Raw genomic sequence first — 111887 nt, forward strand, 5'->3', positions numbered from 1 at the left:
CGCTGGGGCTTCCGCAGCCCATCGCACTTCAGCCGCACCTTCCGGGACGCCTACGGTATGTCCCCGAGCGAATGGCAGGCACTGGCGGCGTCGGGCGTCGGCTCGCTGATCACCAACGCGCCGGTTGCCGGCTGAACTTCGACTCGCTGGCGGGGCCAACGACGGAACACCCTTCAGGCTGCCTCGGGCCTTTCGCCCCGCCGACCGGGGACCGTCGACGAGGGCACGAGCTTCCCGTTCTGCTGCCCCCGGCCGGCCTGATGCGTCCGCTCGCCCAGCTGCCATGCGCGAGGCGACATTCCGTACGCAGCGCGGAAGACGCGGCTGAAGTGGCTCGGGCTCACGAAGCCCCAGCGCCGGGCGACCGCCGCCACCGTGGAGGTCCTACCCGCGGCCTGCGACAGATCTCGCCTGCATCTGTCCAGCCGCTGCTGAAGGATCCAGCGGCACACCGTGGTCTCTTCGTGCTCGAAGAGCTTGTGGAGATACCGGACCGAGACGCGCAGCGCGGCCGCGACCACTTCCGGTGACAGTCCGGGATCGGACAGATTCCGAACGATGTATTCCTTGATCAGCGCCAGCATGGCGTGAGCCGATTCCGGCGCCTGGGGGTTCAGCTTTCCGGACCGCTCCTGGACGAGCAGAGCCAGGAGGTCCGTTGCCACGATGCCGAGACTGCGTCGGACGGACACATCGAAGGGCCCCACGCCCTGGGCCAGGCGTGTCAGGTACGTCGCCACGAGTCCGCTGCTGCCTTCGCTGTTCGAGAAGACGGTGGCGGTCAGTGTCCGCAGGTCCTGCTCAGGCACCCGTAGATCGTTGCGGGGCAGGTGAAACGCCGTGAAACTGAACCCGTTCGGCAGTTCCTTCCGGAAGGGCCGGCCGGAGTCGGACATGGCGAACTCGACCGGCCGCAGGAGGACTTGTCTGCCGTCCTGTTCGAGCGTGGCGGTCCCGCTGTGCTAAAGCGCGACAGTTCTCCTGCAGGGATATGAGGGGCTCGACCCGGCCGTCAGCCCAGCTCCGTGTCCAGCCACTGGAGGACCTCAGCCGTCACCGGATCCGTGATGTCGTTCAACTCCTCATGCCGCTTGAGGTACTTGGCCACATAGGGGCACACCGGCACGATGCGCTTGCCCGACCTGCGCACTTCGGCGAGTGCCTCCTGGACCAGCTGCGCGGCCAGCCCCTGGCCGGCGAAGGCGTCGTCGACTTCCGTGTGGTAGAAGACCCGCTGCTCACCACGGTCGCGGTAAGCGGTCAGGCCGACACGCTTCCCGTCGACGAGGATTTCGTAGCGGTGCCGGTTGTCCACCCGCTCGACGGTCGGAGTGGCGGAAGGCTGAGGCATGGGGATCGGAATCCTTTCGTTTGGTGCGGGTCAGCGGCGCGGTGGATTTGCGCGCGGTGAGATCACGATGTTCGGCAGGGCAGGCGCGGGGAGGCGTCGCCGGCGTAGCCGTCGACCGTGCCGAAGCGTTGGGAGGCGCTCTGCCAGTCCTCCCGAGCCCCCAGCAGGAAGGTGAGGACCAGCAGCAGCACTGGCGTGAGCGCGTCAGCGAACGCCAGCGCGGTCAGCGCGCCGGAGACCGCGAGCATGGCCAACTGCGCGGCCAGGAGCACCCCGCGATGGTCGTAGCGGTCGGCGACCACCCCCGAGGGCAGAGCCAGGAGCACGACCGGCAGGCTGGAGGCCGTCTGGACGAGCGTCACCAGTGCCCCGCCGTGCCCGATCAGGAGCCATTGCGCGCCCACCATCTGCATCCAGCTGCCGATGCTGGAGACCAACTGGGCGATCCACAGGGCACGGAAGACACGCGCCGCGAGCGGCGCCCATGTCGAGTCCGGCTGCGGGGGCTGTGTCGGTGTGGAGGGCGGAGCGGTGCTCATGCTGGTCCATGCGGGGTGAGTGCGGAGGTGGTTGGCTCCGGCAGGTGTCGCGTACGTGTATGTCAGGCGGCCGTTGTTGTGGTGAAACCAAGCGTGTCGAAAGTAAGGCCGGCCCACCGGTCGTTGTTGACCGTCAGCGCACAGGGTGCGTTCCCTCGGTGCAGTGTCACCAGCCGGCCGGTGGGTCGCTCAGGGCTGCGGCCGGATCCAGGGGGCATCGGCGGTCGAGAGGCGATGGGTGGTCACGGAAGTGACCGCGAGCAGCACCAGCGCCAGGCCCAGGGTGAGGACGAGATGGCCGTGGAGGACGAGCTGGGCTCCGATGAGGGCGCCGAGGAACATGGCGAGCACCGCCAGGATCCGGCGGCCGGGGCGAGGCGCCTTGCCGCCGGCCGGAGTGGAGTCCGCTGCCAGGCCCGTCAGGGTCAGGGTCAGAACGGTCGTGGTGAGGTCCGGAACGCCGAGGCGCCGGGCAACCGCGTTCTGCAGGCCCATGGCGAGCCCCAGGAACACGATCAGGGTGTACCGGACACCGGTGGTGACCTGCCCGTCCGATATGGCGGCGACCACCACGGTGACCGCGACCAGGACCGTCTGCACGGCCGTGGCCGAACTCAACAGGCGCCCACGGTGCGTGGCGAACCGCGTGCCCAGCCGGCCCCCTGCGAGCGCACCGAGCAGGAACGCGGCCAGCGACACGACGGACGCGAGTGCGGACAGGCTCTCGGCGCCCGCCAAGGCGAACCCGAGGAAGACCACGTTGCCGGTCATGTTGGCGACGAAGACGTGCCCCAGCGCCAGATAGCTCACTGCGTCGACCAGCCCGGTGGCCACCGTCAGGGTCAGCATCAGGGGAGGCAGCGGCCCGTGCCGTTCCTCTCCGCGCGGCACCAGAGTGCGGGCCGCGTCACTCAGCAGCCTGCGCATACCGCGTCCCTTCCGTTGCGGTGGTCGACCGGTGCAGCATCACGCGGGTGAGCAGTGCGCTCGCCGGCCCGATCACGATCGCGGCGACGGCGAGCCACGCCGGCCAGGGGGTGACGCCCAGCGCGCGGTCCACGGACCACCGTCCGGGCCCGGTCAGGGCCAGTGCGGCGGAGACGACGACGAGGACGAGGGGGTATTCGTAGCCGTCGTTCTGGACCCACAGTCCCTTGTGCCGCTTGACGGTGCCCGCGACCGTCATCACGCCCATCGCCGCCATTGCGGCCAGGGGCGTGAGCAGGCCGGCTGCCAGGAACAGGCCGGAACCGATCTGACTGGTTCCCGCAGCGAGCGCGGTCAGCCGACCGCCGCGGAATCCGTCACGGCGGAACTCCTCGGTTCCGCCCGCCAATCCGTTGCCTCCGAGCCGGAAGCTCACCTTCTGCACTCCGTGCCCGGCGATGAGCAACCCCACCACCAGCCGGAGGACCAACAGTCCAGCGTCCATCGTGTTCCTGCCTGTTCCTGACGTTCCTGTTCCGGCGCGGGGATCAGCCGGCGGCGTGGGCGCCGATGACGGCCTGCGCGTAGACCATCCCGAGGCCGTAGGCGCCGCCGTGCTCCTTGACCACGTCGCCCACGGCGGCGTACGTCTCGGTGCGCGCCCAGTCGCGCTGGAGCTCCAGGAGCACCTGCACCCAGGTCACCGGGACTGCGCCGCCCTGCACCATGCGCTGGATCGCGTGCTCGTGGGCCTGCGGGCTGACACCGCCGGACGCGTCGGTGACCACGTAGACCTCGTAGCCCTGGGCGATGGCGGACAGCGCGGGCAGGACGACGCAGACCTCGGTCCACAGGCCGGCGATGACGAGCCTCTTGCGCTCCGTGGCCTTGACCGCCTCGACGAATGCGAGGTCCTCCCAGGCGTTCATCGTGGTGCGGTCGATGATCTTCTGGTCGGGGAAGACGGCTGCCAGTTGCGGCATGATCGGGCCGGAGAACGACTCGGCGGCCACGGTGCTCAGGACGACGGGGACGTCGAACGCCTTGGCGGTCTTGGCCAGGCCCACGGTGGAGTTGATGATCGCGGTGCGGTCGCCGCTGCCGGTGCCGAAGAACATCTGCGGCTGGTGGTCCACGAACAGCACCGCGCAGTTGTCGGGGGTCAGCAGGTCGGGGCTGGGGGCCGCGGTGACCTCGGAGATGTTGACCATGAGTGTGAACCTTTCTCGGTAAACGGTGGCGCGGACCGCTGTCCGTGCCGTGGGAAGTACCGTCCGGTGGGACGGAGCGGGCTGGTGTCCCGGAGGGGGCGGCTCAAGGACCAGGCCCCTTACGGGAGTTCAGAGGACGAAGCAGGGATCGAAAGGCGTGCTCGCGGCATCCGGGGCGAGACCCCGCGCGATGCGCCACTGGCGGTGCTGCCCCGACTCGGCAATGGCCTGGCCGAGCAACTCCGCTTGGTGGGCGCCAGGAAGGGCCGCCCGACGGGACACCTGGTAGCCGCCGAAGTGCGCCACAGGGCTCCAGGCCGGGCTGACGGGAGGAAGCTCCTCGTCGAGCCCCTCGTACTCGCCGGTGGCGTAGACGATCCGCCCGCCTGTCACCGTCAGCAGCGACTCGATGTGTGCGATGTCCCGCTCGGGCACGGCGAAGTAGTCCTCGGACAGGACCGCCAGGTCCCCGTAACATCCCGGCCGGAGCACGCCCTTGACCTCGTCCTCGCCGGTCAGCGCGGCGCCTGCCCGCGTGAACATCGCCAGCGCCGTCTGCCGGTCGACGCGGTTCGTCGGCGGCCGGAGCGCCAGATCGCCGACAGTACGGCCGCTGACGAGCCAGTGCAGGGCGACCCAGGGGTTGTAGGTGGAGACCCTGGTGGCATCGGTGCCGGCGCCCACGGTCAGGCCGCGGTCCAGCATGGCCCGGATGGGCGGGGCGTCCGCGGCGGCGCCGGGGCCGTAACGGCGTACGAACGCATCGCCCTGGAAGGACAGGCGGTTCTGCACGGACATCGCGCCGCCGAGGGCGGCGACGCGGTCGAGACTGTCAGGGGAGACGGTCTCCGCGTGATCGAACAGCCATCGGTTCCCTGCCGGAAAGAGCCCTTCCGCGGCCAGCTTCTCGAACACCGAGAGATCGCGGCGGATGGTCTCGTCATACGTGGCGTGCAGCCGGAAACCCCACCCGTTCTCCATGAGCAGGCGCACAGCCTTCTCGAACTCCACCTCGTAATCAGACGTGTGTTCCGGACGCGGCTGGGCGAAATTCTCGAAATCGGCCGCCGCCCAGGTGAGGTTCTCACCCGCACCGTTGAGGCGCAGCCATTCGTCCCCGTCCTCGGGGCGGGCTATTTCGATCCAGCGGGCGAGGTCGTCGATCTCCTGACCCGCTGTCTGCGGGAAGAGGTGATAGGCGATACGCAGCGACAACTGTCCGGCCTTGGCCAGCTCGATGACGGTGCTGTAGTTGTCGGGGAAATTTTGGAAGCCGCCGGCGGCGTCGATCGCGGAGGTCAGTCCGAATCTGTTCAACTCACGCAGGAAATGACGGGTCGAGGTCTTCTTGTCCTCGCCCTCCAACACCGGCGCCTTGGCCAGAGTCGAGTAGAGGATGAGGGCGCTGGGAGCGGCCAACAGCATGCCGGTCGGTTCCCCGTCCCGGCCCCGGACGATCTGGCCGCCCTTGGGGTCGGGTGTGTTCCGGGTGTATCCGGCGGCCTTGAGGGCCGCGCGGTTCAGCACCGCCGACTGGTACAGGTGCAGGACGAACACCGGGGTGTCCGGGGCGGCGGCGTTCAGTTCGGCGACGGTCGGCAGCCGGCGTTCGGCGAACTGCTCGGCCGACCACCCACCCACCACCCGCACCCACTGGCCCTTGGGAGTACGAGCGGCCTGCTCACGCAGCATCGCCAGCCCCTGACGCAGGCTGCGCACGCCGTCCCAGCGCAGCTCCAGCACGTAGTTGAGACCCCCGCGAATCACGTGCAGGTGGGCGTCGTTGAGGCCGGGAATCACCCGTCGCCCGAGCGCGTCGACCACCTTCGTGCCCGCGCCGATGTGGGGAGCCACGTCCTTGTCGTCACCGACAACCGTGATGACGCCGTCGTGGATGGCGAGCGCCTCCGCATGGGGGCGACCCGGGTCGCCGGTGTGGATCTTCGCGTTGCGGACGACGAGGTCCGCGGCATCGTCGATGGCATGCGGAACCAGTCCGCCGACGGGCATGGTTGACATCTCTTGAGACCCCCTCCGGGAGAACGACTTCGATTCGAGTCATGGCCGGTAGCGGCGGACTTCGGCGATTCCGTCATGCACGAATGCCCGTTTGCTCGAATCGAACCGAGTGAATTCCACCGACACTCGTCGTGCCCTGAGAACGAGGGCAGGCCCTGTGGATGAGGGGCCGCGGTTGCATGGTCATCACCATAGACACGACCGACGTGCCCATCATGTCCTGTCAGTGCACAGGACTTGGCCTAACAGCGCACCGGCTCATCCATGTTCTCAATGTCATTCGAAAGGCCCGAAGGCAACCGTGCACTGTGAGGACAGTGGCGGTGCACCCGCGGGCAATTGCCGCGCGGCCCCGCGGTTTAACGTGGCGAACAGCGGCTCCGGGACGTCCTTCGCGGGATCCTGGCCGTATTGCCGGAAGGGCCGGCGTCCCCACGACCAATTCAGGAGATTCACATCTCCGACACCGTCAAGCCGGTTCAGCCGGTGCTGGAGCCCGCGGCAGCCGCTTTCGCGGAGGCCACCGCCAATCCGCCGTACCTGTTCGACCTCGCCCCGGCGGAGGGTCGCAAGGCCGTCGACGAGGTGCAGTCCGGCGAGATCGAGCTGCCGGACATCGACGAGGAGTGGATCACCGTCTCGGGCGGTCCGACGGGCAGTGTCCGGGCCCGGATCGTCAAGCCCGCCGGCGTCACCGGCATCCTCCCGGTGATCCTCTACATCCACGGCGCGGGCTGGGTGTTCGGCAACGCCCACACCCACGACCGCCTGGTCCGCGAGCTCGCCGTCGGCGCCGACGCGGCCGTGGTCTTTCCCGAGTACGACCTCTCGCCCGAGGCCCGCTACCCGGTCGCCATCGAGCAGAACTACACCGTCGCGCAGTGGGTCGTACGGGAGGGTGCGTCCAAGGGGCTGGACGGCACCCGCCTTGCGGTGGCCGGTGACTCGGTCGGCGGCAACATGACCGCCGCGCTCACCCTGATGGCCAAGGAGCGCGGCGATGTCCCGCTGCTCCAGCAGGTGCTGTTCTACCCGGTCACCGACGCGAACTTCGACACCGGCTCCTACCACCAGTTCGCAGAAGGCTACTTCCTGCGCCGCGACGGCATGCAGTGGTTCTGGGACCAGTACACGACCGACGAGGCCGACCGCGCCCAGATCACCGCCTCCCCGCTGCGCGCCACCACCGAACAGCTCACCGGCCTGCCCCCGGCCCTGGTCATCACCGGCGAGGCCGACGTCCTGCGCGACGAGGGCGAGGCCTACGCGGGCAAGCTCCGCGAGGCCGGCGTCCCGGTCACGGCGGTGCGCTTCCAGGGCATCATCCACGACTTCGTGATGCTCAACGCCCTGCGCCCCACCCACGCCGCCCAGGCCGCCATCACACTCGCCACCCGCACGCTGCACACCGCGCTGCACGCCGGCTGAACCCAAAGAGGGAACCCCGACATGACTACGCCCATTCCCACCGTCGTTCTCGTCCACGGCGCGTTCGCCGACGCGGCCAGCTGGTCCGGGGTCATCGACGAACTGCAGCGTCACGGCATCCCGGTGATCGCGCCGCCCAACCCGCTGCGGGGCCTCGCCGCTGACGCCGCCTATGTCGCCTCCGTGGCCGCCCAGATCGACGGCCCCGTCAACCTGGTCGGACACTCCTACGGCGGCGCGCTCATCACCGTGGCCGGTACCTCCGAGAACGTCGTCGGGCTCGTCTACATCGCCGCCTACGTCCTCGAGGAGGGCGAGAGCCTCGGCGAGTTGCAGGGCCGCTTCCCCGACTCACCGCTGGTGAGCAACCTCAAGCAGTGGACGTACCCCGTCGAGGGCGGTGACCCTGCGGTCGAGGTCACCATCTCCGCCGACGCCTTCCCGTCGGTCTTCGCCGCCGACGTGCCCGCCGACGTCACCAAGGTCCTGGCCGGGGCCTAACGGCCCCTGGCCGTCGGGGCGTTCGAGGAGACCGCCGCCGTGGCCGCGTGGAAGACCAAGCCGTCCTGGGCCCTGGTCGCCGGCGCGGACGAGGCGATCAACCCCGAGGTCGAGCGGTTCGGCGCCAAGCGCGCCGGGGCGACCGTCGTCGAGATCGCGGGGGCGTCGCACGCGGTCGCCGTCTCCCAGCCGAAGGAGGTCGCCGACCTGATCCGCGACGCGGTGCGGGCGACGAGCTGAGCAGTGGGAACCAGCTGCGCGGACGAACTCGTTTCGTCCGCGCAGCTGTGTTTCCACATCAATGCCGCACTCGACCGGGCCGGTCGACCACCGTGACCACCACGACCAGGGCCGCCGCCAGCAGACCGGCGACCAGGGCCGGTGCCGGGGAAAGAGCGGCCACCAGGACAGCGACCGCCACGGCGGGAAACGCAAGCTGTTCGACAACGCTCTGCTGGTGCGGCCGGACACGGATGGCCCACATGGTGATCAGGAAGATCGCCACCGGCATGGTGACCGCGGCTCCGGCTGCCGGCGACGGGACATCGGTGCGCCGCGTGATCACCTGGGCGTACGCCGCCAGGCCGGCTCCTTCGGCGGCTGCCGAGGCGAAGATCAGATAGTGGCCGTACGCCCAGGTGAACCTCTTGCGATGGGCCTGGTGCGTCGTGGCGAGCAGCCTGTGCGCCGGCCTGGCGAAGTACAGCCACCACATGGCGAAGACCAGGAGCAGGCCGCCCGCAGCCAGCATGTACAGCGCACCGGCGTTGTGGTGCCGGTCAAAGGTGCTGTGGACCGCCGCCACGGCGGCAGCGACGGACTCACCGAGCACGATGAGGGTGAACAGTTCGTACCGCTCGGCTATGTGGTGCGGATGCCACGGGGTCATCCCGGCGGACTGCGCCCACATCGGGACGGAAACCTCGGCAACGATCAACACGATGATGGCCGGCAGCTGCGCTGGGGCCGGAAGGAAGAGCATCCCGACCCACCCGATCTGGCAGCCCGTCACTCCGGTGGCGAAGCGGAGGGCCGTCCGCCGCCGACCGGGGTCCGATCGCGCGGCACGCAACCACAGGGCCGCCAGGGCCGTACGCAGCACCGCGTATCCCAGCGTGATGACGCGCAGGTCGCCTTCCTCGAATGCCCGTGGGACGCCGGCGGCGAGAACGAGGGACCCCGTGATCTGGACCAGCACCATCAATCGGTAGAGGACGTCGTCCGGGTCGTAGGCGGAAGCGAACCACGTGAAGTTCATCCACGCCCACCAGATGGTGAAGAACACCAGCGCGAAACGCAGGGAGCCGGTGATGTAGTGACCGCCGGTCACCGCTGTGCTCAGGCTCCCGGACGCCTGCGCCACCGCGATGACGAAGCACAGGTCGAAGAGGAGTTCCAGCGACGTGGCGCTCCTGTGCGGTTCACCGGGGTCCCGGCCCAGCATGCTGCTGTCGGATCCCCCGTGCCATCGTCCGACTCGCGGCGTACGCCTTGGGGAGAAGCGGCTCAGCGAAGGGCTCCCAGAGCGGCTTCCACAGTTCGGTGGAAGGTGGGATAGGTGTAGATCATGTGCTTCAGGCGCTCGACGGGCACTTCCGCGTGGACGGCGACGTTGAGCCCGTACAGCACCTCCCCTCCCGCCGGTCCCGCCGAGGTCGCCCCGATCAGCACGCCCCGCTCGGAATCCTCGACCAGCTTGATGAAGCCCTCGTTTCCCGGCCCGTGTATCCAGCCGCGCGTGGAGGAGGCGATCGGCAGCAGGCTGGTGCGCACCCGCAGCTGCTGGTCGCGTGCTTGACGCTCCGTCAGTCCCACGGCCGCGATCTCGGGGTCGGTAAAGGTGACCCGGGGCAGCGCCCGGTAGTCGGCATCGGGGCCAGGACTCCCGAGGATGTCCCGTACGGCGATCTCCGCCTGGTACATCGACACATGCGTGAAACTGCCGTGGCCGGTGATGTCGCCGATCGCCCAGAGCCCTTCCCCGGCTCGCATCTGCCCGTCCGTCGGCACGGTCTGTGCCGAAGGGTCGAGACCCGCCGCGTCGACGCCGACCGCAGCGAGGTCGGCACGGCGTCCGGTGGCGACGAGAAGCCGTTCGGCGCGCAAGGGCTCCGACTCATCCTCGAGATGGACGATGAAGCCGGTGCCGTCATGGCTGACCTGTCGGGCCCGGGCCGAGGTGAGAACGGTGACGCCGTCCCCCCGCAGGACCTTGTCGGCCAGATGCCCGGCTTCCGGTTCTTCCTGCGACAACAGCCGGTCCTGCCCTTCCACCACGGTGACCGCGCATCTGAAGCGGGCGAAGACCTGGGCGAGTTCCACGCCGATGGCGCCCCCTCCGAGCACGATCATCGAGGCCGGCAGCTCCCTGGCCGCCATGGCGTCCCGGTTGGTCCAGTACGGCGTCTCCGTGAGGCCCGGGACCGGAGGAATCCGGGGCCGGGTCCCTGTGGCCAGGACCACACCCTGCCGGGCTTGGATCGTGCGCCCGCCGATCGTCACCTGGCGTGGCCCGGTGAGCCGTCCCGCTCCGCGGACGAGCCGGCCGCCCTTCGCCGCGAGGCGGTCGGCGGCCACCTCGTCGTTCCAGTCGTCGGTGGCCTCGCCCCGGATGCGTCCGGCAACCCGGCTCCAGTCGGGAGTCACCTTCACTTCACCGGCGAGGGAGGGCGCGCGACCTGCCTCGGCGAGCAGGTTCCCGGCCCGGATCATCATCTTGCTGGGCACGCACCCCCAGTACGGGCACTCGCCCCCGACGAGCTCCGCCTCGATCCCCACCACATCCAGCCCGGCCTCTGCCAGCGTTCCCGCGACGTACTCGCCTCCGGGCCCCAGACCCAGGACGACCACATCGGCCTGCTCGCTCACTCTCATGTCTTTCCTTGCCGCTCGTTGACGCACTCAGTCCGCGAGAGGCTAGAGGCGGCGAAGCACCGGGCCGTGCCCGCCAGCGCACGGGGGCTTGCCCGAGAACGAACGGCGGGACCGCTCCCTGGCTCGGTGCGCTGCCGAGCAACGCCGCATGCACTCTTGGGCAACGAGGCCGCCGCGCGGGTACTTAGTGTCACTGCTGCAACAGAGCCCGGATCGCAGGAGGCGGATCATGACCACCAGTTCCCAGCACGTGAGCAGCCAGCCGCGGCTGCATCAGAAGGGCGAGATCATCCAGGAGTTCGGGACCGTCAAGCAGTTCCCCCTCGGTCTGTCCTACGAAGCCCGCATGTACTCCTGCCAGCGACTCAACAAAGTCCTGGCCGACACGCAGATCCTCTACGGCCTCTACAAGAAGCACCACTGGCTGATGCGCGGGGCGACCTTCTACCAACTGCACCTGGTGCTGGACAAGCACGCGGGAGAACAACTCGAGCTCGTCGATGCCCTCGCCGAACGGGTCCAGACCCTGGGCGGTGTCGCGGTGGGGGACCCCCGGCACGTCGCCGAGATCACCTCGATCCCGCGCCCGCCGGACGGTGTGGAGCAGGTGCCGGCCATGCTGTCGCGGTTGCTGGAAGCACACGAGACCATCCTGACCGAGGCCCATGACGCGGCTGCACGCACAGGGGAGTTGGGCGACGACGGCACCAACGACCTGCTGGTCTCACAGGTGATCCGGACCGGCGAACTCCAGGCGTGGTTCCTGGCCGAGCACCTGGTGGACACCCCTCTGGTCCGTGCCTGAACGGGCATGAAGCGCCGGTGCCGGCAGCTGCGGCTCGGCGTGAACAACGCCGTGTCGTGCCGTTACACGGCGTGGATCCGCGGTTGGTGGAGGCCGTCGTCCCGGTGACAGAGCCCCTCGGCTCATGCCGACGGCCCAGCGGCTGCACGCGGCACTCCGCCGTGCCGGCACGGCGCGGGCTCTTGAAGGGGAACCGGGCGCCGGCCCCGTGGCCGCGCTCCGGGCGGGGACAGTCGTGGTGAAGGCGGCCGGGCGGTGACCGGCCCGTGCACTGCCAGGCCCCGGACCGTGCGCTGACGGCCAATCTTTCTCCCGGACTCATCCTTAGCGTGACCGCAGCGGCCTCGTATCCGGACCGCCGCGCGGAACCAAGTCAGGAGCAGCATGCTCAGCCAACCGAGACCCCCTGGACGCCGCCGAGCCACCCTGGCTCTGGCAGCGGCTGGGGCCCTGGCCGTCGCACTGACCGCATGCACGAGCTCCGACAAGGGTGTCAGTGCCACCGGCAGCGGCCCGGTCGCCGGTACCACCCCGAACGCGAGTACGTCGGCAACGTCAGCGGCCCCGACGCGGTCCTCCGCGTCCCCCGCGACGTCCGTCCGCTGCCGCACTTCAGACCTGCGTGCCTCCATCGGCCCGAACGATCCCGGAGCCGGTCAGGAGAACTTCGCCGTCGTCCTGACCAACGGCTCCGGCCGCACCTGCACGGTCTACGGCTTTCCCGGCATCGCCTTCGTAGACGGCGCGGGCGAGGCGGTCACACCGGACCCCGAGCGGCCCACCGGCCAGGAGGAGCCGACGGTGACGCTGAAGCCCGGCGCCAGTGCGTGGTCGGCGCTGACGTTCACCAACCCGGAGGTCACCGGCGTGACCACCGTGACCCCGACGGCGGTCCTCGTCACCCCGCCCGACGAGACCGAGTCCTTCAAGGTGGCGTGGAAGGGCGGCAAGGTCTCCAACACGGGCAAGGCGTCGGTCCCGCAGGTGAGCCCCTTCAGGCCGGGCGACGGCGGCTGACCTCCCAGGAGCCGACGTCGGCCGAGCGACGTGAACCGGTCCGGCCGCACCGACCGCCGCCTGCGCGGCAAGTCGCGCCCGCTCGATGCCCAGAACGCGGCCAGGGCGATGCTGAGCGGTCGGGCACGCGCCCAGGCCAAGTCAGGCGACGGACCGGTGGAGATCGCCCGGATGTACAAACTCGCCAAGGGGTCGGGGTTCAAGGCCCGCACCCAGGCGATCAATCAGCTCAAGGCTGTCCTCGTCAGTGCCGACCCGAACCTGCGGGAAGAACTGGCCGTACTGCACGACGCAGAACTCTTCCGCACCTGCGCAGCGCTCGCCGACGACGGCGAGAACCACGAGGACGGTTCAGAGACGGTGCTGCAGGCCACCCGCATTGCCCTGTGTCTGCCGGCCCGGCGAATAGGGCAGCTCACCGAGCAGATCCAGGACCTGGAAGGCCGCCTGGCCCGGCTCGCGGCACGCCACGCCCCGCACCTGCTCACCGTGGTGGGTATCGGTCCCGACACGGCAGTCACTCTGCTCATCACGGCCGGGGACAACCCGGAACGGCTGGACAGCGAGGCGTCCTTCGCCGCGCTGTGCGGTGTCAGCCCTGTCGAGCGTTCCTCGGGGCGCCGGCAGTTCCGCCGTCTCAACCGCGGCGGCGACCGGCAGGCCAACGCCGCGCTCCACCGCATCGTGTTCACTCGTCTGTGGGTCGACCCGCGCACCCAGGGCTACTACGAGCGCCGGATCAAGGAGAGAAAGACCCGGCGTGAAATCGTCCGTTGCCTCAAACGCTATGCGGCCCGGGAGGTCCTCCACCTGGTCAAACAGCTGCAGCCAGACCCCCGCTCATAGGGGCTGTGTGATCAGTGGTCATAAGCGATCAAGGATCGTATGACGGGCTGGCCGGTCTTGTGGTTGTGCCAGACCGCGGCGGCCATCGCGAGGATGCGCTGGGCGACGCGGACGGCGACACCTTTGAAGGTCCGGCCACCGTGCTGTTCCAGGTCGAGCTGACCTCTGAGGGTGTCGTTGACCGACTCGGTCAGCTGCCGCACCGACTTCAGAAGGCTCTCGCCCTTGCGCTTCTTCTCGCGCTTGAAGGAAGGACGCAGCAACTGCGCGCCCCGGAAGGCCAGATCGGCCTCGAACTCCTTGGAGGCGAAACCCTTGTCCGCGATCACCAGCAGGCTCGGCCGGTCTGTGGCCAGGTGCGGTTCGCGGTCCAGCATCGCCGACAGCACCTCCCGCTCGTCCGGCTTCGGGTTCGCCAGTGCCCACAGGATGGGCATCCCGGTCGGGGTGCACACCAGGAACAGGCGCAGGCCCCAGAAGAACCGGGAGTGCGAGGCGCAGTACCCGTATCCGGCCCAGCCGGCCATGTCCGACCGCTTCACCGTCGGCCGCGAGCGACCACACTCCACCGGCGTGGAGTCGACGATCCAGTGGCTGTCGAACCAGAAGTCCGTATCGACAGCAAGCAGCCGTATTGCCTTCTTGACCAGCGGCAACGCTGCCCGCAGCCGCTTGTTCCAGCCTGGCTGCCTGGGCACGTACGGGAACATCGCTCCCAGCCGGGAGTCCACGAACCGCAGCCAGCGCGACTCCGAGGTGAAGCCCAGCAGAGCCTGCGCCACGGCAAGGGTGACCAGCTCGGAATCCGTCAGCTTCGGCGGTCGGCCAAGCCGTCGGATACCTCCGATCTCGTCGTCGATCTTCACGTACAGTGCGGTCAGCAGGGCGTCCAGGTTGTTCGTCACACAACGATCTTGGACGCCCCGTCTGCGTTCCCGGACACACCCTCAGCATTCGGAATGACTCGTCTAGGTCTCCAAGAGATCTTGGACCGCGAATCAGCCGTGGCCGACTCGCGTACCGCAGCGGGCGGTGTCCCGCCATTCGCGGGGAGACACACCGTATGCTGCTCGGAAAACCCGGCTGAAGTGGGCGGCACTTGTGAAGCCCCAGCGACCGGCTACCGCCGCGATGGTCCGGTTCCCCCGGGCCCAAAGCATCAGGTCGCGTCTGCATTCCTCCAGCCGGCGGCGCCGGATCCACTGGCCGACCGTCCTGCCTTCGTTCTTGAAGAGCTTATGCAGGTACCGCACGGAAATGTGGTGGGCTTTGGCAATCACCTCGGGAGACAGATCTGCGTCGGCCAGATGCAGATCGATGAACTCCAGGATCCTTGGCACCAACGCCGACTGTACGTCGGGCGTTCCCGTCGCGTCCCTGCCCAATTGCTCCGTAGCGAGGGTGGCCAGCAGGTTCACGGCATTCCAGGCGAGCGTCGCACCGACCGGAGGCTGGGCCGCCGACGCGGCGTCGGCCAGGTCAGACAGGAGCGGCGACAGCAATGTGCCCAGACAGGAGGTACGCGTGACAGGAGCCTTCGCGAGCTGGTGCACCTCGGACTCCTCGAGCCTGAGCAGCTCACGCGAGACGAGGAACACCTTCATGCGGAAATGCTCGGGGAAGTCCAGCGTCGGCGGATGGTGCACGTCGTAGAAGCAGACATCTCCCGGGCCGAGGAAGATATCCGCGGCCTCTTGCACGGAGGGTGCGCCACGGCCTCCTCGGACACCCACGAAGAGATAGTCGCCGCTGTCACGGGCGATGAGCCGCTGGGGGCGTCGGGGACGGCCTGGACCATCGCCCAGCGCGCCCCACTCCGGGTGCGGCCGCCTCTCCTGAAGCAACAGTGCAGGCGCCCCGTCTGTGAGGACGATGTCGAGGCCCATGGGCATCCGGCACACTTTGTCGTGCCGCAAAGGCGGCTGTGGCGAACCCGTCTCGCCGCCCAGGGCCTCGAGGGTGCTGGTACTAAACATCATCTGCTGTCGCCTCCGAACAGTCGTTATGTGAAGCGGCGACAGGGTCGAGCGCGGGGAATCCCCTGCTTCGCGGATTCCCCGGTCGGCCCGAACAGACGGTCATCCACTTCGCCGGGAGCGTAGGTCGGCAGGTGTGCAAAAGAAGTGAAAAAGGAGTGACGGACCTCCGCTGCCTCTGACCCCGAGGCTGGTTGACGGCGTCGGCAGCAGCGGCGGCCAAAAAGCCGTCGCATGCGCGGCAGCGATGGCCAAGGGCAGGCGGCCGCGCCGGTGATGATCTCGTGGGCTGCTTCGGCTCGGCGGCCAGACGCTCAAAGCCGATACGCAGGGCGAGCGAAGCGTGGGCGTCCAGGGTGCGGCAGTTCCCGCGGCAGCGGATCGGCTCCTGCAGCGATCAGGCTGGGCAGTCGGTTGCGGCTGGTGCCCAGCGCCGGGCTGCCCGGCGAGAGGGCAGCAGGGGTGGACCTGCTCGGTGTCGGCGGAGTCGTCGCGGAGTACGCGAACCCGTCGCCCGTCAGCAGACTGCGGTGCAGGCGGCCAGCGAGCGCGTTTACAGCGCCATTGTCTGCGCCTGCTTGAGGACCACTCGGTCCTCAAGCAGCCCGCAAGCGAACTGGAAGCCACACAGCGGTGATTCGGCGCGTGGGCGCGATTACCGCGAGGCACATCCAACCGGCCCAGTTCGTCCGGCTCGCCGCGGCGCGGCCTGGCCGTGCCGCGGCGAGAACTCGCCATCGCCTACCATGCGGCACTGCACCTCGCCGCCATCCTCATCTTGGCCCGAAGCTGACGAAAGGGGCAGAGCCGGCATCCTGCGCCGGCTCGTGCCTCCAGCCCGGAGCTAGTCGCAGTGACTGAGAAGCTGGTTCAGGTGGTGTGAAGGGCGGTGCGCAGGGTGCCGGTGGCGAGTGTGATGGCGGCCTGGGCGGCGTGGGTGGGGCGCAGGGCGTTGAGCATCACGAAGTCGTGGATGATGCCCTGGAAGCGCACGGCGGTGACCGGGACGCCGGCTTCGCGGAGCTTGCCCGCGTAGGCCTCGCCCTCGTCGCGCAGGACGTCGGCCTCGCCGGTGATGACCAGGGCCGGGGGCAGGCCGGTGAGCTGCTCGGTGGTGGCGCGCAGCGGGGAGGCGGTGATCTGGGCGCGGTCGGCCTCGTCGGTCGTGTACTGGTCCCAGAACCACTGCATGCCGTCGCGGCGCAGGAAGTAGCCGGTGGCGAACTGGTGGTAGGAGCCGGTGTCGAAGTTCGCGTCGGTGACCGGGTAGAACAGCACCTGCTGGACCAAGGGGACATCGCCGCGCTCCTTGGCCATCAGGGTCAGCGCGGCGGTCATGTTGCCGCCGACCGAGTCACCGGCCACCGCAAGGCGCGTGGCGTCCAGGCCCCTTGCCGCGCCCTGCCCGACGATCCACTCGGCGACCGCGTAGTTCTGCTCGATGGCGACCGGGTAGCGGGCCTCGGGCGAGAGGTCGTACTCGGGAAAGACCACGGCGGCGTTCGCGCCGACGGCGAGCTCGCGGACCAGGCGGTCGTGGGTGTGGGCGCTGCCGAACACCCAGCCGGTGCCGTGAAGGTAGAGGACGACCGGCAGGGTGCCCTCGGCGCCGGCGGGACGAACGATCCGCGCCCGGACGCCGCCCGTGGGGCCGCCAGTAACAGTGACCCACTCCTCGTCCACCGCCAACTTGCGGACGTCATCAAACGACTGAGCCTCCTCGATCGCCAAGCGCCCTTCAGAGGGCGACAGCTCGAAAAGGAACGGCGAGTTTGCCGTCGCCCTGGCGAATAAGGCTGCCACGGCCTCGAGAACCGGAGCGACGAGACAGCCGGCGACGTCAGACATCTGATGTGCTCCTTGGTTGCGTGGGGGCAGCAACTCCGGCGGTCAGCCAGACCTGGTGGGGTGCGGGAGTGCCGCGCACACGCTAGGGCCGCAAGGAGGTGGAGACATAGTCCGGGAGTGCACACATGTGGTTTCCTGGCGCACTGGGATTCCCCGCTGCGGATACGCAGGGACCGAACGGAATTCCCCTCTGTCCTCGCGAGATCGGCGAGATCGGCACGCGTAGCGGCTTCGTCCGGGAGCGAGGATCAGTTGTTGGAGCGGCCCTCTGGCCGCAATGCTAGGATATTTTTTCCGAATCGACCTACGCCTACTGGCGCCGCTTACGCCGAGCCGTTCTGTCCACTCGTCGCGCATCCGTCCAGCTTGGCTTCGAGGCGATCCAGCTCCTCCGGCTGTTCGAGCTGTTCATACAAGGTTGCCGATTTCTGCCACGCAGAGCGGGCAGCGGGATGATCGCCGGCGCCTTCGCATGCATCGCCCAGGTTCTCCCAGACAATTGCTTGGCGGAAGAGTTCGCCGTATGGAAGCACCTTCAGAGCCCGATGGCAGCAGCTTATCGCTTGATGAAAATCGCCTAGCCTCAGGTGTGCCAATGCCATGGTGTCCCAAGCGCCGGCTTCCACCATGGGCTGACCGATCCTTTGTGCCAACTCGATAGCGACAAGGGACCACTTGATTGCCTCTGCATGGTTCCCGAGAAGTGCATGGGTCCAGGCCATGTTGCTGAGCCCAAGTGCTTCCGAAGAACGGAGGCCGGTCTGTCGAAACAGATGTATCGACGCCTCGGCATGGCTAAGTGAGTCGTGGTATTTTCCCTGTGCCTCCAGAAGTTCACTCATCGCTGCATGAGTGAACCCCTGCTCGTTCGGATCATCCAGCTCTCGGGCGGCTGCAAAGGCCAGATCAAGATACTCACGGGCCTCGTCGAACTGTTTCAGATGTGCCAGCGCGCTGACCAGTTTACGAAGAGTGGTGATCTCCCCGAAGAGGCTGCCGTCCAGGCGTGCGGCTTCGACGGCGGTGCGCTGGGTTGCTGCCCATAGCCCCCATTGCCCTTGGCCGTACAGAAATTCGTGAAAACAGCAGGGAAGTTGCCAGGCCTGAGTGAAGAAACCAGCATCCAGGGCGTGCGGGATCACCGCAGCCAGCGTGTCGCACTCGGCCGTGAACCAGGCCAGGGCAGTGGGGCGGTCGGTGAAATGCCCCGGAACGGAGTCGGGCTGCGCCGGAGACAAGTCCAGACGGTTCTTCTTCGAGCCAAATACGTAGTCTGCGGAATAGGCGGTATGGAGATAGTGGTCGAGCATCCGCAACTGCGCGGCCTGGCGTTCGGCCGGAGTGTCGTGTATGGCGGCGAGTTCGATGGAAAATGTACGCAGGAGATGGTGCAGCCCGTAGCGGCCTGGCATCACTTCATTGAGGAGATGTGCGTCGGCGAGCTCGCCGAGCATCAGGCGGGCCCTGCCGACAGGGAGGGCTGTCAGAGCGGCGGCAGCCCCTGCCTCGATGCTGGGCCCGGGGTGCAGGGACAAAAGCCGGAACAACCGGGCCCCGTCGGGAGGCAAAAGCTGATACGAGCAGGTGAAGGCTGCACGGGCATCAGTCGTGGGATCGCTGCTGGAAAGCGCGTCCAGGCTGCGGTGAGTGTCCCGCAGTTCGGCAGCGATGGCCGCCAGCGGGAAATGTTGATGCCTTTGCGTCCGGGCGGCCACGATGGCCAGGGCCAGCGGCAGGCGTCCGCACTGCGCGATGATCTCGTCGGCGGCCTGCGGGTCGGCGGCCAGGCGCTCCGCGCCGGCCCGCAGAACCAACGACGCGTGAGCATCTGCGACAGAGGGCAGATCCAACGGCAGTGGAAGGACGCCTGCGGTCGTCAGCCCGGGTAGCGCCTTGCGGCTGGTGATGAGCGTGAGACAACCCACCTGAGAGGCCAGAAGGGGGCGTACCTGCTCGGTCTCCCAAGCGTTGTCGAGGAGGACAAGGACCCGCCGGCCGTTCAGCATGCTGCGGAACAATCCCGCCCGTGCGTCGATGCCACTGGGTATGCGCTCCGGCGGGACGCCCAGCCCTTCCAGCATGTGGCGCAGCGCTTCCAAGGGCGGCATCGGCTTTCTGGCAGGATCGAAGCCCCGCAGGTCCACGTAGAACTGGCCGTCCGGGAACTGATCCGCCACCTGAGCGGCCCATTTCACAGCGAGTGTGGTCTTCCCGACGCCGGCCATGCCGCTGATCAGAACCGCGACGGGTGTCCCCGGTCCGGCTGACACCTTGTGGGTGACCTCTCCCAGGCGGCTGAGCTCCGCCTTCCTCCCCGCGAAGGCTCCCAGTTCGGCAGGCAGTTGCGCCGGACGCACGATGACTTCCGCCAGTTGCTTCGGAGCCTCTGGTGCCTGCGATTCGTGCTCCCCACCGGAGGGTGGCGGCTGCTGACGAAGTACCTGTATGTGGGCGCTGCTCAGCTCGGGCCCTGGGGAGACGCCCAGTTGCACGAGCAGCCGGTGCCTGATCTCTTCGAAGGCCACCAGCGCCTCTGCCTGGAGCCCGGCGGCTGCCAGCGTCATGACGAGTCTGGCGTGCAACGGCTCGTTCAACGGATCCAGGGCGACGGCCCGGCGCAGCCACGGCAGGACATCGTCCGCCCGGTCGCACAGCAATGCCGCGTCGGCAGCCAACTGCGCCGTGCGCACGAGTTCGCGCTCGATGGAGCTGAAGAGGGCATGGGCCCGCACGGAAGGAGGAATCCCCATGGACACCTCTCCCTGCCACAGGCGCAGCGCCTTGATGAAGTGACTCACCGCCTCCTCGGTCCTGCCCGTGGCTACCGCTCGTGTGCCACCTTCGGTGAGACCTCGGAACTCCAGGAGGTCGCATTCCTCCTGCTCCACCTGCAGCACGTAGCCGCCCGCACGACGGATCAGTCGCCGTCCGGGCGCCCGGGGCGCAAGCTCGGGCTCCAGCAGGCGCCGTAGCCCACCGACGTAGCGACGCACCATGTTCACCGCGCTGTCCGGCGGGTCTTCTCCCCATAGCGCGTCAACGATCGTGCTCGTGCCTACGGGCCGTCCCGCTTGAGCAAGCAGCATGCTCAGCAGGGCACGCTGCTGGGGAAATCCCAGATCCAGTTCCTTGTCCTCATCCCAGGCGCGCAAGGGGCCCAGCACCTCGAACCGCATCACTACATCCAGCTCCGTATTGCTTCGTGCTGCCACAGACTCGGGAACCGCCTCAAGCGCCGACGGATGCAGCACAGCTCCCTTCGGATCAGTCTTCGCTCAGGCGGACCGAGATCCGGGTGCAGCCGCAAAGACCGGCCAGGTCAGCCGCTGGCGTGGCCTTGACAGTGGTCGACCAGGGGATCAGTAGAACGTCTCCACCTGCATAACGTCCAGTTCGTACCGCACCTTGGTCATGTCCGGTTCGTTCCCCAGTTCGTCGAGCATGTCCAGCACGAGCTGCCGGCCGGTGATGCTCGCTCTCGGGAACCCGGCAGCGGGCCCGCCGCCCCGCAGTTGCTCGACGTGGTGGGGATCGGTCCGGACACGGCGGTCGCTCTGCTGATCACGGTGGGGGACAACCCGGAGCGGCTGGACAGTGAGGCGTCCTTCACCGCGCTGTGCGGTGTCAGCCCCGTCGAGCGTTCCTCGGGTCGTCGGCAGTTCCGCCGTCTCAACCGCGGCGGCGACCGTCAGGCCAACGCCGCGCTCCACCGCATCGTGTTCACCCGCCTGCGGGTCGACCCGCGCACTCAGGGCTACTACGAGCGGCGGATCAAGGAGGGTAAGACCCGGCGTGAAATCTTCCGTTGCCTCAAACGCTACGCGGCCCGCGAGGTCTTCCACCTGGCCAAACAGCTACCGTCAGCACCCCCTCATAGGGGCTGTGTGACACGTGATGGTCACTGAGGCCCCCCACCGGGTAGGTGCTGGCAGGGGGCCTCGGCGTTCCTCAGAGGCGAGGTCCGCTCCTCGATCTTGCTGCGGCATCTGCGAACGCCTCGAGTGCCCGCAGCAGGCGGCGCCGCCGCCGCTGGGCCACCCGTTGCGGGTCGGCCCGAACGGGCGGCATGGTTGGTGCCCTGCCTCGTGGCGCCGATAGCCGTCGAGAGGGGCTTCATCGGTGTGATTTGAGGAGCCCCGTTTGATGGTGCCGACGGGGGCCTCCGTGTTCGGCGGACGGGCAAGGGAAGACCCGGCGCGAGATCATCCGCTGCCTGCAGGGGAATGTGGCTCGGGAGGTCTTCCACCTGGTCGGACAGCTACAGCCCCGGGCGGGCGCGGCCGTTCTGCAACAGGGGGAAGACATCCAGCGGCATCGGCTGAGTGGTCACGCCGACGCTGACCATGGTGCCGTGCAGACGCAGCATCCCCAGGTAGCCCTTCAGCGAGATCGGTGCGCTGACGGTGTTGAGGATGATGTCGAAGGTGTTGGCCAGGTCCGTGAACGCGGATCCGTCGCCGGTGACGGCGTAGTGGTCGGCGCCGAGGCCCGTGGCGGCTTCGCGCTTGCGGTCGGACTGCGAGAGCATGGTGACCTCGGCGCCCATGGCCTTGACCATCTTCACGCCGAGGTGTACCAGGCCGCCGAGGCCGACGACTGCGACCTTGGTGCCCGGTCCGGCGCCGTAGCGTTTGAGCGGCGCGTAGACGGTGATGCCCGCGCACAGAAGCGGTGCCGCGGCGACCGCATCGAGGCTGTCGGACACGCGGACGACGAAGTCCTCAGGTGCGACGATCGCCTCCGAGCAGCCGCCCTGGGTGTGGGCGCCGGGCTCGGCCGGGTCGGGGTTGCCGAAGACGAGGGTGTGCCCGCCCAGGCAGTACTGCTCCTGCCCGGCCCGGCAGTTCTCGCACGTACGGCAGGAGTTGACCATGCAGCCGATGCCGACGAGGTCTCCGACCTGGTGGCGGGTGACCTCGAATCTGGTCTCGGTGACCCGTCCGACGATCTCGTGGCCGGGGACGAGCGGGCTGGTCGGCAGCGGACCGAACGCGCCGCTGACGTAGTTCATGTCGGAGTGGCAGATGCCGCAGTACAGGATGCTGAGCTTGACGGGTGTGCTGCCCGAGGCAGCATGCCGGGGCACGCAGTACGACCGGTGGGGGCAGGGGCGGCTCGGGGGCCTGCCGCACCCCGTCCGGCCGCCGGACTTCACATGTCCAAAGCCCCGCACAGGTGTCACAGCACGGTCGGAGGGTGACGCTCATGTCGGCGTCGGCTGAACTCCGGTTTTGGATCACTTTCCGGAAAGTGATTCAGAACCACGATTCACTCGTCGCCGACAGACGGCTGGTTCGGACAGACCGTCTTGCTGCAATCCGTGTCCTGGGACCAGTTCCGCAAGACCACGGCCACCGAACACGCCGCGAAGAGCTGCGGCCACCTCTACCCCAGCCACTGCCTCACTATCGACAAGGCCAAGAGTCTTCTCGGCTACGCCCCCTACGAACCGGAGGCAGCGGTGCTCGAATCCGTCCGCTGGCTGATCGACCACGACGAAATGAAGGTGGACCGCACCCTCGTCGCCTGATGCGAGTCGGCGATCCACTCACCCACGCTTCGGCGTTCGCGGAATATGGGCGGATCGCCGAGACCGAGCACGCCGGGCCCACTGGCCGTCCGGCTCCTTGCGGCGCAGGGGACTTGTCGCCAGCCCCGCTGGCCAAGAGAGAGTTCGAGGTCGTCCGTGCCATGGTCGACGAAGGACTGCCGGTAAGGCGGGCCACACGCCAGCCCGCCAAGACCGGTCACGAGTGGGCGAAGAGTCAACTCATTGTCAGCCCGTCCAGGCCGCGTTGAGCGCCGGTTCGGGCGAAGCCGTCCTGGACTGATCGGGCGGTGCCGTTGTGCCGGGAGCAGTGGGACGGTTGCGCGACACCGTTCCGGACGGGGGTCTGACTCATGACACCTTTGACCGAAGTGTCTTGTGCTGGACTTGTCGACTGCCGTTGCGGGATGGTGCCTGCTGTCACCGAGCCGCAGGGCGTGTCCCCATAGGGGCCTTGCCGTCAATCAGGCGCCATCACGGTTCAGACCGCCCGACCGGGCCGGTGCCGGCCACCCAGCACGTCACCATGCGGGAGGCGGACCATCATGACACCCAGACAGCGCGGCACCCACTCCACCAGCACAGGCCCGCCCGCTTGGGGCGAGGTCGTCCTGGGGGTGGACACGCACGGCGAGGTCCATGTCGCCGCAGTGGTCTGTCCACTGGGTCAGATCCTGGGTACGAAATCCTTTCCGGCCACGGCGGTCGGATACGGGCGGCTGCTCGCCTGGGCCCGCAGGCTGGGGACGGTGCGCCGGGCGGGTGTGGAGGGCACCGGCACCTTCGGTGCGGGTCTGTCCCGCTACCTGCTGGCGCAGCACGTTCAGGTGTTCGAGGTGAACCGGCCCGACCGCTCGGCCCGTCGTCTGCTCGGGAAGTCGGACCCGCTCGATGCGCAGGCTGCTGCGCGGGCCGTGCTGAGTCGTCGCGCCCGGGCGCGGGCCAAGACCGGCGACGGTCCGGTGCAGAGCGCCCGGATGTTCAAACTCGCCAAGGACTCCGCGGTCAAGGCTCGTACCCAGGCGATCAACCAGCTCAAGGCCGTCCTGGTCGTAGCCGACCCGGCTCTGCGGGAGCGGCTGTCCGACCGGGGTAACCGTGAGCTGTTCCGCACCTGCGCGTGCCTCAGCCCGCGCGACGGCGAGGGCGACGAGGATGCCGTCGCCCAGGCCACCCGCGTCACCCTGAGGCTGCTGGCCGAGCGCATCGAGCAGCTCACGGGGCAGGTCGATGAGCTGAATCAGCGACTGACCGGGCTCGTCGAGCGCCATGCCCAGGCGAACGCCGCCCAAGGAGGGCAAGACCCGACGTGAGATCATCCGATGCCTGAAGCGATATGCCGCCCGAGAGGTTTTTCACCTGATCCGGCCCGGATCCTCACAACCCCCCTCATAGGGGCAGTGTGAGAGATGAGAGGGTCTGACGGGTGAGCGAGACACGACCGAACACCCTGCAATACCGCTTTGACGGTCCAGAAGAGGCTCCAGTCCTGATCTTGGGTCCTTCACTGGGCACCACCTGGCACATGTGGGACCGGCAGATACCGGAGCTGTCCAAGAACTGGCGGATCTTCCGGTTCGACCTGCCGGGCCACGGCGGCGCCCCCGCCTACCCGGCGGGTTCCGTGACCGAACTCGCGGGGCGGCTGCTCGCCACCCTCGACGGGCTCGGCGTGCAGCGCTTCGGATACGCGGGCTGCGCGTTCAGCGGGGCCATCGGTATCGAGCTGGCCCTGCGTCACCCGCAGCGGATCGCCTCGCTCGCCGTGATCGCCGCCTCACCCCGCTTCGGATCGGCCGACGAGTTCCGGCAGCGCGGGGTGATCGTGCGCAGCAACGGTCTCGACCCGATCGCGCGATCCTCGCCCGAGCGCTGGTTCACGACCGGTTTCGCCGCCGCGCAGCCCGCGATCACCGAGTGGGCCGTGCAGATGGTGCGCACCACCGACCCCGGCTGCTACATCGCCGCCTGCGAGGCGCTCGCCGCGTTCGACGTACGCGCCGAACTGAGCCGCATCGGCGTCCCCACCCTCGTCCTCGTCGGCTCCGACGACCAGGTCACCGGACCCGCCGAGGCCCGCACGCTGGTCGCCGGGATACCCGACGCCCGCCTCGCCGTCGTGCCCGGCGCCTCGCACCTGGTCCCCGTGGAGCAGCCGGCCGCGGTCACCGACCTGCTGATACGGCACTTCTCCACCGCCTGGCAGCCCGCCTACGACTCGACCACGGGCCAGATGGCCATCCCGGCGGCCCCGGTCAAGCCGGTGCTCGCGGCACCCCCGCATGTCGGCCCCGTCGCCGAGATCGCCCCGCCCGTCGTCCAGCCCGCGGTCCTGGGCAGGCCCGACCCCTACGACGCCGGGATCAAGGTGCGCCGCGAGGTGCTGGGCGACGCGCATGTGGACCGGGCGCTGGCCTCGGCGGACGAGTTCTCCGGGGACTTCCAGGATTTCATCACGCGCTACGCGTGGGGCGAGATCTGGGACCGACCGGGCCTCGACCGACGTTCGCGCAGTTGTGTCACGCTCACCGCGCTGGTGGCGGGCGGTCACCTCGACGAGCTGGCCTTCCACACGCGCGCGGCCCTCCGCAACGGCCTCACCCCGGACGAGATCAAGGAGGTGCTGCTCCAGGCGGCCGTCTACTGCGGTGTCCCGGCCGCCAACAGCGCCTTCAAGGTGGCGCAGCAGGTCATCCGGGAGGAGACCACCCCCCAGGAGTGATCTTGAGCCTGGTAGTGGGAGCACCTGTCTCGGCAGCCCTCCGTGGCACCGGGAGGGGGAGGATGGACCCATGAAGCTCACGAAGAAGTCGCATGCCTGCGTCCGTCTCGAGAAGGACGGGCGTGTGCTCGTCATCGACCCGGGGACGTTCACCGAGGAGGACGCGGCCGTCGGCGCGGAAGCGATCCTGGTCACGCACGAGCACCTCGACCACTTCAACGAGGACCGGCTGCGGGCCGGTCTGGAGTCCAACCCCGCGGCCGAGATCTGGACCCTGAAGTCGGTCGCGGAGAAGATCTCCGCGGCCTTCCCGGGCCGTGTACACACCGTCGGTCACGGCGACACGTTCACCGCCGCGGGCTTCGACGTCCAGGTGCACGGCGAACTGCACGCCGTGATCCACCCGGACATCCCGCGCATCACGAACGTCGGCTATCTCATCGACGGCGGCCGCGTCTTCCACCCGGGCGACGCCCTCACCGTTCCCGAGCAGCCGGTCGAGACGCTGATGCTCCCCGTCATGGCCCCGTGGAACAAGATCGCCGAGGTCATCGACTACGTCCGCGAGGTGAAGCCGCAGCGCGCGTACGACATCCACGACGCGCTCCTGACGGACCTCGCGCGCCCGATCTACGACCACCAGATCGGTTCCCTGGGCGGCTCCGAGCACCTGCGGCTCGCGCCGGGGGCGTCGGCGGAGATCTGAGCACCACCCGAGAGCAGAGGCGCCCGGCGGGCGCGGCGACCCGTTGTCGTACCCGCCCGGTAGGTTGTGAGGCATGCGCATCGCGACCTGGAACGTGAACTCGATCACCGCTCGCCTCCCGAGGCTGCTGGCCTGGCTGGAGAGCAGCGGCACGGACGTGCTGTGCCTCCAGGAGGCCAAGGTCGCCGCCGAGCAGTTCCCCGTCGACGAGCTGCGCGAGCTGGGCTATGAGGCGGCGGTCCACGCGACCGGGCGGTGGAACGGCGTGGCGGTGCTCTCCCGCGTCGGTCTGGAGGACGTGGTCAAGGGGCTGCCCGGCGACCCCGGTTACGAGGGCGTGGAGGAGCCCCGGGCCGTCTCCGCGACCTGCGGCCCGGTCCGCGTCTGGTCGGTGTACGTGCCGAACGGACGCGAGGTGGACCACCCCCACTACGCCTACAAGATCCAGTGGTTCGAGGCCCTCAAGGCCGCGGTCGCGGGCGACGCGGCGGGCAGCCGTCCCTTCGCCGTGCTGGGCGACTACAACGTGGCGCCGACGGACGACGACGTCTGGGACATCTCCCTCTTCGAGGGGGCCACCCACGTCACCCCGGCCGAGCGGGCGGCCCTCACCGCGCTGCGCGAGTCGGGCCTGTCGGACGTGGTCCCGCGGCCCCTGAAGTACGACCACCCGTTCACGTACTGGGACTACCGTCAGCTCGGCTTCCCCAAGAACCGCGGCATGCGCATCGACCTGGTCTACGGCAACGAGCCGTTCGCCAAGGCGGTCACCGACTCCTATGTGGACCGCGAGGAGCGCAAGGGCAAGGGCGCGTCGGACCACGCGCCGGTCGTGGTGGACCTCGACGTGTGAGTGCCCCCGGGGCGCGCCTGTGGTGCGACCCGGAGTGCGAATGTCACGCTGGGCGTATGAACATCCCTTTCCTGGGCACCTGGCGCAAGAAGCACAGTCCCGCCTTCGGCGTCGCGGTGTTCTCCGACGGTGATCACGACGCCGACGGCGTCGCCGAACTCCTCTCCGAGTGCGAGCTGCTGCGCTCGCAGGCCCATCAGGCGGGCGTCGAACTCGACGACTCCGTCGCCTCGTTGGAAGCGCTGGACCAGCTGCTGCCGCGCTGGCGCGACGACGAGGAGAGCCTGCCATGGCTCGGCAACGACGCGGGGCTCTATCTCGGCTCGGTCATCGTGCGCACGGTGCCCGGCGCCCGCTGGGAGGTCTGGCCCAACGGCCACCCGGCGGTGCGGCTGGCCTCCGGCCGGGAGATCGATGTCGTCGCCTCCGGCCACACCTGGGCGTCCAGCGGCGCCCCCGAACTCTCCCAGTTGTACGCCGAGGTGGCGGAGGGGTAGCCCGTCCCGCCGTGACGGCGTAAACCAGAAACTTCATAAATACGGCTAATGCCCGAAAAGTGCGTGTCGCGTATGGGGGGTCACCCTGCCCGGATAGTTTGCGGCTTCTGCGACACAGCTGAGAGTGGGTAGGGCCGGGCATGGCTGTCGATCCTCTGATCGAACTGCAGGACGTGAACAAGCACTTCGGCGAGTTGCATGTCCTCCAGGACATCAACCTCACCGTCGGCAAGGGGGAGGTGGTCGTGGTCATCGGCCCCTCGGGGTCGGGCAAGTCGACCCTGTGCAGGGCGATCAATCGGCTGGAGACCATCGAGTCCGGCGCCATCAGGCTCGAGGGCCGGCCGCTGCCGGACGAAGGCAAGGCGCTCGCCAGGCTCCGCGCCGAGGTCGGGATGGTCTTCCAATCCTTCAACCTCTTCGCCCACAAGACGATCCTGCAGAACGTCTCACTGGCCCAGATCAAGGTCCGTGGCCGCAAGAAGGAGGAGGCCGACCGGCGCTCCATGGAGCTCCTGGACCGCGTGGGCCTCGCCTCCCAGGCCCCGAAGTACCCGGCGCAGCTCTCCGGCGGCCAGCAGCAGCGCGTGGCCATCGCCCGCGCCCTCGCCATGGACCCCAAGGCCCTGCTGTTCGACGAGCCGACCTCGGCACTCGACCCCGAGATGATCAACGAGGTCCTCGAAGTCATGCGGCAGCTCGCGCGCGACGGCATGACCATGGTCGTCGTCACCCACGAGATGGGCTTCGCACGCTCCGCGGCCAACCGCGTCGTGTTCATGGCCGACGGCCGCGTCGTCGAGGACCGCACCCCCGAGGAGTTCTTCACCAACCCGCGCAGCGACCGCGCCAAGGACTTCCTCTCCAAGATCCTCAAGCACTAGGCGGGGGAGTACGACCATGATCCGTACGACGCGTACGCGCCTCGTCGTGGCCGCCCTCGTGTGCATCGCGCTGCTGACGGCCGCCTGCGGCAAGGAGGGCAGTCCGCCCACCAAGGGACCGGCCGCCGCCAAACTGCCCCACTACCAGGTGGCGGAGGACTTCGAGCTCCCCTCCTCGCCCACCTGGGAGAGGGCCAGAAAACGCGGCTACCTCAACATCGGCGTCAAGGAGGACCAGCCGTACCTGGGCGAGAAGGACCCGGCGAGCGGCACCTACTCCGGCTTCGACATCGAGATCGCCAGGATGATGTCGGCCTCGCTCGGCTTCGACCCGAGCACCATCCGTTTCAAGACGATCGCCTCGGCCAACCGCGAAACCGCCCTGCAGAACGGTCAGATCGACTTCTACGTCGGCACCTACACCATCAACGACAACCGCAAGAAGCTCGTGGGCTTCGCGGGCCCCTACTACATGGCCGGTCAGTCGCTGCTCGTACGCAAGGACGAGAAGGACATCCACGGCCCCCAGGACCTCGCCGGCAAACGCGTCTGCTCGGCGGCCGGTTCGACGCCGTACCAGCGCATCCAGACCGACTACCCGAGGGCGACGCTCGTCGCCTACGACACCTACTCGGTCTGCGTCGACAACCTGCTCACCTACCAGGTCGACGCCGTCACCACCGACGACGCGATCCTGATCGGCTACGCGGCGAAGGTGCCCGACGAACTCAAGGTCGTCGGCAAGCCGTTCTCGAAGGAGCCGTACGGCATCGGCGTGCCGCGCGACGACAACGCGCTGCGGTTCGCGCTCGACGACGCTTTGGAGGCCCGTGAGAAGAACGGCGACTGGAAGAGGGCGTACGAGGCGACGCTCGGGCTCTCCGGGGTGCCGGCGCCCACCCCGCCCGCCATCGACCGCTACCCGGCGAGCTGAGCGAGGCCGATGTGAACGTACTGATCGACAACTTCCACACCTTCGCCCAGGGATTCCTCGGCACGGTCGAACTCACTGTCTACGCGAGCGTGCTCGCCCTCGTGCTCGGCTTCCTGATGGCGTCGTTCCGGGTCGCGCCGGTCGGCTCCCTGCGAGCCTTCGGCACGGTGTGGGTGACCGTGCTGCGCAACACCCCGCTCACCCTGCTGTTCTTCGCCGTGCTGCTCGGGCTGCCCCGGTTCGGACTCGTGCTGCCCTTCAAGGTGTTCGCGATCCTGGCGCTCGGCTGCTACACCTCCGCGTTCATCTGCGAGGCGCTGCGCTCGGGCATCAACACCGTGCCCAAGGGACAGGGCGAGGCGGCCCGCAGCCTCGGCATGACCTTCAGCCAGACGCTGTCCGTGGTCGTCTTGCCGCAGGCGTTCCGGTCCGTGATCCCGCCCATCGGTTCCACGCTCATCGCCCTCGCCAAGAACTCGGCGATCGCCGGGGCGTTCAGCGTCAACGAACTGCTCGGGACCTACAAGACGCTGAGCGAGCTCGGCTACAACATCGTCTGGACCTTCGTCTGGATCGCCGTCGGCTATCTGATCATCACCCTCACCATCAGCGCGATCTTCAACTACCTCGAACAGCGCTGGGGAGTCGCCCGATGACCACCGCCCCCGAATCCACCGCCCTGTACGACGTTCCCGGACCCAGGACCCGTCAACGGCACCGGCTCTACGCGACCGTGTCCACCGCCCTGATCCTCGCCCTGGTCGGCTGGATCCTCTATCTCCTCTTCGCCACCGACCAGTTCACCTACACGAAGTGGATGCCGTTCGAGTACAAGGGCATCCAGGAGCTGCTGCTGCGGGGGCTGGGCAACACGCTGAAGGCCTTCGCGATGGCCGCGGTGCTCTCGCTGGCGCTGGGCACCGTGCTCGCGACGGGGCGCCTGTCCGACCATCGTGCGGTGCGCTGGGTCTCCGCGCTGGTCGTCGAGTTCTTCCGCGCCATGCCCGTACTGGTGATGATCTTCTTCATCTTCGTGGCGCTGAAGGTGCAGCCGCTGCCCGCGCTGGTCGCGGGGCTGACCCTCTACAACGGCTCGGTGCTCGCAGAGGTCTTCCGCTCCGGCGTCAACGCCGTCGAACGCGGCCAGCGGGAGGCCGCGTTCGCGCTCGGCATGCGCAAGACCCAGGTCATGACGTACGTCCTCGTCCCGCAGGCCGTGCGGGCCATGCTGCCCGCCATCATCAGCCAACTCGTGGTGGCCCTGAAGGACACCTCGCTCGGCTTTCTCATCACCTACGAGGAGTTTCTTCACGCCGGGAAACTGATCGCCTCGAACCTCGACTACGATTTGCCGTTCATCCCCGTGGTGATGGTGATCTCGCCGATCTACATCGGGATGTGCATGCTGCTCTCCTGGTTCGCCCAGTGGGTGTCCCGGCGGGAGCAGCGCAGTCCCAAGACCGAGGCCGTGCATGTGGCACCGGCCGAACCAGGGACGCTGCTGCCGGGTGGGGGTCCCCCCACAGCCCCGCGACTGTAGGGGGAGCAGCAGCTCACAGGGCCAGACCCGGCCGGCGCCAGCAGCCGGAGATCACTGCTCGCGCAGGGGAACGGACACGTAGGACGGGTCGTTCGCCGGTGAGGAGAAGGTCAGCTGCGCGCCGGACGGGTTGTGCTCGATGTAGAGCGGGTCGACCGTGTCGACGACCAGGGCGAGCCGATGCCCTGCCGGGACGTCGTAGGCCGTGGAGTACAGCTCCAGGTCGACGCCGATCGGCTCTCCGGGCGTCTGCCCGTGGAAGGTGTACGGCGCGTTGCTGACCAGCTTGCCGAGGCCGAGCGGGCCCACGTCGTAGAGGTAGGCGACGAGGGTGCCGCTCTCCTTGGTCGGAGTGAGCGTGGTGTGCAGCGTGGTGGTTCCGCGCACTCGCTGGACGCTCGCGTACCTCTCCGACTGCCAGACGGCCGCCCAGCGGCGCGGCAGCAGCGGGATCGACGCCATCGGGGGCACCTGGGCGATCTGGTCGAGGATGCTCGAGAGGAAGATGATCCCGCCGTCCGCGCCCGAGTCGACGTTGGTGTGGATCGTGGTGGTGCCCGCGAGGGCGATCTTCTTCCTGGTCGCGCCGACCGACTTCCAGTCGGGGTAGCCCTCGTAGGCGCCGGTGGTGCGGGGCTTGAGCTGGACGGGCTGCTCGCGGTCGATGCCGTTGTCGACGCCCCTGAGGTAGTGGTCGAACCAGCGGCCGGTGTCCGTCCACACGTCGTTGGGGAGCCCGAACAGACCGGTCACCTCGGCGGTGGCGTGGTCGCCGGGGCGGAACTCCAGGCGCTTGGGGCCGGTCAACTCCTCGTAGAACTTGGCGTACTGGTTGGGCGAGAAGATCGTGTCGCCCCAGCCGTTGGCCATGAAGACGGCCGCGCCGTTCTTGTTGAGCTGGTCGACATAGGTCTCGGGGGAACGTTTCTTCCCCCAGGCGATCATCTCCTGCTCCTTCGACAGGTTCGAGGCGAAGAAGTCCCGAAGCGTCTGCTGGAGTTCGGCGCTCGGGTGCCCGGTGATGGTCCCGGCGACGCCGAGCAGGGCGGTGGCCTGGGAGTGCTGGGTGCGGCCCGAGTAGATCGAGTCGATGAGGTCGGCCCAGCCGCTCATGGCGGAGACAGCCTTGATCCTCTTGTCGTGCGCGGCGGCGAGCAGACTGATCCCGGCGCCGTAGGAGACGCCCGCCATGCCCACCTTCTGGGCGTCGGCCGGGGTGTTCGCCAGCGCCCAGTCGATCACCTTGGAGGCGTCGGCCACGTCGGGCGGTCCCGCCACTTCTATCTCGCCGCCGGACTGCCAGAAGCCGCGCACGTTGTACGTGAGCACCACATAGCCGGAGTCGGCGAGCTTCTGGGCCTGCGCGAGGTACTCGACCTGGGGCAGGCCCCAGCTCGTCGGCATGACGAGGAGCGGGTACCTGCGGCTGCCGTCGGCGCCCGCGGGGGTGACGACATTGGCCTTGAGGACCGTGCCGCCGTCTCCGGCGATGTCGACGAAGCGGACGGGGGCCGAGGCCGCCTGGGCGGTGGGGGCGAGCCCGAGGGCGGTACCGGCGATCAGGGCTGCGGATACGGCACCGACGGCGGACGTGCGCAGGGCATGACGATGGTGTCCCACGGGCCACTCCTCACTCGTGTCAGTAGAATGTGACCCGACGGTAACCTCGCTGCCTTACCGGAAGTAACCCGTCGGTAAGTTACGCACGGGTAAAGATTGTTCGAGGGCCGTGAAATCTACGAGGCGAGGTGAAATCTACGAGGCGCGATGGGAGTTGCGGGCCGGCGCAGGTGTGGGCAGCGGGGTCTGGGCGGCCCGGGTCACATCCGCGACGAGCTCGACGACATCGGGCCCGTACGCGTGCGAGTTCACCACCTTCAGCAGCAGTACGAAGGAGTTGCCGCCGTGCTTGCGTGCCAGCCGTTCGTGGTTGCGGGCGAGATAGCGGGTCGCCGCCTGGTTGGTGATCGCGCGCTGCCCGCAGAAGAGGAAGACGGGCCGCGTCCCGCGCTCCTGTCCCGCGATCAGCCGGGCGAGGATCACGTACTCGCCCTTCCCCGACTCCACGCGGTAGCGCTCGCTGCCGATCTGGAAGGCGCCGCGGTCCGGGCCCGGTTCGGCGTCGGTGTTCACCTGGATGCCCGGGAGCAGGCTGTGAAGATGCGCGGCCATGCGCCGATTCGACGACGGCCCGCCCACGCAGAACTCGGTCCGCTCCCCGAACCCCTGCTGCGCGGCGTCGTGCGCGACGACCTGGGCGTGCGCGCCGCAGTCCTTGATCAGCGCGGCGAGTTCGAGCAGCGCGAACACGTCGTAACGCATCACCGTGAGCTCCGGGCCGCCCGCCTCGCGGTTCACCACCAGGAGCGACTCGGAGTTGTCGGGCAGCCCGAAGAACGCCTGCTTGCGCCGGAGTCTGCGCTTCCAGAGGTAGGTGCGGGCGAGCCAGCCGAGCGCGGCGCTGATGGCGGCGGCGACCACGCCGAGGACGATGTTGCGCACGTCGTCATTCATGGGCGCGCATGGTATCGGGAGTGCGGACCGGTGTTCGAGGGGGTCCTGACGGGAGGGGCACGGTGAAGTTACGCTGCGCGGACGGCTGTTGACTGGAGGTACGGATGCGTCGCCCTGTTGCGCGGAATCTGGCGGTCTTGGCGGTTTCGGCCGCGGTGGTGTCGGTCGGCGCGGCGGCGCCACCTGCCGCCGGGACGGCTTCCTCCCGTGCCACCCCGGCGAAGGTGCCGGTCGCCGTCGGCTACGGCGGTGCCGTGGCCAGCGTCGACGCCGACGCCTCCGCCGCCGGGATCGAGGTACTGAAGAAGGGCGGCAACGCGGTGGACGCGGCGGTCGCCACCGCGGCGGCCCTGGGCGTCACCGAGCCGTACTCCTCCGGCGTCGGCGGGGGCGGCTACTTCGTCTACTACGACGCCAAGTCCCGTACGGTGCATACGATCGACGGCCGTGAGACCGCGCCGCTGACCGCCGACTCGGGGCTCTTCCTGGAGAACGGCCGACCGCTGGCCTTCGCGGACGCCGTCACCAGCGGGCTGAGCGTGGGCACGCCGGGCACGCCCGCGACCTGGCAGACGGCGCTGGACAGCTGGGGCAGCAAGCGGCTCGGGAGCGTCCTGAAGCCCGCGGAGCGGATCGCACGCGACGGGTTCACGGTCGACGCGACCTTCCGCTCGCAGACCGAGTCCAACCAGGCGCGCTTCAAGAACTTCCCCGACACCGCGAAGCTGTTCCTGCCCGGCGGCTCGCTCCCCGTGGTCGGATCGATCTTCACCAACCCCGATCTCGCCAAAACCTACGAGGAGTTGGGCAAGAAGGGCGTCGGCGCGATCTACCACGGCGACCTCGGCAAGGACATCATCGCCACGGTGAACAAGCCCCCGGTGGAACCGGCTTCGGGCTACAACGCCCGCCCGGGGAAACTGTCGTCGAAGGACCTGGCGGCCTACCGGGCGAAGCGGCAGGCGCCGACGGAGACGTCGTACCGCGGCCGGAAGGTCTACTCGATCGCCCCGTCCTCCTCCGGTGGCACCACGGTCGGCGAGGCCCTCAACATCCTGGAGAAGACGGACCTTTCGAAGGCGAGCGAGGTCCAGTACCTGCACCACTACATCGAGGCCAGCCGGATCGCGTTCGCGGACCGGGGGCGCTGGGTGGGCGACCCCGCCTTCGAGGACGTCCCCACGAAGGAACTCCTCTCCCAGAAGTACGCCGATTCGCGCGCCTGCCTGATCAAGGACGACGCGGTCCTGACGAGCCCGCTCGCACCGGGCGACCCGCGCAGTCCGGCGGCCTGCGCCACCGGGGGAACGGCCGCCCCGACGACGTACGAGGGCGAGAACACCACCCATCTCACGGTGGCCGACAAGTGGGGCAACGTCGTCTCCTACACCCTCACCATCGAGCAGACCGGCGGCAGCGGGATCACCGTCCCGGGGCGCGGATTCCTCCTCAACAACGAGCTGACGGACTTCTCCTTCACCCCGGCCAACCCGGCCGTCCACGACCCGAACCTGCCCGGCCCCGGCAAGCGCCCGCGCTCGTCGATCTCCCCGACGATCGTCCTGGACCGGCACAACCAGCCCGTGGTGGCGCTCGGTTCGCCCGGCGGCGCGACCATCATCACCACCGTCCTGCAGACCCTGACGGAGTTCCTGGACCGGAGGCTGCCGCTGGTGGACGCCATCGCCGCCCCGCGCGCCAGCCAGCGCAACGCGGCCCAGACCGAACTCGAACCCGGCCTGTACGACAGCGCCCTGCGGACCCAGCTCGAAGCCCTCGGGCACTCCTTCAAGCTCAACCCCGAGATCGGCGCCGCGACAGGCGTCCAACGCCTCCCGGGCGGCCAGTGGCTGGCGGCCGCCGAGAAGGTGCGGCGCGGTGGCGGCTCGGCGATGGTGGTGCGACCGGCGTCGTAGCGAGCGGCGCCCTCGCGCTCGTCGACGTCGGCGCGCCGGTGGCGATCAGCGTGCCGTGAGGATGCGTGGACCCGTCCGGGTGATGGCCACCGTGTGTTCCGCGTGGGCCGCGCGGGAGCCGTCGTCGGTGCGCAGCGTCCAGCCGTCGGGGGCCGCGTGGAAGCCGTCGGTGCCGCCGCCGATGAGCATGGGCTCGATCGCGAGCACCATGCCGTGGCGCAGGGGGAGACCGCGGCCCGGGCGGCCCTCGTTCGGGACGGACGGGTCCTCGTGCATGCGGCGGCCCACGCCGTGGCCCCCGAAGCCGTCCGGGATGCCGTACCCCGCCGCGCGGCACACCGTGCCGACGGCGTGCGCGATGTCCCCGATGCGGTTGCCGACGACCGCCGCCTCGATGCCCGCCGCGAGGGCCCGCTCGGCGGTCTCCACGAGCCGCACGTCGGCCACGCGCGGCTCGCCCACGATGAAGCTGATCGCCGAGTCGCCGACCCAGCCGCCCAGTTCGGCCCCGAAGTCGATGGAGACCAGGTCGCCGTCCCGCAACCGGTAACCGGTCGGGATGCCGTGCACGATCGCGTCGTTCACCGAGGCGCAGATGACCGCGGGGAAGGGGGTGGGCGCGAACGAGGGCCGGTAGCCGAGGAAGGGGGAGCCGGCGCCCGCGTCGCGCAGCACCTGGTGGGCGACCTCGTCCAGCTCCAGCAACGAGACCCCCACGTCCGCGACCTTGCGCACCGCCGTGAGCGCCCGGCCCACGACCTGGCCCGCTTCGTACATCTCGTCGATCGACGTGTCCGTCTTGAGTTCCACCATGCCAATTACTATACCGGTATTAGAATGGGGGCATGGTGCGTAACCCCCTGACCCCCGAAGAGCGCGAACGCGGCGAGCGGCTCGGGCAGTTGCTGCGCGAGGCCCGCGGTGGCCGCAGCATGGTGGAGGTCGCGGCGACCGCCGGGATCTCGGCCGAGACCCTGCGCAAGATCGAGACCGGACGGGCCCCCACTCCCGCCTTCTTCACCGTGGCGGCGCTGGCGCGGGCGCTCGGACTGTCCATGGATGACATCGATCACAGGACTCTGCGGCCAGTCCGAAAACTCCCTGTAGCCGTTCCGTAACACGAAGGGTGTTTTCTACCGGACCGGAGTACTCCAGTCGGGCGGGGAGTCGTGTGATGGCTGTGGAACAACTCCCGGGTCAAGTGAGGGAGTTCGCGAGTTACCTGAGCGGGCTGATGAAACGGCTCGATCAGGACGGCGGCTGGTGCGCAGTGTTCTGGCAACGCGACCCCGACGGCATGCGGGCCTGCCTGGACGGCTGGGAAGTGCCTCCGTGGGACGTCGTCGAGGCGCTCCTCCAGGACCTCGCCGCGGAGCAGGGCCCCCAGGCCGCGGCTCAGGAGGCTCAGCACGCCCGTTCCCTGCACAGCGCCTCGCTCACCGCCTACGACGGCCGGCCCGGCGGCCGGGACGCCCTCGGTGACCGTCTCGACGTCATGCTCCGCGAACAGCGCTACGCCGCGGAACGTCAGGCCGAACTGAGCCGGCAGCTGCACGCGGCCACCACCCAGGAGGAGGCCGACACCGTCCGGATCGACCTCGCCTGGGCCCACGACGACCATGAACGGGCCACTGCCCGATGTGTCGAACTCCGCCGTCGGATGGAGAACCTGGACCGCCGCGCCCTGCGTACCCACGTATCGGGCGCGTTCGACTTTTCGGCGGGCGCGGGCGCGGGCGGGGGCGTCGTCCGGGTCGCGGAGCCGGGCGACCAGCGCGCGCTCGAGACGCGGCCCGGCGTGCCGGGGACGGCGGTGACCGACCACTTCGGGCCCGGCTCCCTCCCCGCCCCCGCTCCCACGGCGCCGCGCGACCCGGCGACCCCCGGTTCCGGGCCGTACGACCCGGCGGCCGCCCGTGCCGCCCGAAGCGACTCGGCGGCCGCCCGCATCGGCCCGTACGACCAGGCCGGGACCAGTGCCAGTACAGGTACCAGTGGCATCACCCCCAGCCCGAGTACCGCCCCCACTCCGAGCGCCGCCCCCGCCCCCAAGCAGCGCTCCAAGCGGCGCCCCCGCGGCAGCGCCCGCTTCGCCGGGATGATGGAGGCCGAGGCGGCCCCCGTGGCCGTCCCGGAGACGGCGGGGCCGCCCGTGTCCGCCCCGGCCGCGCCGGGCGGCCCCAGCCCCCGTGGGGCCCGTTTCGCGGGTGCCGCCGCCGCGCCCGCGCAGCCGCGCACCGAGGCGGTGGACGAGGACGCGCGGCGGGTCACCGCCGAGACCGTCCAGACCCTGACCCGGCTGCGCCGCGAGGGCCGCAGCGGCGAGGCGCACGCCGTGCTCGTGGAGGCCGCCCACTGGCCCGCCGCCCGCTTCCCGCTGCTCGCCGCCGAACTGCACCGGGCGGGCCTCGACGCGGACTGGGCCACCCTGCTGTGGGAGGCCGCCTCGCTCCCCGCGGACCGGCTGGTCGGCGCCGCGGACGCGCTCGTCGCGGCGGGCCGCAGCGCCGACGGGCAGCAGATGCTGCGCCAGGGCGTCGCCCGCCCCGCTCCCGAGATCGGGACCGCCGTGCTGAGCCTGGCCGACGAGGGGCGCCAGCGCGAGATCCGGGCGCTGCTCGACGCCTACGTCCGCGTCCGCACCCCGGAGGAGGCGGCCCGCAGCGCGGAGGCGGACCCGGGACGTCTCGTGCCGCTGCTGCTGGCGGCCGCCAAGGGCGTCTCGGAAGAGCGCCACTGGGACCTGGTGCACGCGCTGAGGGTGGCCGGTTTCACCGCCTGAGCCATCAGGGAAGGCATTCCTGAGCCCGTCGAAGGTCCGTCGAGCCGTCGCCCACCGGATCGACCGCTCACCCACAGGGGTGCGAAACGTGATCGACTCAGCGGGTTAACGGCGATGGTCTTGGCAAGGCTGTCCGCTGGGCTTACTTTCGAGCCTCTACCGCCTTTATCTACGGGCGTAGAGGCTCTCTGACGTCTCGTCGAAGGAGCAGCTCATGGCCAACGTCGTACGCGCCGCTCTGGTCCAGGCCACCTGGACCGGCGACACCGCATCCATGGTCGCCAAGCACGAGGAGCACGCCCGCGAGGCGGCCCGGCAGGGCGCCAAGGTGATCGGATTCCAGGAAGTCTTCAACGCCCCCTACTTCTGCCAGGTCCAGGAACCCGAGCACTACCGCTGGGCGGAGCCGGTGCCCGACGGGCCCACCGTCACTCGTATGCGGGAGCTCGCGCGCGAGACCGGCATGGTCATCGTCGTGCCCGTGTTCGAGGTCGAGCAGTCCGGCTTCTACTTCAACACCGCGGCCGTGATCGACGCGGACGGCACCTACCTCGGCAAGTACCGCAAGCACCACATCCCGCAGGTGAAGGGCTTCTGGGAGAAGTACTACTTCAAACCGGGCAACCTGGGCTGGCCGGTCTTCGACACCGCGGTGGGCAGGATCGGTGTGTACATCTGCTACGACCGGCACTTCCCCGAGGGCTGGCGGCAGCTCGGCCTGAACGGCGCCCAGCTCGTCTACAACCCCTCCGCCACCTCCCGCGGCCTCTCCGCCTACCTCTGGCAGCTGGAGCAGCCCGCCGCGGCCGTCGCCAACGAGTACTTCATCGCCGCGATCAACCGGGTCGGGCAGGAGGAGTACGGCGACAACGACTTCTACGGGACCTCGTACTTCGTCGACCCGCGCGGACAGTTCGTCGGGGAGACGGCCGGTGACAAGACCGAGGAGCTGATCGTCCGCGACCTCGACTTCGACCTGATCGAGGAGGTCCGGCAGCAGTGGGCGTTCTACCGCGACCGGCGGCCCGACGCCTACGAGGGGCTGGTGCAGCCGTGAGCGACCTGTACGCGCGCCACAAGGCCGTCCTGCCCGACTGGCTGGCCCTCTACTACGAGGACCCGATCGAGATCACCCACGGCGAGGGCCGCCACGTCTGGGACGCCCAGGGCAACAAGTACCTCGACTTCTTCGGCGGCATCCTCACGACGATGACCGCGCACGCCCTGCCCGAGGTCACCAAGGCCGTCAGCGAGCAGGCCGGGCGGATCATCCACACCTCCACGCTCTACCTCAACCGGCCGATGGTCGACCTCGCCGAGCGGATCGCCCAGCTGTCCGGCATCCCCGACGCCCGCGTCTTCTTCACCACCTCCGGCACCGAGGCCAACGACACGGCCCTGCTGCTCGCCACCGCCCACCGGCGGAGCAACCAGATCCTGGCGATGCGCAACAGCTACCACGGCCGCTCCTTCAGCGCGGTCGGCATCACCGGCAACAAGGGCTGGTCACCGACCTCCCTCTCACCCCTCCAGACGCTGTACGTCCACGGCGGCGTCCGCACCCGCGGCCCGTACGCCGATCTCGGCGACGCGGAGTTCATCGCGGCCTGCGTCGACGACCTGTTGGACCTGCTCGGCCACGTCCGCCCGCCCGCCGCCCTCATCGCCGAACCCATCCAGGGCGTCGGCGGCTTCACCGCGCCGCCCGACGGCCTGTACGCCGCCTTCCGCGAGGTCCTGGACCAGCACGGCATCCTCTGGATCGCCGACGAGGTGCAGACCGGCTGGGGCCGCACCGGCGAGCACTTCTGGGGCTGGCAGGCGCACGCCGCCGCAGGCCCGCCGGACATGCTCACCTTCGCCAAGGGCATCGGCAACGGCATGTCCATCGGCGGCGTCGTCGCGCGCGCCGAGATCATGAACTGCCTCGACTCCAACTCCATCTCGACCTTCGGCGGCTCGCCGATCACGATGGCGGCGGGCCTGGCGAACCTCACGTACCTCCTCGAACACGACCTCCAGGGCAACGCCCGGCGCGTCGGCGGTCTGCTCGGCGAGCGGCTGCGGGCGATCTCCGTGCCGCTCGACCACGTACGGGAGGTACGCGGGCGCGGGTTGATGATCGGCGTCGAGCTGGTCAGGCCCGGCACCGACGAGGCGTACCCCGAAGGCGCCGCGGCCGTGCTCGAAGCGGCCCGCCAGGACGGCCTGTTGATCGGCAAGGGCGGCGGTCACAACACCAGCGTGCTGCGCATCGCACCGCCGCTCTCCCTCACCGTCGCGGAGGCGGAGGAGGGCGCGGCGATTCTCGAGCACGCGCTGAGGTGTATCCAGTAAGAAGTTCTGAGCAAGGGAACGTGCCATGACCACCGCCACCGCCTTGGAACCCGCCCTGTCGGTACGCCAGGTCCTCGCCCTGGACCGGGTGCTCGCCGGAGAGCCCGAGGTGGTGGCCGGCGCGGGCCACCTCGACCGGTCCGTGCGCTGGGTGCACGTCGCCGAGGCCGCCGACGTGGGCGTGATGCTCAGCGGCGGGGAGATGGTGCTCACCACCGGAGTCCTGCTCGCCGGCGACCCGGACGCGCAGGCCGAGTACATCCGTTCGCTGCACCGCGCGGAGGCCGCGGCCGTCGTCCTCGGGCTCGGCCGGGCCTTCCCGACCCCGCCGGACGTGATGCGCCGGGCCGCCGAGCGCTGCGGGCTGCCCATGGTGGTCCTGCACCGGCCCTTCCCGTTCGCCGAGCTGACGGAGGAGGTCCAGTCCCGGCTCGTGCGCAGCAAGTTCGCGGCGGTGAGCCTCTCGGAGGCCGTACGGACCGCGCTCACCGGACTCATCACCACGGGCGCGCCCCTGCAACGGATGCTCGACGAGATCGCCGTGCACGCCGCGTGCCCGGTCGTCGTCACCAACCTCGCCCATCGCGTCCTCGCCACGGCGGGGGAGCGGTCCGCGGTGGACGACGTGCTGCGCGACTGGGAGCGCATCGCCCGGCAGGCGGGCGGCAGCGAGGGCGACGGCTGGATCCGCGCCGAGCTGGGCGGGCGCGGCGAGAGATGGGGCCGCATCGTGCTGTGCGGCTACCGGGGCGACGCCGCCACCGGACGGCTGCTCGCCGACCGTGCCGCCGAGGCCCTGGTCCTGCACCGGATGCTGGGTGGCTCCGTGCACACCTGGGAGGAGGAGTCCGCGCAGGGCCTGCTGACCGACCTGGTGAGCGGGGTCGTACCGGCACGGCAGCTGCTCCCGCGGGCCAGGGCGGCCGGGCTGCCCGTCAACCGGCGGGCCTTCGTGCCGCTGGTGGTACGGGACGGCGACCCGGCCCAACTCGATCGCGTGCTGCGCCTGTTGGGGCTCCCCGGACTGGTCGCCGAGCTCGCCGACGGGGCCACCGCCGTGCTGCTCAGCCTCGCCCGCGACCAGGACGCGGAGGCGCTGGCGGCCCACTTCGCGCTGCGGCTGCGTCATGAGACGGGCACCCGTACGACCGTGGCGGCGGCCTCGCCCCGTACCGCCTGGGACGACGTCCCCGGCGGCCTGCGCGAGGCCCTGCACGTCGCCGAGGCCGCCGCCGACGCACCCGCCGACCGGGACCAGCCGGTGCTCGTACGGCTGCGTGACGTCCATCTGCGGGGCCTGATACGGCTGTTGCGTGACGACCCGAACGTCCAGTCCTTCGCCGAGCGGGAGTTGGACGGGCTGCTGTGCGGGGCCGATGCCGAGTCGGAGCTGCTGCCCGTGCTGCGGACCTACCTCGCGACCGGCCGCAACAAGTCCCGCACCGCGCAGCTCCACCACGTCAGCAGGCCCGCGCTCTACCGCCGGCTGGAGGCCATCGAGGCCCGGCTCGGCGTCGACCTCGACGACTTCGAGCAGGCCGCCTCCGTACACATCGCGCTGCTCGCACATGACGCGCAACAACGGTGAAACACGGGACGACTCAGGTGAAACATGGGACAACGCGGGGGTGACACCGTGGAACGGCACAGCGCCTCAGACGTGACACGGTGCAACTCAAAGCCGTGGTCCGGGCTTCCTAGGCTCCTCGCACACCGAGCGACCGGAGGTCCCGATGAGCAGAGTGATCCGCGCCGCCGTCTTCCAGACTGCCTGGACAGGCGACAAGGAGTCGATGATCCAGGTCCACGAGCAGGCGGCCCGCGACGCCGCCGCACAGGGCGCACAGGTGCTGTGCTTCCAGGAGCTCTTCTACGGGCCCTACTTCTGCCAGGTCCAGGACAAGGCGTTCTACGAGTACGCCGAGCAGATCCCCGAAGGCCCGATCGTCCGGCGCTTCCAGGCGCTGGCCAAGGAACTGGGCATCGTCCTCGTGCTGCCGATGTACGAGGAGGAGCAGCCCGGTGTCCTCTACAACACGGCCGCCGTGATCGACGCGGACGGCTCGTACCTCGGCAAGTACCGCAAGCACCACATCCCGCAGGTCGAGGGCTTCTGGGAGAAGTTCTACTTCCGTCCCGGCAACGCCGGCTGGCCGGTCTTCGACACCGCCGTCGGCAGGATCGGCGTCTACATCTGCTACGACCGGCACTTCCCGGAGGGCTGGCGTGCGCTGGGCCTCGCGGGCGCCGAGATCGTGTTCAACCCGTCGGCCACCTCGCGCGGACTGTCCTCCTACATCTGGCAGTTGGAGCAGCCGGCGGCGGCCGTCGCCAACGAGTACTTCGTGGGCGCCATCAACCGCGTGGGCGTGGAGGAGCTGGGCGACAACGACTTCTACGGAACCTCGTACTTCGTCGACCCGGAGGCCCAGTTCGTCGGGGAGGTGGCCAGCGACAAGGAGACCGAACTCGTCGTCCGCGACCTCGACATGGCCAAGCTGCGCGAGGTGCGCGACCGTTGGCAGTTCTACCGGGACCGCCGCCCCGACGCGTACGAGCCGCTGACCGCGCCGTAGCCCGGCGGGGCCCTGGAGTCCGCCGGGCTTCCCGCGCCCCGGACGGGGCGCGGGGCTGTGGCATTGCGCGGCTCCGCCGCGTGGGCGCGACCAGCCACGAGTGACCCGCAGTTTTCAGCGCACCGCATTCAGCGCACGGCAGGAGAGAGGGAGCATGAGCAGCCGTACCGTCATCCGTAATGGCCTCGTCATCACCGCGTCCGACGAGATCCACGCCGACGTCCTGATCGAGGACGGCCGGGTCGTCGCCCTCGCCGCGACCGGCACCCCGGCGGCCGAGTCGTGGACGGCCGAGAAGACCATCGACGCCACCGGCAAGTACGTCATCCCGGGCGGCGTCGACGCCCACACCCACATGGAGCTGCCCTTCGGCGGCACCTTCGCCTCGGACACCTTCGAGACGGGCACCCGGGCCGCGGCCTGGGGCGGCACCACCACCATCGTCGACTTCGCGGTGCAGAGCGTCGGCCGCTCACTGCGCGAGGGCCTCGACGCCTGGAACGCCAAGGCCGACGGGAACTGCGCCATCGACTACGCCTTCCACATGATCGTCTCCGACGTCAACCAGGAGACGCTCAAGGAGATGGACCTGCTGGTCCAGGAGGGCGTCACCTCCTTCAAGCAGTTCATGGCCTACCCCGGCGTCTTCTACAGCGACGACGGCCAGATCCTGCGCGCCATGCAGCGCTCCGCCGAGAACGGCGGCCTGATCATGATGCACGCGGAGAACGGCATCGCGATCGACGTCCTCGTGGAACAGGCGCTGGCGCGCGGCGAGACCGACCCGCGCTTTCACGGCGAGGTGCGCAAGGCGCTCCTGGAGGCCGAGGCGACCCACCGCGCCATCAAGCTCGCCCAGGTCGCGGGCGCCCCGCTGTACGTCGTGCACGTCTCGGCGCAGGAGGCGGTCGCCGAGATCGCACGGGCGCGTGACGAGGGCCTGAACGTCTTCGGCGAGACCTGCCCGCAGTACCTGTTCCTGTCGACCGACAACCTCGCGGAGCCGGACTTCGAGGGCTCGAAGTACGTGTGCAGCACGCCCCTTCGGCCCAAGGAGCACCAGGCCGCCCTGTGGCGGGGCCTGCGCACCAACGACCTCCAGGTCGTGTCGACCGACCACTGCCCCTTCTGCTTCGTGGGCCAGAAGGAGCTCGGCCGGGGCGACTTCTCGAAGATCCCCAACGGCCTCCCGGGCGTCGAGAACCGCATGGACCTGCTCCACCAGGCCGTCGTCGACGGGCACATCTCGCGCCGCCGCTGGATCGAGATCGCCTGCGCCACCCCGGCCCGGATGTTCGGCCTGTACCCGAAGAAGGGCACCATCGCGCCGGGCGCCGACGCCGACATCGTCATCTACGACCCGCGCGCCGAGCAGGTCATGTCGGTCGAGACCCACCACATGAACGTCGACTACTCGGCCTACGAGGGCAAGCGCGTCACCGGGCAGGTCGAGACCGTGCTCTCACGCGGCGAACCGGTCATCACCGAGCGGGAGTTCACCGGACGCGCCGGTCACGGCGTCTACACCCCCCGCTCCACCTGTCAGTACCTTCTCTGAGCGACTAGGAGTGGCGCCATGGACTTCGGACTCGTCCTGCAGACCGACCCCCCGGCCTCCCGCGTCATCGACCTGATGAAGCGCGCCGAGGGCAACGGCTTCACCTACGGCTGGACCTTCGACTCGGCCGTGCTGTGGCAGGAACCCTTTGTGATCTACAGTCAGATCCTCGCGAACACGGAGAAGTTGACGGTCGGCCCGATGGTCACCAACCCGGGCACCCGCACCTGGGAGGTCACCGCCTCCACCTTCGCGACGCTCAACGACATGTACGGCAACCGCACGGTGTGCGGCATCGGGCGCGGCGACTCCGCGATGCGCGTCGCCGGACGCAAGCCCAACACGCTCGCCCGCATCAGCGGCGCGATGAAGGTCATCCGCGCCCTCGGCCGCGGCGAGGAGGCCGACCTCGGCGGCACCGTCGTCAAGTTCCCCTGGGTCAGGCCGGGTGCCGAACTCCCGGTCTGGATGGCCGCGTACGGTCCCAAGGCCCTGAAGATGACCGGCGAGGAGGCCGACGGGTTCATCCTGCAGCTCGCCGACCTCTATCTCACCGAGTACATGGTCAAGGCCGTGAAGGACGCGGCCGTCGAGGCGGGGCGTGACCCCTCCGAGGTGAAGATCTGCGTGGCCGCGCCCGCGTACATCACCGAGGACGATTCGCCGGAGGCCCTCGCCCACGCGCGTGAGCAGTGCCGCTGGTTCGGCGGCATGGTCGGCAACCACGTGGCCGACCTGGTCTCCAAGTACGGCGAGCACTCCGCCGCCGTGCCCGAGGAACTCACCGACTACATCAAGGCGCGCGAGGGCTACGACTACTCCCACCACGGGCGCAGCGACAACCCCGACACCAAGTTCGTGCCGGACGAGATCGTCGACCGGTTCTGTCTGATCGGCACGGCCGAGCAGCACATCGAGAAGCTGAAGGCGCTGCGCGCGCTGGGTGTGGACCAGTTCGCGGTGTACGACATGCACGACGCGCAGGAGGCCGTGATCGACGCGTACGGGTCGAAGGTCATCCCGGCCGTCAACGGCTGACAACTCCGCTCCGGGCGGCCGGCCTCCGGCCGCCCACCGCACCACCGGCCGTACCCCGGCCACCGCTCCCCTCCCCATACGTCCCCTTCCCTCCGTCCGGGGAAGGGGATCACCGCACCGATCACCGCACCCGCACAACCCCCCACGGCTCACCCGCGCGGCCTCTCCCGTCACTCCTCACTTGATTGGCCTGCCCATGACCGAGTCCGTCCCCAGCGAGGGCCCGCCCGTCGCTCAAGTCACGCTCACCGACGGCCGGGTGGAGATCGCGCCCGGCGCGCCCGCGCCCAGCGGCCCCTACGCCAACGAGGACCTGCTGCCGGTTCCGGTCGAGAAGCGCACGTGGACCACGTACAACTTCTCGGCGCTCTGGGTCGGCATGGCCCACAACACTGCTTCCTGGACCCTTGCTTCCGGCCTGATCGCCGTCGGCATGGACTGGAAGCAGGCCGTGTTCACCATCGCGCTGGCCAACCTGATCGTGCTGGTCCCGATGCTGCTCACCGGGCATGCCGGTCCCAAGTACGGCATACCTTTCCCCGTCTTCGCCCGCGCCTCCTTCGGGGTCCGCGGCGCCAACCTGCCCGCTGTCGTACGGGCGTTGGTGGCCTGCGGCTGGTTCGGCATCCAGACCTGGATCGGCGGCGAGGCGATCTACTTCCTCGCCGGGAAGCTCTTCGGCGACAGCTGGGCCGACGCCTCGAAGGTCGGCGGCTACGCGTGGACCATGTGGCTGTCGTTCGCGATCTTCTGGGTGCTCCAGGTCGCCATCATCTACCGGGGCATGGAGACGATCCGCCGCTTCGAGAACTGGGCGGCGCCCTTCGTGCTCGTGGGCGCCGGTGTGATGCTGTGGTGGATGAGCAGCAAGGCGGGCGGCTTCGGCCCGCTGCTCGACCAGCCCTCGAAGCTCGGCTGGGGCGGCGACTTCTGGAAGCTGTTCTGGCCCTCGCTCATGGGCATGATCGGCTTCTGGTCCACGCTGTCGCTGAACATCCCCGACTTCACGCGGTACGGCAAGAGCCAGAAGGCGCAGACCTGGGGTCAGGCGCTCGGTCTGCCCACCACGATGACGCTCTTCGCCTTCCTGTCCGTCATGGTCACCTCGGGCTCGCAGGCCGTGTACGGCAAGGCCGTCTGGGACCCGGTCCAGCTGGCCGCCAAGACCGACAACGTCTTCGGCCTCCTCTACGCGCTGGTCACCGTGCTGGTCGCGACCCTGTCCGTGAACATCGCGGCCAACCTGGTCTCGCCGGCCTTCGACTTCTCCAACCTCGCACCGCGGAAGATCAATTTCCGTACCGGCGCACTCGCCACCTGTGTCCTCGGCGTGCTGATCTTCCCCTGGAAGCTGTACTCCGACCCGCAGGGCTACATCTTCACCTGGCTCGGCCTCGTCGGCGGTCTGCTCGGCACCGTCGCCGGCATCCTCATCGCCGACTACTGGATCCTGCGCCGTACCAAGCTCGACCTCGCCGACCTGTACCGCACGGGCGGCCGCTACTGGTACGACGGCGGCTGGAACTGGCGGGCCGTCGTCGCCTTCCTCACCGGAGGCGTCCTGGCCGTCGGCGGTGCCGATTTCCACCCGCTCATCGACGGACGGCCCATTCCGGCGCTGAAGTCCCTGGCCGACTACGGCTGGGCGGTCGGACTCGGTACGTCGATGGTGCTGTACCTGGCGCTGATGCTGCTGCGCGGCAAGGAGAAGACCGCCGTCTGACGTGTGAGGGAGAACAGCCGTCGGAGAACGGTCAGCTCTTCTGGCCGTTCTCCAGCGTCGCCACCACGTCCTTGGCGGCCTTGATGGCCCCCTTGTTGATCTCGTCCGTACTGGGCGCCTTCTTCGTCTCGAAGTTGCTGCCGTTGTACGTGACGACCACCAGTGCGTTGGACGCGCGGACGATCACCACTCCCTCACGGGTCTGCTGCTTGTCCGTGGTGGTGAGGTTCACGACGGAGTAGGCCGAGTCGCCGAGGCCGGGAACCGCACCTCCGCCGCTCTTGTCCGCGACGCGCCCTGTATAGGACTTCTGCGCCGCTACGTCCGAATTCTTGATCTCGTACGAGACATCCAGCCAGTGGTAGTCGAAGCCCTTGAGCGCGTTCCAGGAACAGGTGCGGCGCACCGACTTGTCGGTCGACGGAATCTCCTGGCCGGCCGTCTTGGCGCCCGGGACAAGGGCCTTGACCGTCTTCTCCGTCACGCCGGTGCAGGGCGCGGGGGCCGCGGTGTACGTCTTCGCGACCGCCGTCGCCGCGGGGCCCGACGGGGACTGCGTCGCCTGGGGCGACTTGTGGTCGGTGGCGGTCGGAGTCGTCGTCGACGTGCCGGACGACATGACCCAGCCCGTGCAGGCGAGGACCGCGACCGGCAGCAGGCGCGCGGTGAGGGCGAGTGGCAGAGGAAGAGAATGCACGGCGCACTTCTCGTGGGGGACGGTGCGGAGGGAGTCCACACTGCGGACGGAACGCCAGTCTCACATGCCTGCCTGTGGGGCGGAAGTGCCAACTCACTCCGTACCTGTGTGGTGACAGTGACTCACTGGGAACCGTCTGTCCGCCACTTCGCCGTCACCAACCACACCGCCGCCCGGAGTCGAACACCGCGATCCGTCTCATAAGGGTGCAAGGTGTCCCGCAGGGCCGCGCGCGTGTCGGCGCCGACCGTCCGGCCGGGCGTGCGCGAGAGGATGAAGTCGACGGCGTCCGCGGCATCGCGCCCCCATGTCGTCTCCGTCGCGACCGGAGTCACCGTCACGTCGTCCCACCCGTGCAGAACCTCGCGGATGCGCGCCGGGTCGGACAGGGAGGCCATGGCGGCCTGGACGGCGACCGTCGCGGCGTCCGGTTCGTCCAGGAGTTTTCCGAAAAGGGTCAGCGCGCGTGACTCCTCCACCTCGGGACCGGCGGGCTGCGGACAGACGAACGCGAGCCGTCCTCCCGGCCGCAGCGAGCGCGCCAGGTTCCGGAACGCCGCCGCGTGGTCCGCGAAGAACATCACCCCGCCCCGGCTGATCAGGACGTCGTATCCGGCGGCCGGGAAGGGGTGGATCTGGGCGTCGGCGAGCTCGTACGCGACGTTGGTGATCCCCTCCGCGGCGGTCGTCGCCCGGGCCCGGGCGAGCAGGGGTGTCGAGATGTCGACCCCGACGGCGTGCCCGTGCGCCGCCAGCCGGCCCGCGATCCGGGTCGTCGCACCGGCCCCGCAGCCGACGTCCAGGACGCGGTCGCCCGAAGCGATCGCCGCCGCGTCGAAGAGCGCGGTGTTCAGGCCCGACACGAGCGTGTCGTAGCGCTCGTGGTGGCTCGCCCAGTGGTTGCCGAGAGTGCCGTTCCAGGCCCGCGCCTGAGCGGAGTTGGCGATCTGTGTCATGAGGTCTCCTCGGCAGTGCGGACGGGAAGCGCGCTCTCGATCCGGTCGACGGCGGCGAACGCGCCGTAGGCGACCAGATGCACCAGACAGTGGTCGGTATGGACGGGTTTGCGCCAGGCCGTCACGTCCTCGTCCGTGATCCGGTACGGGGCCAGCGCGGCCAGCAGCGCGAGCCGCGCCCCGGGCCGCGAACGGTCGGGCAGTGCGTCCCACGCGAGCGGCGGATGCGAGCCGTCCCAGTCCCGGAGCGTCTCCCGTACGAGGATCCGGTCGGCCTCGTCGAGAAGCCCCTCTCCCTCGGTGGCGGCGGCCCGCAGCGCGGCGTAGGCAGGGCCGACGGTGGTCCCGCGCGCCCAGTCAGGACCGGGCCCGGGGTCGTCGAGGAGTTCCAGGCCCGCACCCGGCGCGGGTCGACGGCGCACCGTCCGGGCGACGGACCGCCCGGCCAGACTCCGCACCGCCCGGAACCGTTGCGCGTTGCCGGGCAGCAGACTCTCGGTGAGCAGCGCCGACACCACGCGGTTGATGAAGTGGAAGGACAGGGCGGTGCCGATGTAGGCGGGGGCGTGCGCGACGGGGAAGGGGTACGGCGCCAACTCGGGTGCCCCCGGGGTCCGGGTCGCCCCGCCCCATGCCAGCACGCGCGCGTGCTCCTCGTCGGCGGGGGCGTCCCCGCGCGCCACCCTCTCCGCGAGCCGGTGGTCCCCGGTCGCGTGCAGCAACATCGTGTGCGCGTCCACGCAGAACGGGCACCGGTTGGCGACGGACACCCCGAGCGCCGCGAGTTCCTTCCCCGTCCGGCTGCCCTCGCCCGCGATCAGCGACTCGCGCATCAACGCCCAGGCGGAAGCCATGAGACCGGGAGCGGGCGAGAGCACGACGAAGGTCACCGCGCGCTCGATGCCGAAGTCGTCGGCGAGCTGGGCGTACACGCCCGCGACACGTCCGGTGGCGGACCTGGGCGGAGACGGGGTGGTGTAACGGAAGGGACTGGGCATGGGACGCCTCCTGGTGGGGAACGAGCGCGGGCCGCCGGCTCGGCCGCCATCGCCACCCTCCTTCAGGGAGCCGTCCCCGGTCGTCGTCCACTCGAAGGCATCCCGAACTACCCCCACCCGCCCCGCGCGCGCCGTGATCTACTCCAGCCGGAGTACGCCGGGCCCCCTCCACAGGTCTGACGCCACTGTCCGAACAGCGGTCTATCGTGCGGAACATGGCGTTGGACCAGGGCACGCGCAGGCACCTGGCCGACGCGGCCCTCGCGGTCGCGGTCGGTGCCCTCGTCATGACCGCGGCCGCCGTCGACGACGGCGCGACCCCCGCCGACTATGTGCTGATCACCGCGGGCTCCCTCGCCCTCGCGGCCTACCGCCGCGCCCCGCGCCGGGTCCTCGCGGTCAGTACGGTCACCACGACGGCGTACGTCCTGCACGCCCACCCCGGCACCCTCGCCGCCCTCCCCGTACTGGCCGCCGTCCACACGGCGGCCCGAGCGGGTCACCGAGGAGTGGCGGCGCTCGCGAGTGCCCTGTTCCTGGCGGCATTCGTGACCATGGACCTCACGGCGCGCGCAAGCGCCGAGCGCTCTCTCCTGCTCGCCGGCTGGTTCCTGTGCGCCCTGGTGACGGGCCTCGCCGACCGCAACTGGCAGGCGTATCTGCGCCAGACGGAACAGCGCGCGATGGAGGCGGAACGCACCCGTGAGGAGGCGGCCCTGCGCCGCGCGGGCGAGGAACGGCTGCGGATCGCCCGCGAGTTGCACGACTCGCTCACGCACAGCATCTCGATCGTCAAGCTCCAGGCGGGCGTCGCCGTCCACCTCGCCCGCAAACGCGGTGAGGAGGTCCCGCCCGCGCTGCTCGCCATCCAGGAGGCGGGCGGCGAGGCGATGCGCGAACTGCGGGCCACGCTCGAGGTGTTGCGCACCGACGAGCCGACCGGCACCCCGGCGCTGCTCGTGGAGCGGGCCCGTGCGGCCGGTCTCGCCGTGGAGCTGACGGTGAGCGGCGACGAGCGTCCGCTCACGGCGACGGTGGACCGGGCCGCGTACCGCATCGTCCAGGAGGCCCTGACGAACGCCGCGCGCCACGCGGGCCCCGCCAAGGTGGCCGTCCAACTCGACTACAGCACCGCCGACCTGACGATATCCGTCGACGACGACGGCGGTGCCGACGCGTCCTGTCCGCCCACCCCCGGCATCGGCCTCACCGGCATGCGCGAACGCGTCACGGCCCTCGGCGGCACCCTGCACGCCGCACCGCGCACGGAGGGCGGCTTCTCGGTGCGCGCCGAACTGCCGCTGGGCCTACCGGAGGAGGTGCCGTGATCAGGGTCGCGCTCGTCGACGACCAGGCGCTGATGCGCGCCGGTTTCCGCGCCCTGCTCGATGCCGAGGAGGGCATCGAGGTCGTGGGCGAGGCCGCCGACGGCAAGCAGGGCCTCGCGGTGGTACGCGCTTCCTTGCCGGACATCGCCCTCGTCGACGTACAGATGCCTGTGATGTCGGGCATCGAGGCCACCCGTCGAATCGCCGCCGACCCGGAGCTGTCCGCCGTACGCGTCGTCATGCTCACCAACTACGGCCTGGACGAGTACGTCTTCGAAGCGTTGCGGGCCGGGGCCAGCGGCTTCCTGCTCAAGGACACCGAGCCCGCCGACCTGCTCCAGGCCATCGAGGTCGTCGCGCGCGGAGAGGCGCTGCTGTCCCCGTCCGTGACCCGCACCCTGATCGGGGAGTTCGTCGCCCGTCCCCCGGACCGGGCCACCGCGCCCGGCCTGGAGTGCCTCACCCGCCGCGAACGCGAGGTCACGGCACTCGCCGCGCGCGGTCTGACCAACGAGGAGATCGCCGCGCACATGGTCATCAGCCCGTTCACCGCCAAGACCCACATCAGCCGGGCGATGACGAAGCTGGGCGCCCGCGACAGGGCCCAACTGGTGGTGTTCGCCTACGAGTCGGGCTTGGTGACGGCCCGGGGGAGTGCGAACTGAGGGGTGCGTCGGAGGTGGGTTGCTCGTCCTCGCCCCGGATCGCCAAGGGCCACAAGGTCCGCGTCAAGGTGTACTGGGCCGAGGGCAGGACGGCGACCTACCTCGGCACGGTGACGACCGACAAGGGCAAGCTGCAGTGGGCGCCGAAGTGAGAGCGCGTCCGATCGGTAGTCTGCTGCCTGATCAGGGCGACCGGAGCCGAGCCGGAACTCCCCGGATTCCTGCCACGGCGCGTCCGGAGGACTGATCGGTACCGGCCGACGCGCGCGAACACCGAGGTGAGAGATGCACTTCACTACTCGACCCACGCTTCAAGGGTCCTTCGGCATGGTGTCCTCCACGCACTGGCTCGCCTCGCAGTCGGCGATGGCCGTCCTGGAGGACGGCGGCAACGCGTACGACGCCGCCGTCGCCGCGGGCTTCGTACTGCACGTGGTCGAGCCGCACCTCAACGGACCCGCCGGCGAGGTCCCGATCATCCTCGCCCCGGCGGGCGGCGAGGTGCGTGTGCTGTGCGGGCAGGGCGTCGCGCCCGCCGGGGCGACGATCGCCCACTACAGGGGACTCGGTTTGGATCTCGTACCCGGCACCGGGCCGCTCGCGGCCGCCGTGCCCGGCGCCTTCGACGCGTGGATGCTGCTGCTGCGCGACCACGGCACGAGGTCCCTCGCCGACGTCATGAAGTACGCCATCGGATATGCGGAGGACGGGCACCCGCCCGTACAGCGGGTCGGCGAGACCGTGGAGTCGGTGCGCGCGCTCTTCGAGACGGAGTGGACCTCGTCGGCCGAGGTGTACCTGCCCGGCGGGAAGGCGCCGCGTCCCGGCGAACTGTTCCGCAATCCCGCCCTCGCCGAGACCTGGCGCCGCCTGCTCGCCGAGGTCTCCGGAGAGACCGGCCGCGTGGCGCAGATCGAGGCCGCGCGCCGCGTCTGGCGCTCGGGCTTCATCGCCGAGGCCCTGGTACGGCAGGCCCGGCGGCCCACCATGGACACCAGCGGAAAGCGCCACACCGGCACCCTGGCAGCCGCCGACCTGGCCTCCTGGTCCGCGAGCTACGAGGCGCCCGCGACGTACGACTGGCGCGGTTGGACCCTGTGCAAGGCGGGCCCCTGGAGCCAGGGCCCGGTCCTCCTCCAGCAGCTCGCCCTGCTCCCGCCCCGGCTGCCGCGATACGGCTCCGCGGAGTACGTCCACCTGCTCGTCGAGGGCTGCAAGCTCGCCATGGCCGACCGGGAGGCCTGGTACGGGGACGCGGCCGAGGTGCCCCTCGACGAGCTGTTGTCGCAGGAGTACAACGCCGAGCGGCGCGCCCTCATCGGCCACAAGGCCTCCAGCGAGCTGCGTCCCGGCAGTCCCGGAGGGCGCACCCCGACGATCAGTGGCCACGCGCGCGAGGTCGCCGCCGGGAAGCCGGGCTTCGACGCGCCGGCGGTACCGGGCGCGGGCGAACCCACCGTCGCCAGGGCCGCGGGGGAACCCGAGGTGGCCAGGGACGGCAGCACCCGGGGCGACACCTGCCACCTCGACGTCGTCGACCGCTGGGGCAACATGGTCGCCGCCACCCCCAGCGGTGGCTGGCTTCAGTCCAACCCCGTCGTACCCGAGCTGGGCTTCCCGCTCGGCACCCGGCTCCAGATGGCCTGGCTGGACGAGGGGCTGCCCAACTCCCTCACACCCGGCCGCCGTCCCCGTACGACGCTGACGCCCTCGCTGGCGCTGCGCGACGGAGTCCCGGTCATGGCGTTCGGAACCCCGGGCGGCGATCAGCAGGACCAGTGGCAGACCCACTTCTTCCTGGCCGTGGCGCTGCGCGCCGAGGTACGCGGCGGGCTCGACCTCCAGGGCGCGATCGACGCCCCGAACTGGCACAACGACAGCTTCCCGGGCTCCTTCCACCCGCGCGGCATGCGCCCCGGGAGCCTCACCGTCGAGTCCCGCACGGACGAGGCGGTCATCGAGGAGCTGCGCCGTCGCGGCCATGACGTCCAGGTCGCGGAGGCCTGGTCCGAGGGCCTGCTGTGCGCGGTCGCCCGGGATCCGGAGACGGGTGTGCTGTCGGCGGCGGCGAACCCACGGGGGATGCAGGGGTACGCGGTGGGACGCTGATCAGCAACTCCGGGAATTCACTGCGATTCCACCCGGAGTGCACCGGAGGGGCGGGGATTGTCAGTGGCGCGTGTTGTCATGGAGCCATGATCGAAGACATCGAAACCATCGACGAGTTTCTCGCGCGCCGCACGTCCGACGTCGAAGAAACGATCCGGCAGGCGGCCGCCGCCGAGATCATGCCGCGCTTCAGGCAGCTGACCGCGGACGAGATCGACGAGAAGAGCGGCCCGCACGACCTGGTCACGGACGCCGACCGCAAGGCCGAGGAGTACCTCACCGAGGCGCTCGCCAAGCTGCTGCCCGGCTCGGTCGTCGTCGGCGAGGAGGCGGTCCACGCCAATCCGGCGACGTACGAGGCGATCCAGGGGCAGGCCCCGGTCTGGATCGTCGACCCGGTCGACGGCACGCGCCAGTTCGTCCACGGCGACACCGGTTTCTGCACGCTCGTCGCGCTCGCCGTGGGCGGGGTCGTCCGCGCCTCCTGGACCTATGCCCCGGCCCGCGACCAGTTCGCCGTCGCCGTGCGCGGCCGGGGTGCCCGCCTCGACGGCGAGCTGCTGCGCCCGGGTGCGCCCACGCCCGGCCGTGACCTCGAGATAGCCACCTCCCACCCCGACTACACCACCGACGAGCAGAAGCGCGCTCTCCTCGGCCTGCGCACCGAGGGCGTACGGCCGCGTCCCTGCGGTTCGGCGGGGCTGGAGTATCTGGCCGTCGCCCGCGGTGAGCTGGACGCGACAGCCTTCTCCTGGGAGGCGGCCTGGGACCACGCGGCGGGCCTGCTCCTCGTAGAGGAGGCCGGCGGCGCCCACCTGACCCTCACGGGCGAACCCTTCCGCATCACGGGGGGCAACACCCTCCCCTTCACGGCGGCCCGCGACGAGGCCACGGCCCGACGGGTACGGGGCTTGCTGACCGCCGGCCTCTGACCCCACCGACGCGCCGAGGGTATGGCGGCGTCGGCAGCCGGCCGTGGCCCTGGGGCTGAAAGCGGTCCCGGCGAAGGTCGAGGGGTTGCGCGGCGCCCGTCCGGCATTGCACACGCGCCCCGGACGGCGACCGGGAACGGGCAAGGGCTTCGATGTGCCGATATCGAGCGGCTTGCCATGCCAGAAGAGTTCGGTGACCGGCACGGTCCAGGACTCGCCGGCGGGGTTGACGTCGTGGGCGTCGACCAGGCCGATGACGCGGTGCGGGCCGTCGCTGACGATCTCGCGGACGGTGACGCCGCGGGTGCCGACCATCGGGAACAGTCGGCCGAGGCCGGCATCGGCGCCGGTCCACTGATCGAGGGCGGGGCTTCCGGCGGCCCGGGTGAGGGTGTAGCTGTCGGACAGGTACGTACAGGTCGCTGCGCTATGACGAGCAGCACGGTCTGCCGTGCTCCACCCGCAATTCGGGGGGACGGCGCCAGTACCCGGCCGATGCGGTCGAACGCGTCGGGCTGATCCAGCAGCTCTCGCTCGGACGGATCCCGAACTTGCTCGGCGCTCAGCCGCTGTCCAGGGGTTCAGCCGGTGGACAGGGGCAGCCGGAGTCAGGCATGCGCGCCTCGGTGATCATGTCGTCGAGACGGTTGCGTACGCTCCGGAGGTCTGCGATCTGCCGGTCGATGCGGTCGCGCTCGGCGGTCGGCAGGTCCAGTAGCAGCATCTCGGGATCCGTCCGGGCGAGCACCCGTCTCACACCAGTGGCCTCGTCGGCGCAAGGTGAAAGCGGATGGCTTTTTGGCCCCCGGCGGGTCCCGGACCCCGGCGACCTGAGGTCCGGCGGGCCCTCGACCCGGGCGGCCCCAGACCCGGGCGGCCCCAGACCCCACAGCCCCAGGCGGCCCCAGACCCGGTGCGGCCCCAGACCCCACAGCCCCAGGCCCCCGTCCGCGGGACGACTCCCGTCTCCCAACCTCCCGCGCCATCAAGGCTGTCAGTCCCCCGGCATATCCTGATGTCCAGTGGCCGTCGGCTGACAAAGGAGTCCGAAGGTGCCGTCGATGCTCGATGCGGTCGTGGTGGGTGCGGGGCCGAACGGACTGACGGCTGCCGTGGAGCTGGCCCGCCGCGGCTTCTCCGTGGCCGTGTTCGAGGCACGGGACACCGTGGGCGGTGGCGCCCGCACCGAAGAGCTGACACTCCCCGGCTTCCGGCACGATCCCTGTTCCGCGGCCCACCCCCTCGGCATCAACTCACCCGCCTTCCGAGCGATGCCCCTGGAGCGGTACGGCCTGGAGTGGCTGCACGCGAAGCTCCCGATGGCACACCCGTTCCCCGACGGCACCGCGGCGGTGCTCGCCCGCTCCGTGGCCGAGACGGCGGCCTCGTTCGGCCCACGCGACGCCGGTGCGTACCGCAGGCTGGTCGCCCCCTTCCTTCCCAAGTGGGACACGCTGGCCCACGACTTCATGTCCCTGCCACTGACCGCCCTGCCCCGCGACCCGGTGACGCTCGCCCGCTTCGGTCTGGCCGGGTTGCCGCCCTCGACCTGGCTCATGCGGCGCTTCCGCGACGAGCGGGCCCAGGCGCTGTTCGCCGGTCTCGTCGCACACGTCATGGCCCCGCTCGACGGCATCGCCACCGGCGCCGTCGGCCTGGTCTTCGCGCTGGCCGCGCACGCCCGCGGCTGGCCCGTCGCGCGCGGCGGCTCCCAGTCCCTCTCCGACGCGCTCACCGCGTACCTCAAGGACCTCGGCGGCACCGTCCACACCGACTACGAAGTGAAGCGTCTCGACGACCTGCCGCCCGCCCGCGCCTACGTCTTCGACACCTCACCCGCCGCGCTGTCCCGCATCGCGGGCTTCGGGCGGTACTACGAGGACTATCGCTACGGGGCGTCCGTCTTCAAGATCGACTACGCCCTGGACGGCCCCGTCCCCTGGACGGCCGAGGAGGCACGTACCGCCGGGACGGTGCAGGTGGGCGCGAGCCGCGCCGAGATCGCCACCGCCCTGCGCGCCGCCTCGCGCGAGGGCCGGGCGCCGGACGCTCCCTTCCTGATCACGGTGCAGCCCAGCGTCGTCGATCCCTCCCGGGCCCCGGAGGGCAAGCAGGTCTTCTGGGCGTACGGACACGTTCCGAACGGCTGGACGGGTGACCTCACGGACGCGATCGAGCGGCAGTTGGAGCGGTTCGCACCCGGCTTCCGCGACCGCGTACTGGCCCGCGCCACCGCAGGCCCCCGCGAACTCGCCGCGCGCAACGCCAACTACGTGGGCGGCGACATCGGCTGCGGTGCCGCCGCCGGACTCCAACTCCTGCTGCGCCCCAAGCTCTCCCTGTTCCCGTACAGCACACCGCACCCGGCCGTCTTCATCTGCTCCTCGGCCACCCCGCCGGGCCCCGGTGTGCACGGCATGTCGGGGCACAACGCGGCGAAGGCCGTGTGGCGGCGCCTGCGCCAGTCCTGACCAGGGGCGGCGCAAGCCGTCACATCCGTGCCTCGTTTCACAGGAAGAAAGCGCTGTCACGCGTCTCGACAACGTCCCGCCCCGGCCCGATCATGCGATGGGGCCGTGGCATGACCGTGACAGGAGACTTTCACATGATCAAGCGCAGATCGGTGCTGGCCGCGGCGGGTGGTGCGCTGCTCGGCAGTGCGCTGGCCACGGGCACCGCTCGGGCCGATGCGACCATCGGGGTCAACCCGGGTACGACGTACGGCAGTTGGGAGGGCTGGGGCACCTCCCTTGCCTGGTGGGCCAATGTGTTCGGCGCCCGGGACGACTTCGCCGACATCTTCTTCACCACCAAGTCCGTGGCGTACGGCGGCAAGACGCTGCCGGGCCTCGGCCTCAACATCGCCCGCTACAACCTGGGCGCGTGCAGCTGGAACACCGTGAGCGGCGAGAGCATGGTCGCCTCCGCCAACATCCCGGCCTTCAAGCAGATCGAGGGGTACTGGCAGGACTGGAACAACGAGGACCCCACCTCCTCCGCCTGGGACTGGACGGCCGACGCCAACCAGCGGGCGGCCCTGGTCAAGGCGACCCAACGCGGCGCCGCCAGCGAGCTGTTCGCCAACTCGCCGATGTGGTGGATGTGCCTCAACCACAACCCGTCCGGCGCGTCCGGCGGCGGCAACAACCTCCAGTCCTGGAACTACCGTCAGCACGCCTCCCACCTGGCCGCGGTGGCGCTCTACGCGAAGAACAACTGGGGTGTGAGCTTCAGCTCCGTCGACGCGTTCAACGAGCCCTCCTCCAGCTGGTGGACGGCGACGGGCACCCAGGAGGGCTGCCACATGGACGCCACCGTCCAGGCGGCCGTCCTCCCGTATCTGCGCAGCGAACTCGACAAGCGCGGCCTGACCGGCACCCTGATCTCCGCGTCGGACGAGACGAGCTACGACCTGGCCCGTACGACCTGGAGCTCCTTCACCTCGACGACGAAAGCCCAGGTCAACCGGGTCAACGTGCACGGTTATCAGGGCTCCGGCGGTCGCCGTGACCTCCTCTACACCGACGTCGTCACCACGGCGGGCAAGCGGCTGTGGAACTCCGAGACGGGCGACTCCGACGCCACCGGCCTCACCCTGGCGAGCAACCTCTGCCTGGACTTCCGCTGGCTGCACCCGACCGCGTGGGTCTACTGGCAGGTGATGGACCCCAGCACCGGCTGGGCGATGATCGCCTACGACCAGAGCACCCTCCAGCCGACGACCGTCCAGACCAAGTACTACGTGATGGCCCAGTTCAGCCGGCACATCCGCCCCGGCATGACCATCATCGACACCGGTGTCGGATACGCGGCAGCGGCGTACGACGCGAGCGCGAAGCGCCTGGTCATCGTGGCCGTCAACTCCGGCGCCGCGCAGAACCTCACCTTCGACCTGTCCAAGTTCAGCCAGGTCACCGGGGGTAGCGGCGGACTCGTGCGACGCTGGAACACCGTCACCTCCGGCAGCGGCGACCTCTACACCGCCCACTCGGACACCTATCTGAGCGGCAAGACGCTGACCGCGGCCTTCTCCGCCGCGTCCGTGCAGACCTTCGAGATCGACGGAGTGGTCGTCTGACAGTCGGATATCGCGTGGCGGCCGGAGCCCGATGCGGCGAGGATCGAAGACCGCATACGAGGAGGCCGAGGCCGTCATGACCGCCATCACCCTGGTCCAGGGAGACATCACCCGTCAGAGCGCCGACGCGATCGTCAACGCGGCGAACTCGTCGCTGCTCGGCGGGGGAGGCGTGGACGGGGCCATCCACCGACGTGGCGGCCCCGCCATCCTGGCCGACTGCCGCAGGCTCCGCGCCTCGCACTACGGCAAGGGACTGCCTACGGGCCGGGCGGTCGCCACCACCGCGGGCGAGCTGGACGCGCGGTGGGTCATCCACACGGTCGGCCCGGTCTTCAGCCGTGAGGAGGACCGCTCGGAACTCCTCGCCTCCTGCTACCGGGAGTCGCTGAAGGTGGCCGACGAACTCGGCGCCCGCACGGTCGCCTTCCCGGCCGTCTCCGCCGGTATCTACGGGTGGCCGATGGGCGACGCCGCCCGGATCGCGGTGGAGACGGTACGGGCCACGCGGACGGCCGTCGAGGAGGTCACTTTCGTCCTCTTCGACGAGCCGGCGTACGAGGCGTTCGCCGCGCAGGTCCGCTGACTCCCCCTTTCTCGCGGACGGGTCCGGCTCGGTTGGGGTGCGGTGATGCGGCGGATCTTGGTGGTGGGCAGTACCGGTGCGGGCAAGTCCACGCTCGCCCGGGGCCTGAGCGCTCGCCTCGGCCTGCCCTACCACGAGATGGACGCGCTGTACTTCACCGGCGCCGGGTGGGCCGTGAACGAGAAGCTGAGCGAGGACGTACTGCGGATCACCGCCGAACCCCGCTGGATCATCGACTCCCTCGGCTGTCCCGAGGTCCGTGACCTGATGTGGGACCGGGCCGACACGGTGATATGGCTGGACTATTCCAAACGGGTCGTCCTGCCCCGCGTGCTGCGCCGTTCCGTCCGCCGCACCGTCACACGCGAGCCGCTGTTCGGTGGCAACAGGGAGACCTGGACCGGCTGGCTGAGCCGGGAACACCCCCTCTGGTGGGCCTGGTCCCAGCACGCGAACCGGCGCCGCGAGATCACCCGCCGCACCGGCGACCCGCGCTTCGCGCCCCTCGACACCCTTCGCTTCGGCCGCCCCGGCGACACCGCGGCCTGGGTGAAGTCCCTGTAGGTGAAGTCCCTGTCAGGGAGTCGGACTACTCGAGCCGTGACACCTGGTAGTGGCTGATGTACCAGGTCTCCTTCACGCGTCGCACCAGTACGCCGAGTTTGACGTTGAGGGTGGGGCGGTCGGTGAAGGAGAAGTCGACGCTCAGATAACCGAGTACGAGGTCGTCGGTGAGGCGTCTGGTCTCGAGAATCCGGTACGCGGCGGCCAAGCCGATGGGCTGGGAGGCGTAGTACGCCGCGACGCCCGGCCTTCCGACGCTGTAGGGGTGCAGCCCCTGGAAGATCGCGTCCTCGGTGAACCGGGCGGCGACCTGCTCCGGCTCGTGCCCGTCGACGGCGGCCTTCCACTGGTCGAGGACGCTGCGAAGGATCGCTTCCGTGTCGCTGTCCGTCGTGCTGTTCATCGGGATTCTCCCCTTGTCGTGTTCCGTCAGTGGCCGGCGCTCATGCCGCCGTCGACGTGGAGGATCTCGCCGGTGACGAACGGGGCGTTCTCCAGGTAGATCACGGCGTCGACGATGTCGCTCGTCTCGCCCATCCGGCCGACCGGGTGCAGCCCGGCGAGGGCCTCGTGGGTTTCCTCGGCGTGCATCGGGGTCTTTATGGTGCCCGGCGAAACGGCGTTGGCGCGGATGCCGCGCGTGGCGTACTCGATGGCGAGGGACTTGGTGGCGGACTGGAGGCCGCCCTTGGTCAACGAGGCGAGTACGGAGGGCACGTTGGAGTCGGCGTTGTCGACCAGGCTGGTGGTGATGGTGACGATGTGACCGCCGCCCTGGGCGAGCATGCGCTCGACGGCCAGCTGGGTGATGCGGAAGAAGCCGGTGACGTTCACGCCGGTCGCCGCGGCGTAGTCGTCCTGGGTGTACTCGTGGAAGGGCTTGGCGAGGAAGATGCCCGCGTTGTTGACCAGGGTGTCGACACGGCCGAACCGCTCGACCGCGGTGGCGATGACGCGTTCGGCGGTGGCGGGGTCGGCGATGTCGCCCTGAACGGTCACGATGCCCGCGTCGTCGGCGGGAGCGATCGTGCGCGAGGTGGCGACGACGGCGTACCCGAGCTTGCGGTAGGCCTCGGCAATGCCCGCGCCGAGGCCCTGCGAGGCTCCGGTGACGACGGCGACCTTCTGGTTCTGAGAGCTCATGCTGATCTTCTCCGGGTTCCGTGATTCCGTGATGAAGCGGGGGCTTCTTGGGTGATCGCCGATTCCGCCGCTACTAGCCGACCGGTCGACTATTCGGAACCTAGGCGGGATGGAGTGGAGAAGTCAAAGGTCAACAGGGTCCTGGCCAGGACCGAATTCCTCCCTGCTGGTAGGCGCGGCCTCCCAGTCCAGGTCAGTGGGCCGATGGCCCTACCGGTGCGGATCCCCGTCCGGCAGCCAGGCGCCCGGGGCGCGGATGCCGAGGTCGCCCACGCCGTCGCAGAGGGCGTCGACGACGGCGAGGACGGCCGGGCGGTCCTCGTTCTCGCGCCAGACCAGCGACCAGGTCCAGTAGATCTCCGGTGCGGTGACCGGGCGCTGGACCAGGTCGGGCGGCAGCGGGGTGGTCTGACCCTTGGGGGAGTTGACCACCGGACGACTGCAGCGTCGGACGTGATCGAAGAACGCCGGTCCGGTGATGCCGCCGTTGGAGATGCGTACCGCGCGGGCCCCGGTGTCCTGGGCCAGCTCTTCGGCGTAGACGTTCCAGGACGACCAGGAGGTGGTGTCGGCGTCGAGGAGGACGGCGGTGTCCCGGGCGGCCACGTCGCTCGTGTCGTCACCGCCTGCGACGGCGTAGAGCCGGTCGGCGCCGATGAGCCGGGCGCGCAGGCCGCGTTCTTCCAGGTCCTCGGTCCGCACCCAGCACACCGCGAGGTCCAGACCGCCCGCGGCGACCCGGGCGGCCTGGGTGTGCGAGGGCGCGACCCATGCGTCGAGGTGGAGTTGGGCCACGGTGGCGGTGCGGGCGGTGAGGTCCGACGGGAGCCAGTTGACGTAGCCGAGCCGTACCGGTTCCGATCCGGACAGTCGACCGGCCCGCCGCTGGAGGTCGTCGGCCCGCTCGAGCAGGGCGCGGGTGTGGGGGAGCAGGGCCGCACCGGCCGCGGTGAGGGACACCGAGCGACGATCGCGATCGAACAACCGCACGCCCAGGTCGCGTTCGAGCGCCTTGATCTGTTGGGACAGAGAGGGTCCCGCGATCAGCAGGCGCTCGGCGGCCCGGCCGAAGTTCAGCTCCTCGGCGACGGCGACGAAATACCGCAGTTGGCGCAACTCCACGCTGGTCATGCTACGTCGGTGCGAGGCCGCGCCTCTCAGCAGGGAGGAAGCCTGTCGTGGCATCGCCCCGGCGGCAGGCGGACGATGGAGCCCATGGAAACCCGGCCGAGTGCGGCACGGCGGGACACCTGACGGCGGACGACCTCAGCGGTCGTCCGGCCGGCCACCCTCACCCCACGCGGCGTTCCGGTGCCCGCCGGACGTCCCATCGAGCGGAGCAGGACCATGCGAGAGTTCCTGGTCGAGATCACCACCACGATCCCCGATGGCACCACTCAGGACGAGGTCGACCGGCGGCGCGCCGCCGAGGCCGTCCGTGCCCGGGAACTGGCCGCCACCGGCAACCTGGCGCGGTTGTGGCGCCCGGTCGGCGAGCTGCGCAGCATCGGCATCTGGTGTGCCGGTGACGAGGACGAACTCCACGAGAAGGTGCTCGGCACGCTGCCGCTGCGCCCGTGGATGAGTCTCAACGTCACCGCGCTCGAGTCCCACCCCAACGACCCGGGCCGGACGGACACCGCGCGGTGACGGCGAGGACCGGTGCGGCATGGACTTCGTCATGAGCGTACGACCCCTGCGCGCCTCGTCGGCCGGAAGTGTCGGCGCGCCGCACTCGCCCTGGCGCCACGTGGCCCAGGCCGCCGCGGCACTCGCCGCGGGCATGGGGGTCGGCCGGTTCGTCTACACCCCGATCCTTCCGCTGATGCACGCCGGGGCGGGGCTGTCCGCGAGTGCCGGCGCGAACCTGGCCACCGCCAACTACCTTGGCTATCTCCTCGGCGCGCTCGTCGGCATCCTGGCCCCCGCGGTGGTCCGCTCGCGGGCCTTGCTGCGGGCCTCCCTCGTCGTGCTGACCGGCACCCTGGCCGCGATGCCCGCCACCCACGACACCGCCGTGTGGTGCGCGCTGCGGCTGCTGGCCGGGGTTGCCAGCGCTCTGATCTTCGTCATCGCGGTCAGCTCGCTCCTCAGCCACCTGCGGGAGTACCCGGCTCATCTGCCCGGATGGGCCTTCGGCGGGGTCGGCGCCGGCATCGCCCTGTCGGGTCTGCTCGTGCTGCTCCTGCGCCCCGTCGCCGACTGGCGGGCCGCCTGGTGGGCCTCGGCCGCACTCGCCGCGGTCCTCGCCGTCGCCTCGTGGAACCTCCGCCCTGAAGCACCTCCCACGACCACCCAGGCCGACCAAACCACTAAGGCCACCACAGACACTGCGGCCACCGCGGATTCCAGCGGCGGGCCGCGAACGCACCGCTGGTTCACCGCCCTGTGCGCCTCCTACACCCTGGAAGGCATCGGCTACATCATCGCGGGCACGTTCCTGGTCGCCGCGATCGAGCAGAGCTCCCCGGGACCGCTCGGCGGCGGCGCCTGGGTGCTGGTCGGTCTGGCCGCCGTGCCCTCCTCCGCGCTGTGGGCGCGGCTCGGACGCCGTTGGTCCCGCCCCGACCTGCTGCTCGCCGCGCTCGTCGTCCAGGCGGTGGGCATCGCCCTGCCCGCGCTGATCGGCGGGGCACCGGCCGCCCTGGCCTCCGCGGTGCTGTTCGGCGCAACGTTCATCGGGGTGAGCACCCTCGCCCTCGCCACCGGGGCCCACCTGGAGTTCCCCCGCTCCGTCGCGCTCCTGACCGCCGGATACTCCGTCGGCCAGATCCTCGGCCCGCTTGTGGTCGCGCCCCTGCTCCACCACGGCTATCAGCAGGCCCTGATCCTGGCCGCTTCCGTGGTTCTCGTGGCGGCCGTGGCCGCCGCCGTGCTGCGCATCGGCTTCCCGCACCACATGGTGGTAGTGCGAGCTACCGCCCCGGTACGACAGCCCGCACCGACGGAATCCGCCGCGGACGCGGGCAGCCACCGATGACTCAGACGTGGAGTCCGTCATGACCACACCGCGGGACCTGCTGATGATCGCCATGGACGTCCCGTCCAGCCGACCCGTCGAGCAGGGCGACCTTTCGCTGGCCCTCGCGGGAGCCGAACTGGTCGACCTCATCGAGGCCCAGGCCATTACGCTGGAGGACGACCTCATCGTGCCCGGCGCGCAGTGGACCATGGGCGACCGTCTGTTGGACGGGGCCGTGGCGTCGCTGGTCCGGCAGAGGCCGTACGAGTCCGTGGACGACTGGCTGTGGCGCCGGGGCCGTGGGCTGTCCGCGGCCTATCGCGCGGACCTGGAGGCGGAGGGACAGCTCGCCCGGCCGCGCCACCGCTGGATTCCCTTCGGTGGCGGCCGTACGGAAGCGGCCGACTCGCCGGATCGCAGCCACGCGGACGAACGCTGGACCGCGGGTGAGCCCATCCTCACCGTCCTCGCGGCCGCCGTGGGCATCCACGACGAGTCGACCGAGGAGGCCGCGGGTCTCGTAGACGACTCGGTCCTGACCGTGCTGGCCGCCGTCAACGGTGCGGTGACGGAACTGGAAGCGGTACGGCAGCGGCGAAGCATCGAGGACGCGGCCTTCGACAACATCTGGCGAGGTGGCGACGGCACATGACGTCGTCCATGACGCCATTTATGACGTGCCGGCCTTGTCGATTCTGCCACTGGTCACGCACCGGTCAAGAAAGGTGAATGCCATAGACAGGCGCACGTTTTCCCGGATTCTCACCGTGGGAACAGCCGGAGCCTCGCTGCCGGCGCTCCCGGTGACATCGGCCTCCGTCTCATCCTCTTCGTCGGCCTCCGCGGCCGACGGAGAAAAGTCCGCAATTCCGCCCGCGACCCAGGCCGGAACACACACCTCTTTCGGCCCGCTGAAGCAGATCCGTGCCGGAGAGCTGAACATAGGGTATGCGGACGTCGGCCCCGCTCACGGCCCCCCGGTCGTTCTGCTGCACGGCTGGCCCTACGACATTCACAGCTATGTCGATGTGGCTCCCCGGCTCGCCGCGGCGGGCCACCGGGTGATCGTGCCCTACCTGCGCGGTCACGGCACCACGCGGTTCCGTTCGGACAAGACGTTCCGCAACGCCCAGCAGTCGGTGATCGCGCTCGACATCATCGCGCTCATGGACGCGCTGAAGATCGAGAAGGCGATCCTCGCCGGTTTCGACTGGGGAGCGCGGACGGCCGACATCATCGCGGTGCTCTGGCCGGAGCGCTGCAAGGCCCTGGTCTCCGTGAGCGGTTATCTCATCACCAATCGTGAAACCCAAAAGGCGCCGCTGCCGCCGAAGGCCGAATGGGCGTGGTGGTATCAATACTATTTCGCCACCGAAAGAGGACGGCTCGGCCTCGCACAGTACAAGCACGATTTCGCGAAACTCATCTGGAAGAACGTCTCCCCGACATGGCACTTCAATGACGCCACATTCGATCGGACCGCGACCGCCTTCGACAATCCGGACTGGGTTCCCATCGTGATCCACAACTACCGGTGGCGCCTGAGTCTGGCCAAGGGCGACCCGCGATTCGATCGTCTGGAAAAGCAACTTGCCCAGAGTCCCGCCATCGCGCAGCCGACGATCACCCTTGACGGCGAACTGGATCCCTTCACGCCGCCGGGGAACGGTGCCTCTTATCGCGCGCATTTCACCGGCGCGTACGACCACCGGACGCTGAAGGGCATCGGTCACAACCTGCCGCAAGAAGCCCCTGCGGCATTCGTCAAGGCGGTCATCGAGGTCAATGCCCTCTGAATCCGTTGAAACCTCTGAACGGTGTCGTGGTGGGCGTCAGGCGCCCGCCACGGCCTCCTGTGGCGCGCGGGCACCGAGCAGGGCCAGGCAGTTCGCCCACAGGGGGCTGAGCCGACTGGTGTTGTTGTAGAGCTTGGCGAACAGCACCTGCCCCTCCAGTTGGGCGACCACCGCCCGTGCCGTTTCCCGGCTGTCGAGAGTGGTGACCTCCTCGCGCGCACGGGCCTCGGTGATGACCGACTCGACCATCTCGACCTGCGCGTCGAAGATCTCCTGCAGGCGGGTGCGGATGGGCTCGGTGTGGTTGCTCATCTCCAGGCTGAGGTTCCCGAACAGGCAGCCGGACACGGTGCCGCAGCTCTGCTGGCCGGCGCGCTGGCCGGCCTCCGTCTCCTCGAACAGCCGGTACAGCCGCCGCAGGGGTTCCTCGTCGCTGTTCAGGACGCGTGCCCAGGCGCTCTTCTGGGCGTCCCAGTGTTCGTCGAGCACGGCCAGGGCGAGGGCTTCCTTGGACGCGAAGAAGTAGTAGAAGCTGCCCTTGGGCACGCCGGCCGCCTTGCAGATCTCGGCCACCCCCAGCGCCGAGTAGCCGCGCAGCTCGATGAGCGACTGCGCGGCGCTGAGGATCTTTTCCCTGGCGTCGCTGGTTCGTCCCATGACGAAATTGTACGACCGGTCGACTACCTCTGACTGCGGTCGGGTTCGTGCGGTGAAACCGTCTGATCGGGATCTGCTTCCAGATCCGCGACGGCGTGCTGCCGTACGACCCGATCGCCGCGCGCGCCAGGGGCGAGCCCTCCGACAGCGACGTCCGCAACCGCCGTCCCACCCTGCCCGTGCCGATCGCCCACCGCCGCGCGGACCCCGAGAGCCGTGCGGCGCTGCGCCGTGCCCTGCTGGACGAGACCGAACCGGAGCTCGCCCTGTGCCGGCTCCGCGCCGTGCTGGAGCGGACCGGAACCCTGGACACCGCGCTCGCGATGGCCGACGACCACGCCCGCACGGCCCGCGACTCCTCACCCGTCTGCCCGCCACCGCCGTCGCCCACGTCCGCGCCCTGGCGCTCCTCACCCGGCCGACGCACTGGGCCGTAACGGATCGATCAGAGCCTGAGAGGGGTGCCCGCGCGGGACGACCTCCCGGAGGCCTGATCGCGTGTTCAGGATGCGTTCAGGCTGCGACCGCCGCGTTGATCGGCGTGGCGCGCAGGCCTGCGCAACACTGAGCCAATGGACACGCGCCCTCCTTCGGCCGTGGCCCTGGGGGACGTCGATGCACCCCCCAGGAGCGAACGTTGGACAAGACGGAACTCGTCGCCGGCCCCCGAGCCGTCGACCCCGGCGCCTCCGTGATGAAGAAGCTGCCAGAGGTGACCCTGGCCTTCTGGATCATGAAGATCGCCGCGACGACACTCGGCGAGACCGCGGGTGACCTCTTCGCGCAGACCCTCAAGCTGGGCTATTTCCTCACCACGATCCTGCTGTTCCTGATCTTCATGGTCACGCTGGTCGTGCAGCTCAGGTCGCGCCGCTACAACCCCTTCTTCTACTGGACGGTGATCCTTTCCACCAGCATGGCGGGCACCACGATGTCCGACTTCATGAACCGTGACGCCAGCGCCAAGTACCTCTCCGACGGGGCCACCTCGCTGGGCTGGGGTCCGCAGGGCCTGGGACTCGGGTACCCCGCGGGCGCCGCGATCCTGATCTCGCTGCTGGTCGTGATCTTCACCGTCTGGAAGTTCACCGGGATGACGTTCGTCATCCGCGACATCGTGACCTTCCGGGCCGAGGCCCTCTTCTGGTCGGCGATCCTCGTGTCGAACACCCTCGGCACCTCGATGGGCGACTTCCTGTCGGACAGCTCCGGGCTCGGTTACGCGGGCGGCGCGCTGCTCGTCACCGGGCTGCTCGCGGTCCTCGTCGCACTGATGCGCGTCCCCGCGGTGCCGAACGTGCTGCTGTTCTGGATCGCCTTCGTCCTCACCCGTCCGCTCGGCGCGACCGCGGGCGACTTCCTCACCAAGCCGACCGCCAAGGGCGGCCTCGACCTCGGCACGGCGGGTTCGTCGGCCGTGCTGTTCGCGGTGCTCGTCGCTCTCATGGGCTATGCCCACCTGCGGGAGCGCAGGACGCTCGCCACCTGAGACCGGCGAGCCAGACCTCACCGAAGGACGAGCCAGACCTCACCGAAAGACAGGCCCTGCCCCCGTAAGGCCTACCCCGGCAGGCTCTCGCCGAGCAGGCGCAGCAGATCGCCGGTGGCGTCCAGCGCGCCGAACGCGGGCAGGGCGCCGAGGGCGAGGACGGCCACGCCGATGGACCACAGGTTCGGCGGCGGGGCCGTCTGCAGGGCGGCGATCCGGCGGGTGACCGCGTGTTCGGAGAAGCTCAGGGCGCAGCCCGGCCGAGCACGTTGGGCGACAAGGGCGGCCCGGGCGAGGGCGCGGGCGGTGGTACGGCGGTCCCCGACGCGCCGCGCGGCCTCCTCGTCGGCCCAGCGCTCCACCAGGAAGGCGACGGTGGTGCGCACGGGTGCGAGCGCCGGGTTGGCGGCGGCGGCCAGGGTTACCGCGGTCGACAGCACCGAGTGGCGGTGGGCGAGATGGGCGCGCTCGTGGGCCAGCAGTACGCGCCGCTCCGCCGGTTCCAGCGCCCCGAGCATGGCGGCCGTGACCAGGATCCGGCCCGGCGTGCCGGGGATCGCGAAGGCCCGGGGCGTCGAGGAGGCGGCGACGATGAGTTCACTGTCGGGCGGATGTCCCTCGCACAGCCGATCGAGGACGCGGCGGGTCGCGTAGTGGGCGCGCAGGGCGCGAACGAGCCGGAAGCCGATCAGCCACAGGAGCATGATCGCGGCGACGGCGATCGCCACCGGGACCGGTTCGGGCAGCCGCCGCCCGTCCTCGCCGGCCTCCGTGGCCACGTGCGGCGCCTCGTTGACCAGGGTGGCGGCGAGCAGGAGCAGCGCCCAGGTGGAGGCGGTGGCGGCCAGTACGGCGGCGATGGTGAGGACGCGGGCGGCCAGCGCGGGGGAGACCTTGAGACCCACCTGCGACGCGACAGCCGTCAGTAGCAACGGCAGGATGAGGGGGATGTAGACGTCGATCCTCACGTCCCGCTCCCCCCGAGGAGATCCCGCAGGGCCTCTTCCTCCTGGGGGCTCAGGCCGGTGACGAACTGCTGGAGGGCCGCGATCGGGTCGGGTCCCCGGTCGAGCGCCTCGTGCATGGCCTCGGCGGTCAGTTCGGCGGCGTTCTTGGCGGGCCGGTACGCGCCGCGCCGGCCGTCGACGTCACGCAGGACCAGGCCCTTGTCGTACAGGCGTTTGAGGATGGTGTGAACGGTGTTGTAGGCGAGGTTGCCGCCGATCTCACCCTGGATGTCGGCGGGGGTGAGGGCCTCGTCGGTGGCCCAAAGAGCGGCGAGGACTTCGCTCTCCAGCTCACCGGCACTGCGTCGTTCCGCTCGGCCGTGGGGGCCTGTGCGAGCCATGTCCGTCACCTTACAGCGCGTAGGGGCACGGGGGGTGGTGAGGGCGTACGAATGCGCTCAGGGCTGGTACGAGGGGGGCCCGGGCTGCATCCCCGACATCCCCTGCATCCCCGCTTGTTCCACGGTAATTTGACTGTGTTTTGCTCAACTTCCCCCTTGACTCCATGTCTTGTAGGGTGAAGGACCCTACAGAATGTAGGGCGAAGGGTGGATGATGGCCAAGACTGTGAACCGTCCGTTTGTCGGCACCGATCGCCGCAGTCCGCCCTCGACGAAACGCATCTTCAGACGGCCGCACGGCCAGCAGTGGCTGGCCCTGGTCGCGGGCGCCTTCACTCTGGCCCAACTGATCCTCGTACGGCCGGGCATGGGGCTCGGCTGGGACGAGACCGTCTACGTCAGCCAGGTCGGCTCGGACGCCCCCGCCGCCTTCTTCAGCGCCCCGCGCGCCCGCGGAGTGTCGCTGCTGGTGGCACCGATCGCGTCCTGGTCCTCGTCCACCGCCCTGCTGCGCGTCTACCTCGCGGTGCTCTCCGGACTCGGCCTGTTCGTGGCGCTGCGCGCCTGGCGCGGACTGTTCCCGACGCGGGTACTGGCGGGGGCGGGCGCCCTGTTCGCCACGCTCTGGGTGACCCTCTTCTACGGCCCGCAGGCCATGCCCAACTACTGGGTCGCGATCGGCGCCCTGGCCTGCGTCGGCTGCTTCCTGCGCGCCCAGGCCGACCGCTTCGACCGGGCGGCGCTGTGGGGCGTGGGCCTGAGCGCCGCGCTGATGGCGTGGATGCGGCCCACCGACGCGGTCTACGTGACCCTGCCGCTGTTCTTCCTCGTCGTGTGCGTACGCCGCTGGCGGAGCCCGAGGCTGCTGGTGGCGCTCGTCGCGGGCCTGGTCGCCGGCGCGGGCGAGTGGGTCGTCGAGGCGTTTGTCAGCTACGGCGGCCTGGCCCAGCGGCTCTCCGACGGGTCCGAGATCCAGGGTGGCCTGGGCTGGAACTTAGCCTTCGACGACCAGATACGCAGCCTCGGCGGGCGCGCCCTGTGCCGTCCCTGCACCGGGGCGATGCCCGCCCCGCCGGTGATGCTGTGGTGGTTCGCGCTGCCCGTCGTGGCCGTCCTCGGAGCGGTGATCGCCGTCAAGGCCCGGCGCCGGGTGAACAGCCTGCTGCCTCTGGCCTGCGCCGCGCTGGTGGGCTTCCCGTACCTCTTCATGATCGGATACGCGGCGCCGCGCTTCCTGCTGCCCGTGTACATCCTGCTGGCCATCCCGGCCGCCGACGCCCTGATCCACCTGGTGACCGCGCCCGGCGGCGGAAGGCGACCGGTGGCCGCCACCCTGGTGGCGCTCGGCCTGGCCGGGCATCTCGCGGTGCAGTTCGCGGTGCTGCACCACACCGTGCATGGCACTACCGTCTCCCACGAGGACTGGGCCGACACCGCGACGCAGCTGCACCGGCTGGGGGTGAAGCCGCCCTGCATGCTGACCGGCTACGAGGACGTCCCGATCGCCTTCTACACCGGGTGCTCCTCCGTCGACACCGTCGGCCACAACGCCAACACCACCGTCGACGCCATAGTGCGGGCCGGACAGCGGCTCCCGGTCGGCGTGCTGCTCACACCGGGCCAGAAGCCACCCACGTACGCCCGCACGTGGGAAGCGCACCGCGTCGGCCGGCTGATGGTGTACGTCGCCCCCGCCGTCCGGGCAGGCTGAGCGACATGCCCCTCCTTCCGCCCGGCGCCGACGACAGTCGTGACCACCGTCAGTAGGCGGGTCTCCCTGCACACCGCGGTGACCCTCGCCGTGGTGGTGGGCGCGGTCTGTCTCGGCCGGCGCCACTGGCCGGTGATCGAGACCGGCGCCGGCCGGCTGGCCGTCGCCGACCGCGGCTGGCTGCTCGTGGCGGCCGTCGCCACCGTGGCGACCTGGGTGTGTTCGGCTCTCGCCCAACAAGGGGCGGTGACCCGGCCGTTGCCCGTCCGGCAGCTGGTGGCCGTCCAGTTCGCGGCCTCCGCCGCCAACCATGTGCTGCCCGCGGGCCTCGGCGCGGGCGCGGTCAACCTCCGCTTCCTGACCCGGTGCGGTCTGCCGGTCGTCCGGTCGGCGACCGCGCTCGGTGTGAAGGCCACCGCCGGGGCCGTCTCGCGCGGCTTCCTGATCGCCGTGCTCGCGCTGGCCTGCCCCGGCCTGCTCCGTCTGCCGCACATCTCGGCGGCGGCGGTTGCGATCGCGCTCGCCGTGGTGGTCAGCGCCGCCGTACTGCTGCGCGGGCCGGCGCGGCGCGCGCTGCGGGCCGTGCTGGTCGACGTCCGTGCCGTGCACGAGGTCCCGGCGCGCGCGGCCGCGCTGTGGGGCGGCTCGCTGGCCTTCGCCGCGCTGCACGCCACCGTGGTCGTCGCCGTGGCCCAGGCCCTCGAACTGCCGCTGCCCCCGGCCCAGGTGGCGCTGGCCTACCTCGCCGCGAGCAGCGCCGCCGTACTCCTGCCCACGCCCGGTGGGATCGGTTCCCTGGACGCGGCGCTCGCCGTGGCCCTCACGCTGGCCGGAGTCCCAGGCGGTGCGGCGGCGTCGGTGGTCCTCGGCTACCGGCTGCTGACGGTGTGGCTGCCCCTGATCCCCGGGCTGCTGGCACTGGCCGTACTGGCCCGCCGCAAGGTCCTCTGAACGACGCTCACGCTGCCCGTCCCCCCGTCGCCCCCGCCATCAGATAGTCAGGATGTGTTCAGAGTCCCACTGGCAGGGTCGGGCCTCATGACTGAGACTTCTGAGACGCCCGGGGCTTATGTCCGCAGTGGGGCGGCCCCCGGCCACCGCCTCCGCTGGAACAAGGTTCCCGAGGTCACCGCGTACTTCTGGATCATCAAGGTGCTGTGCACCACGGTCGGCGAGACCGCGGCGGACTTCCTGAACTCGAACCTGGGCATGGGCCTGACCGGCGTGTCGCTGCTCATGAGCGCGCTGCTGGCAGGGGTCCTCGTCGTCCAGTTCCGCACGAAGGCCTACCGGCCCGGCGTGTACTGGTTCGCCGTGGCCCTGATCAGCGTCGTCGGCACGCTGATCAGCGACAACCTCACCGACAATCTGGGCGTGTCGCTGACGACCTGTACCACCGTGTTCGCCGTCGCCCTCGCCGTCGTCTTCGCCATCTGGTACCGCCGCGAGGGAACGCTGTCCATCCACAGCATCGACACGGTGTCCCGCGAGGCCTACTACTGGCTGGCCGTGCTGTTCACCTTCGCGTTGGGCACCGCTGCCGGTGACCTCGTCGCGGAGAAGATGGCCCTCGGATACTGGGTGTCCGCGATCCTGTTCGGCCTTGCCATCGCCGCGGTGGCGGTCGCGCACTTCGCGCTCGGCCTGAACGCCGTGCTGAGCTTCTGGATCGCGTACATCCTGACCCGCCCGCTGGGTGCCTCCATGGGCGACTACCTCTCGCAGCCGACCGGCGACGGCGGCCTGGGCCTGGGCACCACGGTCACCAGCGTGCTGTTCCTCGCGGTCATCCTCGCTCTGGTGGTGTACCTGTCGATGACCCGCAAGGACGTCACCGAGTCCGAGCGGGAGCTCAGCCTCCCGTAAGCGGGAGCTCAGCCTGCGGCAGGGGCCGCGAGCAGAGGTCTTCAGGCGGGACGACGTGCTCAACCCGCGGGAAGCGTGACCACGAACGTCGCGCCGGGGGTGCGCCGCCCGTCGTGGTCCACCTCCCCGCCGGCGGAGCGGGCCAGGCGTCGCGCCAGCGGCAGCCCGAGGCCCGCTCCGCCGTGTCCGTCCTCGGGATCGGCGCGCCGGCCGGGCTGGAAGAGCTGCGCCGCGAACGACGCCGGTACGCCGGGACCGTCGTCCCCGACCTCGACGCGTACGCCGCCGGGCCGGGCGCGGGCCAGGATCTCGACCCGGGTGCGCGCGTGCCGTAGGGCGTTGTCGAGCAGCGGGCTGACGATGCGCTCCAGAAGGGCGTCCGGCACCCCGGCCGACAACCGCGCGTCGCAGGCGGCGACGACGACCTCCACGCCCGCCTTCGTGGGGCCGAGGCGGTCCACCAGGCGGTGCAGCACCGGCAGCACGTCGGCCGTGCCGGGCGCGGTGGCCGCGCTGTCGCGGGCCTCGTCGAGCAGGGTGTCGCAGATCGTGCGCATGGACCGGGCCGCGTCGGCGATCGCCGCGTGCGTGGTCTTGGTGTCGGCGTCGGAGCGGGGGCGGGTTCCCCACCAGTCGAGCTCGGCGATGATCCGGGCGAGCGGGTTCCGCAGCTCGTGCGACAGCTCCCGGGTGAGCTGCTGCTCGTGCCGCAGCAGCGCGCGGATGCGGTCGAGGAGGGCGTCCAGCGAACCGCCCAGCTGGGCGAGTTCGGTGGGACGGGTCACGGCGCCGAAGCGCTCCTGGGAGGCTATCGCGCTCCACCGGGTGGCGTGCTCGGTCATCGAACGCACGGGACGCAGGGCGCGGCCCACCGCCAGCCGCGTCAGCGCATAGGTGCAGGCGAGCATCGCGGCGTCGAGGGCGAGGGACGCGAAGAGCATCGTGTCGGCCGAGCCGCGGTACGGGGAGAGGTCGAGTGCGGTGACGACGACGGCGGCGCCCTTGCCACCGGGCACCGGGCGCGAGCACAGCCGTACCTCGTCGTGACTGTGCACGGTGACGCAGTGACTGGCGCCGCGCGCCACGAGCCGGCCGGTGGCCCGGGTCAGCGGGCTGGTGGCGGTGGCGGACGGAGGCTTCTCGAGCAGTCGGCTGCCCGAGTAGATCCACACGTTCGTGTCGAGGAGCTCCTCGCCCGGGGTCTCCAGGACCCGCACCCGGGAGCCGTCGGTGACGACGGTCGCGGCGACGGCGGCGGCCCGGGTGCGCAGCTCGTCGTCCGCCTGGTGCTGAAGGTGACGGCGTACGACCGTGTTGAACGCGACCGTGAGGATCACCATCAGGATCGTTGCCGTGGTGAGCGCGACCAGGGAGAGCCGGCCTCGCAGGGTGCGCGGCCACCAGCGGGAGGCGAACGCCCTCATGACAGCCGGTGGCCGATGCCGCGCGCCGTGGTGATGGTCAGCGCGCTGCCGCCGTCCCGGAGCTTGCGGCGCAGCCGGGTCAGATACTGGTCCAGCGTGTTGTCGCTGACCTGGGCGCCTTCCGGCCAGCCGGCCCTGACCAGCTCCCGCCTGCGGACGATGTCCCCGGCCCCCGCCATCAGCGCCGCCAGCAACCGGAACTCCGTCGGGGTGAGGCCGACCCGGGTGCCCTGGACGGTGAGGCTGTGCCCGACCGGGTCCAGGACCAGGTCCCCGGCGGTGGTGGCCGGGAGCGGTCCGCTGCGCTTGAGCGCCGCCCGCAGCCGGGCGGCCAGCTCCGTCAGGTGGAACGGCTTGGGCAGATAGTCGTCGCCGCCGGCCGAGAAGCCCGCCAGTCGGTCCGTGAGGTGGTGATGGGCGGTCAGGAAGATGACGGGCGAGAGGAAGCCATTGGCTCTGATCGCCTGGCACACGTCCCGCCCGTCCGCGTCGGGCAGCCCGACGTCCAACACGGCCGCGTCGACGTCGTCCCCGGCCAGCCGCAGCGCGGTCGCCCCGTCCGGGGCGGGCACGGTGTCGAAGCCCTCGTCGCGCAGCCCGCGCAGCAGGACGTCACGCAGGGCGTGATCGTCCTCGACGACCAGGATCGTGTGCCGCATGGTCCTCCTTCAGCCTTCAGCCTTCAGCCGCTCCGGTGGCCTTCAGCCGCTCCGGAAGGGTGCTTGCCCGTTCCCGTTCCCGTTCCCGTAGCCGTAGCCGTAGGAGTGGGCCTACGCCGCGACCAGCAACGGCCGCAGCAGCCGCGAGTCCGTCAGGCGGCCCGCCAGCGGGTCGGGGAGTCTGCGCAGGAGGGTCGTCAGCAGCATCGCGATCAGCGTGCCGACCAGGACACCGGCGACCACGTCGTGCGGATAGTGCGCACCGACCCAGACCCGGGAGACGGCCATCAGGCAGGCGCCCAGCAGGGCTATGGTGCCGAGACGACGGGAGACGTGGAGCAGGGCCACGGCGGCCGCGGCGGCGATGACGGTGTGATTGCTGGGGAAGGACCAGTCGCCCGGCGCAGGACACGCCTCCAGTGTTTTCACGTGCAGGCTCTGACAGGGGCGGTCCTCGCGCACGACCATCTTGAACAGGGAGTCCACCCCGAACGCCACGACGACGATCACCGGCACCGCGAGCGCGACCATCGCCGCCCGGGCGCTGCTGCGACGGGCCCGCCACCAGCCCACGAGCATGAGAACGGCGAACAGCGCCAGCCCGTACGTCGACCAGGCGGACACCAGGCTGTCCAGCCAGGACGGGGAGTCATGAGCGAGATTCACCACGTAGGTGTAGGTGGAGCCGTCGATCGACGACCCGTTGAACGCGAGGATCATCCCTCGGCACCCTTCTCCGCGGTCGTGGCAGCGGCCTTGCGGGAGCGGCGGAACTCGGCGGCCAGCGGGATCAGCGACACGATGACGATCACGCCGATGATCGGGAGCAGATAGCGGTCGACGTTCGGAATCGACGAGCCCAGTCCGTAGCCCGCGAGGGTGAGGCCGATGCTCCAGACGAGACCGCCGACGACCTGCCACACGGTGAACGTGCGGGCGGGAACCTGGAGGGCGCCCGCCATGGGGTTCAGCACCGTGCGCACGACCGGGACGAAGCGGGCCAGCACGATCGCCTTCGCGTGGCCGTACCGCTCCAGCAGCTCCTCGGCGCGCTCGGCCCCCTCGTGCAGCCGGGGCGAGCCGCTGCGGGCGAGCAGCGCGCCGCCCGCCTTGCGTCCGATGAGATAGCCGCACTGGGAGCCGGCCAGCGCGCCCACGGCGGCGCAGACCAGGAGCGGCCCCAGGGAGAGCTTCAGGCCGCCGTGGCCCGACCCCGTGCACAGCAGGCCCGCCGTGAACAGCAGCGAGTCACCGGGCAGGAAGAAGCCGATCAGCAGCCCTGTCTCCGCGAACATCACCACGCCGACACCCAGCACGCCGAAGGCGGCGAGCAGGGACTGGGCGCTGAGGATGTTCACCGCCAGCTCCGACCCGAGCTGTGATCCGAGCTGTGACGCTGCGAACAAAGGTGCGGCCATCGCCGGGAGCCCTCTCATACTGGACGGGCGGGCGCAGTCGTGACGGCACCCGAGTGACTACAATCTTGTAGACGGTCTACTGAACTGTAGACGATACCGGGGTGAGGATCGTTCCCATGACCAGCGCGAAGGACGAACGCCGACCGGCGGGTGAGCTCGAGGCCTCCGTCATGGCCGCCCTCTGGGCCGCCGGCGCACCCCTGACTCCGGGCCGCGTCCAGACGGAGCTCGGCTCGGGGCTGGCCCGTACGACGGTGACGACGATCCTGTCGAGGCTGCACGAGAAGGGGATCGTCGGCCGAGAGCGGCAGGGCCGCGGCTTCGCCTACTTCCCCGTCCAGGACCCGCACGGCCTCACCGCCCGCCGCATGCACACCGAGCTCGACCGGGACGAGGACCGGGAGACGGCGCTCGCCCGGTTCGTCGCCCAGCTCAGCGCCGACGACGAGCGCCTCCTGCGTGATCTCCTGGAATCGGGTGAGCCACTGGAGTCGGGTGAGCAATGACCACTCTGCTGATCATTCCGCTGCTCGTCCCGCTTCTGCTGCCCCTCGCGCTGCCGCGGCTGGCCCGCCGCTGCCTCGACCGCCTCGCGCCGGTCGCCGCCCTGTGGGCGCTGACCCTCACGGCCCTCGTCCTGGCCGGTGCCTCCGTGGCCGCGCTCGGCGCGCTGCTCCTCACCGGCCTGCTCAAGTTGCCTGTCCTGGCGGGCCTGGGTGACCTCGTCCACCCCCTGCGTACCCCGTCGAACCTGATCGTCCTGCCGCTGGCGGCGGCGGCCACCGGCCTTCTGATCGTCGGCGCCGCGACCCTCGTACGCTCCGCCCTGCGCCAGTTGCGCGCCTTCCGCACCGCCCGCAGTCAGGCCGACCGCCGACCCGCCGCGGGCGACCTGTGCGTGATCGAATCGCCCCACCCGGACGCGTACGCGCTGCCGGGCCGTCCGCACCGCATCGTCGTGACCACCGGGATGCTCCGCAGCCTCTGTCCCGAAGAGCGCGAGGTGCTCTTCGCCCACGAGCGGGCCCACAACGCGGGCAACCACCACCGCTTCCTCGTCGCGGCCGAGATCGCCGCGCACTGCCATCCCGGGCTGCGCCCGGTCCGCGACAGCATCGCGCTCGCCGCCGAGCGCGCCGCGGACGAGGCCGCCGCCACGGCGGTGGGGGACCGGCGGCTGACCGCGCGCGCCATCGCCCGCGCCGCCCTCGCCACCACGGCCGTCCGCTCCACCCGCCCCGACTTCGCCGCCGCCGCGACCACCGGACCCGTACCCCAGCGGGTCGCGGCCCTGCTCGCGGCTCCCGGCCGCCGCCCCCGCGTCTCCTCTTGGATCGCCCTTCTCCTCGTCGCCTGCGCGACCGTCTCGGCCTCCGCGGCGGTGACCGGCGTCCTCACCTTCCATCACGAGGTGGAGATCGCCCAGGGCGAGGAGACCCGCTGACCCTTCCGGGTCGGGTTGCCCGGGGCAGGGCCGTGACGCCCATCTGTTTCCCCGGCGCCCATCTCTTTCCCTGTGGAATCTTTATTTACGCTCAGCGAGAGGGAAGTTCTCCCCTAGAGAGAGTCCGTCATGCCCGCGTATCACGCCCACTCGATCGGCGGCAGGGGAGAACTCATGGAAGAGACGGACGAGTTGCGGGCCGCCCGCGCCGTGCGCCGGGCCGTGCTCGGCGACGCCTAAGTCGATGGCGCCACCACCGACCCCGACCCGGCCGGCCGGCCGGGAGTTCCAGGGCCACGTCACGGCGACCGCGTGGGGCGTCTGGGCCCGGGGCGGCGCCTCAGCCCCCGGGACCGGAGTCTGCTGGTGATGGCGATGACGGCGGCGCTGGGCCGGATGGACGAGTTCCGTGTGCACGCGAGCAGTTCACCGCGCACCGGCGTCACCGACGAGGAGATCGACGAACTGGGGAGACGTGGCCGACGTCGCCCGCCGGGCGGACGTGGTCGTGCTCAGCCTTCCCGACGGCACGGCGTCCGAGGCGGTGGCGCGCGAGATCGTGGCCGCCCCCGGCCGCCGTAGCACCCACGTCGTCGACACCTCGACGCCTGCTGGCGCTGGCGGCCGCCGCCGAGCACCCCAGCAAACACCCGCTCGCCCGCGCGATCGTCGCCGCCGCCCGCACCCGTGACCTGCGCATCGCCCCCGCCCGCGACTTCGCCGCGAAGCCGGGACACGGCGTCACCGCCACGATCGACGGCCGGTTCGTCACGGTCGGCCGCCCCGACTCGGGCCCGGACACGGATGCGGATACGGACACCGACGTCGAAGGCGGCACGGTCGTCCGCGTGGAACGCGACGGCGCCCTCGTCGGCACGCTCGTCCTGGCCGACCGCCCGCGCGCCGACGCCGCCGAGACAGCCGCGGGGCTCACCGCCCTGACGGGCACCTCACCCGTGCTCCTCACCGGCGACAACCCGCGCGCCGCCGCCCAGGTGGCCACCGCCACCGGCATCACGGACGTACGCGCATCCCTGCTGCCCGAGGACAAGGTCACGGCCGTACGGGAGCTCCAACGCGCCGGCCGCAAGGTCCTGTTCGTCGGCGACGGCGTCAACGACGCGCCCGCCCTGGCCGCCGCCCATTCGAGGATCGCCATCGGCCGGGCGGGTTCCGACCTCGCGCTGGAGACGGCGGACGCCATCGTCGTCCGCGACGAGCCGGCGGCGATCCCCGCGGTCGTACGGCTGTCCCGCGCGACCCGCCGCCTGGTGGTCCAGAATCTCCTTGTCGCGGGTACGTTCATCACGGTCCTCGTCCTGTGGGACCTGCTCGGACACCTCCCGCTGCCGCTCGGCGTCGCGGGCCACGAGGGCTCCACCGTGCTGGTCGGGCTGAACGGGCTGCGGCTGCTGCGGGAGTCCGCATGGCGTCTGCGGGAGTCCGCATGGCGTCGGCCGGACGGAGGCCGACCTCGGGCGCTGTGAGGTTGATGTCGGATTCTCGCCAGCCCCGGCCTCGCGGGTGCCCGATGCTTGAGGCATGCGGAACGGGATGCACACCGACATGGAGCGCTGTGTGCGCGCTGTCCAGTCGAAGGACGCGCGCTTCGACGGATGGTTCTTCACAGCGGTCCTGACCACGCGAATCTACTGCCGGCCGAGCTGCCCGGTGGTGCCGCCGAAACCCGAGAACATGACGTTCTACCCCAGTGCCGCGGCCTGCCAGCAGGCCGGGTTCCGGGCCTGCAAGCGCTGCCGTCCGGACACCAGCCCCGGCTCGCCCGAGTGGAACCAGCGAGCCGACCTCGTCGCCCGCGCGATGCGTCTGATCGGCGACGGGGTCGTGGACCGCGAGGGCGTTCCGGGTCTGGCCGGCCGGCTCGGCTACAGCATCCGCCAGGTCGAGCGGCAGCTGCTGGCCGAGCTGGGCGCGGGACCGCTCGCGCTCGCCCGGGCGCAGCGCGCCCAGACCGCCCGGCTGCTCATCGAGACCACCACGCTGCCGATGGCGGAGATCGCCTTCGCCGCCGGGTTCTCCTCCATCCGTACCTTCAACGACACCGTGCGCGAGGTCTTCGCCCTCGCCCCGAGCGAGCTGCGCGACCGGGTGCCGAAGAAGCGCGCCCCGGCCACCCCGGGCGTCCTGAGCCTGCGGCTCCCCTTCCGTGCCCCGCTCAACCCCGACAACCTCTTCGGCCACCTCGCGGCGACCGCCGTACCCGGTGTCGAGGAGTGGCGCGACGGCGCCTACCGGCGCACCCTGCGCCTGCCCTACGGCCACGGGATCGTCGGGCTCACCCCGCACGTCGACCACATCGCCTGCCGCCTCACCCTCAGTGACCTGCGTGACCTGCCCGTCGCGATCAGCCGCTGCCGCCGCATGCTCGACCTGGACGCCGACCCGGTCGCCGTCGACGACCAGCTGCGGACGGATCCGGTGCTGGCGCCCCTGGTGGCGAAGGCCCCCGGCCGCCGGGTGCCGCGCACGGTCGACGAGGCCGAGTTCGCCGTACGGGCCGTCCTGGGCCAGCAGGTCTCCACCGCCGCCGCCCGTACCCACGCGGCCCGCCTGGTCACCGCGTACGGCGAACCCGTGGAGGACCCCGAGGGCGGCCTCACCCACCTCTTCCCCTCGCCTCAGGCGCTCGCGGCCCTCGACCCGTCCACGCTCGCGATGCCGAGCACCCGCCGCACCACCTTCACCACCCTTGTACGTCAACTCGCCGACGGCTCCCTCCACTTGGGAGTGGAGTGCGACTGGGCCGAGGCCCGCGCCCGCCTCCTCGCCCTCCCCGGCTTCGGCCCCTGGACGGTCGACGTCATCGGCATGCGCGCCCTCGGCGACCCCGACGCCTTCCTCCCCACCGACCTCGGAATCCGGCGGGCGGCCCAGGAGCTGGGCCTGCCGTCGACCCCCGCCGCCCTGACGGCGCGCGCGGCGGCGTGGCGCCCGTGGCGGGCGTACGCGGTCCAGTACCTGTGGGCGACGGACACCCACCCGATCAACTTCCTCCCCGTATAAGCGACTTCAAGCACACGCAGATGGCTCCAAGCGACTCGAAGGTACGAACTGTGAAACAGCACATGGTCATCGACAGCCCGTACGGCCCCCTCACCCTCGTCGCCGACGACGGCGTCCTGTGCGGCCTCTACATGGTCGGCCAACGCCACCGCCCGCCGGAGGAGACCTTCGGCGAACGCGACGACACGCCCTTCGGCGAGGTCACCGACCAGCTGAAGGCCTATTTCGAGGGCGAGTTGAAGGAGTTCACCCTCGAACTGCGCATGTCCGGCACCCCCTTCCAGCGCAGCGTCTGGGAGCAGCTGCGCGGGATCCCCTACGCCGAGACCCGCTCGTACGGCGAACTGGCCGAAGCCCTGGGCAACGCGGGCGCCTCCCGCGCGGTCGGCCTCGCCAACGGCAAGAACCCCATCGGCATCATCGTGCCCTGCCACCGCGTGGTCGGCGCGAACGGAAGCCTCACCGGATACGGCGGCGGCCTGGACCGCAAGCAGCGCCTGCTGGACTTCGAGAGCGGCACGGCACTCTTCTAGCTCTCCTTACTCAGGGTGCGCAGCAGCTTCGGCAGGGCGGTCCCGATCGGCTCCCGTACGACCTCGTCCGCCCGCTCGTCGTACGGCGTCGGCTCGGCGTTGACGATGATCAGCCGGGCTCCGTGGTCGGCGGCGACACCCGCGAGGCCGGCGGCGGGTTGGACCTGAAGGCTGCTGCCGACGGCGATGAAGACCTGGGAGGCCTTGGCAATGGCGGCGGCCTCGCCGAGGACGACGGGGTCGAGGCGTTCGCCGAAGAGCACGGTCGCCGATTTCAGGATGCCACCGCACTTCAGGCACGGCGGATCCTCCTCACCGGCTTCGACGCGGGCGAGGGCGTCCTGCATGGGTGTCTTGGCATGGCATGCGGTGCACACGACGGTACGTGCGGTGCCGTGGAGTTCGAGGACCTTGCGGGCAGGCATTCCGGCGAGCTGGTGCAGGCCGTCGACGTTCTGGGTGATCACGCGCACGGGCACCCCGGACTTCTCGAGTCCGGCCACGGCCAGGTGTGCGGCGTTGGGCTCGGCCTGGAGCGTCCGGTTCTTCCGCCGCATCTGCCACGCCCGGCGCCTGATCTCGGGATCGCCCATGTAGTACTCGTGCGTCACGAGCTTCTCGGCCTCGGGATCCCGCCGCCACAGCCCGTTCGGACCGCGATAATCAGGGATTCCTGAATCGCAAGGCATCGGTAGATGTAACACATCGTGCGTCCAGGCCTACTGTCGGGCGGGTGCACTTTACTCGGGTCCCTGGAGCGCGTGCCGCTCATGGTGTTTGTATCCCGCGGACCACCACAGAGGTACCGCCCTCACCCATTCCTAGAGAGCCTCTGCACCTCGCTCACGCAGGGACATGCGGTACTGATGTAGGATCCACAATTCCTTCTGGACCGCAGTCACATGCTCTCCGTCACCGACGGCACTCAAAGTCTGCAGGGCATCCTGGACTTCGCAAATACGGCGATCTACAGAGCGCTGGCGGACCCAGACGAGCTGGTCGAGAGCGTAGGATTCATCGACGGTTCGGCGCATGATCGCTTCTACCGCTAGCTCTGCGATCATGGATCGGACCGTATCGTCAGCGGCTACTTCCCTAACACGGATCAGGTAATCCTGGGGGTCTTGTACGCCGGACTCGACGCCGCCTGCGTCCAGGATGGCCTGGCGTACGTCCGCGTAGAGCGGAGCGGTGAACTCCTCGGCTCCGTAGGCGTCGAAGGTCGGCGAAACCAACTCCGGTCGCTGGAGAGCGAGTTTGAGGAGCTCACGTTCAGTGGTGTACACCGGGTTGTGGGGGTTCGAGGCAGAGTCGGATGGGCTCTTCTGCGCGCCGGCGTTTGTCTGTGGTGGCTGGTGCTCGGTAGCCGACTCCGGCCCTTTTCCCTCTCTGGAGCGGGCCCAACGCGCGAGCTGGGCGACACGCTTGACCACGAACCGTGTGTCGCGGATGCCGAGCATGCCGGCGAGTTGCACTGCGACCTCGTGCTGGGCGCCGCTATTTTTGATCCGGGCGACGATCGGCGCGGCCTCGTCGAGGGCGGCCGCGCGGCCCGCCGGGGTGTCCAGGTCATAGCGGTTGACGATCTGACGGAGAATGAACTCGAAGAGCGGGGTGCGGGGTTCGGCCATGTCGGCGACCGCCTCGTCGCCCTTGGCGAGGCGCAGCTTGCAGAGCTCCATGCCGTCGGGGGCGATCGTGATGTAGGTCTCGGCGGCGAACTTCTGGTCGTCATCGATGGCGCGCAGAGCCGCCTTCTGGCCAGCCGTGTCGCCGTTGAAGGTGAAGATCACGCGGGCGCTGCCGTTGTCCATCAGCAGCCGGCGGAGGGTCTTGATGTGCTCGCCACCGAAGGCGGTACCGCAGGTGGCGATGGCGGTCGTCACCCCGGCCAGGTGGCAGGCCATGACGTCCGTGTAGTCCTCGACCACGACCGCGCGGCTGGCCTTCGCGATGTGCTGCTTGGCGAGGTCGATGCCGTACAGGACCTGGGACTTCTTGTAGATCTCGGTCTCGGGTGTGTTGAGGTACTTGGGGCCGTTGTCTGCCTCCTGCAGCTTGCGGGCGCCGAAGCCCACCACGTTGCCGCCGATGTCCCGGATTGGCCACATCAGGCGGCCCCGGAAGCGGTCGATGGGCCCGCGCCGGCCCTCCTGCGAGAGCCCGGAGAGGAGCAGTTCCCTATCAGTGAAGCCCTGGTCGCGTAGATAGCGGGTGAGGTGGTCCCAGCCTTGGGGGCTGTAGCCGACTCCGAAGTGGACGGCGGCGGCCTGGTCGAAGCCGCGCTTGGCGAGGAACTCACGCCCAATGCTTGCCTCGGAGCTGGAAATTAGCTGCTCGGCGTACCAAGCGGCAGCAAGCTGGTTAGCTTCAATTAAGCGGACGCGTTTAATTGGCGCGTAGCCGGGTTCGTTGGCAAGCACGGTGATACCTGCGCGACTCGCCAGCCAGTCAAAGGCTTCATTGTGAGATAGATACTCTATCCGCATTATGAACTTTGCCGCATCTCCCCCCTCTGCGCAACCAAAACAGTAATATACCCCTTTTTCGCGGTTCACGCTGAGGGTCTCTTCGGTTGCTTCATGGAAGGGGCAAAGCCCGCGCAACTCACGTCCGGCGCGGCGCAGTTGAACGTACCGGGAAATGACAGAGTCGATCGGCACGGCGTCTTTTAGCGACTTCCAATCACCTATTCTAATCCCACTCTTCCCGTTGCCTGGGGCAAGTATATCCTTACCTGTGACCTCATTGGTCGAAGCGCGCGTCTCTGAAATGGCGTAGGCGGCCGCATTGCGTGTGAAAGGAAAATCGCTGGCCGTGTCATCGACTCGACGGTTGGGGGTGGGAAGGCCTTGGGCGAGCATCCGACTCCGTAGCGGTACCCACAGGTCATCCAGGGTGAGAGTGCTTGATTTCCCGGGAACACCTTCACGGATTTGGCGTGTCAGCTCTCTCGTAAATGATGTCTTCTCGCCCTGCTGCTGGGCCAGTGGTACTACATGTGCCGCGCCGTCTGCTGCTGTTAGGGTGTAGGTTCCTCGCACGTTGGTGGCATCAGCCAGGGCTGTGGAATGACCTGAAAGAGCCTGAAGGGCGCGCCCGGAGTAGCAACAGTCGAGAATGGCAATTTTTACTCGTGCCGGCGAGAGCAACAGTGCATTTCGAACCTGACTGTAAGGCAGCCCAGTAATATCGGCATGTTCTGAAATTGTGTCGCTGAAGACGAGACATAGCTCACCTTGTTCCGTCGTCGTTCCGTGCCCAACGAAATAGACCAAGAATGTGCCTGTGGTTTCCTGGGCTAGGCGGCGCAGTTGGAGCACGACCTTGTGATCGTGAGTTGGATCTGCAATTACGCTAACTTCCTCCACAGGCCAATTGCAGAGCTTCGGGTCGGTGAGAATTTTATGCATGTCACGCAGGCTATTTGCTGCGGCGGGTACCGGAAGGTAATCTCTATCATCAAAGCGAGACACGCCAATCAATACGGCGCGGTTGCTTACCTTTTCCGGCTCACTACTCATCGAGAGCATCCTTGACGAGCCGAATTAGTTCCGCCTCGCTCACAGCGTGTGTGCTATTTCTGACAATCTCGATGGAGCGGCCGTCTATGGTCAGCGCAATCTTCTGTTCTGTACGTCGGCTGCTCAGCCACGTCTGCAAGGAGGAAACGAGTGCTGTAGCTATGCCGCCCGAGCCAATGGCTACGCTGATCAGTTCGAGCGCCCCACCGAGCTCCCCTTCGCGAGGCGGGCGGCGCTTCGTACGTACAAGACCCTGAAGCGCACGCTCGGTGCGCAACCACTGAGCGAGCGACAGGAACTCGTCGAGCGTGGCACTGCTCTCCAGCGATACCTGTACTTCCAAGTGGCCCCTCCCTCACCTCCGCCCCAGCACAGGGAGTGCAGGTTGGGCGGGCACGCATTGTCCCCAGAATCATGCCAGGCACGACACCAGGCAACTGCCAGCTTCGGCATGGCGAGTTGGAGTGGGCGCGGTAGGCCGTTGCTACCGCCAGTGCATCGACTGGACCAGAACCGGCCCCGCCTGCGGCATTACTTCGTCAGAACCAGGAGCTCACCTGGTCTAGTAGCTGTCCCCGGTGCCCAGTTGACGCAATAGCTTGGGTAGGGCCGTGCCGATGGGTTCCCGGATAACCTCGTCGGCGCGGTCGTCGTACGGGGTCGGTTCGGCGTTGACGATGACGAGCCGGGCCCCGTGGTCGGCGGCAACACCGGCGAGACCGGCCGCTGGCTGGACCTGGAGGCTACTGCCGACGGCGATGAACACCTGGCAGGCTTTGGCGATGGCGGCGGCCTGGCCGAGGACGACGGGGTCGAGGCGTTCGCCGAACATCACGGTCGCGGGTTTGAGGATCCCGCCGCACGTCTGGCAGGGCGGGTCCTCCTCACCGGCCTCGACGCGGGCGAGGGCGTCCTCCATGGGCCCGCGTTTGTGGCATATGGTGCAGATGAAACTCCGTGCGCTGCCGTGGAGTTCGAGCACCTTGCGGGCGGGCATGCCGGCGAGTTGGTGCAGTCCGTCGACGTTCTGGGTGAGGATCCGCACCGGCATCCCGGACCGCTCCAGCTCGGCCACCGCCCGGTGCGCGGCGTTGGGCTGCGCCTGGAGCGCCTGGGTCTTCCGCCGCATCCGCCAGGCCCGGCGCCTGATCTCCGGATCGCCCATGTAGTACTCGTAGGTCACGAGTTTCTCGGCCTCGGGATCCTTCCGCCACAGCCCGTTAGGACCGCGATAATCGGAGATTCCGGAATCAGTGGAGATGCCTGCCCCACTGAGAATGGCGACGAGTGGCCTGTTCATGGCCCTGAGCGTAGGGTGCTTGCTTGCTCGGAGCGACCGGATATCTGTCCACGGGCCCGTGCGGCTGGCTCTGCCGCGTGACTGAGATGCACATTCACTTGTCCGCTGCTTGGAGAACGGGTTCCCTAGTGCCTGGACGCGGGACAGGATGACGTGGATCAAGCGTTCACTGTGTCAGGGCCAGCCAGCAGGCACACGAACAACGGCTTGATCCATGTCAAGCCACGTTCACAAACCGTTTCCAGCAACCCTCAGGGTGTTCTGGGGCAGGGAGCAACACCTTGGCGAATGTAACCTTGGATTCTCTCACCCCATCCCCGCGGGCCTTACCACCAGGTCTCGTCGCCGCCGGGTGCTAACTGCTGCTGACGTCTTCGTTCCCGAGGCATACTCGGACCAGGGCCCCGGCGTTTGCCCGGCTCGTCCGACCTTGGGTCGGTTGATGTCGGCGGCGGGCCCCGGAAGCAGGCGAACACGGCCCCTGTGGATCATGGAGTTCTCTACGCTTCAAGATCCACGAAGGTGCCGTGTTCGTCCCACCATCATCCCCCATCCCTGCTCCTGTCTGCCCCGCACCCCGTCTGCAAGATCTGCGTGAGGGTGCCGCCCGGGATCAAGTCCGCAGCCTGGTCGCGGAGTTCGAGTCGCTCACCGATCCGCGCGGAGCCAGCGGGGTGCGTTACCGGCTCTCCTCCCTGCTGGCCCTGGCGGTCTGCGCGATGACGCCCGCGGGCCACGACTCGATCACTGCGGCAGCGGAGTGGTGCCGGCGTGCGGCACCCGAGGAACTGGCCGCCTTCGGCCTGCCCCACCACCCGCTCCTGGGCCGCTACCGGGTGCCGAGCGAGAAGACCCTGCGCAGCCTGCTGGGGCGCCTTGATCCGGCCGAGCTCAGCGCGGCCGGGTTCGCCTACCTGACGTCCCTGCTCTCCGACGAGCGCGCGCATCCCGCGCCGCTGATGCCCGACGGCGGCCAGGAACGCGAACAGCGCCGGGCCCACCAGGCTGCCGCCCAGACCGATCCGGTGCGCCAAAGGCGCAGGGCGATCGCGGTGGACGGCAAATGCCTGCGCGGCGCACGACGCCCTGACGGCAGCCGGGTCTTCGTGCTCTCCGCGGTCCGCCACGGCGACGGCATCACCCTCGCCTCCCGCGAGATCGGCGCGAAGACGAACGAAATCCCCGAGTTCGCACCCCTGCTCGACCAGATCGACGACGTGGACCTCGCCGGCGCGGTCATCACCGCCGATGCTCTCCACGCCCAGCACGCCCACGCCGCCTACCTGCACGAACGTGGCGCCCACTACCTCCTCACGATCAAGAACAACCAGCGAGGTCAGGCCCGCCAACTCCACCGGCTGCCCTGGAAAGAGGTCCCCGTGATCCTCCGTGACGACACCCGCGGCCACGGTCGCCACGAGCAGCGCCACGTACAGGTCGTCACCGTCGACGGCCTGCTCTTCCCCAACGCCCGTCAAGTCCTGCGCATCCAGCGCAGACGCCGCCTCTACGGGGCGAAGAAGTGGTCCAGCGAGACCGTCTACGCCATCACCGACCTGCCCGCTGAGCAGGCTGACGCGGCCGAGATCGCCGCCTGGGCTCGCGGGCACTGGACCGTGGAGAACACCGTCCACTGGGTGCGTGATGTCGTCTTCGGTGAGGACAAGTCCCGGGTCAGGACTCGCAATACGCCGGCCGTGCTCGCCGCCGTCCGCGACCTGATCCGCAGTGCACTCAAACTCGCCGGGTACGTCAACACCGCCGCCGGACGCCGAGCCCACACCGAACGCCACCGCGTCCTCGCCCTCTACGGCATCACATGATCAACCAGACATCCGAGGCAAACGCCGGGGCCCTGATACTCGGACGCCCTTGACGCAGTAGGGCGTGTGGACGCACGGGCCGCAAGAGGATCAAGTCCCGAGAGGTTCCAGCCTGCTCGGACCCTTCGCGTTGGTCGAACGGGCTGAAGCCAGGAAAAGTGGCAGTGAAGTCGGTATCCTCGGCGGTGCAGCTCGTAGGCAGAACAGTGGAGACAGCACGTGGCCAGAATGGTGCGCCGATTTTCCTTCATAGGAATTGGGGTATTTACATTTATTTGCGTGGGGCTGCCTGAGGTAGTTGCTGCGCCAGCTACAGACTCGAAAGCTGTCTTCTGCCTGTCCGACGCTAACCGGAAAAACCTAGTCGACGCGGCAAAGACTCTCGACCTCCTGGCGAGCGTGAGCACTCCTGTGAGGATATACCCGACAGGCCAGAAACAGTCGGCGCCTATAAGCCTGGAACAGTGGGAGAAGAGGCGCTCTCGTGATTTCGGAAAGGCATGCGATGCCTTGATTGAGGCTACGGCTATAGCCACAGGGAACTCTGAGAAAAAAGAATCTAGCACCGATTTTCTCAGTTGGTTTCTACCCATTCTAGTCGGGTCCGCTCTGACTATGGTGGCTACTGAACTTCAGGGTAGTCGCACTAGGCGTATCGCAGCAGCCAATGACGTAAGGGCGGCAACCGTTGCATTCAGGGACGCCCTGACAGACTACGGCGCGGCGTGGGTGGGAACTGTCACAGGCGGAGAGCCGGCAACCATAAATCTGGATAAGCAACGGTTGCGCCTCGTCACAACTCTCCGAAATACTGCCAGTAAGCGAAAGTGGCCCTTTGTTGAGAAACTCATTCAAGATCTCGAGGGCCCTCGATACCGGGAGGAAGTCAAGCGGGGGTGGGTAAAACTTCCTCTAACGGAACGACAACTAAGGGTAGACCGTCTTGGGTCTCGCCTTGCCAAGCTGGAAGTCGACACCGAGCTGATCGCCACGATCATCGCTTCAGTTATCCCTGTCCAACTTCGGCGAGAAAGAAATAAGATTCCGATGTCCGTCAGTAGCGTTGTGTAGGAAAACGGATTATCAGTGGTAGCGGAGTTCTCATGCTGAATCCCTTCGTCGTTCCAGAGCGTGCCGGGGCGGACGGTCGCCCGCTCTGTCCGTGGGAGACGTCGGCGCATCAAGATCTATACGCACCGGTTGATCATTCTCAGGAGGCCTTCCTTAAATTCTGCGAATACATAAGAGGAGATTCCGAGATCCAGGCGGGTGGGAAAGTAGCCCTCATCACGGGACCGGAAGGTTGCGGCAAGACCGCCTTGATGCATCGCTGCGCCTGGTTCGCCAAGCAGTTTTTCGAATCGCGAACTCCGCCGTTGGATATCCATATCGTCAACCTCACCTCGGACGGTTTGACCGGCGCTGACACTCTAGCTAGACAGAGACATATCTGCAGCAGGCTATTGGATGAGCTGCAGTTCCTTCTCGTAGTCGACGACAGCGAATTTAGCGGACTCGACAGGCGAAGCAGTGACCCGGCGAAATTCTATCCCTATCTCTCCGGACTGCTCCGTGGTAAAGAAACTGCTGTGTTGGTATTGCTGCCGCCATCTGAAGTAGTGGATGAGGTGCAGCGGTATGCCAGCCTTTCTCAAAGAATGATTCTCTTTTTCTGCGAGTCTTCATACGACTCTGTAGCATCGGTTGAGTCTGCGCCGGGGGGGAAGCCTATCGCTCACTTCCAGCTAGGGTTGCTTGAAGAGAGTGACGGATGGAGCTTCGTTAACCACCGTCTCGCTCGGGCAGCCGCACAAGGCCTCACAGTCCCGTCGATTGACGAAGCAACGATCCTAAATTTCATGCAGACTCGTATACGTGGTCGAGGTAAGACGACGATCAGAGAGCTGCAGATGGCCTGTGAGAATGTATTTGAGGCAGCGATTAAGGCTGCAAGCGGTCAGGTTGAGTACTCGGATTTCACGCAATACTACGCAGAGAAGGCTTTTCTGTCATGAGTTCCAGCGGCAGTCGAGATGAGTCGCTTTGGAGTGGGAATCCTTTTCCCGCATCTGCAGTGGCTCGGTTCTCGTCATCAGGTATGGATAATCTCAGTATTGCAACACCGGCTGTGAAGCAGGCCATTTCCTACGTTGATCAGTACCTGGAGTCAGCAGGTGAAGGGGGGAGGCGCGACGCCTCGGCAGGTGCTGGCAATGTAATTGCTATTGTTGGCGAATACGGTACCGGGAAGACGCATCTATCGATTGAGATTCTGCGGAAGGTCCTGGCAAGTGAAGATGAAACGGTCCATTCTTTCTATCTCGATGCCCCTGCAGACACATTCCTTGCGCTATATCGTGACCGCTTCTTTGTTCAACTGGATCGGAACGACGTGCGGCAGCGGGTCGCAGAGTACTATGCGGACATCATCGCCGAGGAACTAGGGGATTCACCACTAACTTCTGATGTGGCTCGTCGGCTGAAGGAACGACAGCTGCAGCCAGATGAGATCGTGCATAGGTTTGGCCTGCGCGAGTCCACATTTTTGCAAGAATTGCAATTGCGTCTTAGCCGCATCACTGAGCACGATGACTTCGGTGCAGCTCTGGCTCTCTTCATGAGGCCAGAATTTGAGGCGGCTGTTTGGGAGTGGCTCGCAGGGCACCCTGCAGATCCAGCCCTCCAAGAAAGAGGTATCCGTCGAACAATTGACACAGACATCTCCGCTTTGGAGGCAATCGGAGTTTTCGCCTTCCTGTACGGCAGGCAGAAGCATAGATTTGTACTCATTATCGATGAGTTCGAAAAAGTGCTATCACGAGAATCTCGTAGTGCGAGGAACCAAGGTTCCGTACTCGCTTTCAAAAAGCTGCTTGAAGTGTTCTCGCAGGCACGTTCTTTGCTCGTCTTGAGTGGGCTCCCCGATTTCATTGAGGTTTTGCCGGAGGATGCCAAGCAGAGAATTTCGTGCCTTGTTCGGCCCACCTCCCTGTCATTTGACGATGCCCGGCAGTACATTCGACAGTCTTTGCATAATTCTTCAGGGGCGCTTACGCCCTTTAGCGAAGATTCGATTGCTTACCTGGTTGATTTGGCTGGGGGGAATGCTCGTAAGGTTATTCGGCTCTGCTATCACGCTTACCAGTCAAGCAGGGCAAGTGGCACAGACGTTACGCGCGCGATGGTGAGGGAAGTAGCGCGAGAGCAATTCGAGGTCTCGACGCCCGATGACGTGCGCTCGGAAGTGACGCGCATTCTCGATAGCAATGGATGGGTTTTTGAGTCAGCTAAATGTATGCCGGCTGACTCGTCAACGGTCGCGGACTTCTGGTTGCCTGTAGGTGAAGGCGGCGCTGGCTGCGCGGTTATCATCACTCAGTCTGTACTCCATGAGCCAGAGGCTGAGGCCCTGGTTAACACCGCACAAGCCATTCGCGGTGCATCGAGTCCGAACACCTCGATAATCCTCGTCGTGAACGGGTACCTAGCCGAGAATCTTGCAGGCTTGGTCGGGTCGGACTTTGCGCGGGTGATGCTTTATGCGCCAACGCGATTCCCTGATGACTTCGCAGCCGCGGTCAAAGGCTTTGTTCAACGCCTAGAAGCGGCGCTAAGTGAAGATCGCATGGGTCTAGTTGAATCTAAAGTGGAACAATTGCTGAGACAGACCTCCGGCGTTCGCAAGTCCGTGGACGGTATTCAGAGGGATCAGATTTCACCTCTTTACGTTGAAAAGGCCGTCGAAATCGGATTGCGTCGAGCCTTCGGGGCGATGTCCGGCACGAGTGTCTCCAGCCCCACGCACCTTCGCCCCGCTACCGCAGCCCTTTTTTCTCGTGCCCTGTACGAAGTTAGCGAGTGGCGTTCTCGGGGAGAAGCGTTGATTGAGAGAGCGTTCGTTGAATCGGAGGGTGACGATTCGTTGTTCTTTCGGGTGTCAAGTAGAAGTTCGCTTGCCGGATTCGCGGCGATTGGCCTAATCGAGAAGCTAATCTCCACTTTCCAGGAAGCGATCGAAAGTATTAGCGGAGGAAATAGAAAGGGGAAGATTCCTTCAATTCGAAGGGCCTGTGAAACATATGACAGGTTCATCGACCCGCTATTCGACATGGTTCGAGCGGATCCTTGGATTTTCGAGATGGACGACATTGGCCATCGCGAGCCTTTCCGAGGATCTCTCCGTGAAGCTGAAGAATCTTGGGAGCGCATCAGGAGGCTTGCTCCGGAGGTTTATAACATTGAGGAACGTTCCAGATAGGGGTCCACATTGGCCTCGGATTTTTTGTCGCTTTGAAGATATAGCTCGCGCTTGCCTTGCTGGAAACCGGCGGCCAATCTGTTTGCTCGCGGCGTTGAACCGATGCCACTACGAGGGCGAGGGGCTACGGCGACTGGTCCCCGTTCTGGCGTCGTCCAAATAATGAGGCATGGCGGATTGATCCCTTGAGCCCTCTCGTCCTAGGCCGGTGTTCCTCGGTACGGTCGGTGTCGTGTCCGGTGCACGTCGGGTTGGTCACCCGTAGGCGTGCGTCGGTTGATCGCGCGCGACTATGGGGAGCTGGTTCGGGCATGGCGGTTGACGCTGCTCGGTCGGAAGAGGGGTTCACGTCGGCGGGGGCGACGCGGGTGATGGTTGCCGCCTGCCGGGCTGCGGGGCTCGATGACAGAGGGGCGGAGTTGATCCGGCTCGGGGAGAACGCGCTCTTCCGGCTCGGTTCGGTGCCGGTGATCGTGCGTATCGCGCGGTCGGTTGAGTACCTGGCGGCGGCCCGTAAGGAGGTAGCCGTGTCGCGGTGGCTGGCTGGCGAGGGGTTTCCGGCGGCTCGTGTCGTTGAGGATCTTGAACAGCCGCTGGTGGTCGACGGGCATCCGGTGACCTTCTGGCATCTGATCGTCGAAGAGGGCAGGCCGGCCACGTATGGGGAGTTGGGTGCGGTCCTGCGTGATCTGCACGCGCTGACCCTGCCTGACGGCTTGGAACTGCCTCGGTACAGCGCCTTCGGGCTCTCAGACCTGAGGCTCGAGCGGGCCGCGGGGATATCGGATGACGACCTTCAGTTTCTGCGCAAGCGGGGGCAGGAGCTGAAGGGGCGCTTGGCGGAGCTACGGTTCGGTTCGCAGCGGGGGCCTGTGCACGGCGATGCGCACACCGACAACCTGATGGTCGACAGGAGCGGGGTTGTGCACCTGATCGATCTGGAGAACTTCTGTGTTGATCATCCCGAGTGGGATCTTGAGGTGGCTGCCCACGAGTACCACCGTCTCGGGTGGGTGACAGAGGAGCAGTACGCCGACTTCGTGGGCGCCTACGGCCGAGACCTGAGGGAGTGGCCCGGCTTCGCGACGCTGTGCGCGATCCAGGAATTCAAGATGACCACGTGGCTCATGCAGAACGTGTCCGAGGGGGAGGACGTGGCAGAGGAGGTCGGCCGGCGCCTTGCATCGCTGCGTGATGATGATGCGCCGCGCCACTGGCTCCCGTATTGAGAGGCGGGTTGCTCACTCGTCCAAGCTGGCCAGTGCCTCGGCAACCTGCTCGTTGAAGCGGGTCACGACGGGCACTCCTGCGTGGGTGCTGATCTCTCCTTGGAAGTCGGTGACGTAGCGCAGGAACCGGGCCGACTGGAGTGATTCGCCTTCCTCGACTGCCTGGCTGGCAGTTCCGATGGCGCTGTCCAGGTCGCCGTTCAGCAGGTGGCTCTGTGCGAGCACGATGCGGCAGAACCCCAGTGTTCGGGCGTACTGTGGATCAGTTTTGGCGACGGCCTGTTTGGCGAATCGGAGGGATTCGACAGGGCGTTTGAGGTCGCGGAAGCAGTGTGAGAATTCCCCGATCAGTTCTGCTTCGTTGAAGTAGGCGAGCCATTCGGGGTCTTCGGCTGCATCGGCTTTCTCAAAGTGGCGTTCTGCCTCGTTCATTGCGCGGGATGCGCCGGTGAGGTCGTGGGCGCTGGACATTGCGCGGGCCTCGTGAGCGGCGTACATTGCCTTGGCGCGTGGCGTGGCGCTGCTGCCCTTGGCTCCCTCGACGGCTGATCGGGCCAGTTGCACGGCGCGGGAGGTGTGGCCAAGGTAGTTCGCCTGGTGGCTGAGGTTGGCGAGAATGGATGCCCCGAACATTCGATCGCCGGTGACCTGTGTGAGCCGTAGCGCGGAAAGTAGGTAGCGGTTTGCCAACGCGTGATTTCCGATGTCGTAGGCCATCCAGCCGATTACCTCGGCAGTTTCCGCAGCCACAGTGAAGATGGCCTGGCCTACTCGTTCCGTGTAGCTGGCATTGAGCAGAGGTAGTACATCGTCGCGGAAGTAGTGTCGTAAGGCTTTGTGGCCGTGGCCGCCGCCGTACTGAAAATCCAGGCGCATGAACATTTCGGTGGCGGTGCGGATCGCGTGTACGTCGCGCATGCTGGCGCGCTGCGGGGTGGGCCTGTCGGCCTGCACGCCGTCGGGGCGGGCGATCATCCAGGACAGGACTGCGGCACTGAGATCCGTGTCCGGGATCGCCAGTTCGCTGTTCGATGCGCTCTGGGGTTGTTCTTCAGTGAGCCCGTCCAGCACGGACAGCGCCTCGGATAAGGCGTCGGGATAAGCGACCGGCTGCGGTGCGCTTGCCTCAGCCTGGCCGAACATCCCGAGATCACCGGGGGCGATCCGCCTCCCGAGCTTCGCACTGAAGACATCGGCCATAACCCCGGCAGCCTGCGACCGGATGCCTGCCCCATCCCGCCAACGCTGGACGGCGACGTGCGTGGTGCCCAGGTCAATGCCGCGTTGTTGCGCGAGATCACGCATCCGCTTGGCGAGCCCCTTGTTCGAGACTTCAGCCTCGGCCATGAGGGAGATCAACTGCGCGTTCGGTTCTCGGTTCATGCTCCCCTGCCAACCCGAGAATGGCGACGAGCTTCCATCGTGTCACAGCTCGTGAACCCAGGGGGGTTCACTTACGAACCCCCTTTGCCTTTGCCGGTGTTCATGTGAACCCCCTAGTGAACGCTCCCGCTGGCGCGGCTCGCACCGTTCACTGTTCGGCACGGAGCGACGGGCAACAGAGCCCGTCGAATGTCGGCAGGGGACGCAATGGATGCTCGGCAGAGCACACGCAGAGCGAACACCCCTCGGGCGGTCTCGCAGCGTGAAGCAGCGCAAGATCCCTCGTCGGGTCACTTCCGGGCGATGACGCTCTTCGACGAGTCCACCAGCACCGTGTACGCCGCGCGCACCATGGTGAGCGACTGCCTCCAGGACTGGGGATTCGGCCACATGGTCGACGACGCCCGGCTCGTCGTTTCCGAGCTGGTCGGCAACGTCGTGCACCACGCGGTGCCGGACGACTGCCTGACGCGGCCCGGTGCCGCACGGAAGATCGACGTGCTCGTGAAGGCGTGGCCTGGATGGCTGTTCATCGGTGTCGCCGATGAGGACTCGACTCCGCCTGATCTACCAGTGGGTGAGTTCGTTTCGCCGGAGCTGGCGGGCGACTTCGCGGAGGCGGTGTTGCCGGACCGTGGGCGCGGGCTGCTGATCGTTCAGCGGCTGGCTGACGCGGTGTGGTGGTCGCCGAAGGGGCCGGGCGGCAAGACCGTGTGGTGCCGCTTCGACCTCGACGGCACGACGTAAGAGATCTCCGGGCCGTCTCCCCTGTCTGCTCCCACGCGATCGGGAGTGGAAGGCGGCCCGGACGCTGGCCGGAGTCTGACCACTCCGGCCACAAGGGGCGCGGCTCCTCGGACCATCCCGGGGGCTCCCCTCCCGAGCGAGGGGCCGCGCTTCACAACCTCATACCGAGACCGGACCACCCCCGCGCCTGGCAGCAACTGGGGTGGTCCGGGAGGGGACACGGCGGTCCCCGGTGCCTGATGGTACCGGGGCCGTCGTGCTGCATATCGGCCCTGACCAAAGGAAGTTGACGAACCATTACCTAGATCAGGGCAGAGGTGGGCAAGGTGGCTGGCGCGGGTGAGGACTGGATGGGCGATGCTCTCGACATCACGGGTACGGACGGCAGTCTGTGGGTTCCCGGCGTCGACTACGTGGCGGGCTGGCGCGGTGCGCGGGAGGCTGCGGACCGACTGAACCGTGCGCTGCTCGGTGCGGGGTTCGAACTGTCGCAGGTGCGGGCGGTGGCCTCGACGAACGAGGACGGGCTCGGGGTTGTGCGGGTGGCGGGCCGGCCGGACGCGGTGGAGCGGCTCGCTGTGCTCCTGGAGGCGGTCACCTCGGGCGGCGACGGCGGTGCGGCATGAGGTGCCTTTTACCTGGTGAGTGGCGCGCGTGGGCACGTCGCCGGCCGCAGAGACTTTGGGCGGTAGCTGCCATGGGGCGAGTGAACAGGGGGCCTTACGCTCGCCAGCGGATCGGGCAGTCCTTGGAGCTGCCCGCAATAGCCCGATCGGCCCCCTGTTCTTCGAGGCTCGCCCCATGGGAGCTGCCTAAAGTCTCGGAGGCCGGCGACCCCCAGCCCCGCGGGACCCGGACCAAGCCGTCCGGTCGACGCCTCGAATCCCTGGGCGTGCTGCGGTGCTGGCAGTCGGGCGACCGGACGGGACCGGCGGTCACGCCGCACGCCCGGCCGGGGCGGCCGGGCTGCCCGGCGCGCCGCAGGCGCGCCCTTGAGGAAGTGAAGACGCATTCGACCGATCGCCATCGGCTCTTGGCTGCTGGCGCGCCGCGCGGGCTAGTTGTCGGCGTCGATCCGGTAGGTGAGTTCGGCGCGGTCCGCTCCGATGCGGAGTTCTTCGAGGATCAGGGCCTGGTCGTCGGTGCCGCAGGTGACGCGGGAGACGTGCAGGACCGGGGTCGCGTCGGGCAGGCGCAGAGTAGTGCGCTCGTCGGGCAGCGGCATGCGGGCCCGTACCGACTCCGACCACCACAGCTCGTGCCCGGCCGCCGTCAGCATCGAGTAGATCGCGGCGGGGGCGGCGTCCGGCCTCTTGCCGAGATCGGGCACGGCTTCGACGGTGGCGAAAGGGATCAGTGTCCGGAGCATCGCCCGCGCTCCGGTGTCCGGGTCGGCGAGCAGCTGGTCACAGCCGAACAGGGCCTCTTCCGTCTGGAGTCCCAGCAGATGGGCCGTGGCTTCGGTGGTGTGGGTGCGGTAGGTGTGCGGTTCCTCGGCCTGCTGCCACGTGGCTACGCCGTACAGCCTGAAATGCCCGGCCGGTGTCCTGCCGATGTGGCGGGAGATCGCGGCGGCGGGGCCTTTGTCGGAGCGTACGAAGCTGCCCTTGCCGTGGTGGACGTCGATGAGTCCTTCCGCGCGCAGAGCGGCGACGGCGTTGCGGACGGTGGGGCGCGAGACCTTGTAGCGCTCCATGAGCTGCGCTTCGGAGGGGAGCGGGACTCCGGGTTCGTACTCGCCGGTGAGGATCGCTTCGCGGATCGCGGCGGCGACCTGCTGGTAGAGGGCTCCGGGGCGCTGGATCTCTGTCATCTCGGCATCTCCGGGTGAGGTCGTAGGCACGTCGCACGCGCGACATCACTCGTCAGCATAAGTAGTTGCATCCTCGCCGTACAGAGCCGCATAGTCGTAACTCGTAAGGACAAGTGACGTCTGAATATGTCGGGCGTCCTGACTGGCCAAGGAGGCCAAGCAATGCAGTCCATTCCCGTGGACACGGCACGACTGGGCGTACTGCGGTGCGCTATCGCACCGGAAGCGAAGATCAGTAACTTCGAGACACAGGAGGTCAAGAAGGACCGGGACGGAAACACGATCTACACCGTCGCCGTCATGGTGCGGCAGGACGGACGGCGGATCTCCGTTATCGAGATCGCGGTTGCCGGTGAGCCCAAGGGCATCGAGGAAGGACAGATCCTCAAGGTCACCGGACTGACCGCGTTCGCCTGGGCCATGGGCGACCGGCACGGAATCAGCTTCCGCGCCGATGCCATCACCCCCGTCCACGGCGCCCCGGCAGCGGCCAAGACCGGCGGCGGCGCGTGATGGGGCCGATCGCACTCGCCTTCGGGCTCGCCTTACTGGCCTGGCTGCTCGTCGTCGGTGACCTGCTGCGCCGGCACCGTCCGGCCTGGCACTGGTACCTCGCCGGATATCCGGTCACCGCGTGCCGGGTGATGTTTACCTGGCGCAAGGTCGCGATGCTCAACGACCTTTCCGTCTCACGGCGTCCGCCGCGCGGGCTGCTCGGGGACCTGGTCGTCAAGGGCGATCCGCTGCGGCCGGTCATACCCCGGCTCTCCTTCCCCCGGGCCAACCGGATGGGGCTGACGGCAAGTGTTCGACTGCATGCGGGCCAAACCCCCGCGACCTACATGAAGGCGGCAGACGCCATGGTGCACGCGTGGAAGGTCCACGCGGTGCGGGTCACCTCGCCCGAGCGTGGCCTGGTGCTGCTGACCGCAACGGCAAGCGATCCGCTGGCCCGGCCGGGCTTAGCCTCGGCGCCCGCCGCACTCCTGTCCGCCCTGATCGGCGTACTGGAGAGTGGCGGCGCCTGGGTCATGGACCTGCGCCTCGTCCCACACTGGCTCATCGCCGGCGCCACCCGCTCCGGCAAATCCACCCTGCTCGCCCGGCTGATCACCCAACTCGCCCCGCAACCCGTCGCCCTGGTCGGCATCGACTGCAAGGGCGGCATGGAACTCGGCCTCTTCGCCGAACGACTCAGCGCCCTCACCACCTGCCGCCGTGAGGCAGTCGTCGTACTCACCGCGCTCGCCGTCGACATGCAGGACCGCATGAGTGCCTGCCGTGCTGCGGGGGTCCGCTCGATCTGGGAGCTCCCGGACAAGCTGCGGCCGGTGCCGGTCGTGGTGATCGTCGATGAGATCGCGGAGCTGTATCTGTCCGACGGGCGGCGCGAGAGCAAGGCGGAAGCTGAACAGTGCTCCACCCTCCTGCTCCGGCTCGCCCAGCTCGGGGCCGCGCTCGGCGTGCACCTGGTCGTCGCCGGCCAACGCGTCGGCTCCGACCTCGGCCCCGGCGTCACCGCACTGCGCGCCCAGCTCGGCGGCCGGATCTGCCACCGCGTCAACGACCCCGGCACGGCAGAAATGACGTTGGGCGACCTCAACAAGGACGCCGTGATCGTCGCCCAGTCCATCACCGCGGACGAACAGGGCGTCGCCGTCTGCTCCGGGCCCGAAGGCGGCTGGAGCCGGGCCCGCTCCCACCTCACCTCGCCCGCAGAAGCCGCAGCCACGGCTCGCAAGCACGCGGCCCTGACTCCCGAACTTCCCGGCATCGTCCGTGCTCTCGCGGCGCTCGAAGGAGACGACAAGTGATCAGCACAGGTACCGCCGTGTCCCTCGTGGTGGTCTTCGGGATCATCACCTTCCTCCTCGTGCGCTCCCGCGACGTCCGCGCCTGGGAAGCCGTCTGCATCGCCCTGTTCGGCATGTACCTCGGCCAGACCCCTGTGAGCCTGACCATCAACGGCTTCATGACCTGGGGCCTGAGCGGCTTCGCCCACTTCTAGCCCGGCCGGAAGGAGCAAGACCATGCCCATGCCTCGCGTGAGATGCCCCGTCTGCAAGGGCGACGGAGCCCGCAGGACCTGGACCGGCCGACATCGGCGCTGCCGCGTCTGCCGGGGGACCGGAACCATCCGCTGACCCACCGAGCCACCACCTGACCACCGAAGGAGTAAGCCCATGACCGACAGCGCGCCACCCATCACCACCCGAGCCGCTACGGCGGCCCACCCCGGAAGGCCACCACCATCACACCCGAGTTCACCCCGGCTGACAGGCGCGCCGCCCTCGACCGCGCGGCGCGCCTGCGTCAGCTCCCCGCAGCGGACCGAGACGCCATCCGCATCGCCCAAGATCCCCAGTTCACCCGCTGGCTCGACCAGATCACCGCCACCGGCGGGTGCGCGCACCCCGTTCACCTGTCCGGGTCGACCACCACCCTGGACAGTTCGACCGGCGAGATCCTCCAGCACTACGACACCCGCACCGAGCCCGGTGAACGCCTCCTCATCCGCTGCCGCAACCGACGCTCAACCGTCTGCGCACCCTGCTCCCGACTCCACGCGGGCGACACCTACCACCTCGTCCGCGCCGGCCTCCTCGGCGGCAAGAACATCCCGACAACAGTCCGAGACCGACCCCGGCTCTTCATCACCCTCACCGCACCGTCCTTCGGCCCCGTGCACCGTGACGGGGACCGCTGCCGACCCCGTCGCGACCGCGGACGTTGCGAACACGGTCGGCCCCTCGGCTGCGGCGCCGTCCACGACACGACCGATCCCCTCGTCGGCCAACCCCTCTGCATCGACTGCTACGACTACCCGGCCCATGTCCTCTGGCACGCATGCGCGGGCAAGCTCTGGGACCGCTTCATCATCGGCGTCCGACGCCAACTCGCCACCGCAGCCGGCCTCGTACAGTCCCGATTCGCCCAGCACGCCCGACTGTCCTTCGCCCGCGTCGCCGAGTACCAGAATCGTGCCGCAGTCCACGTCCACGCGGTCGTTCGCCTCGACGGACCGGCCGGACCCGACGATGAACCCCCGGCCTGGGGCACTACCGACCGACTCATCGATGCCGTGCGCGCCTCCGCCCGTCGGGTCCAGGTCCGCACTGCCCACAGTCCCGCCGTCGGCGAACTCGATCTCCGCTGGGGCGTGCAGCTCGACGCCCGGCCCCTGCGCACTGACGGCCTCGGCCCGGACGACGACGCCGTAGCCGCGTACGTCGCCAAGTACGTCACCAAGGGAGCAAGCGAGACAGGCGCTGGCACCGACCACAGGATCACCACCTGGGGCGATATCGACACGGTCCCCGTCACCGACCACGTCCGAGCGCTCATGCGCACCTGCTGGCGCCTCGGCGGCCTTCCCGAGTACGAACCCCTTAACCTCCGCGGCTGGGCCCACGCCCTCGGCTACCGCGGCCACATCCTCACCAAATCCCGCGCCTACTCGACGACCTACGCGGCCCTGCGCGCAGAACGAGCAGCGCACCGGACCCTCGGCGCTGCTCAGGAAACCGTCCCCAGCGCGGTAGCGGAAAGGCACTGGCGCTACGTCGGCTCCGGCCACACCCCCGGTGCTGCTCTCCTGGCTGCCGGTGTCGCTGAAGACCTTGCGCGGCTACGAGAGGTCGTCCGAGAACAGCGGTCGTCCGTGCTCGGGGAGGCGGTCTTCTGACGGCAAGACGTGAGAGCACGGAAGACGCTGGATGGGCCTGGGCCAGAGAGCATGCGCGTCAGGCGCCCAAGTGGTCGGACGCCCGCTGGCGGCAAGTGAACGCGATCCTCGGACTAGAGGTCGGAACGAGTAGGTCCCGTACCGGCAAGCGTGCGCCGTGACAGGGCGGCACGAATTTGATTGCGCGGTTCAGTCTTCGTCTCGATAGACAGGTGTGAGCCGACTCCAGACTGGACCACGGGGCCTGCCCGCAGGACTGACTAGGACGGTCAACAACGTCTTCTCGACGTACGCGCGCTGCTCCACGAAATCAAGGTCGTCCCACACGCGCCGCAAGTCAATCGGCTTCCCCTTCGCTCGCAGCGCGCGACGGCGCCACTCGTTGCGCTCGTTGATCAGTCGGCGTTCCGTCGCTTCCGCCTTCGCCAAGAACGCGAAGAACCGCTCCTTGCTGACGAGGCGCTGGTCTCGCCGCTCGGTCCAGTCCTCGATGTCCTCCCGGATACGGGCAAGCTGCCCTTCGCCGTCCCAATCCTCTGAGGCCGCTGCCGTCGCTTCCCTTTCCTGGGCCTCCTCCTCGTACTTGGTGATGACGAGCATCTTGAGGGCCTTGTCGGTCTCCGGACCGGAGATGCGGATGCCGCCGCACCCGTAGCCGGTCCCCTTGTCAGGGCAGGTGTAGTCGAAGAACCCTTCCGGCTTCTTCCGGCTCGGGGTGGCCTTCATCGCGCGCAAGTGGCCTCCGCACCCATTCTTGTCACACCGGAGGATGCCTGTTCCCAGGTACTTCCGGGCGTTGTGCGCCCCGCCGGGCTCGGGGCGGCTGCCGATGACCGTGGTGACGGCTTCCCAGTCGGTCACGGAGATGATCGGCTCCCACTGGCCCTTGACTGGCTCGCCGTCGTCATTGAGCACGGGCTCGACCCTGATGCTTTCGCCCCCTGTCTCCGGAGTGAACTCCCGCACCTTCCTTGAGCGGTAGCCGCAGATACGGGGATTGCGAAGGATCTGCTTCACCGTGCCCTTGTTCCATGTGTTGCCCCGCGTCGTCTTGATGCCCTGCTTGTTCCAGTCGACTGCGATCGTCCGTGGGGAAGCGCCAGTGAGAATGCGCTCGACCGCCTTGCGGATCGCGGCGGCTTCCTTCGGCTCGATCGTGCGCTTGTCGGTCTTGTAGCCGAAGGGGCGGGTACTGCCCACCGGGATGCCGGCTTGCTGCATGGCATGGTGCTTGCGACGGACACGCCGGGCCGTGTCGGCACTCGACTTGTTGGCCACTGCCACCAGTAGACGCGCGACCGTCCGGCCGTTGTCGGTGAGGAGATCGAGCGTGCCGGTGATGTCGATGATCGGGCGGCGGAAGTTCTCGACCACCTCGATCGCGTCCTCAAGATGCCGGTTGTCCCGAGTCAGGCGGTCTATGTCGTAAACGATCAGTCCGTCCAACGGCTGCCCGTCCGGCGTCGTCCCGCGCTTGAGATCTTCCAACGCCCCTTCGAACACGGGGCGGATCACGCGATAGGCGACCGTGCCGTCCGGCTGCCGGACCCTCCGGCGCTTCCACGCCGAGGTGTCGGGCTCCTCGTAGGTGTGGACGTACTGGCCTTCGCGGCTCTCGACGAACCTGCGAGCGTCCTTCTCCTGCTCATCCCGGCTCTTGATGTCTCGGCCGGTCGCCGGCCGCCACCTCGTGCCGCCTTCGGCGGGGAGACTCGACTTCTTGCTTAGCCTCCGGGCGGACACTTCCGCGTCGCCATCTTCGAGGGAGAGCCGGACTAGCCCTGCCCAGCGCTGACCTGCGAGGTCACCCCAGTGCGCCCGCTGTACTAAGTCATCGGTCATGAAGCGAGGTTACTTCTGTCGATGCTCTGTTCGGTGGAAATACCTGCGCCACTGAGGATGGCTACTAGAGGGCTGCCCATGGGCTGAGAGTAGGACTCCTGCCTGGTCAGAGCGAGTGGATATCGGGGCGTGCCCCTCGTGCGTCGGATGTGCTCGTCGGCCAAGGGGCATGTCCCGCGCTCACAGCCCTTGCCTCCTGGCTGTGGGAGCGGGAGCGACTCCTGCCGGGCTGAGCCGTACCATCGGCTCCCACGGCTGACTGATCGCTGGCCGATGTCCGTGTTCGGTGATCGCCGCACCGGTGAGTTCAGCTTCGGGGAGCACCTGGAGCCAATCCGAACACGGCCCGGTGTACTACAGGCCCGGACGGCTCGTACAGCGGCTACGTCACGTACCTCTACGGCTACGACGCCGGCCCCCGCGCTTGGCTGTCGACGCGTTGTTCGGGCTCCTCGGAGAATTCCTCTGGGCCCGTGACATCGAGGGAGACGGACTGCGACGTATCTTCCGCGACTACGCGCTCCATTTCCCGGAGTGATCCGTGAGCCGCAGGACCCCGGCGGCTTACCGGCCGGGCTGGGCACCACGTTCAGCAGTGATCGTGCGCACGGCCCGTGCGCACGCCGCCCACCGCGCTCCATCTCGAGTGCGTACGACCTTGACGGGTGGCTCTGCACAAGTCCTGCCGTGCCACGTGCACCGGGCTTCCCGAAACGACACGCTTTAGGGATCGAGTCCTTCGGGAAAGTCCGGCCATTCGTCAACCGACGTCATGCCACGACGGTAGTCAGTACCAGAGCACTGCGCGGCAGTCTGGGGTCGAGCCCACTACACATGCGAGGGCCCGTCGGCGGTCACGCCCGACAACGGGCTGACGGACACGGCGAGATACCGGAACTCTCCCCCTGCTCCGTCCAATTCGGAGTACGGCTCCCAATCGAGCGGATACGTACCCCGCAACGTGCACGTGTTCGGCTTGTAGGCGCCCTCGGCCCACACCAGCGTGCCGACCAGCTCACGTCCCTGGTGGATCCTGAACTCTCGATCCCGAGTCTGCCCGCGGCCGGCGCCGGGCGGAGTCCACAGGGACGCGTCGTTGGTCAGCATGATGGCAAGACCGTTCTGGTCGGGTCGGCGGCAGAAGCGCTCCAGCCTGGCTATGTCCCGCACGAAGGACAGGCGGGCGAGGTCAGCGGCGGCATGCCCCTTCAAGGCGTAGTCCTCGGCGGGAGTACCCACCGTGCCCGTCCATCTCCGGGTGAAGTACTTGAACTCGATCGCGGTGCGGGCCGACGGGCCGATGCACAGGAGGTCCAGATATTCGGCCTTGCCGCCCGCCCGCCGCGGTACCTCAAGCCTGGAGTGCACATCCGGCGACAGTTCCCACAGGGCCCGCGCGAAGCTGTGCTGAAGATCGGCCTCGGAGTGGAAGACCGGCCTGCGCCTGCCCAGTTGTGCGATGACGTCGCCGAGTGAGATGCGTCCGGCGACACTCCCGTTGCCGTCCATCGCTGCCATGGTCACGGCGCCATTGAAGTGGCTCCTCGACTGAATTCTCAAGCCGCAGCGCCACCGTGCTGCTACTCATTGGGCCGCAACGGCCGTGGCACTGGCTACCAGCACGGTATTGCCGCAGCTGCCCTCGTCGCAGTGAACGGCCGTCGAAAATCAGTGGCCACCTGAACCTGCCGACCCCACGCTGTACGCCATGGAAGAACCGCAATATGGGATCCGAGCGGCTTACCCAGAATCCACGATCACCGTCTAGCAGGCCTGCTCAGCGCCACCGCCTACGCGTCCATCGGCGGCCCCTGGGGAGCAGCGCCGTACGAAATCGTCGCCGACGACGGCATGCTCCTGGCGTCCAGTCCCGAGCTGGAGCTGTACGAGAAGGACGGCCACGCGTTCCTCCCGGGGCCTGGCCGGGGTGGGAGCCTGCCCCTGTACACCAGACGCCGGTTCACGTTCCCCGCCGTGGCCGAGCCGGCGGCCCGCTCGCTGTCCGGACGGACCCTGACCACCGTCGACGGGACGGTGGCCGCCTCCTATCTGCCCGGCGAGACGCAGGGGCGCGGGGTGGCCGCCGGCGCCCGGGTCCGGGTGTACGTCCTGATCGTCCCGGACGATGCCGAGCGGGCGGTCGGCGACCTCGACGGGGAACTCGTCGTGGCCGTTCCCGTCGCGACCGCGCTGGTGGCCGGGGTGGCCTGGCTGGCCACGCGGCGGGCGCTGCGGCCGGTCGAGGCGATCAGGGCGCGTACCGCCTCGGTGACCGCGACGGACCCCCGCGAACGGGTGGAGGTACCCGACACCGCCGACGAGGTGGCGGAACTGGCGCTGACCATCAACGCCACCCTGCAGCGGTTGGAGGAGGCGGCCACGGCACAGCGCCGGTTCGTGGCGGACGCCGCGCACGAACTGCGCAGCCCGCTCGCCACCCTGCTCGCGGGGCTGGAGGTGGCCACCGCCTACCCCGACCGGGCCGACTGGCCCGCCGTGGTGTCCGCGGCCGGTCGGCAGGCGCGGCGGCTGAGCGGTCTGACGGAGGAACTGCTCCTGCTGGCCCGGCTGGACGCGGGCGCCCCGCCGGCCCCCGCCGAACGGGTCGACGTGGCGGCACTGGCGGGCCGGCTCGCGGAGGAGTACGCGGAGCGCGCCGGGGGTTCCCCGAAGGTGGATCTCCTCGTCGCCGCGCCGGATGCCGCGACGACGGTGTTCGCGGCACCCGGTGATCTCGAACGGATCCTCCGGAACCTGTTCGACAACGCCCTGCGCCACGCCGTCGGCCGCGTGCTGCTGACCGTGGCCCGGGACTCGGCCGCACCCGGGTCGGTGCTGTGCACCGTCCGCGACGACGGGGCCGGCGTCGCGGAAGCCGACAGCGAACGGATATTTGAGCGGTTCACCCGCTTGGACGAGTCCCGCACCCGTACGGACGGCGGCACCGGCCTCGGTCTCGCGATAGCCCGCGACCTGGCGGCCCGGCACGGCGGCCTGCTCGTGCTGGCGGTGCAGCCGAAGGGTCCGGGGGCGTGCTTCGTCCTCCGCCTGCCCGCGGGAGACCCGATGTCGATACGGCCCCGCCCCTTCAAGGGTCGGGGGCGGTCCGCCAGGTCGCAGCGACTATGAAGGAGCACGCCGCGTAACCGCTGCCGTGCCGGCCCGGGGATCCCCGGGCCATGAGGTTGTGGGAGACGTCCCCCTGCGGTGTTCCTTCGGCCAGCGCGAGGCCACCCACCGGTAGTCCCGGACCGTCGAGTAGGCCAGGCCGACGTCCTCGGCGAACATCCGGATCGCCTCGCTGACCGTGAACAACTCCTCGCTCCCCGAAGGGTTCGTGCCTCCGTAGGAGCGCATCGGCTCGATCTCCATGGCCGCGTCCCCGAGCTGCCACTGGACGCTGCTCATCTCGGTGACCCAGTCCCGCCCCAGCTTGACCAGCTCGTCGTAGCGCGGTTCGGCATGCCGTTGAGTGCGTGTGACGCCGGATGAAATTGAGTCTGTACGGGGTGAGTTGGAAGGCTTCTCGGCGGACAGAGGTCAAATGGCGCCAGCTTGAGCCTCTACAAGGTCGTCCGCGAACTACAGCTACTGCTCGCGACCTGGACCGGCGCCTGTCCCACCTGCCACCGCGATATACCAAGCGTCACGCCGACCTGACCAAGCCCTACCAGGCCCCGCAGGCTCGGCGGCCGGCTGAGTCGTCACGTCAGGCGGCGTGCGAATTGCGCTGGTGTCGCATGGTATTGCTTCTTGAAAGCGCGGATGAAGTGGCTGCTGTCGGTGAAATGCCAGAGCGCGGCGGCCTCGGAGACGCTGAGCTGTGATCCGGGGGCGGTGAGCGCCTCGGCCGCTTCCTCCAGGCGTCGGCGGCGGATGTAGGCGCTGAACGATTCGTCCAGACCCGCGAAGGCCCGCTGCAAGGTGCGTACGGAGACGTGCAGTTGCGCGGCTGTCGCGGCCGTCGACAACTCGGCGTCGGTGAGCCGGGCATCGGCCAGGTCCTTGGCCGCCTGCGCCAGCGCCGGGGTGAAGGTGGGCTCGCGGTCGTCGAAGTGGTCGAGGATCAGCCCTTTGGCGAGTTCGAGCAGGGCGTTGCGGGACGCGTGCGCGCCCGCCGGGCTGAGGTCGCTCACGGTCCGCTGCACCATGCTGGTGTGTGCCATGAGGATCTGCGCTGCGGGCGAAGTGGCCTGCCCGGTGCGGGGTTTCCCGGCGACCAGGGAGCGCAGGGCGTCGCCGGGGAAGATGAAGATGCGGGTGCCGATCACGGGCGTGGTGTGGAAGTGGTTCTCCGTCACGACGTGGTGCATGAAGTAGGTGCCGGCCGAGACGTACGCGTCACCGCCCTGATCGTGCGGGTCCTGCAGGGCCACCGCGCCACGCAGCCCGACGTACAACCTGATCTGATCGTGCTCGTACGTCCCGACTGCCCGGGTGCTCACGGGTGAGGATGCCCAGAGTTCATTGACGGCGGTGTCTTCCAGGGCCACCGAGCGCATCGTGCCCTGGAAGCCGTCGACCGTGGAAGCGCTGAATTCCGGCAGAGGGTATAAGTCGCCCATGCGGTCGTTCCAGGTGTCGATGAACGGCTCCCACGTTCCCCGGCCGGTGCCTGTGGAGTCGGCGTCGACGGTGAACGTGCCCACCTTGCCGCCCGGGCCAAGGAAACGCGGCCTGCTCTTCATGTGTCCTCCGCCTCGATGAGGATGTCGCCGGAATCCCATCCGGTGTCGCGAAGGTACACCCGTTCTACGCACCGCTGTTCCTACGCTTGGCTGGCGCTTCGACCTCCACCGATCTACCGTCTGCCGGCTGTGCCCGGCGCCGCAGACACCTCGCCTTGCTGCGCATGCAGAGCAGGGCGACCGCGACCCCTCGGGCGAAAGTGAGAAGAACTATGAAGGCAGTGCGTTTCCACCAGTACGGCGACCCCGATGTCCTGCGTCACGAGGACGTGGAGCAGCCGAACCCAGGCGCCGGGCAGGTGCGGGTCCGTGTTGCGGCGACGTCGTTCAACCCGGTCGACGCCAACATCCGCGCCGGTTTCATGCAGGGGCCGATCCCTGTGACGCTGCCGCACACACCCGGCATCGACGTCGCCGGCACGGTCGACGCGCTCGGCGAGGGCGTGACCGGCATCCAGGTCGGGGACCAGGTCATCGGCTTCCTGCCGATGGCGGGACCCGGCGCCGCCGCGGAGTATGTCCTGGCACCGGCCGAGGCCCTGACGCCGGCGCCCAAGAGCGTCGCGCTGTCCGACGCGGCCGCGCTGCCGCTGGTGGGCCTGACCGCGTGGCAGGCGCTGTTCGAGCACGCCAAGCTGACCGCCGGGCGGCGCGTGCTGATCAACGGCGCGGGCGGAGCGGTCGGCGGCTACGCCGTGCAGTTGGCCAAGCAGGCCGGCGCCTACGTGATCGCCACGGCCGGTCCGCGCAGCAGCCGGCGTGTCACGGCCGCGGGTGCGGACGAGGTCATCGACCACACGACCGCCGACGTCGTCGCGGCGGTGAGCCGGCCGGTCGACGTCGTGCTCAACCTCGCGCCGGTCGAACCGGCACAGCTGGATGCGCTCCTCGGCCTGATCCGCCCCGACGGGGTCCTGGTGAACACCACCGTGTGGATGCCCGCGCCTACCGACGAGGAGCGCGGCGTACGCGGCATCGACCTGTTCGTCCGCAGCGACGCGGAGCAGTTGTCGCACCTGGTGGAGCTGATCGACGGCGGCGAGCTGCGCGTCGAGGTCGCCCGGCGGGTGCCGCTGGCCGAGCTGCCGGCCCTGCACGCCGACGCCGCCGCGGGCGCACTGCCCAGCGGCAAGGTCGTCGTCACGCCCGGCGCCTGACGCCCAACTGACCGACCTGTGAAGGAGACGACCACGATGATCCCCGACGACGATCCGTCGCGCTCGCTGACCGTGGCGAACCCCGAGGACCCCGGCACGACGTACATCTCGCTGGTGGGCGACACGTACGCCATGCTGGTCACCGGCGAGCAGACCAACGGCCGGTACTGCCTGATCGACATGCACGTCCCCGACGGCGGCGGCCCGCCGCCGCACCGGCACGACTTCGAGGAGATGTTCACGATCCTCGAGGGCGAGATCGAGTTCACGTTCCGCGGCGAGAAGCACACCGTACGGGCCGGGTCCACGATCAACATCCCGGCCAACGCGCCGCACAACTTCCGCAACGCATCGGGTGCGCCGGCCCGGATGCTGTGCATGTGCGCCCCCGCCGGCCAGGACGAGTACTTCATGCGCATCGGGGATGTCGTCGCGGGCAAGGACTCGCCGCCGCCGCAGCTGTCGGAGCACGAGCTCGCGGAGCGCCGCCGCCGCGCCGCCGAGTTGGCCTCGACCTACCGAAGCGAGTTCCTGTAGCTCGCAGGGCTGATAGGGCTTGGTCAGGTCGGCGTGACGCTTGCCCGAGGTGGTGAACAACCGCCTTCGAAAGTACCGGCTTCCTGGGCGAGGGTCTTGAGATCGCATCGCCGGCCGGGGCGGAGCTGCCCGGACAGGTTTCGGTCCATGGCGGCTCGGATGGCCTGCTCGTTGCGGGCGCGTTCCTCATCGGTGTTGCGGCCCATCACCGCAGCGTTCCGCGTCAGGGTGCGGTCGCGGTAGTACGGATCCTCGTTCCCGTCGGAGCAAGGCCCGCCAGCCGTTTCACGAAGAGGTCGGTGAACCCTGCGTCCAAGTACTTCAGCGACACGTGCCGCTTGGCCTGCCGTCGACGCGCCAGGTTCACCGGCGAGGGTCGCGGCCGACCGCTCCCGGCTGCCGTTCACATGCTCGGGCGCCGCCCCGACCCGGGCCAGCTCCCGCAGGACCGACTGCCAGCCGAGCCTCCAGCTGCGCCGCAGTGTGTGCTGGGCCGAGAACATCCCGTCGGGCGCGGTGATCCGGCCCACGACCAGGCCGACGGCCGCCCGGTCGGTCACCGACCAGAGGGGCCCGCCGCTGTAGCCCTCGTCGACCGCCGCGCCGGACAACTGTCCGTCGAGATAACAGATCCGGCCGTCGTACGCCCCCACCCGCGCGTCGGCGTACGAGAACGGCTGCCCGCCGCCGTACCAGGCCCGCACCTGTTGGCCGCGCTCCATCTCCAGCCAGCGCACCGGGCTCACGGGTGGGGGTGGCGCCTCGTCGAGTTCGAGGACGGCCAGGTCGCCGTCCCACTCCAGGGAGCCGTCGGCGACCGGGCCGTACTGCGCGGACCGCGGCGGTATCCAGGCGACCAGCCGGGCCTGGTGCAGATCCGCGGCGGACAGCACCGGGAAGGACACGTCGAGGGTGACCTCCCCCGGGTTGTGCGGGCTGAGGCTGCGCAGCCCGAGCGCCAGGTTGATGACATGCGCGCAGGTCAGCAGCGTGCGGCCGGAGAGGTAGACACCCGCCCCCGCGGTTCGGCCGCGATCGCTGGACAGGACGCGCACCAGCGCACCGCGGGCGTCGCCGGACGACGGGTTCTCCGGCGATCCGAACCAGGTCACGGCTCCGTCCGGCGGGGCAGCTGCCAGGTCGCCGAAATGGTCATGCCGGCCTGGCCGTTGGCCCCGACGATGCCGATCTTCAGGTCCTGTCCGATCTGGATGCCGAAGTCGACGGAGATCTCGTGCGGCGGGTCGGGAATCCCGCGGATCGCATCGTGCATCTGCTGCAGGACAGGCCCCAGCGGGCTCAGCACACTGCGCAGACCGTCCGTCGCCAGCGACGCGACCCGCGCGCCACGCCCGACCGGGACCACCCCGGACATGCCGCCGGGCAGATCGGCGTCGACGGCCGGGGCCGCCGACGCCTCCCCCGCGGCCGCGAGCTCGAGCCGGACATGGGCCCCGTCGTCGAGGGCGAACTCCATGTAGTCGTAGTGCGGCACACGGGCATGGTGCCGATCAATGCCCCGTGAAGGTAGTGAAGTTGACGAATCCGCCGTAGGCAAGGGGCGATCAGCCCACCCGGTGGCCGTTCTCCAGCTCCGCGGTTCCGCCGCCCTCCGTCAGTACGTCCAGCGCGGCGAGGACCCGGCGGCCGAGTGCGCCCGGCAGGTACTCGGCCAGCTCCTCCCGCGGCACCAGCCGCCACGACAGCAGTTCCTCCTCCTGCAACCGGATCGCCTTGAGCTCCCGCTCGCCGAGGACTCCGCCGTCGTACAGGTAGGCGACCAGCGGGGGCCGCGCCGTGCCGTGCACCCAGTCGACCGCGAGCAGCGGACCGAGTGCGATGTCGAGCCCGATCTCCTCGGCGGTCTCGCGGCGCGCGCCCTGACGCGGGGTCTCCCCGTCGTCCGACTCGACGGTGCCGCCCGGAAGGGCCCAGCCCTCACGGTAGTTCGGCTCGACGAGCAGCACCCGGCCGTCACTGTCGCGGAAGAGCGCGGCGGCACCGGCGAGGACACGGGGGAGGCCCGCGATGTACGTGGCGAAGT

Annotated in this window: 106 protein-coding genes and 6 pseudogenes (2 of these 112 cut by a window edge); 65 read left to right on the forward strand and 47 right to left on the reverse strand. The window is 69.0% G+C overall.

Features of this window, described 5'->3' with window-relative positions; all coding sequences use genetic code 11:
* Window positions 1-135 carry the 3' portion of a helix-turn-helix domain-containing protein gene (locus ACZ7M3_RS39520; protein ID WP_472070083.1) on the forward strand. 84 nt of this gene lie to the left of the window's left edge, so 135 of the gene's 219 nt are visible here — the last part of the coding sequence; its start codon lies off the left edge, out of view; its stop codon occupies window positions 133-135.
* 38 nt (window positions 136-173) lie between these two features.
* On the opposite strand, the gene ACZ7M3_RS39525 is transcribed toward ACZ7M3_RS39520, so the two are convergent.
* The 8 genes and pseudogenes from ACZ7M3_RS39525 to ACZ7M3_RS39560 all read right to left on the reverse strand — a co-directional run bounded on the left by ACZ7M3_RS39525 (window position 174) and on the right by ACZ7M3_RS39560 (window position 6047).
* Complete coding sequence (locus ACZ7M3_RS39525; RefSeq protein ID WP_472070275.1) at window positions 174-584, reverse strand: helix-turn-helix domain-containing protein; 411 nt, start codon at window positions 582-584, stop codon at window positions 174-176.
* A gap of 66 nt (window positions 585-650) precedes the next feature.
* Window positions 651-950, reverse strand: a pseudogene (locus ACZ7M3_RS39530) (AraC-like ligand-binding domain-containing protein); the annotation flags it as partial.
* A 62-nt stretch (window positions 951-1012) separates the two neighbouring features.
* The gene (locus ACZ7M3_RS39535) at window positions 1013-1351 is read right to left on the reverse strand and encodes a GNAT family N-acetyltransferase (protein WP_472070085.1); all 339 of its coding nucleotides are present in this window, start codon (window positions 1349-1351) and stop codon (window positions 1013-1015) included.
* Between the two features lie 62 nt (window positions 1352-1413).
* Window positions 1414-1890: an MFS transporter gene (locus ACZ7M3_RS39540; RefSeq protein ID WP_472070087.1), complete on the reverse strand. Its 477-nt coding sequence runs from the start codon at window positions 1888-1890 to the stop codon at window positions 1414-1416.
* 189 nt (window positions 1891-2079) lie between these two features.
* The gene (locus ACZ7M3_RS39545; RefSeq protein ID WP_472070089.1) at window positions 2080-2817 is read right to left on the reverse strand and encodes a YoaK family protein; all 738 of its coding nucleotides are present in this window, start codon (window positions 2815-2817) and stop codon (window positions 2080-2082) included.
* The gene (locus ACZ7M3_RS39550; RefSeq protein ID WP_472070091.1) at window positions 2798-3322 is read right to left on the reverse strand and encodes a DoxX family protein; all 525 of its coding nucleotides are present in this window, start codon (window positions 3320-3322) and stop codon (window positions 2798-2800) included. Before ACZ7M3_RS39550 ends, ACZ7M3_RS39545 begins: the two co-directional genes overlap by 20 nt.
* Window positions 3323-3365: 43 nt before the next feature.
* Window positions 3366-4028: a hydrolase gene (locus ACZ7M3_RS39555; RefSeq protein ID WP_472070093.1), complete on the reverse strand. Its 663-nt coding sequence runs from the start codon at window positions 4026-4028 to the stop codon at window positions 3366-3368.
* 129 nt (window positions 4029-4157) lie between these two features.
* Complete coding sequence (locus tag ACZ7M3_RS39560; RefSeq protein ID WP_472070095.1) at window positions 4158-6047, reverse strand: amidohydrolase; 1890 nt, start codon at window positions 6045-6047, stop codon at window positions 4158-4160.
* Window positions 6048-6503: 456 nt separating this feature from the next.
* Here ACZ7M3_RS39560 and ACZ7M3_RS39565 point away from each other — a divergent pair, with 456 nt between their 5' ends.
* Window positions 6504-7475, forward strand: coding sequence for an alpha/beta hydrolase (locus ACZ7M3_RS39565; RefSeq protein ID WP_472070277.1), 972 nt, complete (start codon window positions 6504-6506; stop codon window positions 7473-7475).
* 21 nt (window positions 7476-7496) lie between these two features.
* A pseudogene (locus tag ACZ7M3_RS39570) lies at window positions 7497-8216 on the forward strand (alpha/beta fold hydrolase).
* Window positions 8217-8274: 58 nt separating this feature from the next.
* Here the strand turns inward: ACZ7M3_RS39570 and ACZ7M3_RS39575 are convergent.
* Together ACZ7M3_RS39575 and ACZ7M3_RS39580 are read right to left on the reverse strand one after the other, a co-directional pair.
* Window positions 8275-9420 (reverse strand): low temperature requirement protein A, encoded by a 1146-nt coding sequence (locus ACZ7M3_RS39575; RefSeq protein ID WP_472070097.1) that lies wholly within the window; start codon window positions 9418-9420, stop codon window positions 8275-8277.
* Between the two features lie 62 nt (window positions 9421-9482).
* Window positions 9483-10850: a dihydrolipoyl dehydrogenase family protein gene (locus ACZ7M3_RS39580; RefSeq protein WP_472070099.1), complete on the reverse strand. Its 1368-nt coding sequence runs from the start codon at window positions 10848-10850 to the stop codon at window positions 9483-9485.
* Between the two features lie 229 nt (window positions 10851-11079).
* Between ACZ7M3_RS39580 and ACZ7M3_RS39585 the strand changes: the two genes are divergently transcribed.
* The 3 genes from ACZ7M3_RS39585 (at window position 11080) to ACZ7M3_RS39595 (ending at window position 13518) form a co-directional block, all read left to right on the forward strand.
* Window positions 11080-11655 (forward strand): Dps family protein, encoded by a 576-nt coding sequence (locus ACZ7M3_RS39585; RefSeq protein WP_472070101.1) that lies wholly within the window; start codon window positions 11080-11082, stop codon window positions 11653-11655.
* A gap of 384 nt (window positions 11656-12039) precedes the next feature.
* On the forward strand, window positions 12040-12672 hold the full coding sequence (locus ACZ7M3_RS39590; RefSeq protein ID WP_472070103.1) for a DUF4232 domain-containing protein: 633 nt from the start codon (window positions 12040-12042) through the stop codon (window positions 12670-12672).
* 30 nt (window positions 12673-12702) lie between these two features.
* Window positions 12703-13518, forward strand: coding sequence for a transposase (locus ACZ7M3_RS39595; protein ID WP_472070105.1), 816 nt, complete (start codon window positions 12703-12705; stop codon window positions 13516-13518).
* A gap of 11 nt (window positions 13519-13529) precedes the next feature.
* On the opposite strand, the gene ACZ7M3_RS39600 is transcribed toward ACZ7M3_RS39595, so the two are convergent.
* From ACZ7M3_RS39600 to ACZ7M3_RS39615, 4 genes are all read right to left on the reverse strand, one after another.
* Window positions 13530-14423 carry an IS982 family transposase gene (locus ACZ7M3_RS39600; protein WP_472070107.1) on the reverse strand — a complete coding sequence of 298 codons (894 nt, stop codon included), beginning with the start codon at window positions 14421-14423 and terminating at the stop codon, window positions 13530-13532.
* 93 nt (window positions 14424-14516) lie between these two features.
* Complete coding sequence (locus ACZ7M3_RS39605) at window positions 14517-15404, reverse strand: helix-turn-helix domain-containing protein (protein WP_472070109.1); 888 nt, start codon at window positions 15402-15404, stop codon at window positions 14517-14519.
* Window positions 15405-16364: 960 nt separating this feature from the next.
* Window positions 16365-17342, reverse strand: a complete 978-nt coding sequence (locus ACZ7M3_RS39610; RefSeq protein WP_472070111.1) for an alpha/beta hydrolase — start codon at window positions 17340-17342, stop codon at window positions 16365-16367.
* 323 nt (window positions 17343-17665) lie between these two features.
* Window positions 17666-20593: an AfsR/SARP family transcriptional regulator gene (locus ACZ7M3_RS39615; RefSeq protein WP_472070113.1), complete on the reverse strand. Its 2928-nt coding sequence runs from the start codon at window positions 20591-20593 to the stop codon at window positions 17666-17668.
* Between the two features lie 252 nt (window positions 20594-20845).
* Between ACZ7M3_RS39615 and ACZ7M3_RS39620 the strand changes: the two are divergent.
* Window positions 20846-21247 (forward strand): annotated as a pseudogene (locus ACZ7M3_RS39620) (transposase); the annotation flags it as partial.
* 353 nt (window positions 21248-21600) lie between these two features.
* On the opposite strand, the gene ACZ7M3_RS39625 reads toward ACZ7M3_RS39620, so the two are convergent.
* On the reverse strand, window positions 21601-22428 hold the full coding sequence (locus ACZ7M3_RS39625; RefSeq protein WP_472070115.1) for an NAD(P)-dependent alcohol dehydrogenase: 828 nt from the start codon (window positions 22426-22428) through the stop codon (window positions 21601-21603).
* Window positions 22429-22662: 234 nt separating this feature from the next.
* On the opposite strand from ACZ7M3_RS39625, the gene ACZ7M3_RS39630 reads away from it, so the two are divergent.
* From ACZ7M3_RS39630 to ACZ7M3_RS39675, 10 genes are all read left to right on the forward strand, one after another.
* The gene (locus ACZ7M3_RS39630; RefSeq protein ID WP_472070117.1) at window positions 22663-22872 is read left to right on the forward strand and encodes a hypothetical protein; all 210 of its coding nucleotides are present in this window, start codon (window positions 22663-22665) and stop codon (window positions 22870-22872) included.
* A 563-nt stretch (window positions 22873-23435) separates the two neighbouring features.
* The gene (locus tag ACZ7M3_RS39635; protein ID WP_472070119.1) at window positions 23436-24203 is read left to right on the forward strand and encodes an IS110 family transposase; all 768 of its coding nucleotides are present in this window, start codon (window positions 23436-23438) and stop codon (window positions 24201-24203) included.
* A gap of 113 nt (window positions 24204-24316) precedes the next feature.
* Entirely contained in the window at window positions 24317-25612 is a 1296-nt protein-coding gene (gene pcaDC / locus ACZ7M3_RS39640) for a bifunctional 3-oxoadipate enol-lactonase/4-carboxymuconolactone decarboxylase PcaDC (RefSeq protein ID WP_472070121.1), read from the forward strand.
* Window positions 25613-25682: 70 nt separating this feature from the next.
* Window positions 25683-26318, forward strand: a complete 636-nt coding sequence (locus ACZ7M3_RS39645; protein WP_472070123.1) for an MBL fold metallo-hydrolase — start codon at window positions 25683-25685, stop codon at window positions 26316-26318.
* Window positions 26319-26391: 73 nt separating this feature from the next.
* Entirely contained in the window at window positions 26392-27171 is a 780-nt protein-coding gene (locus ACZ7M3_RS39650; RefSeq protein ID WP_382123578.1) for an exodeoxyribonuclease III, read from the forward strand.
* Window positions 27172-27227: 56 nt separating this feature from the next.
* Complete coding sequence (locus ACZ7M3_RS39655) at window positions 27228-27668, forward strand: DUF6278 family protein (protein ID WP_472070125.1); 441 nt, start codon at window positions 27228-27230, stop codon at window positions 27666-27668.
* Window positions 27669-27808: 140 nt separating this feature from the next.
* On the forward strand, window positions 27809-28552 hold the full coding sequence (locus ACZ7M3_RS39660; RefSeq protein ID WP_472070127.1) for an amino acid ABC transporter ATP-binding protein: 744 nt from the start codon (window positions 27809-27811) through the stop codon (window positions 28550-28552).
* A gap of 16 nt (window positions 28553-28568) precedes the next feature.
* Window positions 28569-29486, forward strand: coding sequence for a glutamate ABC transporter substrate-binding protein (locus tag ACZ7M3_RS39665; RefSeq protein WP_472070129.1), 918 nt, complete (start codon window positions 28569-28571; stop codon window positions 29484-29486).
* Between the two features lie 11 nt (window positions 29487-29497).
* A complete protein-coding gene (locus ACZ7M3_RS39670) occupies window positions 29498-30142 on the forward strand; it encodes an amino acid ABC transporter permease (protein ID WP_075029639.1) in 645 nt (214 codons plus the stop codon).
* The gene (locus ACZ7M3_RS39675; protein ID WP_472070131.1) at window positions 30139-31026 is read left to right on the forward strand and encodes an amino acid ABC transporter permease; all 888 of its coding nucleotides are present in this window, start codon (window positions 30139-30141) and stop codon (window positions 31024-31026) included. The genes ACZ7M3_RS39670 and ACZ7M3_RS39675 overlap by 4 nt, the downstream gene beginning before the upstream one ends.
* A 51-nt stretch (window positions 31027-31077) precedes the next feature.
* On the opposite strand, the gene ACZ7M3_RS39680 is transcribed toward ACZ7M3_RS39675, so the two are convergent.
* Together ACZ7M3_RS39680 and ACZ7M3_RS39685 are read right to left on the reverse strand one after the other, a co-directional pair.
* Window positions 31078-32646, reverse strand: coding sequence for a CocE/NonD family hydrolase (locus ACZ7M3_RS39680; RefSeq protein WP_472070133.1), 1569 nt, complete (start codon window positions 32644-32646; stop codon window positions 31078-31080).
* A gap of 135 nt (window positions 32647-32781) precedes the next feature.
* A complete protein-coding gene (locus ACZ7M3_RS39685) occupies window positions 32782-33540 on the reverse strand; it encodes a hypothetical protein (protein ID WP_472070135.1) in 759 nt (252 codons plus the stop codon).
* Between the two features lie 104 nt (window positions 33541-33644).
* On the opposite strand from ACZ7M3_RS39685, the gene ggt reads away from it, so the two are divergent.
* Window positions 33645-35456, forward strand: coding sequence for a gamma-glutamyltransferase (ggt, locus tag ACZ7M3_RS39690; protein WP_472070137.1), 1812 nt, complete (start codon window positions 33645-33647; stop codon window positions 35454-35456).
* A 45-nt stretch (window positions 35457-35501) separates the two neighbouring features.
* On the opposite strand, the gene map is transcribed toward ggt, so the two are convergent.
* Entirely contained in the window at window positions 35502-36269 is a 768-nt protein-coding gene (map, locus tag ACZ7M3_RS39695; protein WP_095851736.1) for a type I methionyl aminopeptidase, read from the reverse strand.
* Window positions 36270-36301: 32 nt separating this feature from the next.
* Here map and ACZ7M3_RS39700 point away from each other — a divergent pair, with 32 nt between their 5' ends.
* The 9 genes from ACZ7M3_RS39700 (at window position 36302) to ACZ7M3_RS39740 (ending at window position 47470) form a co-directional block, all read left to right on the forward strand.
* The gene (locus ACZ7M3_RS39700; protein ID WP_067362435.1) at window positions 36302-36574 is read left to right on the forward strand and encodes a helix-turn-helix domain-containing protein; all 273 of its coding nucleotides are present in this window, start codon (window positions 36302-36304) and stop codon (window positions 36572-36574) included.
* Window positions 36575-36630: 56 nt separating this feature from the next.
* A complete protein-coding gene (locus tag ACZ7M3_RS39705; RefSeq protein ID WP_472070139.1) occupies window positions 36631-38238 on the forward strand; it encodes a hypothetical protein in 1608 nt (535 codons plus the stop codon).
* Between the two features lie 214 nt (window positions 38239-38452).
* Window positions 38453-39295 carry a nitrilase-related carbon-nitrogen hydrolase gene (locus tag ACZ7M3_RS39710; RefSeq protein WP_060895149.1) on the forward strand — a complete coding sequence of 281 codons (843 nt, stop codon included), beginning with the start codon at window positions 38453-38455 and terminating at the stop codon, window positions 39293-39295.
* Window positions 39292-40575 (forward strand): aspartate aminotransferase family protein, encoded by a 1284-nt coding sequence (locus ACZ7M3_RS39715; RefSeq protein WP_472070141.1) that lies wholly within the window; start codon window positions 39292-39294, stop codon window positions 40573-40575. The genes ACZ7M3_RS39710 and ACZ7M3_RS39715 overlap by 4 nt, the downstream gene beginning before the upstream one ends.
* 25 nt (window positions 40576-40600) lie before the next feature.
* Entirely contained in the window at window positions 40601-42163 is a 1563-nt protein-coding gene (locus ACZ7M3_RS39720; protein ID WP_472070143.1) for a PucR family transcriptional regulator, read from the forward strand.
* A gap of 145 nt (window positions 42164-42308) precedes the next feature.
* Window positions 42309-43151, forward strand: a complete 843-nt coding sequence (locus ACZ7M3_RS39725) for a nitrilase-related carbon-nitrogen hydrolase (protein WP_054230371.1) — start codon at window positions 42309-42311, stop codon at window positions 43149-43151.
* Between the two features lie 154 nt (window positions 43152-43305).
* Window positions 43306-44709, forward strand: coding sequence for a dihydropyrimidinase (gene hydA / locus ACZ7M3_RS39730; protein WP_351306761.1), 1404 nt, complete (start codon window positions 43306-43308; stop codon window positions 44707-44709).
* Between the two features lie 18 nt (window positions 44710-44727).
* Window positions 44728-45747, forward strand: coding sequence for a TIGR03842 family LLM class F420-dependent oxidoreductase (locus tag ACZ7M3_RS39735; protein ID WP_097224161.1), 1020 nt, complete (start codon window positions 44728-44730; stop codon window positions 45745-45747).
* A 196-nt stretch (window positions 45748-45943) separates the two neighbouring features.
* Window positions 45944-47470, forward strand: coding sequence for an NCS1 family nucleobase:cation symporter-1 (locus tag ACZ7M3_RS39740; RefSeq protein WP_472070145.1), 1527 nt, complete (start codon window positions 45944-45946; stop codon window positions 47468-47470).
* Window positions 47471-47501: 31 nt separating this feature from the next.
* Here ACZ7M3_RS39740 and ACZ7M3_RS39745 read toward each other — a convergent pair whose 3' ends face one another.
* The 3 genes from ACZ7M3_RS39745 to ACZ7M3_RS39755 form a co-directional block, all read right to left on the reverse strand.
* Window positions 47502-48167 (reverse strand): hypothetical protein, encoded by a 666-nt coding sequence (locus ACZ7M3_RS39745; RefSeq protein WP_472070147.1) that lies wholly within the window; start codon window positions 48165-48167, stop codon window positions 47502-47504.
* Between the two features lie 122 nt (window positions 48168-48289).
* On the reverse strand, window positions 48290-49123 hold the full coding sequence (locus ACZ7M3_RS39750; protein ID WP_472070149.1) for a class I SAM-dependent methyltransferase: 834 nt from the start codon (window positions 49121-49123) through the stop codon (window positions 48290-48292).
* Window positions 49120-50121: a carboxymuconolactone decarboxylase family protein gene (locus ACZ7M3_RS39755; protein WP_472070151.1), complete on the reverse strand. Its 1002-nt coding sequence runs from the start codon at window positions 50119-50121 to the stop codon at window positions 49120-49122. The genes ACZ7M3_RS39750 and ACZ7M3_RS39755 overlap by 4 nt, the downstream gene beginning before the upstream one ends.
* Before the next feature lie 215 nt (window positions 50122-50336).
* On the opposite strand from ACZ7M3_RS39755, the gene ACZ7M3_RS39760 reads away from it, so the two are divergent.
* From ACZ7M3_RS39760 to ACZ7M3_RS39785, 6 genes and pseudogenes are all read left to right on the forward strand, one after another.
* A complete protein-coding gene (locus ACZ7M3_RS39760; RefSeq protein WP_472070153.1) occupies window positions 50337-51449 on the forward strand; it encodes a sensor histidine kinase in 1113 nt (370 codons plus the stop codon).
* Window positions 51446-52114 (forward strand): response regulator, encoded by a 669-nt coding sequence (locus ACZ7M3_RS39765; protein ID WP_472070155.1) that lies wholly within the window; start codon window positions 51446-51448, stop codon window positions 52112-52114. The genes ACZ7M3_RS39760 and ACZ7M3_RS39765 overlap by 4 nt, the downstream gene beginning before the upstream one ends.
* Window positions 52115-52128: 14 nt before the next feature.
* Complete coding sequence (locus tag ACZ7M3_RS39770; protein ID WP_472070157.1) at window positions 52129-52266, forward strand: hypothetical protein; 138 nt, start codon at window positions 52129-52131, stop codon at window positions 52264-52266.
* Window positions 52267-52399: 133 nt separating this feature from the next.
* Complete coding sequence (locus ACZ7M3_RS39775) at window positions 52400-54223, forward strand: gamma-glutamyltransferase family protein (protein ID WP_472070159.1); 1824 nt, start codon at window positions 52400-52402, stop codon at window positions 54221-54223.
* Between the two features lie 86 nt (window positions 54224-54309).
* Window positions 54310-55155: an inositol monophosphatase family protein gene (locus tag ACZ7M3_RS39780; RefSeq protein WP_355309343.1), complete on the forward strand. Its 846-nt coding sequence runs from the start codon at window positions 54310-54312 to the stop codon at window positions 55153-55155.
* A gap of 422 nt (window positions 55156-55577) precedes the next feature.
* Window positions 55578-55673: pseudogene (locus ACZ7M3_RS39785) on the forward strand (MerR family transcriptional regulator); the annotation flags it as partial.
* Window positions 55674-55717: 44 nt separating this feature from the next.
* On the opposite strand, the gene ACZ7M3_RS39790 reads toward ACZ7M3_RS39785, so the two are convergent.
* The gene (locus tag ACZ7M3_RS39790; RefSeq protein WP_472070161.1) at window positions 55718-55879 is read right to left on the reverse strand and encodes a hypothetical protein; all 162 of its coding nucleotides are present in this window, start codon (window positions 55877-55879) and stop codon (window positions 55718-55720) included.
* A 337-nt stretch (window positions 55880-56216) separates the two neighbouring features.
* Between ACZ7M3_RS39790 and ACZ7M3_RS39795 the strand changes: the two genes are divergently transcribed.
* From ACZ7M3_RS39795 to ACZ7M3_RS39810, 4 genes are all read left to right on the forward strand, one after another.
* Window positions 56217-57626: a phytoene desaturase family protein gene (locus tag ACZ7M3_RS39795; protein WP_452970870.1), complete on the forward strand. Its 1410-nt coding sequence runs from the start codon at window positions 56217-56219 to the stop codon at window positions 57624-57626.
* A 134-nt stretch (window positions 57627-57760) separates the two neighbouring features.
* Window positions 57761-59233: a glycoside hydrolase gene (locus ACZ7M3_RS39800; RefSeq protein ID WP_472070163.1), complete on the forward strand. Its 1473-nt coding sequence runs from the start codon at window positions 57761-57763 to the stop codon at window positions 59231-59233.
* Window positions 59234-59309: 76 nt separating this feature from the next.
* Window positions 59310-59819, forward strand: a complete 510-nt coding sequence (locus ACZ7M3_RS39805; RefSeq protein ID WP_472070165.1) for an O-acetyl-ADP-ribose deacetylase — start codon at window positions 59310-59312, stop codon at window positions 59817-59819.
* A 45-nt stretch (window positions 59820-59864) separates the two neighbouring features.
* On the forward strand, window positions 59865-60383 hold the full coding sequence (locus ACZ7M3_RS39810) for a P-loop NTPase family protein (protein WP_472070167.1): 519 nt from the start codon (window positions 59865-59867) through the stop codon (window positions 60381-60383).
* A gap of 25 nt (window positions 60384-60408) precedes the next feature.
* Here ACZ7M3_RS39810 and ACZ7M3_RS39815 read toward each other — a convergent pair whose 3' ends face one another.
* From ACZ7M3_RS39815 to ACZ7M3_RS39825, 3 genes are all read right to left on the reverse strand, one after another.
* The gene (locus ACZ7M3_RS39815) at window positions 60409-60786 is read right to left on the reverse strand and encodes a nuclear transport factor 2 family protein (protein WP_472070169.1); all 378 of its coding nucleotides are present in this window, start codon (window positions 60784-60786) and stop codon (window positions 60409-60411) included.
* Window positions 60787-60812: 26 nt separating this feature from the next.
* Complete coding sequence (locus tag ACZ7M3_RS39820; protein WP_355309348.1) at window positions 60813-61526, reverse strand: SDR family NAD(P)-dependent oxidoreductase; 714 nt, start codon at window positions 61524-61526, stop codon at window positions 60813-60815.
* 210 nt (window positions 61527-61736) lie between these two features.
* Complete coding sequence (locus ACZ7M3_RS39825) at window positions 61737-62657, reverse strand: LysR family transcriptional regulator (RefSeq protein ID WP_452970862.1); 921 nt, start codon at window positions 62655-62657, stop codon at window positions 61737-61739.
* 216 nt (window positions 62658-62873) lie between these two features.
* Between ACZ7M3_RS39825 and ACZ7M3_RS39830 the strand changes: the two genes are divergently transcribed.
* The 4 genes from ACZ7M3_RS39830 (at window position 62874) to ACZ7M3_RS39845 (ending at window position 66284) form a co-directional block, all read left to right on the forward strand.
* Window positions 62874-63176 carry a muconolactone Delta-isomerase family protein gene (locus tag ACZ7M3_RS39830; protein WP_472070171.1) on the forward strand — a complete coding sequence of 101 codons (303 nt, stop codon included), beginning with the start codon at window positions 62874-62876 and terminating at the stop codon, window positions 63174-63176.
* 31 nt (window positions 63177-63207) lie between these two features.
* Window positions 63208-64506 carry a YbfB/YjiJ family MFS transporter gene (locus tag ACZ7M3_RS39835; protein WP_472070173.1) on the forward strand — a complete coding sequence of 433 codons (1299 nt, stop codon included), beginning with the start codon at window positions 63208-63210 and terminating at the stop codon, window positions 64504-64506.
* 19 nt (window positions 64507-64525) lie between these two features.
* Window positions 64526-65140, forward strand: coding sequence for a GOLPH3/VPS74 family protein (locus ACZ7M3_RS39840; RefSeq protein WP_472070175.1), 615 nt, complete (start codon window positions 64526-64528; stop codon window positions 65138-65140).
* Window positions 65141-65213: 73 nt separating this feature from the next.
* Entirely contained in the window at window positions 65214-66284 is a 1071-nt protein-coding gene (locus ACZ7M3_RS39845; RefSeq protein WP_472070279.1) for an alpha/beta fold hydrolase, read from the forward strand.
* A 36-nt stretch (window positions 66285-66320) separates the two neighbouring features.
* Here the strand turns inward: ACZ7M3_RS39845 and ACZ7M3_RS39850 are convergent, their stop codons facing one another.
* Window positions 66321-66941, reverse strand: a complete 621-nt coding sequence (locus tag ACZ7M3_RS39850; RefSeq protein WP_472070177.1) for a TetR/AcrR family transcriptional regulator — start codon at window positions 66939-66941, stop codon at window positions 66321-66323.
* A 95-nt stretch (window positions 66942-67036) separates the two neighbouring features.
* Here ACZ7M3_RS39850 and ACZ7M3_RS39855 point away from each other — a divergent pair, with 95 nt between their 5' ends.
* Both ACZ7M3_RS39855 and ACZ7M3_RS39860 read left to right on the forward strand, forming a co-directional pair.
* Complete coding sequence (locus ACZ7M3_RS39855; protein WP_472070179.1) at window positions 67037-67378, forward strand: hypothetical protein; 342 nt, start codon at window positions 67037-67039, stop codon at window positions 67376-67378.
* A 200-nt stretch (window positions 67379-67578) separates the two neighbouring features.
* Complete coding sequence (locus tag ACZ7M3_RS39860) at window positions 67579-68430, forward strand: COG4705 family protein (RefSeq protein WP_472070181.1); 852 nt, start codon at window positions 67579-67581, stop codon at window positions 68428-68430.
* A 71-nt stretch (window positions 68431-68501) separates the two neighbouring features.
* Here ACZ7M3_RS39860 and ACZ7M3_RS39865 read toward each other — a convergent pair whose 3' ends face one another.
* On the reverse strand, window positions 68502-69398 hold the full coding sequence (locus tag ACZ7M3_RS39865) for a M48 family metalloprotease (protein ID WP_472070183.1): 897 nt from the start codon (window positions 69396-69398) through the stop codon (window positions 68502-68504).
* Window positions 69395-69778, reverse strand: coding sequence for a BlaI/MecI/CopY family transcriptional regulator (locus ACZ7M3_RS39870; RefSeq protein ID WP_099944167.1), 384 nt, complete (start codon window positions 69776-69778; stop codon window positions 69395-69397). Before ACZ7M3_RS39870 ends, ACZ7M3_RS39865 begins: the two co-directional genes overlap by 4 nt.
* 214 nt (window positions 69779-69992) lie before the next feature.
* Here ACZ7M3_RS39870 and ACZ7M3_RS39875 point away from each other — a divergent pair, with 214 nt between their 5' ends.
* The 3 genes from ACZ7M3_RS39875 (at window position 69993) to ACZ7M3_RS39885 (ending at window position 73355) form a co-directional block, all read left to right on the forward strand.
* Window positions 69993-71489, forward strand: a complete 1497-nt coding sequence (locus ACZ7M3_RS39875) for a hypothetical protein (RefSeq protein ID WP_472070281.1) — start codon at window positions 69993-69995, stop codon at window positions 71487-71489.
* A 39-nt stretch (window positions 71490-71528) separates the two neighbouring features.
* Window positions 71529-72440, forward strand: a complete 912-nt coding sequence (locus tag ACZ7M3_RS39880; protein ID WP_472070185.1) for a lysylphosphatidylglycerol synthase transmembrane domain-containing protein — start codon at window positions 71529-71531, stop codon at window positions 72438-72440.
* An 87-nt stretch (window positions 72441-72527) separates the two neighbouring features.
* Complete coding sequence (locus ACZ7M3_RS39885; RefSeq protein WP_355618482.1) at window positions 72528-73355, forward strand: COG4705 family protein; 828 nt, start codon at window positions 72528-72530, stop codon at window positions 73353-73355.
* A gap of 59 nt (window positions 73356-73414) precedes the next feature.
* Here ACZ7M3_RS39885 and ACZ7M3_RS39890 read toward each other — a convergent pair whose 3' ends face one another.
* The 4 genes from ACZ7M3_RS39890 to ACZ7M3_RS39905 all read right to left on the reverse strand — a co-directional run bounded on the left by ACZ7M3_RS39890 (window position 73415) and on the right by ACZ7M3_RS39905 (window position 76856).
* Window positions 73415-74779: a sensor histidine kinase gene (locus ACZ7M3_RS39890; protein WP_472070187.1), complete on the reverse strand. Its 1365-nt coding sequence runs from the start codon at window positions 74777-74779 to the stop codon at window positions 73415-73417.
* Window positions 74776-75438 (reverse strand): response regulator transcription factor, encoded by a 663-nt coding sequence (locus ACZ7M3_RS39895; RefSeq protein WP_388520281.1) that lies wholly within the window; start codon window positions 75436-75438, stop codon window positions 74776-74778. Before ACZ7M3_RS39895 ends, ACZ7M3_RS39890 begins: the two co-directional genes overlap by 4 nt.
* Before the next feature lie 111 nt (window positions 75439-75549).
* Entirely contained in the window at window positions 75550-76158 is a 609-nt protein-coding gene (locus ACZ7M3_RS39900; protein WP_472070189.1) for a phosphatase PAP2 family protein, read from the reverse strand.
* Window positions 76155-76856 (reverse strand): DedA family protein, encoded by a 702-nt coding sequence (locus ACZ7M3_RS39905; RefSeq protein WP_472070191.1) that lies wholly within the window; start codon window positions 76854-76856, stop codon window positions 76155-76157. Before ACZ7M3_RS39905 ends, ACZ7M3_RS39900 begins: the two co-directional genes overlap by 4 nt.
* A gap of 116 nt (window positions 76857-76972) precedes the next feature.
* Here ACZ7M3_RS39905 and ACZ7M3_RS39910 point away from each other — a divergent pair, with 116 nt between their 5' ends.
* Window positions 76973-77362 (forward strand): BlaI/MecI/CopY family transcriptional regulator, encoded by a 390-nt coding sequence (locus ACZ7M3_RS39910; RefSeq protein ID WP_472070193.1) that lies wholly within the window; start codon window positions 76973-76975, stop codon window positions 77360-77362.
* Window positions 77359-78300 (forward strand): M48 family metalloprotease, encoded by a 942-nt coding sequence (locus ACZ7M3_RS39915; RefSeq protein ID WP_472070195.1) that lies wholly within the window; start codon window positions 77359-77361, stop codon window positions 78298-78300. The genes ACZ7M3_RS39910 and ACZ7M3_RS39915 overlap by 4 nt, the downstream gene beginning before the upstream one ends.
* Window positions 78301-78726: 426 nt before the next feature.
* Here ACZ7M3_RS39915 and ACZ7M3_RS39920 read toward each other — a convergent pair whose 3' ends face one another.
* On the reverse strand, window positions 78727-78900 hold the full coding sequence (locus ACZ7M3_RS39920) for a hypothetical protein (RefSeq protein ID WP_472070293.1): 174 nt from the start codon (window positions 78898-78900) through the stop codon (window positions 78727-78729).
* An 8-nt stretch (window positions 78901-78908) separates the two neighbouring features.
* Between ACZ7M3_RS39920 and ACZ7M3_RS39925 the strand changes: the two are divergent.
* The 3 genes and pseudogenes from ACZ7M3_RS39925 to ACZ7M3_RS39935 form a co-directional block, all read left to right on the forward strand.
* Window positions 78909-79787 (forward strand): annotated as a pseudogene (locus ACZ7M3_RS39925) (HAD-IC family P-type ATPase); the annotation flags it as partial.
* A gap of 55 nt (window positions 79788-79842) precedes the next feature.
* Window positions 79843-81324: an AlkA N-terminal domain-containing protein gene (locus ACZ7M3_RS39930; protein ID WP_472070197.1), complete on the forward strand. Its 1482-nt coding sequence runs from the start codon at window positions 79843-79845 to the stop codon at window positions 81322-81324.
* Window positions 81325-81374: 50 nt separating this feature from the next.
* Complete coding sequence (locus ACZ7M3_RS39935) at window positions 81375-81857, forward strand: methylated-DNA--[protein]-cysteine S-methyltransferase (RefSeq protein WP_472070199.1); 483 nt, start codon at window positions 81375-81377, stop codon at window positions 81855-81857.
* Here ACZ7M3_RS39935 and ACZ7M3_RS39940 read toward each other — a convergent pair.
* From ACZ7M3_RS39940 to ACZ7M3_RS39960, 5 genes and pseudogenes are all read right to left on the reverse strand, one after another.
* A complete protein-coding gene (locus ACZ7M3_RS39940) occupies window positions 81854-82546 on the reverse strand; it encodes an SIR2 family NAD-dependent protein deacylase (RefSeq protein WP_472070201.1) in 693 nt (230 codons plus the stop codon). The two genes, ACZ7M3_RS39935 and ACZ7M3_RS39940, sit on opposite strands and share 4 nt — an antisense overlap.
* 132 nt (window positions 82547-82678) lie before the next feature.
* Window positions 82679-84556, reverse strand: a complete 1878-nt coding sequence (gene dnaG / locus ACZ7M3_RS39945) for a DNA primase (RefSeq protein ID WP_472070283.1) — start codon at window positions 84554-84556, stop codon at window positions 82679-82681.
* Between the two features lie 168 nt (window positions 84557-84724).
* Window positions 84725-85390: pseudogene (locus ACZ7M3_RS39950) on the reverse strand (caspase family protein); the annotation flags it as partial.
* The gene (locus tag ACZ7M3_RS39955) at window positions 85374-85724 is read right to left on the reverse strand and encodes an effector-associated constant component EACC1 (protein ID WP_472070203.1); all 351 of its coding nucleotides are present in this window, start codon (window positions 85722-85724) and stop codon (window positions 85374-85376) included. The pseudogene ACZ7M3_RS39950 and the gene ACZ7M3_RS39955, both read right to left, overlap by 17 nt.
* A gap of 219 nt (window positions 85725-85943) precedes the next feature.
* Window positions 85944-86681 (reverse strand): SIR2 family NAD-dependent protein deacylase, encoded by a 738-nt coding sequence (locus tag ACZ7M3_RS39960; RefSeq protein WP_472070205.1) that lies wholly within the window; start codon window positions 86679-86681, stop codon window positions 85944-85946.
* A gap of 527 nt (window positions 86682-87208) precedes the next feature.
* On the opposite strand from ACZ7M3_RS39960, the gene ACZ7M3_RS39965 reads away from it, so the two are divergent.
* The 5 genes from ACZ7M3_RS39965 (at window position 87209) to ACZ7M3_RS39985 (ending at window position 93991) form a co-directional block, all read left to right on the forward strand.
* Window positions 87209-88504: an ISAs1 family transposase gene (locus ACZ7M3_RS39965; protein WP_472070207.1), complete on the forward strand. Its 1296-nt coding sequence runs from the start codon at window positions 87209-87211 to the stop codon at window positions 88502-88504.
* 279 nt (window positions 88505-88783) lie between these two features.
* Complete coding sequence (locus ACZ7M3_RS39970) at window positions 88784-89575, forward strand: hypothetical protein (RefSeq protein WP_472070209.1); 792 nt, start codon at window positions 88784-88786, stop codon at window positions 89573-89575.
* A 32-nt stretch (window positions 89576-89607) separates the two neighbouring features.
* Window positions 89608-90519 (forward strand): ATP-binding protein, encoded by a 912-nt coding sequence (locus tag ACZ7M3_RS39975; protein WP_472070211.1) that lies wholly within the window; start codon window positions 89608-89610, stop codon window positions 90517-90519.
* 83 nt (window positions 90520-90602) lie between these two features.
* Window positions 90603-92762 (forward strand): hypothetical protein, encoded by a 2160-nt coding sequence (locus ACZ7M3_RS39980; protein ID WP_472070213.1) that lies wholly within the window; start codon window positions 90603-90605, stop codon window positions 92760-92762.
* 311 nt (window positions 92763-93073) lie between these two features.
* Window positions 93074-93991, forward strand: a complete 918-nt coding sequence (locus ACZ7M3_RS39985) for a phosphotransferase enzyme family protein (RefSeq protein WP_472070215.1) — start codon at window positions 93074-93076, stop codon at window positions 93989-93991.
* Between the two features lie 12 nt (window positions 93992-94003).
* Here ACZ7M3_RS39985 and ACZ7M3_RS39990 read toward each other — a convergent pair whose 3' ends face one another.
* Window positions 94004-95374, reverse strand: a complete 1371-nt coding sequence (locus ACZ7M3_RS39990) for a sporulation protein (protein WP_472070217.1) — start codon at window positions 95372-95374, stop codon at window positions 94004-94006.
* Window positions 95375-95677: 303 nt separating this feature from the next.
* Between ACZ7M3_RS39990 and ACZ7M3_RS39995 the strand changes: the two genes are divergently transcribed.
* Both ACZ7M3_RS39995 and ACZ7M3_RS40000 read left to right on the forward strand, forming a co-directional pair.
* Window positions 95678-96121, forward strand: coding sequence for an ATP-binding protein (locus ACZ7M3_RS39995; RefSeq protein WP_472070219.1), 444 nt, complete (start codon window positions 95678-95680; stop codon window positions 96119-96121).
* Between the two features lie 326 nt (window positions 96122-96447).
* The gene (locus ACZ7M3_RS40000) at window positions 96448-96747 is read left to right on the forward strand and encodes a hypothetical protein (RefSeq protein WP_472070221.1); all 300 of its coding nucleotides are present in this window, start codon (window positions 96448-96450) and stop codon (window positions 96745-96747) included.
* A gap of 431 nt (window positions 96748-97178) precedes the next feature.
* Here the strand turns inward: ACZ7M3_RS40000 and ACZ7M3_RS40005 are convergent, their stop codons facing one another.
* Window positions 97179-97934, reverse strand: a complete 756-nt coding sequence (locus ACZ7M3_RS40005; protein ID WP_472070223.1) for a GntR family transcriptional regulator — start codon at window positions 97932-97934, stop codon at window positions 97179-97181.
* A gap of 162 nt (window positions 97935-98096) precedes the next feature.
* Between ACZ7M3_RS40005 and ACZ7M3_RS40010 the strand changes: the two genes are divergently transcribed.
* From ACZ7M3_RS40010 to ACZ7M3_RS40025, 4 genes are all read left to right on the forward strand, one after another.
* Window positions 98097-98447 (forward strand): SCO3933 family regulatory protein, encoded by a 351-nt coding sequence (locus ACZ7M3_RS40010; RefSeq protein WP_472070225.1) that lies wholly within the window; start codon window positions 98097-98099, stop codon window positions 98445-98447.
* Window positions 98447-99748, forward strand: a complete 1302-nt coding sequence (locus ACZ7M3_RS40015) for an FtsK/SpoIIIE domain-containing protein (protein WP_472070227.1) — start codon at window positions 98447-98449, stop codon at window positions 99746-99748. Before ACZ7M3_RS40010 ends, ACZ7M3_RS40015 begins: the two co-directional genes overlap by 1 nt.
* The gene (locus ACZ7M3_RS40020; RefSeq protein WP_355212615.1) at window positions 99745-99942 is read left to right on the forward strand and encodes a hypothetical protein; all 198 of its coding nucleotides are present in this window, start codon (window positions 99745-99747) and stop codon (window positions 99940-99942) included. Before ACZ7M3_RS40015 ends, ACZ7M3_RS40020 begins: the two co-directional genes overlap by 4 nt.
* 300 nt (window positions 99943-100242) lie before the next feature.
* The gene (locus ACZ7M3_RS40025) at window positions 100243-101619 is read left to right on the forward strand and encodes a replication initiator (protein WP_472070285.1); all 1377 of its coding nucleotides are present in this window, start codon (window positions 100243-100245) and stop codon (window positions 101617-101619) included.
* Between the two features lie 189 nt (window positions 101620-101808).
* On the opposite strand, the gene ACZ7M3_RS40030 is transcribed toward ACZ7M3_RS40025, so the two are convergent.
* Together ACZ7M3_RS40030 and ACZ7M3_RS40035 are read right to left on the reverse strand one after the other, a co-directional pair.
* Window positions 101809-103461, reverse strand: coding sequence for a recombinase family protein (locus ACZ7M3_RS40030; RefSeq protein WP_472070229.1), 1653 nt, complete (start codon window positions 103459-103461; stop codon window positions 101809-101811).
* Window positions 103462-104289: 828 nt separating this feature from the next.
* Window positions 104290-104979 (reverse strand): hypothetical protein, encoded by a 690-nt coding sequence (locus ACZ7M3_RS40035; protein ID WP_472070287.1) that lies wholly within the window; start codon window positions 104977-104979, stop codon window positions 104290-104292.
* A gap of 333 nt (window positions 104980-105312) precedes the next feature.
* Between ACZ7M3_RS40035 and ACZ7M3_RS40040 the strand changes: the two genes are divergently transcribed.
* A complete protein-coding gene (locus tag ACZ7M3_RS40040; RefSeq protein ID WP_472070231.1) occupies window positions 105313-106590 on the forward strand; it encodes a sensor histidine kinase in 1278 nt (425 codons plus the stop codon).
* On the opposite strand, the gene ACZ7M3_RS40045 is transcribed toward ACZ7M3_RS40040, so the two are convergent.
* Together ACZ7M3_RS40045 and ACZ7M3_RS40050 are read right to left on the reverse strand one after the other, a co-directional pair.
* The gene (locus ACZ7M3_RS40045; RefSeq protein ID WP_472070233.1) at window positions 106585-106869 is read right to left on the reverse strand and encodes a hypothetical protein; all 285 of its coding nucleotides are present in this window, start codon (window positions 106867-106869) and stop codon (window positions 106585-106587) included. The genes ACZ7M3_RS40040 and ACZ7M3_RS40045 overlap by 6 nt on opposite strands.
* 296 nt (window positions 106870-107165) lie before the next feature.
* Complete coding sequence (locus tag ACZ7M3_RS40050) at window positions 107166-108149, reverse strand: helix-turn-helix domain-containing protein (RefSeq protein ID WP_472070235.1); 984 nt, start codon at window positions 108147-108149, stop codon at window positions 107166-107168.
* Between the two features lie 212 nt (window positions 108150-108361).
* Here ACZ7M3_RS40050 and ACZ7M3_RS40055 point away from each other — a divergent pair, with 212 nt between their 5' ends.
* Together ACZ7M3_RS40055 and ACZ7M3_RS40060 are read left to right on the forward strand one after the other, a co-directional pair.
* A complete protein-coding gene (locus ACZ7M3_RS40055) occupies window positions 108362-109306 on the forward strand; it encodes an NADP-dependent oxidoreductase (RefSeq protein WP_472070237.1) in 945 nt (314 codons plus the stop codon).
* 36 nt (window positions 109307-109342) lie between these two features.
* Complete coding sequence (locus tag ACZ7M3_RS40060) at window positions 109343-109843, forward strand: cupin domain-containing protein (protein ID WP_472070239.1); 501 nt, start codon at window positions 109343-109345, stop codon at window positions 109841-109843.
* Between the two features lie 23 nt (window positions 109844-109866).
* Here ACZ7M3_RS40060 and ACZ7M3_RS40065 read toward each other — a convergent pair whose 3' ends face one another.
* The 3 genes from ACZ7M3_RS40065 to ACZ7M3_RS40075 all read right to left on the reverse strand — a co-directional run.
* Window positions 109867-110955, reverse strand: a complete 1089-nt coding sequence (locus ACZ7M3_RS40065) for a S1 family peptidase (RefSeq protein ID WP_472070241.1) — start codon at window positions 110953-110955, stop codon at window positions 109867-109869.
* Entirely contained in the window at window positions 110952-111338 is a 387-nt protein-coding gene (locus ACZ7M3_RS40070; RefSeq protein ID WP_472070243.1) for a CU044_2847 family protein, read from the reverse strand. The genes ACZ7M3_RS40065 and ACZ7M3_RS40070 overlap by 4 nt, the downstream gene beginning before the upstream one ends.
* 70 nt (window positions 111339-111408) lie before the next feature.
* A protein-coding gene (locus tag ACZ7M3_RS40075; RefSeq protein ID WP_472070245.1) for an NUDIX domain-containing protein crosses the window boundary here: on the reverse strand, window positions 111409-111887 show its 3' portion. The gene runs 13 nt beyond the window's last position; 479 of the gene's 492 nt are visible here — the last part of the coding sequence; the start codon falls outside the window, past its right edge; its stop codon occupies window positions 111409-111411.

Source organism: Streptomyces sp. NPDC111656, from assembly GCF_055656965.1.

What these genes read in the sequence shown, in the direction of transcription:
- ACZ7M3_RS39525 (WP_472070275.1), bottom strand. Translation starts at nt 584, where the DNA reads ATGCTGGCGCTGATCAAGGAATACATCGTTCGGAATCTGTCCGATCCC.
- ACZ7M3_RS39535 (WP_472070085.1), bottom strand. Translation starts at nt 1,351, where the DNA reads ATGCCTCAGCCTTCCGCCACTCCGACCGTCGAGCGGGTGGACAACCGG.
- ACZ7M3_RS39540 (WP_472070087.1), bottom strand. Translation starts at nt 1,890, where the DNA reads ATGAGCACCGCTCCGCCCTCCACACCGACACAGCCCCCGCAGCCGGAC.
- ACZ7M3_RS39545 (WP_472070089.1), bottom strand. Translation starts at nt 2,817, where the DNA reads ATGCGCAGGCTGCTGAGTGACGCGGCCCGCACTCTGGTGCCGCGCGGA.
- ACZ7M3_RS39550 (WP_472070091.1), bottom strand. Translation starts at nt 3,322, where the DNA reads ATGGACGCTGGACTGTTGGTCCTCCGGCTGGTGGTGGGGTTGCTCATC.
- ACZ7M3_RS39555 (WP_472070093.1), bottom strand. Translation starts at nt 4,028, where the DNA reads ATGGTCAACATCTCCGAGGTCACCGCGGCCCCCAGCCCCGACCTGCTG.
- ACZ7M3_RS39560 (WP_472070095.1), bottom strand. Translation starts at nt 6,047, where the DNA reads ATGTCAACCATGCCCGTCGGCGGACTGGTTCCGCATGCCATCGACGAT.
- ACZ7M3_RS39575 (WP_472070097.1), bottom strand. Translation starts at nt 9,420, where the DNA reads ATGCTGGGCCGGGACCCCGGTGAACCGCACAGGAGCGCCACGTCGCTG.
- ACZ7M3_RS39580 (WP_472070099.1), bottom strand. Translation starts at nt 10,850, where the DNA reads ATGAGAGTGAGCGAGCAGGCCGATGTGGTCGTCCTGGGTCTGGGGCCC.
- ACZ7M3_RS39585 (WP_472070101.1), top strand. Translation starts at nt 11,080, where the DNA reads ATGACCACCAGTTCCCAGCACGTGAGCAGCCAGCCGCGGCTGCATCAG.
- ACZ7M3_RS39590 (WP_472070103.1), top strand. Translation starts at nt 12,040, where the DNA reads ATGCTCAGCCAACCGAGACCCCCTGGACGCCGCCGAGCCACCCTGGCT.
- ACZ7M3_RS39605 (WP_472070109.1), bottom strand. Translation starts at nt 15,404, where the DNA reads ATGGGCCTCGACATCGTCCTCACAGACGGGGCGCCTGCACTGTTGCTT.
- ACZ7M3_RS39610 (WP_472070111.1), bottom strand. Translation starts at nt 17,342, where the DNA reads ATGTCTGACGTCGCCGGCTGTCTCGTCGCTCCGGTTCTCGAGGCCGTG.
- ACZ7M3_RS39635 (WP_472070119.1), top strand. Translation starts at nt 23,436, where the DNA reads ATGACACCCAGACAGCGCGGCACCCACTCCACCAGCACAGGCCCGCCC.
- ACZ7M3_RS39645 (WP_472070123.1), top strand. Translation starts at nt 25,683, where the DNA reads ATGAAGCTCACGAAGAAGTCGCATGCCTGCGTCCGTCTCGAGAAGGAC.
- ACZ7M3_RS39650 (WP_382123578.1), top strand. Translation starts at nt 26,392, where the DNA reads ATGCGCATCGCGACCTGGAACGTGAACTCGATCACCGCTCGCCTCCCG.
- ACZ7M3_RS39655 (WP_472070125.1), top strand. Translation starts at nt 27,228, where the DNA reads ATGAACATCCCTTTCCTGGGCACCTGGCGCAAGAAGCACAGTCCCGCC.
- ACZ7M3_RS39660 (WP_472070127.1), top strand. Translation starts at nt 27,809, where the DNA reads ATGGCTGTCGATCCTCTGATCGAACTGCAGGACGTGAACAAGCACTTC.
- ACZ7M3_RS39665 (WP_472070129.1), top strand. Translation starts at nt 28,569, where the DNA reads ATGATCCGTACGACGCGTACGCGCCTCGTCGTGGCCGCCCTCGTGTGC.
- ACZ7M3_RS39675 (WP_472070131.1), top strand. Translation starts at nt 30,139, where the DNA reads ATGACCACCGCCCCCGAATCCACCGCCCTGTACGACGTTCCCGGACCC.
- ACZ7M3_RS39685 (WP_472070135.1), bottom strand. Translation starts at nt 33,540, where the DNA reads ATGAATGACGACGTGCGCAACATCGTCCTCGGCGTGGTCGCCGCCGCC.
- ggt (WP_472070137.1), top strand. Translation starts at nt 33,645, where the DNA reads ATGCGTCGCCCTGTTGCGCGGAATCTGGCGGTCTTGGCGGTTTCGGCC.
- map (WP_095851736.1), bottom strand. Translation starts at nt 36,269, where the DNA reads ATGGTGGAACTCAAGACGGACACGTCGATCGACGAGATGTACGAAGCG.
- ACZ7M3_RS39700 (WP_067362435.1), top strand. Translation starts at nt 36,302, where the DNA reads ATGGTGCGTAACCCCCTGACCCCCGAAGAGCGCGAACGCGGCGAGCGG.
- ACZ7M3_RS39705 (WP_472070139.1), top strand. Translation starts at nt 36,631, where the DNA reads ATGGCTGTGGAACAACTCCCGGGTCAAGTGAGGGAGTTCGCGAGTTAC.
- ACZ7M3_RS39710 (WP_060895149.1), top strand. Translation starts at nt 38,453, where the DNA reads ATGGCCAACGTCGTACGCGCCGCTCTGGTCCAGGCCACCTGGACCGGC.
- ACZ7M3_RS39720 (WP_472070143.1), top strand. Translation starts at nt 40,601, where the DNA reads ATGACCACCGCCACCGCCTTGGAACCCGCCCTGTCGGTACGCCAGGTC.
- ACZ7M3_RS39725 (WP_054230371.1), top strand. Translation starts at nt 42,309, where the DNA reads ATGAGCAGAGTGATCCGCGCCGCCGTCTTCCAGACTGCCTGGACAGGC.
- hydA (WP_351306761.1), top strand. Translation starts at nt 43,306, where the DNA reads ATGAGCAGCCGTACCGTCATCCGTAATGGCCTCGTCATCACCGCGTCC.
- ACZ7M3_RS39735 (WP_097224161.1), top strand. Translation starts at nt 44,728, where the DNA reads ATGGACTTCGGACTCGTCCTGCAGACCGACCCCCCGGCCTCCCGCGTC.
- ACZ7M3_RS39740 (WP_472070145.1), top strand. Translation starts at nt 45,944, where the DNA reads ATGACCGAGTCCGTCCCCAGCGAGGGCCCGCCCGTCGCTCAAGTCACG.
- ACZ7M3_RS39750 (WP_472070149.1), bottom strand. Translation starts at nt 49,123, where the DNA reads ATGACACAGATCGCCAACTCCGCTCAGGCGCGGGCCTGGAACGGCACT.
- ACZ7M3_RS39755 (WP_472070151.1), bottom strand. Translation starts at nt 50,121, where the DNA reads ATGCCCAGTCCCTTCCGTTACACCACCCCGTCTCCGCCCAGGTCCGCC.
- ACZ7M3_RS39760 (WP_472070153.1), top strand. Translation starts at nt 50,337, where the DNA reads ATGGCGTTGGACCAGGGCACGCGCAGGCACCTGGCCGACGCGGCCCTC.
- ACZ7M3_RS39775 (WP_472070159.1), top strand. Translation starts at nt 52,400, where the DNA reads ATGCACTTCACTACTCGACCCACGCTTCAAGGGTCCTTCGGCATGGTG.
- ACZ7M3_RS39780 (WP_355309343.1), top strand. Translation starts at nt 54,310, where the DNA reads ATGATCGAAGACATCGAAACCATCGACGAGTTTCTCGCGCGCCGCACG.
- ACZ7M3_RS39790 (WP_472070161.1), bottom strand. Translation starts at nt 55,879, where the DNA reads ATGCTGCTACTGGACCTGCCGACCGCCGAGCGCGACCGCATCGACCGG.
- ACZ7M3_RS39795 (WP_452970870.1), top strand. Translation starts at nt 56,217, where the DNA reads ATGCTCGATGCGGTCGTGGTGGGTGCGGGGCCGAACGGACTGACGGCT.
- ACZ7M3_RS39800 (WP_472070163.1), top strand. Translation starts at nt 57,761, where the DNA reads ATGATCAAGCGCAGATCGGTGCTGGCCGCGGCGGGTGGTGCGCTGCTC.
- ACZ7M3_RS39805 (WP_472070165.1), top strand. Translation starts at nt 59,310, where the DNA reads ATGACCGCCATCACCCTGGTCCAGGGAGACATCACCCGTCAGAGCGCC.
- ACZ7M3_RS39810 (WP_472070167.1), top strand. Translation starts at nt 59,865, where the DNA reads ATGCGGCGGATCTTGGTGGTGGGCAGTACCGGTGCGGGCAAGTCCACG.
- ACZ7M3_RS39815 (WP_472070169.1), bottom strand. Translation starts at nt 60,786, where the DNA reads ATGAACAGCACGACGGACAGCGACACGGAAGCGATCCTTCGCAGCGTC.
- ACZ7M3_RS39820 (WP_355309348.1), bottom strand. Translation starts at nt 61,526, where the DNA reads ATGAGCTCTCAGAACCAGAAGGTCGCCGTCGTCACCGGAGCCTCGCAG.
- ACZ7M3_RS39825 (WP_452970862.1), bottom strand. Translation starts at nt 62,657, where the DNA reads ATGACCAGCGTGGAGTTGCGCCAACTGCGGTATTTCGTCGCCGTCGCC.
- ACZ7M3_RS39830 (WP_472070171.1), top strand. Translation starts at nt 62,874, where the DNA reads ATGCGAGAGTTCCTGGTCGAGATCACCACCACGATCCCCGATGGCACC.
- ACZ7M3_RS39835 (WP_472070173.1), top strand. Translation starts at nt 63,208, where the DNA reads ATGAGCGTACGACCCCTGCGCGCCTCGTCGGCCGGAAGTGTCGGCGCG.
- ACZ7M3_RS39840 (WP_472070175.1), top strand. Translation starts at nt 64,526, where the DNA reads ATGACCACACCGCGGGACCTGCTGATGATCGCCATGGACGTCCCGTCC.
- ACZ7M3_RS39850 (WP_472070177.1), bottom strand. Translation starts at nt 66,941, where the DNA reads ATGGGACGAACCAGCGACGCCAGGGAAAAGATCCTCAGCGCCGCGCAG.
- ACZ7M3_RS39870 (WP_099944167.1), bottom strand. Translation starts at nt 69,778, where the DNA reads ATGGCTCGCACAGGCCCCCACGGCCGAGCGGAACGACGCAGTGCCGGT.
- ACZ7M3_RS39875 (WP_472070281.1), top strand. Translation starts at nt 69,993, where the DNA reads ATGGCCAAGACTGTGAACCGTCCGTTTGTCGGCACCGATCGCCGCAGT.
- ACZ7M3_RS39885 (WP_355618482.1), top strand. Translation starts at nt 72,528, where the DNA reads ATGACTGAGACTTCTGAGACGCCCGGGGCTTATGTCCGCAGTGGGGCG.
- ACZ7M3_RS39890 (WP_472070187.1), bottom strand. Translation starts at nt 74,779, where the DNA reads ATGAGGGCGTTCGCCTCCCGCTGGTGGCCGCGCACCCTGCGAGGCCGG.
- ACZ7M3_RS39895 (WP_388520281.1), bottom strand. Translation starts at nt 75,438, where the DNA reads ATGCGGCACACGATCCTGGTCGTCGAGGACGATCACGCCCTGCGTGAC.
- ACZ7M3_RS39900 (WP_472070189.1), bottom strand. Translation starts at nt 76,158, where the DNA reads ATGATCCTCGCGTTCAACGGGTCGTCGATCGACGGCTCCACCTACACC.
- ACZ7M3_RS39905 (WP_472070191.1), bottom strand. Translation starts at nt 76,856, where the DNA reads ATGGCCGCACCTTTGTTCGCAGCGTCACAGCTCGGATCACAGCTCGGG.
- ACZ7M3_RS39910 (WP_472070193.1), top strand. Translation starts at nt 76,973, where the DNA reads ATGACCAGCGCGAAGGACGAACGCCGACCGGCGGGTGAGCTCGAGGCC.
- ACZ7M3_RS39915 (WP_472070195.1), top strand. Translation starts at nt 77,359, where the DNA reads ATGACCACTCTGCTGATCATTCCGCTGCTCGTCCCGCTTCTGCTGCCC.
- ACZ7M3_RS39930 (WP_472070197.1), top strand. Translation starts at nt 79,843, where the DNA reads ATGCGGAACGGGATGCACACCGACATGGAGCGCTGTGTGCGCGCTGTC.
- ACZ7M3_RS39940 (WP_472070201.1), bottom strand. Translation starts at nt 82,546, where the DNA reads ATGCCTTGCGATTCAGGAATCCCTGATTATCGCGGTCCGAACGGGCTG.
- ACZ7M3_RS39960 (WP_472070205.1), bottom strand. Translation starts at nt 86,681, where the DNA reads ATGAACAGGCCACTCGTCGCCATTCTCAGTGGGGCAGGCATCTCCACT.
- ACZ7M3_RS39975 (WP_472070211.1), top strand. Translation starts at nt 89,608, where the DNA reads ATGCTGAATCCCTTCGTCGTTCCAGAGCGTGCCGGGGCGGACGGTCGC.
- ACZ7M3_RS39980 (WP_472070213.1), top strand. Translation starts at nt 90,603, where the DNA reads ATGGATAATCTCAGTATTGCAACACCGGCTGTGAAGCAGGCCATTTCC.
- ACZ7M3_RS39985 (WP_472070215.1), top strand. Translation starts at nt 93,074, where the DNA reads ATGGCGGTTGACGCTGCTCGGTCGGAAGAGGGGTTCACGTCGGCGGGG.
- ACZ7M3_RS39990 (WP_472070217.1), bottom strand. Translation starts at nt 95,374, where the DNA reads ATGAACCGAGAACCGAACGCGCAGTTGATCTCCCTCATGGCCGAGGCT.
- ACZ7M3_RS39995 (WP_472070219.1), top strand. Translation starts at nt 95,678, where the DNA reads ATGACGCTCTTCGACGAGTCCACCAGCACCGTGTACGCCGCGCGCACC.
- ACZ7M3_RS40005 (WP_472070223.1), bottom strand. Translation starts at nt 97,934, where the DNA reads ATGACAGAGATCCAGCGCCCCGGAGCCCTCTACCAGCAGGTCGCCGCC.
- ACZ7M3_RS40010 (WP_472070225.1), top strand. Translation starts at nt 98,097, where the DNA reads ATGCAGTCCATTCCCGTGGACACGGCACGACTGGGCGTACTGCGGTGC.
- ACZ7M3_RS40015 (WP_472070227.1), top strand. Translation starts at nt 98,447, where the DNA reads ATGGGGCCGATCGCACTCGCCTTCGGGCTCGCCTTACTGGCCTGGCTG.
- ACZ7M3_RS40030 (WP_472070229.1), bottom strand. Translation starts at nt 103,461, where the DNA reads ATGACCGATGACTTAGTACAGCGGGCGCACTGGGGTGACCTCGCAGGT.
- ACZ7M3_RS40035 (WP_472070287.1), bottom strand. Translation starts at nt 104,979, where the DNA reads ATGGCAGCGATGGACGGCAACGGGAGTGTCGCCGGACGCATCTCACTC.
- ACZ7M3_RS40040 (WP_472070231.1), top strand. Translation starts at nt 105,313, where the DNA reads ATGCTCCTGGCGTCCAGTCCCGAGCTGGAGCTGTACGAGAAGGACGGC.
- ACZ7M3_RS40045 (WP_472070233.1), bottom strand. Translation starts at nt 106,869, where the DNA reads ATGAGCAGCGTCCAGTGGCAGCTCGGGGACGCGGCCATGGAGATCGAG.
- ACZ7M3_RS40050 (WP_472070235.1), bottom strand. Translation starts at nt 108,149, where the DNA reads ATGAAGAGCAGGCCGCGTTTCCTTGGCCCGGGCGGCAAGGTGGGCACG.
- ACZ7M3_RS40055 (WP_472070237.1), top strand. Translation starts at nt 108,362, where the DNA reads ATGAAGGCAGTGCGTTTCCACCAGTACGGCGACCCCGATGTCCTGCGT.
- ACZ7M3_RS40060 (WP_472070239.1), top strand. Translation starts at nt 109,343, where the DNA reads ATGATCCCCGACGACGATCCGTCGCGCTCGCTGACCGTGGCGAACCCC.